Here is a 115,044-nt window from a genome sequence, read left to right as displayed (position 1 = left end):
GGTCGCGAGCGGCGTGCCGCGCCAGCAGGCGGAGGCCAGGGCGCGCGAACTGCTGCAGCTGGTGGGGCTGGAGGACTCGGCCTTCGACCGCTATCCGAACCAGTTCTCCGGCGGGCAGCGCCAGCGCATCGGCATCGCCCGCGCACTGGCGCTCGAGCCGAAGCTGCTGGTGGCCGACGAGTCGGTGTCCGCGCTCGACGTCTCGGTGCAGGCGCAGGTGCTGGAGCTGCTGGCCACGCTGCAGAAGCGGCTCGATATCGGCCTGATCTTCATCACGCACGACCTGCGCGTGGCGGCGCAGATCTGCCACCACGTGATCGTGATGCACAAGGGCAAGGTCGTCGAATCCGGGCCGCCGGCCCAGATCTTCGACGCGCCGCGCCACGACTACACGCAGCGCCTGATCGCGGCGATCCCCGGCAAGGAGTGGGATCCGAAGGCGATCCGCGCCGCCGCATGACAACGCATTGGCCCGGACGGCCGGCCCGTATGCCGTCCGCGCGCCCAACCCGAAGCACCATGGAGAAGACGATGAAGAATGCCGAACTGGTCCGCCGCAAGGATGCCGCCACGCCCCGTGGCGTGGGCGTGATGTGCAATTTCTACGCCGAACGGGCCGAGAATTCGGAGATCTGGGACGTCGAAGGCCGCCGCTATATCGACTTCGCCGCCGGCATCGCCGTGCTGAACACCGGCCACCGGCATCCGCGCCTGGTCGCCGCCGTGCAGAAGCAGCTGGAGCGCTTCACGCATACGGCCTATCAGATCGTGCCCTACGCCAGCTATATCGAGCTGGCCGAGAAGATCAACCAGCGCGCGCCGGGCCAGTGGGCCAAGAAGACCGCGTTCTTCACCACCGGCGCCGAGGCGGTCGAGAACGCCATCAAGATCGCCCGCGCCGCCACCGGGCGGCCGGCGGTGATCGCGTTCTCCGGCGGCTTCCACGGCCGCACGATGATGGGCATGGCGCTGACCGGCAAGGTCGTGCCCTACAAGGTCGGCTTCGGTCCCTTCCCCGGCGAGGTCTATCACGCGCCGTATCCGTGTGAGCTGCACGGCGTGTCGGTCGACGACTCGCTGAAGGCGCTGCAGGTCCTGTTCAAGGCGGACGTCGATCCGAAGCGCGTCGCGGCGATCATCTTCGAGCCGGTGCAGGGCGAGGGCGGCTTCAATGTCGCGCCCGCCGCCTTCGTCAAGGCGCTGCGCGCGCTCTGCGACGAGCACGGCATCCTGCTGATCGCCGACGAGGTGCAGACCGGTTTCGGCCGCACCGGCAAGCTGTTCGCGATGGAGCATTACGGCGTGGCACCGGACCTGACCACCATGGCCAAGAGCCTGGCCGGCGGCATGCCGCTGTCGGCGGTATGCGGCCGCGCCGAGATCATGGACGCACCGGCCCCGGGCGGGCTCGGCGGCACCTATGCCGGCAATCCGCTCGCGGTGGCTTCCGCGCTGACGGTGCTGGAGGTGCTGGAAGAAGAAAACCTGATCGCGCGCGGCGCCGCGCTCGGCGAACGGCTGATGGACCGGCTGCACAGCCTGCGCCCGCGCGTGCCGCAGATCGCGGAAGTGCGCGGTCTCGGCGCGATGGTCGCGGTGGAATTTCAGCAGGCAGACGGTAGCCCCGATGCGGAGTTCACGCGCGAGGTGCAGAACCGCGCGCTGCAGAAGGGTCTGCTGCTGCTGTCGTGCGGCGTGCACGGCAACGTGATCCGCTTCCTGTTCCCGCTGACCATCCCCGATGCGGTGATGGACGAAGGGCTGGACATCCTCGCCGACGTGCTGGTCCGCTGATCCGCCGATCCGCTGAGCAATACCGACGCCCCATTCCCCGGAGCTTTTGATGCAATTGAACGATACCGGCCTGCTGCGTGCGCAGGCCCTGGTCGGCGGCGCGTGGGTCGACGCCGACCGCGGCGAGTCCTTCGTCGTCACGAATCCCGCCACCGGTGCGCCGATCGGCAAGGTGCCGATGATGGGCGCGGCCGAGACGCGGCGCGCCATCGAGGCCGCGCGCGTCGCCCAGATCGAATGGCGCCGCCGCACCGCGCGCGAGCGCAGCCAGATCCTGCGCAAGTGGCATGAACTGATGCTGGCGAACGCCGACGACCTCGCGCTGCTGATGACCACCGAGCAGGGCAAGCCGCTGGCCGAGGCCAAGGGCGAGGTGGTCTACGCCGCCTCGTTCCTCGAATGGTTCGCCGAGGAAGGCAAGCGCGTCTGCGGCGATGTGCTGGCGTCCCCGACGGCGGACCGCCGGCTGGTGGTGGTCAAGGAGCCAGTCGGCGTCTGCGCGGCCATCACGCCGTGGAATTTCCCGCTGGCGATGATCACGCGCAAGGTCGGTCCTGCGCTCGCGGCCGGCTGCACGATGGTGCTCAAGCCCGCCGAGGACACGCCGCTGTCGGCGCTGGCCCTGGCGGTGCTCGCCGAGCGCGCCGGCGTGCCGGCCGGCGTGTTCAGCGTGGTGACGGGCGATGCGGTGGCGATCGGCGGCGAGCTGACCGCCAATCCGGTGGTGCGCAAGCTGACGTTCACCGGCTCGACCGAGGTCGGCCGCATCCTGATGCGCCAGTCCGCCGACACCATCAAGAAGCTGTCGTTGGAGCTGGGCGGCAACGCGCCGTTCATCATGTTCGACGATGCCGACCTCGATGCGGCGGTGGAGGGCGCCATCGCGTCGAAGTATCGCAACGCCGGCCAGACCTGCGTCTGCGCGAACCGGCTCTACGTCCATGACAAGGTCTACGACGCCTTCGCCAGCAAGCTGGTCGCCGCGGTGGCGAAGCTCAAGGTCGGCCATGGCGTCGAGCCGGGGGTGCTGCAAGGACCGCTGATCAACGAGGACGCGGTCGCCAAGGTCGAGCTGCATATCGCCGACGCGCTGGACAAGGGCGCGCGCGTGCTGGCCGGCGGCAAGCGCCATCCGATGGGCGGCACCTTCTTCGAGCCGACCGTGCTGGCCGACGTGACACCGGCGATGCGCGTGGCGAAGGAAGAGACCTTCGGCCCGCTGGCGCCGCTGTTCCGCTTCCATACCGACGACGAGGTGGTCGGCATGGCCAACGACACCGAGTTCGGGCTGGCGTCGTACTTCTACAGCCGCGATATCGGCCGCATCTGGCGCGTGGCCGAGGCGCTGGAGTACGGCATGGTCGGCATCAACACCGGCTTGATCTCGAACGAGGTGGCGCCGTTCGGCGGGGTCAAGCAATCGGGCCTGGGCCGCGAGGGCTCCCGATACGGCATCGAGGACTATCTCGAGATCAAGTACCTGTGCATGGGCGGCATCGACCGCTGACCTGCGATCGCCATTTCTTTGCCATCTGTTTGCCATGTCCGCCGCCCGGACGCCGTCCGCGGCGTGGCATCACCGACCCACCGGTCCTCACCGGACCCAATCCGAGCCCGAACAACATGAGCAGACCCCAGGCAGTGCCGACCGTGCAGGTCGACAACGAGCGTGTGATCGTCACCGAATGGCGCTTCGCGCCCGGCGCGGAGACAGGCTTTCATCGGCATGGCTACGACTACGTGGTGGTGCCGATGACGACCGGCCCGCTGCTGCTGCAGACGCCGCAGGGCGAGGTCACCAGCCAGCTGGTGGCGGGACGTGCGTATTCGCGGCCGGCCGGCGTCGAGCACAACGTGATCAACGCACACGAAGGCGAATGCGTGTTCGTGGAGATCGAAATCAAGACGGCGGCGGGCACGGCATCGCCGTCGTGCGCGGCCGCGCACGGAGCCAATCGATGACAACAGCATCCATCCCGGACCGGGCCCGAGACGCCCAATCGCCGCGCGAGCGCAATGGCGGCCAGATCCTCGTCCAGCAACTGCGCATCCATGGCGTCAAGCGCGTGTTCCTGGTGCCCGGCGAAAGCTATCTGCCGTGCATCGACGCGCTCTACGACCATCAGGACGCGATCCAGCCGGTGGTCTGCCGCCAGGAAAGCGGGGCGGGCTATATGGCGGAGGCCTACGGCAAGCTGACCGGCGAGCCCGGCATCTGCTTCGTGACGCGCGGCCCTGGCGCGACCAATGTCAGCATCGCGGTGCACACGGCCTATCAGGACTCGACGCCGATGATCCTGTTCGTCGGCCAGGTCGGCAACGACTTCATCGAGCGCGAGGCGTTCCAGGAGATCGACTATCGCCGCATGTTCGGCGAGATGGCGAAGTGGGTCGCGCAGATCGACCGCACCGATCGCATACCCGAGTTCGTCGCGCGCGCCTTCGCGGTGGCGACCAGCGGCCGGCCCGGGCCAGTGGTGCTGGCGCTGCCGGAGGACACGCTGTGGGGCAAGGCCGCGGTGCCCGATCTGCCGCGTTACCAGCGTGCACATGCGGCGCCCACGCCGTCGGCAATGGCGTCGCTGGGCACGCTGCTGGCGCAGGCGCAGCGGCCCTTCCTGCTGGTCGGCGGCTCCGGCTGGACGCCGCAGTCGATGCGCCAGATCGAGGGCTTCGCCGAGCGCTTCGCGCTGCCGGTGGGCGCGGCCTGGCGCCGGCTGGAATGCTTCGACAACCATCATCCGAATTTCGCCGGCCATGTCGGCTGGGGCATGGGCGAGGCGCTGCGCGCGCGCATCCGCGATGCCGATCTGCTGATCGCGGTCGGCACGCGCATGGGCGAGGCGACCACCGAGGGCTACACGCTGGTGGAAAGTCCGCTGCCGCGCCAGCGGCTGGTGCACGTCTATCCGGATGCCAACGAGCTGGGTCGCGTGTTCCAGTCCTCGCTGCCGATCGCCGCCGACGTGGTCTCGTTCGCGCAGGCGGTCGACACGCTGCGGCCCGCGACCGAACCGGCGTGGGCGGGCCAGACCCGTACGGCGCGAGGCGACTACCTGGCGCAGCAGGAGCCGGCACCCGCGCCCGGCCCGCTGAATGTGAATGCCGTCGCCTGCCATGTGCGCGACCACGTGCCCCCTGACGCCTGCATCACCGTGGGCGCCGGCAACTACGCGCTGTTCGCGCACGCCTATCACCGCTTCCAGGGCGTCGGCACCAGCCTGACGCCGACCGTGGGCTCGATGGGGTATGGGCTGCCGGCGGCGATCTCCGCCAAGCTGGAATACCCCGATCGCACCGTGGTCTGCTATGCCGGCGACGGCTGCTTCCAGATGAACCTGCAGGAGCTGGGCGTGGCGATGCAGTATCGGCTCGGCATCGTCGTGCTGGTCTTCAACAACGGCATGTGGGGCACCATCCGCGCCCACCAGGAGCGCGAGTTTCCCGGCCGCACCATCGCGCTGACCTTCGACAACCCGGACTTCAGCGAACTGGTGCGCGCCTATCGCGGCCACGGCGAAGTGGTGAGCAGTGACGCCGAATTCGGCCCGGCGTTTGCGCGCGCGCTGGAATTCGCCCACACGCAGCGGCTGCCCGCGCTGATCGAGCTGCGCTACGACCCGGACGGCGTGGGGCCCGGCATCACGCTGTCGCAGATTCGCGCGGCGGCGCTGGCGCGCCAGGCACAGGCCGGCTCCTGAACGCGCCGCGCCGGCAGGCGCCAACCCACGACCGCCGCCCGAAAACCTACACCTGACAATATGCGTGCCTTCTTCTCGGATGACCAGTTGCTCCATCAGCCGCGCCAGTTCATGCGCGCGGGCAGGCTGTGCGAGCCGACCGACGTGCCCGCACGCGCCGCCGCGCTGCAGGCCACGCTCGCCACGCGCGGCATCGATCTGGCCGTCGCGCCGGACTACGGCCGTGCGCCGCTGGAAACGGTACACAGCGCGGCCTATCTCGATTTCCTGTGCGAGGCCTACGAACGCTGGCAGGCGCTGGCGCGCCCCGGCTTCGAACCGGGCATCGAGGTGCTGCCCAACCTGTCGCCGTACCACAACGGCAAGCTCGACCAGAGCCGCCGGCCCGATTGCCCGACCGACTCGGTGATCGCGCAGGCCGGCTATTACCTCGGCGACCTGAGTTGCCCGCTGGGCCCGCACAGCTGGCGGTCGATCCTGCGTTCGGCCCACAGCGCGGTGGCGGCGGCGGACTACGTCTGCGAGCAGGGGGGCGGCGGCATGGCCTACGCGCTGTGCCGGCCCTCCGGTCATCACGCGCACAGCGACCGCGCCGGCGGCTTCTGCTACGTCAACAACGCCGCGATCGCCGCGCAGGGTCTGCTCAAGCGCTTCGGCAAGGTGGCGGTGCTCGACGTCGACGCGCATCACGGCGACGGCACGCAGCAGATCTTCTACCAGCGCTCGGACGTGATGACGATCTCGCTGCATGCCGATCCCGCCGGCTACTACCCCTTCTATACCGGCTATGCCAACGAACGCGGCTACGGCGCGGGCTACGGCTACAACCTGAACTTCCCGCTGCCGCACGGCACGGGCGACGCCGGCTTCCTGGCGGCGCTCGACAGCGCGCTCGACGCGCTGCGCGACTACCGGCCGCAGGCGCTGGTGCTGTCGCTGGGCTTCGATACCTATGTGGACGACCCCATCAGCGTGCTGGCCGTCGGCATGGACGGCTACCGCGGCATCGGCGAGCGCATCCACGCGCTGGGCGTGCCGACGGTCGTGGTGCAGGAGGGCGGCTACGAGGTCGACGCCATCGGCCACGCGCTGGACGCCTTCCTGTCGGGCTTCGCCCCCGCGATGGCCTGAGCCCCGCTTCCAAGGAGAGCACGATGACGACACTGAAGATCGACGGCCAGCGGCTGTGGGAATCGCTGATGGCGCTGGCGCGCATCGGCGCGACGCCCAAGGGCGGCAACGCGCGGCTGGCGCTGACCGCACTGGACGGGCAGGGGCGCGACCTGGTGACCGGCTGGATGCGCGAGGCCGGCCTGACGGTGACGGTGGACAAGGTCGGCAATATCTTCGGCCGGCGCGCCGGCCGCAACGACGCGCTGCCGCCCGTAATGACCGGCAGCCATATCGACACGCAGCCGACCGGCGGCAAGTTCGACGGCTGCTTCGGCGTGCTGGCCGGGCTGGAGGTGGTGCGTACCCTCAACGATCGCGGCATCCAGACCGAGGCGCCGATCGAGGTCGCGATCTGGACCAACGAGGAAGGCACGCGCTTCGTGCCGGTGATGATGGGCTCGGGCGTGTTCGCCGGCATCTTCCCGTTGAAGACCGCGCTGGACGCCACCGATCGCGACGGCAAGCGCGTCGAGGACGAACTGCGGGCGATCGGCTATGCCGGCACCGCGGAGGTCGGCGGGCGCCAGGTCGGGGCCTATTTCGAGGCCCATATCGAACAGGGCCCGATCCTCGAAGCCGCCGACAACGTGATCGGCGTGGTGACCGGCTCGCTGGGCCTGCGTTGGTACGACGTGACCGTGACCGGCATGGAGGCCCATGCGGGACCCACGCCGATGCCGCTGCGGCGCGATGCGCTGTATGGCGCCACCTTCCTGATGCAGGAGGTGGTGCGCATCGCCAACGATTTCGCGCCGCATGGTCGCGGCACCGTCGGCGTGGTCAATGCCCATCCGGCCTCGCGCAACGTGATTCCCGGCGCCGTGACCTTCACCGTGGACCTGCGCCACGAGGACGCGGCGCGCCTCGCCGAGATGGACGCACGCTTTCGCGCGGCCTGCGCCGCGCTGGCCGCCGGTACCACCACCGGCACGCCGCTGGAGGTCGATGTGCGCGACGTGCAGTATTTCGCGCCGACGCCGTTCGACCCGGAGCTGATCGCCCACGTGCGCAATGAAGCGCAGGCGCGCGGCTACCGGCATCAGGACATCGTCACCGGCGCCGGCCACGACGCGGTCTACATGGCCGGCGTCGCGCCCACCGCGATGATCTTCGTGCCCTGCAAGGACGGCATCAGCCATAACGAGATCGAGGACGCCAAGCCCGAGCATCTTGAAGCCGGCGCCAACGTGCTGCTCGGCGCGATGGTGGCGCGGGCCGGCACGTGAACGCCGCCCTGGGCCGCGACAGCGGCTGGTGGCGCGGGGGCCTGCTGTTCCTGTGCGTGGTGATGCTGTTCGCCACGGTCGACGCGACCGCCAAGCATCTGGTGGGGCGCTATCCGGCGCCCTTCCTCAATGCGGTGCGTTATGCCGCCACCTGCACCGTCGCCATCGCGATGCTGGCGAACGCGGGCCGGCTGCGCTTCTGGCGCACGCCCCATCGCGGCCTGCTGGTGTTGCGCGGGCTGATGCTGGCAGTCATGGGCACCTGCTTCATGACCGCGCTGTTGTGGATGCCGCTGGCCGAAGCCACCGCGATCTATTTCATGGCGCCGCTGGTCGTGGTGGCGCTGTCGCCGTGGCTGCTGGCCGAGCGCGTCGGGGCGCGCCAGTGGCTGGCGGTGGCAACGGGATTCGCCGGCATGCTGTTGATCGTGCGCCCCGGCGGCCAGTTGTCGTGGATCGGCACGGCGCTGATGGTGGCGGCCATGCTCGGCTACGCGCTGCTGCAGCTGCTGACCCGGCGCATGGCCGGCAAGGTCGATGCCACGGTGCAGTACGGCTTCGCGGCGGTCATCTGCATGATCGCCACCGGCCTGCCGGCGCCGTTCTTCCTGCCGGTGGTGTGGCCGGATCTGGTCGACTGGCTGACGATCCTCGCGATGGGCTTCATGAGCGCGCTGGCGCAGGTGCTGCTGATCCTGGCCCTGCAGCGGGCGCCGGCTTCCACGCTGGCGCCGCTGAACTACTGCCATCTGCTGCTGGCGCTGGTCTACAGCGCATGGTGGTTCGGCCGCTGGCCGGATGCGCTGGCGATGGGCGGCATCGCGCTGATCGTCGGCGCCGGGCTGTCGCTGACGCTGCCCGCACGCGCCGCGGCGGCTTCTTCTTCTACCCTGGATTCGAGGCAACCCTCATGAGCGAGCTTCACGACCTGGCCTATTGGCGCCAACGCGCGCAGTCGATCGTCCCGCGCCTGCGCGGACAGGCCTATATCGACGGCAAATGGACCGACGCGGCCGACGGCGCCACCTTCGACAGCATCGATCCGGCCACCGGCACCGTGCTGGCGAAGGTGGCCGCCTGCGGCGAGGCCGACGTGGATCGCGCCGTCGCCGCCGCGCGCAGGGCATTCGAGCAGGGCGTGTGGGCGGCCATGCCGCGCCGCGAGCGCAAGGCCACGCTGCTGCGGCTGGCGGCGCTGATCGAGCAGCATCGCGAGGAACTGGCACTGCTCGAAACGCTGGACATGGGCAAGCCGATCGCCGACACGCTGCTGTACGACATCCCCGAGTCGGCGCGCACCTACGCGTGGTACGCCGAGGCGATCGACAAGATCTACGACGAGATCGCGCCGACCGATGCCAACGTGCTGGCGACCATCACGCGCGAACCGCTGGGCGTGGTGGCGGCCGTGGTGCCGTGGAACTATCCGCTGCTGATGGCGAGCTGGAAGGTCGCGCCCGCTCTGGCGGCCGGCAACAGCGTGGTGCTCAAGCCGGCCGAGCAGTCGCCCTTGAGCGCGCTGCGCCTGGCCGCGCTCGCCGAAGAGGCCGGCATTCCGGCCGGCGTGTTCAACGTGGTGCCGGGGCTCGGCGCGCAGGCGGGGCAGGCGCTGGGCCGGCATTCCGACGTGGACTGCATCGCCTTCACCGGCTCGACCGCGACCGGCAAGCGGTTCCTGGAATATGCGGGACAGTCGAACCTGAAGCGGGTCTGGCTCGAATGCGGCGGCAAGTCACCGCATATCGTGTTCGACGATTGCCCCGACCTGGACCGCGCCGCGCAGGCCGCGGCGATCGGCATCTTCAACAACCAGGGGGAGATCTGCATCGCGGGCTCGCGGCTGTACGTGCAGCGCGGCATCTGCGACGCCTTCATGGCGAAGCTCGAGGCCTGCGCCGCCAACATGCAGCCCGGCGATCCGCTCGATCCGGCCTCCGCGATGGGCGCGATCGTCGATGCGCGCCAGCTCGACCGCGTGATGTCCTATGTGGCAGCCGGCCAGCGCGAAGGCGCCCGGCTGCGGCTGGGTGGCCAGCGTGTCCGGGCCGACAGCGGCGGCTACTTCCTGCAGCCGACCATCTTCGAATGTCCCGCGCAATCGCTGTCGATCGTGCGCGAGGAAATCTTCGGGCCGGTGCTGGCCGTGACCGTGTTCGATACCGAGGAGGAGGCGCTGCGGATGGCCAACGACTCGCCCTATGGTCTCGGCTCGGGCCTGTGGACCGCGAACCTGGCGCGCGCGCATCGCGTGTCACGGCAGCTGCGGGCCGGGCTGGTATGGGTCAACTGCTATATGGACGGCGACATCACGGTGCCGTTCGGCGGCGTCAAGCAGTCCGGCTCGGGCCGCGACAAGTCGCTGCATGCGCTGGACAAGTACACGGACCTGAAGACGACCTGGATCAGCCTGGCGTAGTCCGCCTCAGGGCCGCCGCGCGGTCCACGCGGCCTGGGGCACAGGGCACAGGGCACAGGGCACAGGGCACAGGGCACAGGGCGGCGGACCCGGGCGCGGTTCCTGTCCCGAAACCGGTTCCGGCTCCGGTTCCGGTTCCGCTTCCGCGCCGCCGTTCGTCAATGTCAGAGGAACAATGTCCCCCCTCTGACCCATGCGCTCCCTTCTTGTCCGGCTGCACCGCTGGTTCGGCCTTGCCGCCGCCATCTTCCTGTTCATCTCCGGCGTGACCGGCGCCATCATCTCGTGGGATCACGAACTCGATGAATGGCTCAATCCCGAGCTGTTCCACGCGCGCACCGAAGGCACCCCGATGCCGGCGCTGGAGCTGGCACGCCATATCGAGCAAGCTGATCCGCGGCTGCGGATCAGCTATACGCCGCTGGAGCTGGAGCCCGGCCATGCGCTGACGATGTTCGTCGAAGGGCGGATCGATCCGGCCACCGGCAAGCCTTTCGACCTGGGCTTCAACCAGATCGCGGTCGACCCGGTCACCGGCGAGATCCAGGCGCGCCGGATGTGGGGCGCGGTCTCGCTGTCGCGCGAGAACCTGCTGCCCTTCCTCTACAAGCTGCACTACACGATGCATATCCCCGACGGCTGGGGCATCGAGCTGGGCAAATGGTTCATGGGGCTGATCGCGATGGCGTGGGCGCTGGACTGCCTGATCGCGCTGTGGCTGTCGTTTCCGAGCCGTGCCGCATGGCGCAAGTCCTTCGCCTTCCGCTGGCGCAAGGGCGGCTATGCGCTGAACTTCGACCTGCATCGCTCGGGCGCGGTCTGGCTGTGGGGCCTGTTGTTGCTGCTGGCCGTGACGTCGATCTCGATGAATCTGGAGACGCAGGTGATGCGGCCGCTGGTGGCCAAGCTGTCGCCGTTGAGCCCCAACGAATTCGACAAGCGCACGCCGCGCCCGCTGGACCGGCCGCACGAACCGGCGGTCACGCGCGAGCAGGTCCTCGCCGCGGCCCGCGCGGAAGGCGCGCGCCGCGGCTGGATCGAACCGGCCGGCGGCATCTTCTACTCGTCGCCATACGACCTCTATGGCGTGGGCTTCTTCGAGGTCGGCAACGACCATGGCGACGGGGGCCTGGGCAACAACTGGCTGTACTTCGATGGCAAGACGCTGGCGCCCGCGGGCGGCAGCCTTCCCGGCACCGGCAGCGCCGGCGATCTGTTCCTGCAGGCGCAATTCCCGCTGCATTCCGGCCGCATTCTCGGCCTGCCCGGGCGGGTACTGATTTCGCTGATGGGACTGATGGTGGCCACGCTGTGCGTGACCGGCGTGGTGATCTGGGCCCGCAAGCGGGCGGGCCGGCGCGCGGCGGCGGGCATGCGGCAAGTGCGTTCGATTCCTGCCGCGGAGCAGGGAGCGTAAGTCGGCGGGGATGCGGCAAGTGCGATCGATTCCCCCGGCGGAGCAAGGGGCGTAAGCGGGGGGACGCGGCAACGCGATCGATTCCCACCGTGCAGTAGGGTGCGTAATCCGGGAGGGGCGGTTTCAGCGCGGCGCCGCGGCGGCCCGTCGCCGGGCGCGCGCCGCCAGCCCGCCGCCGAGCGACCAGCGCAGCGTCGGCGCCAGCACGCGCATGCCGGCCAGCGACAGCGGGCGCCGCAGCGCGCTGACGCTCGCCCCGGCCAGCCCCAGTTCGCGCCGCACCCATTCCGGCAGCAGTGCGATGCCGGCATCGGCCATGATCCGTACCGCCGGCACCAGCAGCGGGTTGGCCACCGGCATCTGCATCACCAGCCGCACCACTTCATGGGTGCGCTCGGTGACCAGCAATTGCGGACGCATCCTGTCCAGATATGCCGCGATCTGGTCGCGCGAGCGCGGCACCTCGGTCGCCCCGAGCAGCTCGGCCACCAGGGCCACCTCGTTGTAATAGCGATCCTGCTCGGCGTGGGACAGCGGGCCGACATAGCGCAGGTAGGCGGCGAGAAAGCTCGAGACCTCGGCGACATGGACCCAGGTCAGCAGCGCGGGATCGCTGGCGGCATAAGGCCGGCCGTCGGGCGCGGTGCCGTTCACGCCGGCGTGGATGCGGCGCACCCGTTCGATCAGCCGCATCGCGTCGGCGCGGCTGCCATAGGTCGTGCCGGCGATGAACTGCGCGGTGCGGCCCAGGCGTCCCTGCATGTCGGTACGGAATCTGGAGTGGTCCCACACGCCGGCCAGCGCGAGCGGGTGCATGGTCTGCATCAGCAGCGCGCTGACGCCGCCGGCCAGCATCGCGGGAAAGTCGCCATGCACGCGCCAGCAGACCGCGTCCGGCCCGAACAGGCCCGGATCGCCCGGGGGATTGTCGTAGTCCAGCGTCAGGCCGGAGTTGCTGCGGGTCAGCGCGCGCACATGCGCGCCGGCCTGTTCGCGCACGCGCCGGACCACGCTGCCCGGACGCGCCGCCGCGGCATTCAGCCCCTGTCTGCTTCCTTCGCTGCCCTTCATGCCTGCCCGATCTCGTGCCGTCTTCAGTGGATCGGCGCTCCGGGGAGCGCCGCTCTGGCGCCCCTGCTGCGCCGTTCCAGCGCCGTTTCATGCCGCTTCAATGCTGTTTCGGCGCTGGTTAGACAGCCTAATAGTAACGAAGGTCGGTGGCCTTGCCCCAGAACACGCGGTAGGCGTAGATCGTGTAGCCGAGGATGGTCGGCAGCACGATCACCGCGCCGACCAGGATCACGGTCAGCGATTCCGGGGCGCTGGCGGCTTGCCAGATGTCGAGCTGGTCGACCACCAGGTAGGGGAACAGGCTGTAGGCCAGGCCGTTGAAGGCCATCAGGAAGATCACCGCGGTGCCGACGAAAGGCACCCACGCCCAGCGGTCGTTGCCGGCCCTCTGCATCGGCCCCATCCGCCGCAGCAGCCGGTCGATGATCACGAACAGCGCCACCGTGATCAGCGGAATCGGCGCCAGCAGGATGATGTTCGGCAGCGAGAACCATTTGTCGAAGATCCGCTCGCTGACCAGCGGCGTCACCACCGAAATGGCGGCCACGCCGACGCCGGTCAGCCACAGGCTGCGCCGGGCCCAGTAGATCGCCCGCGCCTGCAGGCTGCCGGTGGTCTTCATGATCAGCCAGCTGGCGCCGAGCAGGCAGTAGCCCGCCACCAGGCACAGCCCCACCACCACCGCGAACAGCAGGTCGAGCCAGCCGTATTCGAAGCCGGTGATATAGAGCCCCAGCATCAGGCCCTGCGAGAACGAGGCCAGCAGCGAGCCGCCATAGAAGGCCCAGTTCCACCACGGCTTGTGGTGGGCGCGGGCCTTGACGCGGAAGTCGAAGGCGACGCCGCGCAGGATCAGCCCGGCCAGCATCAGCGCGACCGGCAGGTACAGATTGGTCAGGATCACGCCGTGCGCCATCGGGAAGGCCGTCAGCAGCAGGCCGACGCCGAGCACCAGCCAGGTCTCGTTGGCATCCCAGAAGGGGCCGATCGACGCGATCATCGTGTCCTTGTCGGCGTCGTCGGCGCGCCGCAGCAGCACGCCGACGCCCAGGTCGTAGCCGTCCAGGATCACGTAGATCAGCATCGACAAGCCCATCAGGGCCAGGAAGACCAGCGGCATCCAGCCGGCGGGTTGGGACAGGTCGGTCATTGCGCGCTCCGTGGCTTGCCGCCGATGACGGGTTGAGGGGTTTCGATTTCCGGTTCGTCGATGGCCGGATCGGTGCCGGCGCGGCGGGCCAGATAGAAGACCACCGAGATATAGGCGGCAATCAGCAGCACATACAGCGACAGGTACATCAGCAGGGTCGAGGCGACCATCGTCGCCGGCACCTTCGAGGCCGCCTCCGCGGTGGTCAGCACGCCGTAGACCAGGTAGGGCTGGCGGCCGATCTCGGTGACATACCAGCCGGCCACCAGCGCGATCCAGCCGGAGAAGGTCATCGCCAGCAGCAGGCGCGCCACGGCGCGGGACGGCTCGCCGCGCCGCTTGAATTGCCAGGCCGCCAGCCAGGAGACCAGCAGCATCAGCATGCCGATGCCGACCATGATGCGGAAGGCGAAGAACACCGGCGCCACGGGCGGATGCTTGCCGGGGAAGGCGTCGATGCCCTTGACCTCGCCGTCGAAGGTATGGGTCAGATAGAAGGACGCGAGCTTGGGGATCGAGATCTCCCAGTCGGTGCTCTGCGTCACCGCGTTGGGCCAGCCGAACAGCACCGCGGGAACGCTCTTGCCGGTAGTCCAGATGCCCTCCATCGCAGCAATCTTGGCCGGCTGGTGTTCCAGCGTATTGAGGCCATGCAGGTCGCCGACGACGATCTGCAGCGGGATCAGCACCGCCGCCACCATCACGCCGGTGCGCATGGTCGAGCGGACCTCCGGCGAGCGGTCGTTGCGCAGCCAGCGGTAGGCCGAGATGCCGGCCAGCAGGAAGGACACCGTCAGCCCCGAGGCGATCAGCATATGGGTCAGGCGGAACGGGAACGAGGGGTTGAAGATCACCTGCAGCCAGCTGACCACATGGGCCTTGCCGTCGATCATCTCGAAGCCCGCCGGCGTCTGCATCCACGAGTTCAGCGCCAGGATCCAGAACGCCGACAGCGTGGTGCCGCCGGCCACCAGCAGCGTGGCGATCGTATGGGTGCGGTTGCTGACCCGGCGCATGCCGAACAGCATGATGCCCAGGAAGGTCGCCTCCAGGAAGAACGCGGTCAGCACCTCGTAGGCCAGCAGCGGCCCGGCGATATTGCCCACCGTCTCCATATAGCCAGGCCAGTTGGTGCCGAACTGGAAGCTCATCGTGATGCCGCTGACGACGCCGAGCGCGAAGGTCAGCGCGAACACCTTGACCCAGAAGCGGTAGGCCGCCATCCAGCGCTCGTCGCCGGTCTTGCCGTAGCGCAGCTTGAAGAACAGCAGCACCCAGCCGAGCGCGATGCTGATGGTGGGGAACAGGATGTGGAAGGTGATATTGGCGGCGAACTGGATCCGCGCCAGCAGGATCGGGTCGAGCGACGACAACATGGGGCACTACTCCTTCTTGGTGCGAGCCGGCTTGCGCTTGCCTTCGGCGGGTTTGCCGCCAAGGGCCCCGGATAGCTTGTCCTTCACTTCCAGCAGCTTAGTCACGCGGGAACCGAGTCGCATCAATTTTTCCAGGGTGGCGACATCCAGCTTCTGCATGTCGCTGAACCAGCCGGTCACGAGCAGGATCAGCTCGTACATCTCCTGCATGCGCCGCTGGGCGTGCTTGTCGTCGGGATCGGACGGCGTTTCGAGCTGAACTTCCCGCAACATCGACAAAGTGGGGTCGATTTCCCGGCGGCGGCGTTCCTCCGCCAGGGTCCGGAAAATGGCCCAGACATCGTCCGGCGCCGAGAAATACTCGCGCCGGTCGCCCGGCTGGTGCGAAAGCCGTACCAGGTTCCACGACTCGAGTTCCTTCAGCCCGATGCTGACGTTGGAGCGGGAGAAGCCCAGCGACTCGGCGATCTCGTCGGCATTGAGCGGGCGCGCCGCGGTGAACAGCAGCGCGTAGATCTGGCCGACGGTACGGTTGATGCCCCAGCGGCTTCCCATTTCGCCGAAATGGAGGACGAAGCGCTGGACCAGGGGCGAGAGTTGCATGTTTGTCTTTTTTGAATTTTCAGGAATTTGTGAAAGTTTAGAACGGAATGATGCGGCGCGGCAAGCGCGGTGGCCGGTGTGCGACCGGATGCCGCACGCCGCCCGCACGTCGCCTGCACGTCGCCCGCAATTAGGCGGCGCTTTGGCTCCGGCGCGGTGCCCGTCATTCCCGGGAGGCATATGCCGCCGATCTCGATGCGGCGCCGACGGGTGGGGCCAAGCCCCCTCACTGTAGAATACGATAACGATTCTCGTTTATTGATAGCAGTGTGAGCAGAATGGACACCCGTCCCAGCATCCTGATCGTCGACGACCACAAGGACATACGTGATCCCTTGTCGACTTACATCAGGCGCTTCGATTTCGACGTAGAGGCTGTGGCCGACGGCAAGGCGATGCGCCATCGGCTGGAAGAGCGCCGCTACAGCCTGATCATCCTGGACATCATGCTGCCAGGAGAAGACGGGCTGTCGCTGTGCCGCTATGTGTCCGAGCATGTGGGAACGCCGGTCATCCTGCTGACCGCGATGACCGAGCAGGCCGACCGGATTGCCGGCCTGGAGATCGGCGCGGCCGACTATGTGGTCAAGCCCTTCGATCCGCGGGAGCTGGTGGCCCGCATCCGCAGCGTGCTGCGCCGCAACCGCGTGCCCGAGGCGCGCGAGCCCGGCGAGGTGCCGGCGCCCCGGGAATACCGCTTCACCTTCTGCGGCTGGACCTTCGATACCAGGACGCGGGCGCTGCGCAATCCGCGCGACGAGGAGGTGCCGCTCAGCACCGCCGAGTTCCATCTGCTGCGGGCGCTGGTCGAGAACGCCAACCGCGTGCTGAGCCGCAGCCAGCTGCTCGACATGACGCAGCGCTCCGGAACGATGACGTTCGACCGCAGCATCGACAGCCAGGTCAGCCGCCTGCGCAAGAAGCTGGAACCCGATCCGCGGCATCCCGGCATGCTCAAGACCGTCCGCGGAGACGGTTATCTGCTCGCGACCAAGGTCTCGGTCCTGCCGTCATGAAATGGTTCCCGCGCAGCCTGTCGGGCCAGCTCGTGGCCCTGTGGCTGCTGGCGATGCTGGCCGCCCACGTCTTCGCCGTGGTCGCGCTGTCGTGGTGGCGCGCGGACAATGCCACGCTCCATCCGTTGTCGGTGCGGACCATCGAGACGCGCATCCTGTCCGCCTACCGGCTGGCCGGCCGATCCGCCGATGCCGATGCCTTGCTCGAAGACATCAGCCTGCCGGACTCGACGTTCCGGCTCGCCACGCACGCGTTGCCGGACCCGTACGGCATGGGCGAGCAGGAGCGCGCGCTGGCGCAGCGGCTGCGCGGCCTGCTCGATGTGGCGGACCAGGTGCCGATCCACGTCCGCCTGCAGCAGGCCGAACCCGAGCGCAGCAGCCAGCGCGGCGGCAACTGGCTGGAGCGGGCGTTCAGCCGGACGCATGCGCTGGCGCTGGACGTCGAGGTCCGGTTGCCCAACGGACGCTGGCTGCACAGCCGGCACTGGCCGACGATGGTCCCCGCGCACTGGTCCCGTGTCCTGAGCTTTTCGCTGCTGGTCGGCATGCTGCCGACGGCGATCATCGCGCTGCTGTTCGGGCGCCGCATCATGCGGCCGCTGCGGCTGCTGACCGAGGCGTCGAAGCGCGTCAGCCGCGGCGAGCGCGTCATTCTTCCCGCGCCCGACGGGCTCAGCGGCGTGCGCGAGATCACGCAGGCGTTCAACGACATGCAGGAGAGCCTGACCCGTTTCGTCAACGGGCGGACGCAGATGTTTGCCGCCATCGGCCATGACCTGCGCACCCCGCTGACCTCGCTGCGCATCCGGGCCGAGCTGATCGACGACGCCGAGCTGCGCGACGCGATGGTCAAGACGCTGGACGACATGAGCGTGATGGTCGAAGGGGCGCTGCAGTTCGCGCGCGACGATGCGCTGCAGGAGCCGACCCAGGACGTCAGGCTCGACGAGCTGATCCAGGAGATCGTCGACCAGCAGACCATCCAGGGGCGCGAGGTCCGCTGCGACACGCGGCCCGACCCGGCGCTGTTCTATCGTTGCCGCCCCGTCCATCTGAAGCGGGGGCTGAGCAACATCATCGACAACGCCGCGCGCTACGGGCAGGTCGGCGTCCATGTCGTGGCCGACAAGGTCAGGCATACGCTGCGCATCGAAGTCGAGGACGAGGGACCTGGAATCGATGCCGAGCAGCTGGAGCGGGTATTCGAGCCGTTCACCCGCCTCGACTCCGCCCGCAGCGCCGACACCGGCGGACTCGGTCTGGGCCTGGCCATTGCCCGTTCCTGCATCCGCGCCCATGGCGGCGACGTCACGTTGCACAACCGGGCGGAGGGCGGCCTGCGGGCCGTCATCGAGCTGCCGAACTAGGCGGCGGAGCGGCAAGCGCCGGTGGCCGGACTCGGGGCGGGACGGGAGGCCGGAACGGTGGCGGGGACGCGCAGGCAGGACCGGCACGGCCACGATTGTGGCGAATTGTGTCAACGCCTCCCCGCTGCAATAGTTCGCCACAAATCAACAAACGCCGGCAACATCAAATAGTAATCATTCGCATTTTGACGGTTGCTGAATGCCTGCCGTAGTGGCAGCGCCGAAATGCGGTGTTCACCTCTTTGACGGGGAGGGTGCTAATCGTTTCCAGCGGAGGCTCGGCAGCGTCATGTCCGTTGTCTTCTCTGGAGTCCTCCGTGCAGCAAAGAAAAATAGCGAACGCCATCCGCCTGCTGGTCTCAGGCGCTTCCGCGGGTCTGGTGATTTCGGTGTCGACGGTCCCCCTCGCGGCCCATGCCCAGGCGGCGGCGGACGCGGACACTTCGGCTGGACGCGCGAAGACCGGCGGCAACGTGCTGCCTCAGGTCACCGTCTCCGGCGACGCCATCCAGAACACCAACGACGCGCCGCTCGGCATCTCGCGGCTGCCGGACACGGTCCGCGAAACGCCGAAGACGATCAACGTCGTGCCGCAGGAGGTCATCGAGCAGCAGCACGCCACCTCGCTCGAGCAGATCCTGAAGAACGTGCCGGGCATCACGATCTCGACCGGCGAGGGCAACGGCGGCCAGAACGGCGACCAGTTCCGCATCCGCGGCCTGTCCGCCAAGGGCGACATCTACGTCGACGGCTTGCGGGATTTCGGCGCCTACAAGCGCGATGCGTTCAACACCGAAAGCGTCGAGGTGATCAAGGGACCGTCGGGCGAGAGCTTCGGCGTGGGCAATGTCGGCGGCCTGATCAACCAGACCACCAAGAAGGCGAACCTGCATACCAGCACCAGCATCGACCAGGGTTTCGCCACCGAAGACACCTATCGCACCACGGTCGACAGCAACTTCCGCCTGAACGACACCTCGGCGCTGCGCATCAACGGCATGTTCCAGAACGGCCGCGTGGCGGACCGCGCCCACGTCGGCGATGACCGCCGCGGCCTGGCGATCGATTTCGGCACGGGCCTGGGTACCAGCACCGAATGGCACCTGAACTATTCCTACCTGCGCCGCACCGGCGCGCCGGATTTTGGTGTGCCCGTTGCGCAGGGCTCCGACGGCATCTACCGTCCGCTGACGGAGTACGGCGTGCCGGGCATTTCGTCGTCGACCTCGTACGTGCGCAACACCGACCGCGACAGGACCGATGCGCACGTGGTGTCGTCGAACTTCAAGACGAAGCTCGACAACGGCATCACGATCAGCAATGACACGCGCTTCAGCTACTACGAGCGCGATTTCTCGGCGACCAATCCGGCGAGCATCAATGCCGCCAACCTGCAGCGGCTGCTGGCCGGCGGCAACGTCGCGCTGTCGTACGGCGCCGGCGGCGGCATGACGTATCTGCAGCGCGGCTGGGGCGTGCAGAATGTGCTGAGCGCCAAGGGCGAGTTCATGACCGGCAGCCTGCGCCACAAGGCGATGGTCGGCCTCGATACGATCTACCAGCGCGACCATCGCAGCCTGGGCACCTGGACCGGCCGCAACAACAACCAGACCGTCGTCAATCCGGTCTTCGACAACAGCCCGAACGCGACGGTGGCCTACGGCAACACGCGCGATGCCAATGCGACCAATGTCGGCGTGTTCGTCAACGACCGTGTCTGGCTGCACGACAAGTTCTCGCTGCTGGGCAGCCTGCGCTGGGACTACTTCCAGAGCGAATTCTCGACCAGCGCCTCGACGCTGGGCGGCAAGGCGGACTCGAAGAAGCTGAGCCCGTCGATCAGCGCGATCTGGGAGCCGACCAAGGACGCGATGTTCTACACGTCGTTCTCGCGCACCTACCGGCCGGTGGGCACCGATATCGCGGTGGCGGTCGGCGGCGTCGCGTCGGAAGTGCCGCAGAACGGTGTCGGCAACGAGCCCGAGCGTTCGGACACCATCGAGGTGGGCGCCAAGGTCGACTTCCTCGACAAGCGGCTCGGCCTGACCGGCGCGATCTTCCAGACCAAGAAGGCCAACGCCTACACGGTCGATCCGGTGACCGGCGATATCACCAACGGCTTCTCCGACTCGGGCGAAGGCCGCAAGATCCGCGGCGTGGAAGTGGGCCTGAGCGGCCGCATCGTCGGCGGCTGGACCGCCAATGTCGCCTATGCCTACCTGAGCGGCGAGGTGACGTCGGCCACCAATGGCGCGATCGTCGGCAATGCGGCGCCGGGGGTGTCGCGCCACAACGTCACGCTGTGGACCGCCTATGACATCCCGCATACGCTGCTGCCGGTGCCGGGCAAGCTGACCATCGGCGGCGGCCTGCAGTACGCCACCGGTTACTGGGCGGATTCGCCGAATACCGCGAAGATGCCGGACAACTTCTCGCTGGACGCGATGATCGCGTACAAGGTCGGCAAGTACCGGATTTCGCTGAACGGCTACAACCTGACGGACCATCTGAACTATCAGTCCTCGTTCGGCGCCGTGCGCGCGGTGCCGACCTCGCGCAGGACGTTCCTGCTGAACGTCGGCATGACGTTCTAAGCGGAAACGAAAGGGGCCGGCAGTGTGCGGTCCCTTCGTTTTTGGGGACGGGCCCCTGTGTGCGAGCCCTCTTCTGGCGGGAACGTTATTCGCGAGCCCTATTCGGGAAGCCTTTTCAGGGAAGCCGCTAGAATCGGGCTTTCCGCCGCCCGCCGCCTGTTTCCTTCCGCCAACGTTGCCATGCTGGTCCAGATCCCCGATGTGCTGACCCCCGAAGAAGTCCGGTATTGCCGGGAACGCCTCGCGCGCTCGCAATGGGTCGACGGGCGCGTGACCGCCGGCGATCTGGCGGCGAAGTCCAAGCAAAACCTGCAGATTCCGGTCGACAGCGCGGAGGCGCGCGAGCTCGGCGAGCTGGTGCTGACCGCGCTGGGCCGCAACCCGACCTACCACTCGGCCGCGCTGCCGCTGCGCGTCCTGCCGCCGATGTTCAATCGCTACGAGAGCGCGATGACCTTCGGCACCCATGTCGACAATGCGATCCGCACGGTGCCGGGAACGGGCGGCATGCGCATTCGCGCCGATGTCTCCAGCACGCTGTTCCTGTCCGATCCCGATGAGTACGAAGGCGGCGAGCTGGTGATCCAGGACCTCTACGGCTCGCATACCGTCAAGCTGCCGGCCGGGCATCTGGTGGTCTATCCCGCCTCGTCGTTGCACACGGTGACGCCGGTCACCAGGGGCACGCGCTGGGCATCGTTCTTCTGGGCGCAGTCGATGGTCAAGGACGACGGCCAGCGGCGCATGCTGTACGAACTTGATCTCGCCATCATCGAGATCCGCAAGCAGTTGGGCGATGACAAGGACGCCGTGCTGGCCCTGGTCAATCACTATCACAACCTGCTGCGGCGCTGGGCCGAGCTGTGACGCGCTGGCAGATTCCCCCGGATACCGTCTCGCTGCGCGACTACGAGCGGCGCTTTCACGAACGGGTGGAACCGGGCGTGCGCGCCTATATCGCGGGCGCCGCGGCGGATGGCATCACGCAGCACGAGAACGCTGCCGCCTTCGAGCGGCTGCGGCTGATGCCGAGGGCGCTGGTCGACATGTCGCAGGCGTCGGCACGCCGCACGCTGTTCGGCGAAATTCTGGAATATCCGATCCTGCTCGCGCCGACGGCCTTCCATCGGCTGGTGCATCCGGACGGCGAACTGGCGACGGTGCAGGCGGCCTCGCTGACGCGCACCTGGATGACGGTCGCCACGCAGGCCAGCGTGACGCTCGAGGAGATTGCGAAGGCGTCGGCGGTGCCGCTGTGGTTCCAGCTGTATTTCCAGCCGAGGCCGCAGGATACGGCCGACCTGGTGCGCCGCGCCGAGCAGGCCGGATACAAGGCGATCGTCGTGACGATCGACGCCGCGGTCAGCGGTGTCCGCAATATCGAGCAGCGCGCGGGCTTCCGCCTTCCGGACGATGTTGGGGCCGTCAATCTCGCGGCGTATCCGCCGGTTGCGCCGGTCAGCACCAGCAACGGCAGCCCGGTGTTCCGAGGCATGCTGAAGCATGCGCCGACATGGCGCGATATCGAGGCGCTGTGTCGGAAGACCTCGCTGCCGGTGCTGGTCAAGGGGCTGCTGAACCCGCAGGACGTCGAGCCGGCCCTGAGCGCCGGGGTCGCCGGCATCGTCGTCTCGAACCATGGCGGGCGCACGCTCGACACCGTACCGGCCACGATCGACTGCCTGCCGGCCATCGCGGCGCAAGTTGGCGGCAGGGTGCCGATCCTGCTGGATGGCGGCATCCGGCGCGGAACCGATATCGTCAAGGCGATCGCGCTGGGCGCGACCGCGGTGCTGCTCGGGCAGCCGGTGCTCCATGCCCTGGCGGTCGGCGGCATGCCGGGCGTCGCGCATATGCTGACGCTGCTGCAGGCCGAGCTGGAGGTCGCGATGGCCCTGACGGGCAAGCCCACGCTGGACGCGATCGATGCGTCCGTGCTGGCGCCGTCGCGATAGCGTGTGTCCCGCCAGCCCGCGCGCCCCGGAGCGGGGTGGTTGGCGAGGCCTGTAGGCCCTCTACTGATAATAAGTTATCATTAATCGATCGACGCACGCCCCCAACAAGGTGTGCTCGTCTTGATCCCGCCCCGCGAACGGACGGGTGTTGCAGAAGGACGATCGACACATGTATTCGCTACTCTCGCGCCCGCTGCGGGTCATCGCCTTCGTCGCGAGGGCCATCACCGCGATGACCGTCACCGCGATCACCATCAGCGCCATGGCCGCGCCCGCCCACGCCGCGGAGCCGCATGTCCATGGCCAGGCCACGCTCGACGTCGCGGTGGAAGGGCCCGTGCTGTCCATTGCGCTGGCCTCGCCGCTGGACAACGTGTTCGGCTTCGAGCGCCTGCCGCGCACCGACGCCGAGCGGGCGAAGGTCCGTCAGGCGATCGCGCGCCTGCGCGACGGCGCGGCGTTGTTCCTGCCGTCGCCCGAGGCGGACTGCCGCCTGGAGGCCGCGCAGGTTCATTTCGGCGCGCTGCATCACGGCCTGACCGGCGAGGGCGAAGCGCCGCGCGGCGAGCCGCAGGCCGAACACCAGCATGCGGATCTCGATGCGGACTACCGCTTCCGCTGCGCGCGCCCCGAGGCGCTGCGCTCGCTGGAGGTGCGCGTGTTCCGCGCGTTCCCCGGCGTCAGCCGGATTGCCGTCCAGCTCGCCACCGACAAGCGCCAGTCGGGCGCCACGCTGACGCCGGCACAGGCGCGCCTGCGCTGGTGAGGGCCATGGCGGACGCGATGCCACGGATGGAACGCGGCGAGCCGCTTGTCGCCGCCACGAATCTTGCCTTTCGCTGGCCCGGGCGCGACGGCGGCGCGTTGGCGCTGCATTCGTTCGAACTGGCTCGCGGCGAGCATCTGTTCGTGTCCGGCCCGAGCGGCAGCGGCAAGACCACGCTGCTGTCACTGCTGGCCGGCGTGGTGGCGCCGCGCCAGGGCACCATCCGCATCGCCGGTACCGACCTGACGGCGCTGCCGGCCGCTCGGCGCGACCGTTTTCGCGCCGACCATATCGGCATCATCTTCCAGCAACTGAACCTGCTGCCCTATCTGTCCGTGCTGGACAACGTGCTGCTGCCGTGCCGCTTCTCGGCAAGCCGCAAGGCCCGCGCCTGCGAGCAGGCCGGTGGCGAGACCGAGGCGGCCGGCATGCTGCTTGAACGGCTCGATATGCCTTCAAGTTTGTGGCGGCGCCCCGCGGCGCAGCTGTCGGTGGGGCAGCAGCAGCGCGTGGCCGCGGCGCGCGCGCTGCTGGGGCGGCCCGAGCTGATCCTGGCCGACGAGCCAACGTCGTCTCTCGATGCCGCCCGGCAGGCCGCGTTCATGGCGCTGCTGCAGCGAGAGTGCCGCGCATCCGGCGCCGGACTGGTGATGGTCAGCCACGATGACCGGTTGGCGGCCGGCTTCGATCGGCGCTTCACGATGCCGGCCGCCGAGGAAGGCGAATCGGCATCGGAGGAAGGCATGAGGGGATGGGCATGAGGGGATGGGCATGAGCGGCGCGCATGGCGATGGACGTGACCGATGGGCATGACCGGCGGGCATGAAGGGATAGGCATGAGGAGACAGGCATGACGGCGCTGATGTCGATTGCCGCGCGCAGCGCCTGGAACCGCCGCGCCAACCTGGTCTGCATGGTGCTGGCGATTGCGCTGTCGACGGCGCTGCTGCTGGGCATCGAGCGGGTCCGCCATCAGGTACGCGCCAGCTTCGCGCAATCGGTGTCGGGCACGGACCTGATCGTCGGCGCCCGCACCAGCCCGATCCAGCTGGTGCTGTATGCGGTCTTCCGGCTCGGCGGCGCGACCGACAACATCGGTTGGGACAGCGTGCAACGCCTCGGCAGCCATCCGCAGGTCGCATGGACGATCCCGTTGTCGCTGGGAGATTCGCATCGCGGCTTTCCGGTGCTGGCGACCACGGCCGCCTATTTCGAGCATTTTCGCCATGGCGACGGCCGCGCGCTGCGGCTCGCGCAGGGCCGGCCCTTCGGCGAGAAGATTGACGGCGGGGCTGATGGGACGAGTGGCGCCAGCGTTGACGGCAGCGTTGACGGCAAGATTGACGGCATCTTCGACGCGGTGCTCGGTGCCGAGGTCGCCCGGCGCCTGGGCTATCGCATCGGACAACAGATCGTGCTGACCCATGGCGATGTGGCGGCCCCGGGCGCGCTGCGCCTGGAGCACGGCGACAAGCCCTTTACCGTGGTCGGCATCCTGGCGCCGACCGGCACGCCGGTCGATCGCACGATCCATATCGGCCTGCAGGCGATGCAGGCCATCCATCTCGATTTCCAGGGCGGCACGCGCGTGCCCGGCGCGGCGATCGCGCCCGAGCATCTGCGGCGGTTCGACCTGACGCCCGACAGCGTCACCGCGGTGCTGGTCGGCCTGAAGCTGCGCTCGCGCGTCTTCGCGCTGCAGCGGGAGATCGCGCAGGACACGCGCGAGCCCTTGATGGCGGTGCTGCCCGGCGTGGCGCTCGACGCGCTGTGGGACCTCGTCGATATCGCCGAAAACGCGCTGCGTGCCGTGTCGGCGATGGTCGCGGTGATCGGACTGGCGGGCCTGGCCTCGTCGATCCTGGCGGCGCTCGGCGAGCGGCGCCGCGAACTGGCGATCCTGCGCGCGGCGGGGGCGCGGCCGCGCGATGTCCTGGCCTTGCTCGCCATCGAAGGCATGATGCTGATGCTGACCGGCGTCGCCGCGGGCGTGGCGCTGCTGTCGCTGACCAGCGCGCTGCTGGCCGGCTGGCTCGAGGCGCGCCTTGGCGTGGCGTTGCCGGTGTCCTGGCCGAGCGCGGCGGAGCTGCCGATCCTGGCGGCGCTGGTACTGGCCGGGTTTGCCGCAAGCCTGCTGCCGGCATGGCGCGCCTACCGCCTGAGCCTGGCGGACGGGCTCAATCCAAGGACATAAGGCATGACAAGGCAAACGCGAACCGAAACGCCAACCCCGGCGCAAAACAACCCGCAGCGCCGCAAGTGGCTGCGCGCGGCAGGCGGCTTCGCGGTGGTGGCGGGCGTGAGCGCCGCGGGCCTCTGGTGGATCCGCCGCGGCGGCGATTCGGCGGAGGCGTCCGGGTCATCGTCGGCGGCGCGGCCGAAATACGCGATCGGCGAAACGCTCGAACGCCAGGCACCTGCTGCCGCTGCTGCGCCCACCAGCTATCGCGAAATCGAATGGGACGCCTTGCTGCCGAAGGGATGGGATCCGCTCGCGCCGCTGAAGGGCCTCGATCTGGCGCAGATGGAGGATGGCGATCCGCGCGCGCAGGCCGCGCTGGAGCAGGCGAAGCGCTACTGGCAGGAGGCGCCGGTCGAACCGTCGCTCGACGGCTCGCCGGTGCGTTTGCCGGGCTTCGTGGTGTCGCTGGGCGGCGAGGGCGAGGCGATCCGCGAATTCCTGTTGGTGCCGTACTTCGGCGCCTGCATCCACGTGCCGCCGCCGCCCGCCAATCAGGTCGTGCACGTCAAGACCAAGGCGCCGCTGCAGGGAATCCGCACGATGGATACCGTGTGGATCGAGGGCGTGCTGCGCGTCGAGCGCGCCGAGACGGCGATGGGCGACAGCGGCTACGCGATGCGGGAGGCGCGGGTGGAACCGTATCTGGAACCGAGGGGCGAGCGGCGCTGAGCGGCGCCCTCGGTCCCTCTCGGTCCCCTCAGGCCTAGTGCGCGCCGGCAGGCAGTCCCACCGCATCGACCAGCACCTGCTCCAGCCATGCCGGCCCGTTGGTCGACAGGCGGGCCAGCAGCCCCGTATCGGCGCCCGTGGCGATCGCCAGCACGCCGCCCAGCACGGCCACGCCCAGCGCGCGGCGCAGCCATTCGCTCGCGCCCATCGAGCGCTTCATCGCGGCCAGCACGCGGCCGCCGATGCCCAGCGCCGCCGCCAGCGAGGTCGCTGCGCCGGCGGCGTAGGCCAGCAGCGCCAGCGACGTGGACACGCTGGCGCCGTTCAGCGCCGCACCGGTCAGCACCAGCCCGAGAATCGGACCGGCGCACGGGGCCCACAGCATGCCGGTGGCCGCGCCCAGGCCGAGTGAGCCCCACACGGTGCTGTTGCCGTTGCCGCGCCCGTCGGCGAGGCGGTTGCCCAGCGCCACCAGCGGATGGGCCAGCGCATCGGCAAGCCGGGGCAGCAGCAGCGATAGTCCGAACACCGCCAGCAGCGCCAGCGCGGCCAGGCGCCCGTATTCGTTGGCCCGGACCACCCAGGCGCCGCCGACCGAGGCCAGCGTCACGACAGCGGCAAAGGTCAGCGCCATGCCGGCCAGCATCGGCAGCGTGCCGCGCAGGAAGGGCTGTCCGGTACGGCTCAGCACGAAGGGCAGCACCGGCAGGATGCAGGGGCTCAGGATGGTCAGGGCGCCGCCGAGGTAGGCGAGAATCAGCAAGGTCATGATCGTGTCTCCAGGCAAGGGGTTGGCTTGCCCTCGATCAGACCCGGCCGGCGTCGCTGCGATGTGTCGCGAAGGGGCGAGTTTGTACCGCAATGTGGGGCCTTCCCGGCCGGATACATTGCGATACACGCGGATTTGCCGTCCCCATACAATGCCGGGGCGGTGGGCATATCGCTCTGCGCTCGCTCTCCTCTCACTCTCCTTCAACTGCCGGTGACAACCATGGACGCCCACGTCGACCATATCCTCATCGTCGATGACGACCGGGAAATCCGGGAACTGGTCTCGACCTATCTGACCAAGAACGGTCTGCGCGTGACGGTGGCGCCCGATGGCCGCCACATGCGCACGTTTCTGGAAGCCAATACCGTCGACCTGATCGTGCTCGACGTGATGCTGCCCGGCGACGACGGCCTCGTGCTGTGCCGCGAGCTGCGCGCCGGCAAGCACAGGGCCACGCCGGTGCTGATGCTGACCGCCCGCGACGACGAGACCGACCGCATCATCGGCCTGGAAATGGGTGCCGACGACTATCTGGCCAAGCCCTTCGCCGCGCGCGAACTGCTGGCCCGCATCAAGGCCGTGCTGCGCCGTACCCGCATGCTGCCGCCGAACCTGCAGATCACCGAGGCCGGACAGATCCTGGCCTTCGGCAACTGGCAGCTCGATACGACCGCGCGCCACCTGATCGATGCCGAGGGCACCATCGTCGCGCTGAGCGGCGCGGAATACCGGCTGCTGCGCGTGTTCGTCGACCATCCGCAGCGCGTGCTCAATCGCGACCAGCTGCTCAATCTGACGCAGGGCCGCGAGGCCGAGATGTTCGAGCGCTCGATCGACCTGCTGGTCAGCCGCCTGCGCCAGCGCCTGAACGACGATGCGCGCGAGCCCAGCTATATCAAGACCGTGCGCAGCGAGGGCTATGTCTTCGCCGCGCCGGTGGAGATCCGCGAGGCCCGGCAGTGAAGGCCCCCGGCTGGGCCTGGCCCCGCACGCTGCGCTCGCGCCTGTTCCTGATCCTGCTGACGGGCCTCGTCGTCGCGCATGGGCTGTCGTTCGCGGTGCTGTTTTCCGAGCGCTATATGTCCGCGCGGCAGGTGATGCTCGGCACGCTGGAAACCGATGTCGCCACGTCGATCGCCATCCTCGACCGGCTGCCGGCGGCGGAGCGGCCGCAGTGGCTGCCGCGCGTCAATCGCGGCAATTATCAGTACATCCTTGGCACCGGCCTGCCCGGCGTGCCGGAGATGACCGCGCGGGGCAGGGATATCGCCGAACGGATCACCGAAGCGAGCGGCGGGCGTTTTCCGGTGCGGGTGGAGTCGATCCCCGGCGACGGCAAGCGCGTGCAGGCGCATCTGACGCTGAGCGATGGCAGTCCGCTGACCATCGACGTGCATCCGCGCATGACGCCGATCGCGCAGTGGCTGCCGTATGTATTGATCCTGCAGCTGCTGTTGCTGATCCTGTGCTGCTGGTTTGCGGTGCGGCTGGCGATCCGGCCGCTGGTCGCGCTCGGCGATGCCGCCGATGCGCTCGATCCCAACACCCAGTCCGCGCCGCTCGACGAGTCCGGTCCGACCGAGCTGGCCCGTGCCGCGCGGGCGTTCAATGCGATGCGCGGACGCATTGCGCGTTTCGTCGAGGAACGCGTGCAGATCCTCGCCGCGATCTCGCATGACCTGCAGACGCCGATCACGCGGATGAAGCTGCGGGCCGAAATGGCCGACGATTCGGACGAGAAGCGCAAGATGCTGAACGACCTGTCGGAGATCCAGACGCTGGTCCAGGAAGGCCTGGCGTACGCCCGCAGCGCGCATGGCGATGGAGAAAAGGCGTCGCGGGTCGATCTGGGCTCCTTTGTCGAGAGCCTGGCCTACGATTACCAGGACACCGGCAAGGACGTCACGGTACTGCAGAACGCCGGCGGGGCCATCGTCACGCGGCCGCATGCGTTGCGGCGCGTGCTGACCAATCTGATCGACAACGCGATCAAGTTCGGCGGATCGGCCGAACTGCGCGTGCGCCGCGACCGCGACGTGGTGGCGATCGAAGTGCTCGATCGCGGTAGCGGCATCCCGGACGATCAGCTGGAGGCCGTCCTCAAGCCCTTCGTGCGCCTGGAGCAGTCGCGCAGCCGGGAAACCGGCGGCACCGGCCTGGGCCTGGCGATCGCCCACGAGCTGACGACGGCCATCGGCGGCACGCTGACGCTGCGCAATCGGGAGGGCGGCGGACTGGCGGCGGAGGTCCGGCTGGGCTGACTGCGCGCCTTCCCGCGCCCCTTCCCGCGCCCTTCCCGCGCCCCTTCTGCTTATGACATCGGCCCCCCAGGGCCGATTTTTTTTCCCGCTTTGTATGCCTTTGTATCCGGCGTTCGCCGCGATACGCATCCAGACAAAAACGCCCCGCATCCGCTACGGGCGCGATACGTCGGTCTCCTTAAATGGCATCCGTGGCCCGGCGCTGAACACCAACGAAGCGATCCGGACCGCGCAATACCCAACTACCCAAGACCTGGCAACACCAACTCTCTTTAAAGGAAACCGATCATGACCGCCCAATTCGCCAAGCGCTTCGTCCTTGCCCTCTCGCTCGCCGCCGCTGCCGCTACGACTGCCGCAGGCGCGCACGCCGCCGGCTTCGGCCAGCCCGACGCACGCGACCCGTACACCGAGGGCGCCCGCTCGGTGGCCGACGCACGCGACCCGTACAGCAGCGGCGCCCGCTCGGCGCAAGAGCCGCGCAGCGTCTACAGCGACGGCGCGCGCCAGACCGACCCGTTCAACGACGGTGCCCGCCAGTTCGACCCGTACAGCGACGGTGCCCGTACGCTGGCCGGCCAGGACCGCACCGGCGTCTCGGCCGAGCCCGCGCGCAGCGTCGATCCCTATCTCGACGGCGCCTACGCCTGACGCTTCGGCCAGCGATACCACCATCATCGAACGCATCCCATTCATCGAATCAGCGAGGAAATCCAGATGACCCAGATCGACAAGGTGCTGTACACGGGCAAGGTCCACACCACCGGCGGACGAGACGGCGAGGCGCACAGCGACGACGGCCGGTTGAGCCTGAAGCTGTCGCCGCCGGGAAGCAAGGGCGCCGGCACCAATCCGGAGCAGCTGTTTGCCGCGGGCTGGTCCGCCTGCTACATCGGCGCGCTGGGCCGGGCCGCCAGCAAGCTGAACGTCTCGCTGCCGTCCGCCCCGTCGGTGGACGCCGAGGTCGACCTCGCCATGGCCGGCGATGCCTTCCTGCTGCAGGCCCGGCTGCGCGTCCATATTCCGGGCGTGGACGGCGAGGTGGCTCGCGCACTGGTCGAGGCGGCGCACGGCATCTGCCCGTACTCGAAGGCAACGCGCGGCAACCTCCACGTGGAGACCGTGCTGGTCTGACCGTGTGGCCGCCCTGCGCCGGTCGAGCGACCGGCAAGGGCCGGCTTCCGCGGTCCGCGGCCCCGCATCACCGCATCCCATCATTCCAATCGACCTGTCCGACATCATGCGCACCCTTCTCGCCACCACATTGGCCGCCGCGGGCATCGCCGCGGTCTGCTTCATCGGCAATGGCGCCAACGCCGTTGGTTCCGCCGGGGGTTCCCCCGCTGGTCCCGCTGCTGGTTCCGCTGTTGGTTCCGCTGTTGGTTCCACTATCCCCAATCAAACCAGGGCCCCCGAATTCGCCGGCATCGAGCGCTGGCTGAATTCGCAGCCGCTTTCGATGGAGGGCTTGCGCGGCAAGGTCGTGCTGGTCGATTTCTGGACCTATTCCTGCATCAATTGCATCAACACGCTGCCCTACATCAAGCAGTGGCACGACAAATACAAGGACCAGGGACTGGTGGTGGTCGGCGTGCATACGCCCGAATTCCCGTTCGAAAAGTCGACTGCCAACGTGCAGGCCGCGATCAAGCGCTTCGATATCCGCTATCCGGTCGCGCAGGACAATCGCTATGCGACATGGTCCGCCTACCACAACCGATACTGGCCCGCGCTCTATCTGGTCGATGCGGAAGGCAGGATCGTCTACCAGCATTTCGGGGAAGGGCAGTACGCGGAAACGGAGGCGGCGATCCGCAACGCGCTGGCGCAGCGCAAGTAATGCAGGGCCTGTCTCCGGCCGGGGCGTAGCGCGGCGCCCCGGTGCATGCGGGGAATGGGGTTCAGCGGACCCGGGGAGTCGCCCGGATGGCGCGCGGTGCCAGGATGTGGCCCAATGCAGGCGAACCCGCCGGTCCCAGGCAGAGGCCTGGCCCGGGTTCCGATAATCACATCCCAGGAGACTTCGAATGAAGCCAACCCGCGCCCTGCTCAGCATGCTGTTGTTCGCGTCCGCCACCGCCTCCGCCCCCGCTTTTGCGCAAGGCAAGCCCGTGGTGCAGTTCATCGCCACGGGCGGCACCATCGCGATGAAGATCGATCCCGTCAAGAATGCGCCGGTGCCGGCGATATCGGGCGACGACCTGCTTGCCACGGTGCCCGATATCGGCAAGTACGCGACCATCCAGGTCAACAACCTGTCCAACGTGCCGTCGGACTACATGGACCCGCCGCGCTGGATCGCGCTGACCCGGGCCGTGCAGGCATCGCTCGATCGGCCCGACGTGGCCGGCGTGATCGTGTCGCACGGCACCGATACGCTGGAGGAAACCGCGTACTGGCTCGATCTGACGGTGCGCTCGGACAAGCCCGTCGTGCTGATCGGCGCGCAACGCAACGCATCGTCGCCTGACTTCGACGGCCCGCGCAATCTGCTGAACGCCGCGCGCATCGCCGTCGACGAGCAATCGAAGGGCAAGGGCGTGATGCTGGCGATGAACAACCAGATCAATGCCGCCCGCTACGTCACCAAGACCCACACCTCGAACGTCGAGACGTTCAACTCGGGCGACTTCGGCTTTATCGGCGAGGTATATCCGGACCGCGTGATCTACACCAGCACCCCATCGCGCCGCCAGCACATTCCGATCCAGACCGACAAGATGCCGGAGGTCGAGATCGTGGCGATGTACGGCGGGGCGGACGGCGCGGCGCTGCGCAACGCGGTCGACCGCGGCGTCAAGGGCGTCGTGGTGCAGGCGCTCGGCATGGGCAACATGAACCAGCCGATGTTCGAGGCCGTCAAATACGCGCTGTCGAAGAAGGTGCCGGTGGTGATCTCTACCCGCGTGCACAACGGGCGCGTGCTGCCGAACTACGGCTTCGTCGGCGGCGGCAAGACCAGCTTCGACGCCGGCGCCGTGATGGCGGACGATCTGAAGCCGGCCAAGGCGCGCATCCTGCTGATGCTGCTGTTGCAGCGAGGACTGACGAGCCAGGCCGACCTGCAGGCGGCGTTCAGCCGCTAGGGCGGGCAGCGCTCCTGAGTCCGCTATGCGGCCGGTGGCCAGATCCAGCCCGGCCACCGCCGCTTCAGCCGGTCGGCGACGATGCCGACCTCCGCCATGGCCTGCGCCGCGATTTCCGAGGGCGGCGACGTCTTGCGGCTGACCAGGCCGACGGACCGCACCGGTCCGTCCACGATCTCGGCCACGCGCATGCCCTTGAGCGACAGCAGCGGCATGATGCCCAGATAGGGCAGGACCGCAATGCCCAGCCCTTCCTTGACGAAGCCGGCGATGGTGCCGATCTGGTCCAGCTGCAGCTTCGGCCGGAACTGCACGCCGCGCTGCAGGAACGCGGCGCTCATGTACTTCATCGCGGTGCTGCGGTCGGTCATGCTGATCAGGGGCAGGCCGGCCAGTTCGTCCATGTGCATCCGCTTGCGCAAGGGCTTGCGCCACTGCGCCGGGGCCAGCAGCACAAAGCGATCGCGCAGGATCTCCTGGAACAGCAGCTCGGGGTTCGACGGCGAGGCGGAGGCCAGCGCGAAGTCGACCTGGTAATCGATCACGCGCTGTACCGCGGCCTGGTCCGCGCAGTCGTGCACGGCGATCTGCGCATGCGGGTAGCGCTTCTCCAGTGCCGCGCAGACGCCGGGCAACAACACATTGGCCAGCGACGGCAGCGCGGCGATCGACAGCCGCTGCGCCTCCTGTTCCGCGCGGCTCTGCAGATGCCGCAGGCCGGAATCGAACTCGCCGACGATGCGGCGGGCCATCGGCACCAGCTGCTCGCCCGCCGGCGTCAGGCGCACGCTGCGCGTCGACCGTTCGAACAGCGCGATGCCCAGCTCCTCCTCCATCTCCTTGACGGCCTTGCTCAACGACGGTTGCGTGACGAAGAACTGCTCGGCGGTGCGGCTGAAGTTCAGCGATTGCGCCAGCGCGAGAAAGATCCGGAGTTGGCGGGGCGTGATATTCATTCTTCAGGGCTATCAATCTATAGACAAAGGGAATTTCCGCAATAAATGTAGTCTCCCTAGAATGGGCCGCGCAAGCTTTTGCGGGACTTCTTTGCAGACCTCGACAACGGAGACGAGATGCTGGATCTGAACGGCAAGGTAGCGCTGATCATGGGATGCGGCGCCGTCGCCGAAGGGTGGGGAAACGGACGCGCCACCGCCATGCTGATGGCGCGGCAGGGGGCGCGAGTCTTCGGCACGGACCTGCATCTGGCGCATGCGATGCGCACGCGCGAACTGATTGCCGCGGAAGGCTTCGACGCCGATGTGCTCGCCTGCGACAGCACCAGCGCCGAGCAGGTCGAGCGCGCGGTGCAGGCCTGCCTGTCGCGCCATGGCCGCATCGATATCCTGGTCAATAACGTCGGCCTGTCGCAGCCCGGGGGTCCCATCGAGATGGACGAAGCGGTCTGGGACGCGCAGATGCAGGTGAACCTGAAGGGCGCGTTCCTGGCCTGCAAGCACGTGCTGCCGATCATGAAGACGCAGGGCGGCGGCGCTATCGTCAATATCGCCTCGGTGGCCGGGCTGCGTTATGTGGGCAAGCCGCAGGTCGCCTATGCCGCGGCCAAGGCGGGCCTGATGCATTTCACGCGGACCACCGCGGTGATTCACGCGCCGGACAACATCCGCCTGAACTGCGTGGTGCCCGGCCTGATGCATACCCCGCTGATCGAAGGGTTGGCGGCCAAGTATGCGGGCGGCGATACCGAGGCGTTCATCGCCCATCGGCATGGCCAGGTGCCGATGCAGCGCATGGGCGATGGCTGGGACACCGCGCACGCGGTGCTGTTCCTGGCAGCCGACGAGAGCCGCTATATCACCGGCACCGAGATTGTCGTCGACGGCGGGCTGGTTGCCGCGACGCGATAGATAAACAGCGATAGCGGCGGCATTGCCGCATGGCATGGGCAAGGCTCTCGCCGGCCTTGCCATCGATAACGGCAACGACAGCGACAACGACAGCGACAACGACAACGACAACGACAAGGAGACAACGATGACAAACCGATCCCGGCGCCTGCTTGGGGCCGCGGCGCTGGCCGCCGCTGCCCTTTTTCACGCCGCGCCCGCCTGGAGCCAGGCGTATCCGAGCCAGCCGATTCGCCTGATCGTGCCGTTCGCGCCCGGCGGCGCGGTGGACCAGACCGCGCGCACGATTTCCGGCGCGCTGGGACGGGAGCTGGGCCAGCCGATCGTCATCGAGAACAAGCCCGGCGCCAGCGGCTCGCTCGGCGCGGCCGACCTGGCGCGGGCGAAGCCGGACGGCTATACGCTGATGCTCGCGCTCGATTCGCACGCGGTGAACCACTACACGGTCAAGAACCTGCGCTTCGATACCTTCAAGTCGTTCGACTACCTGAGCCTGCTGGTCACCACGCCGCAGGTGCTCGTCGTCAACAACGCGCTGCCGGCCAACAATCTCGATCAGCTGGTGACCTATCTGAAGGCGAATCCGAACACGTCGTATGGTTCGGCGGGAACGGCGTCGGCAGGGCACGTCAACAGCGCGCAGCTGTCGCTCGCCCGGCAGCTGGCGACGACCCATATCCCGTACAAGGGCGCGGCGCCGTTGCTGACCGATCTGCTGGGCGGCCATGTCCAGTATGCGTTTGCCGGCCTGTCGGTGATGCTGCCGCATATCAAGGCCGGCAAGGTCCGCGCGCTGGCCGTCAGCTCGCCAAAGCGCTCGGCGATGTTGCCCGACGTGCCGACCATGAGCGAAGTGATTCCGGGCTTCGAATATCCGACCTGGATTGGCCTGGTCGCGCCGCATGGCCTGCCGCCGGAGGTCCGCGGCAAGCTGCTGGCGGCAACCCACAAGGTCATGCACGATCCGGAGGTATCGAAGCGATTCGCGGAGAATGCCTTCGATATCGTCAACAGCAGTCCCGAGGCGTTCGCCGCCCGGGTCAACAAGGACGCGGCCGCCATGGGCGACCTCGTGCGCCGCAAGGTGATCGTCGCCGAGTGATTGCCGGCGACGATCCTTGCCGAACAATCTTCGCCGAGCCGTCCTCGGCGAACGAACTTTGCCGAACGATCTTCGGCAAGCGATCTTCGCCGACTGAAACACCGAACCATCCATCCCACTACGGACATCGACATGGCCGCCATTCCCTACGCCGATCTTTCGGCGCCCGACATTCAGCCGCTGGCCGAGCGGATCGCCGCCGAGCGCGGCAGCGTGCTGCACCTCTATCAGATGCTGCTGCACGCGCCGCCCGTCGCCGAGGGCTGGCTGACCTATCTGACCGCCATCCGCCAGAAGTCCACCTTGCCGGGCGCGCTGCGGGAGATGGTGATCATGCGCGTGGCGATCCTGAACGGGGCTTCCTACGAAGCCGACCAGCACGCGCCGATCGCGCTGAAGGAAGGCATGACGCAGGCCCAGCTCGATGCGTTGCCCGCCTGGCGCGACAGCACGCTGTTCGTCGACGTCGAGCGGGCGGTCCTCGCCTACACCGACGCGATGACGCGCGACATCCGCGTCGAGCCGGCGGTGTTCGCGGAGATCGCCCGGCACTTTTCGCACCGGCATGTGGTCGAGCTGACCGCGACGATCGCGGCGTACAACATGGTGTCGCGCTTCCTCGAGGCCCTGCAGGTGCATTCGCACGACGCAAGATAGCGCGGTCAGCGCACCGCGGAGCCACCTGCGGGCGGTGCCTGGTCCGACTCGAAGTCCATCGTGTCCATATCGACATCGGACGCGACCGGCTTGCCGAACAGCTTCAGCCAGACGAAGCCCAGCACACCCGCGCTCAGCGACGCCAGCAGGATCGCCATCTTCGAGGCATTGATCACGCCGGGCTCGCCGGTGAAGGCCAGGTTGGTGATGAAGATCGACATCGTGAAGCCGATGCCGCCCAGCAGGCCCGCGCCGAACACATGGCGCCAGCGCAGGTCCAGCGGCAGCTTGCAGATGCCGATGGCGACCGCCAGGAAGCTCACGATCGTGATGCCCAGCGGTTTGCCGACCACCAGCCCGGCCAGGATGCCCAGGCTGTTCGACGAGGCCAGCTCCTGCGCCCAGTCGCTGCCGATCACGATGCCGGTGTTCGCCAGCGCGAAGATCGGCAGGATCACGAAGGCCACCGGCCGGTGCAGCACATGCTCGAGCCGATGCGACGGCGATGCCGCGTCGTCCTGTCGGGCGGAGAACGGAATCGCGAAGGCCAGCAGCACGCCGGCGATCGTCGCGTGCACGCCGGACTTCAGCATCAGGAACCACATCAGCGCGCCGCCCAGCAGATAGGGAATCAGCGACATCACGCGCAGCACGCGATTCAGGAACAGCAGCGCGCCGAACACCGCGAGGGCGCCGAGCAGGTAGACGAACGCCAGCTCGGCCGTGTAGAACAGCGCGATCACGATGATGGCGCCGAGGTCGTCCATCACGGCTAGCGCGGTCAGGAAGACCTTCAGCGAAGCCGGCACGCGGCTGCCGAGCAGCGCCAGCACGCCGAGCGCGAAGGCGATGTCCGTCGCCATCGGAATGCCGATGCCAGCCTGCGTCGGGGTGCCGCCGTTGAATCCGAAGTGGATCAGTGCGGGAACGGCAATGCCGCCGGCCGCCGCGACGATGGGCAGCAGCGCATTGCGCAGGCTGGACAGCTCGCCGTTGTACAGCTCGCGTTCGAGTTCGAGGCCGATCAACAGGAAGAAGATCGCCATCAGCGCGTCATTGATCCAGTGCTCGACGCTAAGGCTGGCGACCTTCACATGCCACAGATGGAGGTACTGGTCGCCGATCGGCGAATTGGCCAATATCAGCGAAATGACGGTGCAGACGATCAGCAGGATGCCACCCGCCTTCTCGGACTCGAAAAAGCGCTGGAAGGTATTGGAGAGTCTTCTTTGTACGATTGCCATGGGGCCTCTCTTGGGAGCTATACCGGGAGACATACCGGAAGACATACCGGCAGATATGCCGGGATGGAAGCGAAGGGAATGGCGCGCGCGCAGGCGCCGCGGCTCCCGCGGCCGGGAGGCGCGGAGGGCGGCGTTGCGTGACAGCGCGTGGAAGCGGAGAGTCGACCAGTGAAATGGTCTGGATGAGGGTGGTGCATGCATCGGTCGCGGAAAAGCCGCGTGGCGGCCCGACCGACGCTGATCCTGCCACCCCGTGGGGTGAGCACCCGCGCGGAAGTATACCGGAACCCGATTGCCGGAACCGAATGGCCGGAACCGAATGGGCGGAACCGAATGGGCGGAACCGAATGGGCGGAACCGGATTTCCGGAAGCGGATTGCCGGAAGCGGATTGCCGGAAAGGGGCGGCAGGAAGGCTGGAGCGTTGCTGAGGTGGGTCAGCTCCGCGTCGCAGCGGCGCCGGACCGGCGCGCGAACGGCAGCCGCCATCCAAGCGTCATGCCGGCGGCCGCGATCAGGATTGCCGCGGCGCCGGCCCATTGCGCCCAGTCCAGGCGCAACCCGAACGCCACCATGTCGACGACGATCGCCACCACCGGATAGATGAAGGACAGCGCCGCCGTCATCGCCGTCGACAGCTTCTGGATCGCGCCGTACAGCAGGATATAGACCAGCCCGGTATGAACGACGCCGATCGTCACCAGCATCGGCCACGAACCGTCATAAGCCGCGAGGTCCGACAGATTCGCGAACGGCGCCAGCATCGCCATGCCGACGCAGGCCTGGATCAGTGCGATCAGATGCGGCGGCACGCCCGACAGCCGCTTGGTGATGATGGCCGCCACCGCATAGAAGAACGCCGCGCCAAGCGCCAGCGCGATGCCCCCGAGATAGTCGGTCGCGCCATGCCCGTGATCCGGCTTGGCCTGCACGATCATCAGCACCCCCGCGAACGCGATCAGCAGCCAGGCCAGCTTGGTCAGCGTGATGCGCTCGGAAAACAGCAGCGCGCCCAGTGCCACCAGCATGAACGGTTGCGTGTTGTAGACCGCCGTCGCGATCGAAATGGACGCGCGCGGATAGGCCGCGAACAGCAGCAGCCAGTTCATCACGATGGCGACGCCGCCCAGCGCCGCGAGCCCGAGCGTTCGCCAGGTCAGCTGCCGCAGCATGCCCAGCGCGCCGCAGACCGCCAGCAAGGTCAGCGCGCCGAACAGGCAGCGCCAGAACACCACGTCGCGTATCGGCTGTCCGGACTCGACCACGAACCAGCCGATGGTGCCGGACAACACCATCGAGGCCGTCATTTCGGCAGTGCCGCGTAGGAAATTCACCGTCTTTCTCCTGAAGGCTCAATGGTGTTTAGAATCGCATGACAAGGGCGCGGATTCTATACCCATTATTAGGATGGATCGCCTCCTTTCCTGTATTTGAAAGGCATAACCCCTTCTTCCCTAAAGGAATCAAAAAAATGCTCGACGATGTCGATCGGCGCATTCTTGCCGTGCTGGCCGAGGACGCCCGGATTTCACTGAAGGAACTGGCCGCTCGTGTCGGCCTGTCTTCGCCGAGCACTTCGGAACGGCTGAAACGCCTGGAAGAGCGCAAGGTGATTCGCGCCTTCACCATCGATATCGATCCCGCTGCACTCGGCTATCCGCTGCAGGCGATCGTTCGCATCCGGCCGTTGCCCGGCAAGCTCCATATCGTGCAGAAGCTCATTGCCGAGATTCCCGAGATTGGCGAATGCGACAAGGTGACCGGCGAGGATTGCTTTGTGGCCCGGCTGTATGTGCGATCGATCGAGGAACTGGATGGCCTGCTCGATCGCGTCGCGCAAATGGCGGAAACCAATACCTCGGTGGTCAAGGCCAAGGTGGTGCACAAGCGCGGCGCGCCGATCGGAAAGGCCGGCGACTAGCGCCTCGTCGCTTGCGCGCCAGAACTGCATCGTGGAACGTGCGCGTAAAGCCTTGCCAAAAATCCGATCGACGGTACATTGTTGCGGGAAACCGGCCGGCCGGACCGTCCGGCAACAATCACCATCCGAGGTGGAGACAAGCGATGCGTACCGTCAACGCGCAGTTCCTGTTCGATTTCGGCAGCCCCAACGCCTATCTCGCGCACAAGGTCATTCCGGACATTGAAGCGCGCACCGGCGTGACATTCGAATACGTTCCGATTCTGCTCGGCGGCCTGTTTCGGCTGACCGGCAATCGCTCGCCGGTGGAGGCGTTTGCCGGCATCAAGAACAAGCCGGAATATGGCCGTCTGGAAATGGAACGCTTCGTCAGGCGGCATGGCCTGACCGCGTTTCGTATGAATCCCCACTTTCCGGTCAATACCCTGCAGATCATGCGAGGCGCGATCGCAGCGAGTCAGGATGGCAGCTTCACGCGTTATGTCGATGCGGTCTTCGGCGCGATGTGGGAGCGCGGATTGAAGATGGACGATCCGGCCGTGATCGAGGCCGCGCTGAACGAGGCGGGGCTCGATGGTGCCCGCCTGCTCGAGGCGATCAATCAGCCGGCCGTTAAGGAAACGCTGCTGGCCAATACGCAGCGCGCATTCGAGCGCGGGGCATTCGGCGCGCCGACTTTCTTCGTCGACGACGAGATCTTCTTCGGCAAGGACAGCCTGCGCGATGTCGAAGAGGAAATCGTGCGGGCGCGCGCCGCCTGATTCGCGTTCGGTCATTCCACTCGTTCGGAGCCTTCCTGCCCATGAAAACACGCATCACTGAACTGTTCGCGATCCGCTATCCGATCATCCAGGGCGGCATGCATTTCGTCGGCCTGGCCGATCTGGCGGCGGCCGTCTCCAATGCCGGCGGCCTGGGCATCATTACCGCGCTGACGCAGCGCACGCCCGAGCTGCTCGCCAAGGAAATCGCGCGTTGCCGCGAGATGACGGACCAGCCGTTCGGCGTCAATCTGACCTTTCTGCCGACGTTCTCGGAGCCGCCCTATGCGGAGTACATCGCCGCGATCGCCGAGGGCGGCGTGCGCATCGTCGAGACCGCGGGCCGCAGTCCCGAGCAGTACATGCCGGCCCTGAAGGCGGCCGGCATCAAGGTGATCCACAAATGCACGTCGGTGCGCCACGCGCTGAAGGCCGAGAGGATCGGCTGCGATGCGGCCAGCGTGGACGGCTTCGAATGCGGCGGCCATCCGGGCGAGGACGACGTGCCCAACATGATCCTGCTGCCGCGGGCCGCCGAAACACTGAAGATTCCGTTCGTCGCATCCGGCGGCATGGCGGACGGCCGCAGCCTGGTGGCCGCGCTGGCGCTGGGTGCCGACGGCATCAATATGGGAACGCGCTTCCTGGCCACCGAGGTAGCGCCGGTGCATGTCAACGTCAAGCGGGCCATCGTCGAGGCGAGCGAACTCGATACGCGGCTGATCATGCGGGCGCTGCGCAATACCGAACGCGTGCTGAACAACGGCGGCGTCGAGCGGCTGCTGGAAATCGAACGCGAGAAGGGCGCCGATCTGAAGATCGCTGACATCTACGACCAGGTTGCGGGCATCTATCCGAAGGTGATGGTGGAGGGTGATGTCGAGGCCGGTGCATGGAGCTGCGGCATGGTTGCCGGCCTGATCCACGATATCCCGAGCGTCAAGACGCTGATCGACCGGATCGTCAGGGAAGCCGAGCAGCTGACGTTCGAGCGGCTGGCGGGGATGTTCGACGCGCGGCGCTGAGCGGTAAAGCATGGGCGAGGCACGGTGCCTCGTGCCATGCGGGGAAGCCGGGTGCCGGAAACGCGGAAAGCCCCGAGTCCTGAGTCCGCAGCCCGCAACCCGCAACCCGGAGCCTGGAGCCTGGGGCAGGAGCCCGAGACCGGAGCCGGAGCCGGGTCCGGGACTGCCGGCAGTCAGATCACCACGCCTCGATCCAGGGCCGCAGATCGAGCTCGTGCGTCCACGCGTCCCGCGGCTGCTGGTGCAGCATCCAGTAGGCGTCGGCGATATGCTCGGGATTCAGGATGCCGTCGCGATCCTTCAGCGCATAGCGCTCGGGAAAGTTCTCGCGGATAAAGGCGGTGTCGATGGCGCCGTCGATGATCGGGTGCGCAACGTGAATGCCCTGCGGCCCCAGCTCCTTCGCCATCGATTGCGCCAGCGCGCGCAGGCCGTGCTTGGCGCCGGCAAACGCCGAGAATCCGGCGCGGCCGCGCAGGCTGGCCGTGGCTCCCGTGAAGAAAATCGAGCCGCGTCTGCGCGGCACCATCACGCGCGCCGTCTCGCGACCCATCAGGAAGCCCGCGAAGCAGGCCATCTCCCAGACCTTGAAGTAGACCCGGGCCGTCGTGTCGAGAACGTCGAAGCGGACGTTCGCGCCGATGTTGAACACCGCCACCTCGATCGGCGCGATGTCGGCCTCGATCCGCTGCACCAGGCTGGTCATTTCCTCTTCCTTGCGCGCGTCCGAGCCAAAGGCATGGGCAATGCCGCCTTCGGCTTCGATCTGCTGGACCAGCGGTGCCAGCTTGTCGGCGTTGCGCCGGGTCACGCAGGCGATATAGCCCTCGCGCGCAAAGCGCCGCGCGATCGCTCCGCCGGTCGCGTCGCCGGCACCGATGACGAGGATGGCCTTCCTTTGGCTCATGGTGTCTCCTTCGAATGGGGCGCTGCTTCGCCGGTCATCCGGCGGCAAGCCGATTGAGAATCTTCGCAACGCCAGACAGTGTCCGCGATTTCGCCGAATGCTGCCGAGCGAGCCATCGATGTGCCGCGCGATCGGGCGTTGATCGATGCCGGTCCGCCGGGCGGCATGAAACGCAAAATGCGTGTCCTTCTGTGAAGCATCGAGAGCTCATGCGGAGGATGCTGTCGGCCTCGACACTCCTCAGTTATCGGCTCCAACCATGGTTCAGCTCGAAGACGCCAGCTACAAGCAGTTGTTTTCCTCTCCATCGATGGTTCGCAACCTGGTCTCGGGATTCGTCGCCGACCCGTGGCTGGGCAGGCTGGATTTCGGCTCGCTGGAAAGCATTGCCTGCCACTACGTCGCGGACGATCTGCAGCAGCGTGCCAATGACATCGTGTGGCGGGTCCGCGCCGACGACGAATGGCTCTACCTCTATCTGATGATGGAGTTCCAGAGCACGGTCGATTACGGCATGCCGGTGCGGATCATGTCCTATCTTGGGCTGCTCTATCAAAGCCTGATCCGCAAGGAATACGTCAAGCCTCGGCGCGGCATTCCGCCGGTGCTGCCCATCGTGCTGTACAACGGCGAAACGCCATGGAACGCGCCGACCGATATCGCCGCGATGCTGCCCGACGTGCCCGGCCTTGTCGGGGAGCACTTGCCCAAGCTTAAATACCTGTTGCTGGATAGCGGACGCATCAGCAAGGATCAGCTTCGCGCGATGCGCAACCCGGTTGCCGTGCTGATGCAGTTGGAAGAGGCGGAAACCCAGCAGGAGGTCGGCGAGTTGATCGACAAACTCGCCGACATCGTGAAAGGCGACGAGGAGCTGCAGCGAATCTTCCTCAACGTGTTGCCGGGGCTCATTGGCCGGCGTAGTGGCAACACGCTGGACGTACCGGTGGTCAATGATCTTGTGGAGATGAAGATGAAACTAAGTCAGAGCTTCAAGGTGTGGGCGCATGAGTATAAGGCGGCCGGACGGCTGGAGGGCGAGGCCCGGATACTGCAGCGGCAACTTGCCACTCGCTTCGGAACGTTGCCAGAATATGCGGTAGCCAGGATTCAGGCCGCAACGGAGGAGCAGCTCGATAACTGGTCAACGCGATTGCTTCGCGCCGAAACGCTGGACGACGTATTCAAAGACGATCCAGCGTGACACCGCACGGCTTTTCACACAGGCCAACATCCAAAGTCGCGCCGCCCTCTGCTCCGCCGCACGGCGGCTCCGGCTCTTCAATCAATCCGCTGGAATCCCGAACTCCTTGACGATCCGGCGGCTCAGCATCCTAGGCTTCTTCCGCGCCATTCGGGTCCACTCCGGGCCCCATTACGCATTAGGCGTGCAGTTTGCGCAGCGCGCGATACAGCGCCTCGCGCTCCCGGGTGTCCAGCAGCCGCAATACCGCCGCCTGATGGCGCCGCGCCAGCGGGATCACTTGATCGTGCAGAGCCATGCCCGCTCTCGTGATGCTGCAGAACAGCTTCTTGCGAGGCGTATTGCCCGCAGTGGACAGTTTCACTAGCCCGCGCTGCTCCAGCAACCGGAGCGTGCGGCTGACCAGGGCCTTGTCCGAGGTCGATTGAACCACCAGTTCGGCGAATGGCAGTTCTCCCGCATGCGCCAGCAGCGCCAGCAATCGCCATTCCGGTACCGTCAATTCGAACTGCTCGGCGTAGGGCTGGGTCACGGTCCGCCGCAGCGCGTTGACGAGCTGACTCAGCATCGTGGTCAGGAAATCGTCGACCGTCAGGCCTGTTCCCTGGTCATCGAGCCCCGTCCAGGGCGTGTCCGCCTCGCGCGTTGCGGCGGCATCCTGGCGGCTGACCTCTGCGGATGTCTTCATCGGATCGGCGTGGATGGAAGGGGAGATGGGCGGCGATTGTCGCACAGGGATCGGCAGCGGCAGATTGGAAGCCGCGCCACGAACGCAGCGATTCTGAAGTCGCGCGCCATTCCATAAAGGAGAGGCGGAGTCAATCGGCGCTTTCCGTCTCCGGCACGGCCGTGTCATGAGTGTCATTCATCCGGACCGAATGCCGGTTCCGAGAATTAGGGCCCCGCGAATTGAGTGCCCCTTGGGAAGGAAAAAGCGCCTGCCTGGCGCGGCGTCGCGGCGCCTCAGCTCGTCTGCTCGGGCTCCCGGTCGCGCGGGCGTACCACCAGCGAACGGCGCGGCAATTCCGAATCGAGCACCAGGCGCCCGTGCACGCGCCCGTTCATCCGCGTGATGTGGCGCGTGCAGTCCTGCATATGCGCGGCCATCAGCTTGCGCACCTGCTCGGCATCGCGCGCGCGGGCCGCGGCGACGATCTTCTTGTGGAAGCGGACGTTGGATGCGCCGAACTTCTCGTGCTCGCAGGCCGGCGTGTCGTTGCCGAACACCACCAGCTGCCGCAGCATCTCGTTGATCAGCTCGCAGCAGAACCGCAGCATCGGATTCGGATTGGCCGCGGCCAGGATGTCGTGGAAGCTCAGGTCCTCCTGGCGCTGGTCCAGCGGCGCCGCCGCCGAGGCCGAGGTGGGGTCGCACAGGTCGATCGTATGTTCGAGCGCGCGGAAGTCGTCCTCGGTCAGATGCGGCACCGCGCCGGCGGCCAGCTCCGGCTCCAGCAGCCGGCGCACCGTATAGACGTCGGCAATGCCGACGTCCTTGAAGAACAGGTAGTTCTGCATCAGCTGGAAGGTGCGGTCCAGCGGCACCTCGACGATGGTGCCGCCGCCGGCCGGGCCGGTGCTGACGCTGATCAGCCCCTGCACCTCGAGCGACTTCAGCGCTTCGCGGATCGTGCTCTTGCTGACGCCGAAGGTCTGCTGCAGCTTGATTTCCTGCGGCAGCTTGTCGCCGGGCTTCAGATCGCGCTCGGTGATCAGGCGCTTCAGTTCCTCCGCCACCAGGTCGGCGCGCTTCTGCTTGCGGATCGCCAGAGCCGGCGCCTTCGCGCCGCGGAACGTCACCATGGATTGTCCTTCCTTTCGTTTGATCGCCATGCCGGTGCGGCATGCGCCTTGCCGGCCCACGGCGCCCTGCAACGGTCCTGCCGCGGTCCGTCGCGGTGCGCGCGGCACCGCCATCGCGCATCGGGATCGCGTCCCTGGGCGCAGGTAAACCCTGACCGGCGCTTCATTGACAGTCCCGCAAACCGGCTCCTATGATGCCTTCAACCAGTTTATACGTATAAATAGAATAAACGGGTTCGATTCTTGCTGTAGCGCTGTTGCGATCCTGTCGCGTGCCGGACCTTCCCTTTCGATGGACCCCACAGATCCAAGGAGTGAGCTTTGAATCGTCGTGACGTGCTCAAACTCGGCGCGCTGGCCGCCGTCCCCGCCTCCCTGCTGCGCGCCGGTGCCGTGCTGGCCGCCGACGATGCGATCGAACTCGGTTGCCCGGTGCCGATGTCCGGCCCGTTCGCCGCCAACGGCAAGTTCGCCGACCTCGGCATGAAGCTGATCGTCGAGCAGTACGGCAAGGTGCTTGGCAAGCCGTTGCGCTACAGCGTGCTCGATACCGAAGGCAAGCCCGCCACCGCGGTGCGCAAGGTGCAGGAACTGGCGCAGCAGAAGAACGCGCGCTACTTCGCCGGCGGCATCCTGTCGTCGGAATCGCTGGCGATGGGCAAGGAGGCCGAGAAGTTCGGCGGGGTGTTCGTCACCACCGCCGGCGCGGACGAGATCACCGGCAAGGACTGCAACCGCGCGACCTTCCGCTGGTCGGTGCCGACCTACGGCGCGATCGAGCGCACCGTGCGGCCGCTGATCGAGTCGATGCCCAAGGCCAGGCGCTGGTACACCATCACGCCGCAATACGTGTTCGGCGAGGGCCTGCTGTCCGCCGCGAAGAACATCTTCAAGGAAAAGGGCATCGAGCACGTGGGCAACAGCTACCACGCGCTCAACGAGAAGGAATTCAGCGGCTATCTGACCAACGCGATCGCGGCCAAGCCCGACGTGCTGCTGATCCTGAACTTCGGCTCGCAATCGGCCGACACGCTGCGCCAGGCGGTCAGCTTCGGCATGAAGAAGAACACGACGATCCTGCTGGCCTGGGCCTCGGGGCTCGAGCAGTTCGAATCGCTGGGCGCGGACCTGTGCGATGGCGTCTATTTCGGCGCGCAGTACTGGCACGGCGTCGATACGCCGCTGAACCGCGATCTGGTGCAGCGCTGCAAGGCCACGTTCAAGTCCAATCCGAACTACAGCCTGGCCGGCTCCTATATCTGTACCAAGCTGATGCTGGACGCGATGGTCAAGGCGGGCAGCGCAGATCCGAAGGCCGTGATCGCGGCGATGGAAGGGCTCAAGTACGAGGGGCTGACCGGCCCCGAGGAAATCCGCGCGGCCGACCACCAGGTGCTGAAGAACTACTACCTGCTCAAGGGCAAGGCCAAGGCCAGGATGAAGGACAAGGACGACTATGCCGACGTGATCAGCGTCGGCAAGGCCTTCCTGCCGCCCGAGCAGACCCAGTGCAAGATGGCGTAAGCCTCTGCCACCGCGTTGTCTCCTCTCGACGACCGCTCCCCAACCCTCTCCCCTTGATCGGGAGAGGGCGCCCGCCACCGCGATAGCCAAAGCGAAAAAGCGCTTCATGAACGTCTACCTGTTGCAGGTCATCAACGGCATCGGCATCGGCATGCTGTATTTCCTGCTGGCCGTCGGACTGTCGATCGTCTTCGGCCTGCTGCGTTTCGTCAATTTCGCGCACGGCGCCTTCTATGCGCTCGGCGCCTATCTGTGCTTCCAGGCGCTGCAGCTGGGCATGAACTTCTGGGCCGCGCTGGTGATGGCGCCGCTGGTGATCGGCGCGCTTGCCTGGCTGGTCGAGCGCGTGATGCTGCGCCACGTCTACGCCCAGCCCCATGAGTTCCATATCCTGGTGACGGTCGGCCTCGCGCTCGCGGTGCAGGAGCTGATCATCGTCGGCTGGGGCCCGCTCGGTGTCGACGTGCCGCCGCCCGACGCGCTGCAGGGCGTGGTGATGTGGGGCGACTTCATCTATCCGAAGTACCGGCTGTTCGTGATCGCCTTCACCGCGCTGCTGGCGGTGGCGCTGTGGTGGCTGCTGGAGGGCACGCGGCTGGGCAGCGCGGTGCGCGCCGGCAGCGAATCGACCGAGATGGTGTCGCTGCTCGGCATCAACGTGTTCCGGCTGTTCAGCCTGATGTTCGCGCTGGGCGCGGCGACGGCGGCGATCGCCGGCGTGCTGGCCGCGCCGATCCGCGGCGCCGAACCGTTCATGGGCGTCGAGGCGCTGGGCGTGGCCTTCATCGTGGTGGTGGTCGGCGGCATGGGCAGCTTCACCGGCGCGCTGATCGGCGGCCTGCTGGTCGGCGTGGTGCAAAGCCTGATGAGCACGCTGTGGCCCGAGGGCGCGCGGCTGATGATCTATGTCGCGATGGCCGCGGTGCTGCTGCTGCGTCCGCACGGCCTGCTGGGGAGGGGATGATGGCGTATCGATTCTGGTGGCTCGCGCTGGCCGTCACGCTGCTGCTGCCGCTGACGCTGCGCTCCGGCACGCTGGCGACCGAGGTGCTGATCTACGCGATGGCGGTGATGGCGTGCAATCTGCTGCTCGGCTACACCGGCCTGCTGTCGTTCGGCCAGGGCATCTTCTTCGGCCTGGGCAGCTATTCGCTCGGGCTGGCGCTGACCCGCATCGCGCTGCCGGTGCCGCTGTCGCTTGCGTTGGCGATTGCCATCGGTGCGGCCGCGGCGGCGCTGGTCGGCTGGTTCTCGATCCGGCAGCGTGGCACCTACTTCGTGATGCTGACGCTGGCGTTCTCGCAGATGTTCTACTTCCTGGCCTATTCGGTGCCGTCGCTGACCGGCGGCGACAACGGCCTGCTCGACATCCCGCGGCCCGCGCTGTCGATCGCCGGCCGCGAGCTGGTCTCGCTGGCCTCGCCGTGGCAGTTCTACGGCTTCGTCGCGGTGCTGTTCCTGCTGGTGTTCTTCCTGGTGCTGCGCGTCACCGATTCGGTGTTCGGCCGCACGCTGCTGGCGATCCGCGACAACGAGGAGCGCGCGCTGGCGGTCGGCTACAACATCAAGGCGTTCAAGCTGCTGGCCTTCGTGATCTCGGGCGCGGTGACCGGCCTGGCCGGCGGCCTGCACGCGATGCTGACCGGCATCGCGCCACTGGCCAATATCGACTACCACGTCAGCGAGATGATCCTGATCATGACGGTGATCGGCGGCACCGCCAACGTGTTCGCCTCGGTGCTGGGCGCGGCGTTCTACGTGCTGCTGGCCGACTGGCTGTCGACGCTGTGGCCGCGCTGGCTGATGCTGCTGGGCTTCCTGCTGATCGCGGTGAGCCTCTTCATGCAGCGCGGCCTGTGGGGCCTGGGCACGACGATATGGCTGCGGCTGCGCGGCATCCGCCGCGAGCCGGCCGCGATCGGCCCCGAGCCGGAGGCCGCCACGAAAATCGTCACCACGGGGGAGGAACGCGCATGACCGCCCCGATTCTCGAGGCCACCGGCGTGGTCAAGCAGTACGGCAAGTTCATGGCGCTCGGCGGCGTGGACCTGCGCGTGATGCCGGGCACCGTGCATTCGGTAATCGGGCCGAACGGCGCCGGCAAGACCACGCTGTTCCATATGCTGACCGGCACGCGCAGCGTCACCAGCGGGCGCATCGTCTTCGACGGCCACGACGTCACCGGCGAGACCGACTACCAGCGCGTGCAGCGCGGCATCGCGCGCTCGTTCCAGGTCACCAGCCTGTTTCCCAGCCTGCCGGTGCGCGAGAACCTGCGGCTCGCCGCGCTCGGCACGCAGCCGCGGCGCGCGATGAACTGCTGGCGGCGGCCGGTCGGCGAGCTGGCGTGTACGGACACCGTGGAACGCGTGCTGGAGCGGCTGGAGCTGACCCGCGTCGCCGATGCCGTGGCCGGTGCGCTGTCGCACGGCCAGCAGCGGCGGCTCGAGGTCGGCATGGCGCTGGCCGCGCGGCCGCGCGCGATCTTCCTGGACGAGCCGACCTCGGGCATGGGCGTCGACGATCTCGGCGCGATGAAGCGGCTGATCCGCGGACTGGCCGAGGACCATACCGTCGTGCTGATCGAGCACAACATGGACATCGTGATGGACATCTCCGACACCATCACCGTGATGCAGCAGGGCAAGGTGCTGATGGAAGGCCCGCCCGACAGCGTGCGCGGCGATCCGCGCGTACGGGCCGCCTATCTCGGCAACATGATCACCGGAGGCCAGCGATGACGATGCTCGATGTGCAAGCCATCCATGCCTACTACGGCAAGAGCCACGTGCTGCAGGGCGTGTCGCTCGCGGTGGGCGAGGGCGAACTGGTCACGCTGCTGGGCCGCAACGGCGCCGGCAAGTCGACCACGCTGAAGGCGATCGCCGGCGTGGTGCCGCCGCGCGGCGGCCGTGTGCTGTTTCGCGGCAACGAGATCGGCGGAATGCCGCCGCATCGCATCGCCGCGCAGGGGCTGTGCTTCGTGCCGGAGCATCGCGGCGTCTTCAAGCTGCTGACCGTCGAGGAGAACCTGAAGCTGGGCGCCCGGCGCGATTCGCCGTGGCAGCTCGACGACGTCTACAAGATCTTCCCGCGGCTGCGCGAGCGGCGCCGCAATGGCGGCGCGCAGCTGTCCGGCGGCGAGCAGCAGATGCTGGCGATCGCGCGGGCGCTGATGAACCATCCCCGCCTGCTGATGCTGGACGAGCCGGTGGAAGGGCTGGCGCCGGTGATCGTCGAGGAGATCGTCGCGCAGCTGACGATGATCAAGGCGGCCGGCGTGCCGATCCTGCTGGTCGAGCAGAACCTCGAAGTCTGCACGCAGCTGGCCGACCGGCACGTGATCATCGAGCAGGGCGCCGTGGTCTATACCGGCACCAATGCGCAATTCATCGCCGACGAGGCGGTCAAGGACCGCTATCTCGGCGTCGGCCTGGCGGCTTGAATCGAACGATGTAGCGGACGCGAATTGACGGACATGGCAGAAGACACCACCACCAACACAAAGGCCGGCAACCGGCAGGCCAGCAGCACGCAGATTGGCAACCCGCAGGTCGGCGTCCCTCAGGCAGGCACCGCGCCCGCCGGCAACGTGCAAGGAGGCGCCGCGCACGCCGGCACCGCGTCGCTGCGCGTCGACGGCGCTCGGCTGTGGGACGCGCTGATGCGGCTGGCGCGGATCGGCGCGACGCCCAGGGGCGGCGTCTGCCGCCTTGCACTGACCGATCTCGACCGGCAGGGCCGCGATTTCTTCGTCGCCGAGGCCGAGGCGATCGGCTGCACGGTCCGCGTCGATGCGATCGGCAACATCTTTGCACGCCGGCCGGGCCGCGACGACTCGCTGCCGCCGGTGATGACCGGCAGCCATATCGATACGCAGCCGACCGGCGGCAAGTTCGACGGCAACTATGGCGTGCTGGCCGGCCTCGAAGTGTTGCGTACGCTGGCCGACGCCGGCATCGTCACCGATGCGCCGCTCGAGGTCGCGGTGTGGACCAACGAGGAAGGCTCGCGATTCGTGCCGGTGATGATGGGCTCCGGCGCCTTCATCGGCGAATTCGCGCTGGACCATGTGCTGGCGCAGACGGACCGCGATGGCGTCCGCGTCGGCGACGCGCTGAAGGAAATCGGCTATGCAGGCGCCGAGCCCGTGGGTGGCCGCGCCGTCGGGGCCTATTTCGAGGCCCATATCGAGCAGGGGCCGGTGCTGGAGGCGAACGACACCGTGATCGGCGTGGTCACCGGCGCGCTGGGCCAACGCTGGTACGACGTGGTGTTGACCGGCATGGAGGCGCACGCCGGACCGACGCCGATGGCGCTGCGACGCGACGCGCTGCTGGCCGCGTCCGAACTGGTCGGCATCGTCAATCGCATCGCGCTGGATCACCCGCCGCACGGGCGCGGCACGGTCGGCTGCCTGTCGGTCCATCCGGACTCGCGCAACGTGATTCCCGGCCGCGTGACGATGACAGTGGACCTGCGCGCGGCGGACGACACCGTGCTGTCCGCGATGGACGCGGCCCTGCATCGGGCCTGCACCGCGCTGTCCGAACGCTCGGGCATCGATATCGACGTCAGGCAGGTGGTCTACTTCCCGCCGCAGCCGTTCGAGCCAAGGCTGGTGCAGGCCGTGCGCGACGGCGCCGCGCAGCAGGGACTGTCGGCGATGGACGTGGTCAGCGGCGCCGGCCACGATGCCGTCTATCTGGCCCGCGTCGCGCCGACCGCGATGATCTTCGTGCCCTGCAAGGACGGCATCAGCCATAACGAGATCGAGGACGCGCGCCCCGAGCATCTCGAGGCGGGCGCCAACGTGCTGCTGCACGCGATGCTCGACGCCGCGCGCCGGCGCTGATGCCGCCGACCTCGCCGCCGACGCTGAAACGCTGACGGCGCTGACCGCGTCGCCTGACACGGCCTCCGACCCACACCGCACCGACCGGATCCACGCGATGAAAATCCTGATCGCCCGCCTCAATCACGAGACCAATACCTTCTCGCCAGTGCCCACGCCGCTGGGGTCGTTCGATCCGCGCTATGGCGAGGACGGCTACCGCGCCGCGCGCGGCACGCGCACCGCGGCCGGCGCCTTCATCGACCTGGCCGAATCGGCCGGCGCCGAGATCGTGGTGCCGGTGATCGCCGGCGCCAATCCCAGCGGGCGCGTCGCGGCGCAGGCCTATACCGCGCTGTGCGACGCGATCGTCGCGGCCGCGCCGGGCTGCGATGCGGTGATGCTGGACCTGCACGGCGCGATGGTGGCCGAGAACAGCGACGACGGCGAGGGCGACCTGCTCGAACGCCTGCGCGCGGTGCTGCCCGACGCGCCGATCGCGGTCGCGCTGGACCTGCACGGCAACATCACGCAGAAGCTGATCGACCATGTCGACGTGGCGGTCAGCTTCAAGACCTATCCGCACGTCGACATGTACGAGACCGGCGATCACGCGGGCCGGTTGCTGCTGGACCATATCGCGGGCCGCACGAAGCCGGTGGTGGCCTGGCGCCGCCTGCCGCTGCTGACGCATACGCTGTGCAGCCGTACCGATCAGGGTGCGATGCAGCGCGCGGTGGCGGCCGCCAGGGAAGCGGAAGCGCAAGGCATGTTGGGAGTCTCCGTGCTGGCCGGCTTTGGCCTCGCCGATATCGCGGCCCCTTGCCTCAGCGTGATCGTGGTCGGTGACGGCGATGCGGCCGCCGCCGATGCGGTGGCGCAGCGCATTGCCCAGCAGATCTGGGACGACCGCGCCGGCTTCGTCTATCGCAGCGAGCCGCTGGCGCAGTCGATCGCGCACGCAGCCAAACTTGCCGACGCGCCGGGGGAAGGCCCGGTGCTGTTGCTCGACCACGGCGACAACTGCATGTCAGGCGGCACCTGCGACAACATGGCCGTGCTGCACGAAGCGCTGGCGCAGGGCTTGAGCGGCATCGCGGTCGGGCCGGTGTGCGACCCCGAGGCGGTCGCGGCGCTGGTCGCGGCCGGTGTCGGCGCCACGGTGACGCTGCCGGTCGGCGACAAGGTGGCCCTGACCCAGCTGGGCGTCTATCCGCAATCGAAGCCGCTGACCGGCAAGGTCGCCGCACTCGGCGATGGCGAATACGTGATCAGCGGACCCACCTATACCGGCCAGCGCATCCGCATGGGGCGCAGCGCGCTGCTCGATATCGGCGCGGCGCAGATCGTGATCGTCGAGACGCCGCAGGAGCATTGGGACCTGGGCATCTTCACGCATATCGGCGTGGACCCGCACCGCGCGCGTTTCCTGCTGCTGAAATCGCGGATGTACTGCCGGCCGGTGTTCGTGCCGATCGCGCGTGCGGTGGTGGAGTGCGACGGCGAGGGCGTGACCAGCTCGCGCTACGAGCGCTTCCCGTTCCAGCGCGTGGCGCGGCCGGTCTATCCGCTCGACCTGGACACGCGCTGGCCGTAAATCGCTCGCGGTAAAGGAGAACGGGCCGATCCATCGGCCCGCATGTCGCTCAATCTGCCGCGGCAGGCTTCAATCGCGCAATTCCGGCGGCAGCTTGCCGCCGTTGGCCGCGAGCTCCTTCATCACGCGCTTGTGCAGCCATACGTTCATGGCGGCCGAGTCGTTCATGTCGCCGCTGTATTGCAGCTCGCGCGCCAGTTCCTTGCGGTGCTCCAGGCTGCTGTCGATGCCCAGCGCTTTCATGGTGTCGACGATGGACGTGCGCCAGTTCAGTTTCTGGCCGCTCTGCTGCGCCAGGTCGTCGAGGATCTTCTCGACATCGACCTCCGACAGCGGCGCGCTGGCGGCGCCGGTCGCCGTTCCGGCCGCAGTGCTACCCGCCGCAGCGCCGCCCGCCGTGGTGTTGCCGCCGCCGGTGCCCGCCGTCACCGGTGCCGTGGCCGGCGGCGCGGCGCCCTGCGTCTGACCGGCAGCGCCGGTCTGCGGCTGGCCCGCGGTGCCGGTCTGCGGCTGCTGGGCCTGTGTGGATGCCTGCGGGGACGCCTGCGTGGAAGGCTCCGGCCGCGCCTTGCCGCGCAGCCTGTTCAGGATTTCGCCAAAGATGCTCATTGCAGATCCTCCGGTTGCGATGTGCTGCCAAGTACTGGGATGTGCTGGGCTGTGCAGGGGGGCAGCCCGGACGCCGGGCTGCGCCACGCCACCACGCAGGATCCGCGCCACGGCGCGGCGGCCGGTGCTGCCGTGAGGCGGTCTCGGCAAGGCGGGTACTTTTGACAAGGATTGCCGCTTTTTGGGGGGGAAAGCCGCGCGCCAAAGCAAAACGGGCCGCATCGCGGCCCGTTCCGTGTTTGTCACTGCACCGATCAGGCGAGTGTCATCTGCGCCGTACCGAGTCGGAACGTCGACACGGCCTGCTTCAGGCGTTGCGCCTGCTCTTCCAGAGAGCCGGCCGCGGCGGCGGCCTGTTCGACCAGCGCGGCGTTCTGCTGCGTCACGGTGTCCATCTGCGTGACGGCCTGGTTCACCTGCTCGATGCCGGCGCTCTGCTCGGCGGATGCGGCGCTGATCTCGCCCATGATGTCGGTCACGCGCTTGACCGCGCCGACGATCTCTTCCATGGTCTGACCGGCTTCCGACACCAGCTGCGAGCCCTTCTCGACGCGCTCGGCCGAATCGTCGATCAGCGACTTGATCTCCTTGGCGGCGGTGGCGCTGCGCTGCGCGAGGCTGCGCACCTCGCCGGCGACCACCGCGAAGCCGCGGCCCTGTTCGCCGGCGCGCGCGGCTTCCACCGCGGCGTTCAGCGCCAGGATATTGGTCTGGAAGGCGATGCTCTCGATCACCGCGATGATGTCGGTGACCTTCTTCGACGCACCGTGGATCTCGTCCATGGTGTCGACCACCTGGCCGACCACGGTGCCGCCCTTGACGGCGATGTCCGAGGCATCGACCGCAAGGCGGCTGGCCTGCTTGGCGTTGTCCGCGTTCTGGCGCACGATGCTGGTCAGCTCTTCCATGCTCGAGGCGGTCTGCTGCAGCGACGCGGCCTGTTCCTCGGTGCGCTGCGACAGGTCGGTATTGCCCGCGGCGATCTGGCCGGTGCCGGTGGCGATGGCCTCGGTGCCCAGGCGCACCTCGTTGACGATGCGCAGCAGGTTGCCGTTCATCTCGGCGAGCGCCTGCAGAAGCTGGCCGGTCTCGTCCTTGCTGTCGACGTCGATGCGCGCGCTGAGGTCGCCGGCGGCGACCGTGCGCGCGATATGGACCGCGCGATGCAGCGGACGCGTGATGCCGCGCGTCAGCCAGACCGCGAAGGCGATGCCGATGGCGAGCACCAGCACGCCCAGGCCGATCAGGCGGTTGCGCGCGGTCTGGTAGACGGCGTTGATATCGCGCGCGGTGGCGTCGATGCTGGCGCGCTGAATGTCGAGCAGCTTCTGGATCTCGGCAAGATAGGCGTCGCCAGCCGGCACGAATTCCTTCTCCAGCACGGTGTTCGCTTCGTCGGTCAGCCCTTCCTGCTTGAGCTTGGTGATCTTGTCGCGCGAGGCGTTGTAGGGCTCGCGCACGCGCAGGATGGTCTGGAACGCCTGCTTCTCGGCGTCGGTGCTCAGCAGCGGCTCGATCTTGTCGCGCAGATCGGCGATCGCCTTGACCGAGCCCTTGGTCTCGTTCGCGAAGAACGCGCCGAGCGTCGGGTCCGAGCTCTTGGCCACCGCGGTGGTCCGGCGCACGCTGGTATGCATGTAGCGGTACCAGTCGCTGACCAGCCGTTCCTTGGCCAGCGGCTGCTGCATCATGTCATGCGTGCGCTCCGCGACCTGCTGCAACCGAAGGATGCCAAGTCCGGTCATCAGCGTGGACAGCAGCAATACCACGCCAAAGCCGATGCCAAGGCGCGCACCTATTCCCAAGTTTTTCATTTCTTCTACCTGATGGACATTGAATCGCGGCGAACAACGCCACGCCCGCGGAAGTCCCGCGTGCGTGGTCCGCATTCGCTCTTCGCTCTTGTGTTGCCGCCCGTTCGCTGACGATTGCTTCGGGGGTCGATGTCAAACAACGGCAGTTGGTAGAAAAACTTGAGGAGAGGGCGTCTCGGCAACGGAGAAACCGCGCAGGGTGTTCAGTCGGCGCGGATGCCCCGCGCGCGGATCAGCTTGCCCCATTTGTCGGTTTCCTTCGCCAGATGCTGCTTCAGCTCGGCGGGCGTGCTGCCGATCGGCTCGGCGCCGATCGCGGCCAGACGCTTCTGCACCGCGGGCTTGCGCAGCGCGTCGACCATCGCGCGGTGCAGCGTCTCCACCACGGCTGGGGGCGTGCCGGCCGGCACGAACGCGGCGAACCACGGCGACAGCTCGTAGCCCGGCAGGCCGGCCTCTGCCACGGTCGGCACGTTGGGCAGCGTGGCCGAGCGCTTGCTGGTGGTCACCGCGATGGCGGTCAGCTTGCCGGCATCGATATGTGGCTTGGCGGACGTGATGCTGTCGAACATGTAGTCGACCTGGCCGCCGAGCAGGTCGGTGACCGCCGGACCGCTGCCCTTGTAGGGCACGTGCAGCAGCTCGACGCCGGCCATCGACGTGAACAGCTCGCCGGCCAGGTGGATCGAGGTGCCGTTGCCCGCGGACGCATAGGTGTACTTGCCCGGCTGGCTCTTCGCGCTGGCGATCACCTCCGGCACGGTCTTCGCGCTGGTCTTCGCCTTGTTGGCGACCAGCACGTTAGGCACCACGGCCAGCAGCGATACCGGCGCGAAATCCTTGATCGGGTCGTAGGTCAGCTTGCGGTACAGCGCCGGATTGACCGCCATGCCGTTGGCGACGATCAGCATCGTGTAGCCGTCGGCGGGCGAGCGCGCGACCAGCTCGGCGCCGATATTGCCGCCGGCCCCCGGGCGGTTCTCCACGACGATCGATTGGCCCAGCGTTTGCGACATCTCCTCGCCGAGCGTGCGGGCGATATTGTCCATCGCGCCGGCGGCGGGGAAGGGGACGATCCAGCGGATCGGACGTTCGGGGTAGGCGGCCTGCGCGGCCGGCGTGGCGAGGGCCGCGGCGAGGCCGAGGACCACGGTGGCGAGAGTGAGCGACTTCATTGTCTCCGTTCCTTCGTGAAGTTCGAAACTAGGGTGCCCGGCCCGCGTTGGGCGCGGCTCGGTGGCGTTATCCAGCGGTGATGCGGCTGTGGTGCGGCGCTTACACGGGCGTGGTGCGGCCGTTATGTGGCCATCATGTCGTTGTTGTCGATGCTATGCGCAATCGCGCCGGTAATGTGCGAGCTTGTCCTCGTCCAGCGCCAGACCGAGCCCGGGACCGTCCGGCAGGCGCAGCGCGAAGTCCCGATATGCGGGACGTTCGAGCACCACGTCGTCCTTGAGCAGCAGCGGCCCGAACAGCTCGGTGCCCCAGGCCAGTTGCGGCAGCGTGCAGAAGCCGTGCGCCGCGGCGATGGTGCCGACGCTGCCTTCGAGCATGGTGCCGCCATAGAGCGCGATGCCGGCTGCATCGCCGACCGCGGCGGTGCGCAGCATGCCGAAGATGCCGCCGGACTTGGCGATCTTCAGCGCGAATACATCCGCGGCGCCCAGGCGCGCCAGTTCCATCGCGTCCTCCGGCCCGGTCACCGCTTCGTCGGCCATGATCGGCACCACGAAGCGCGCCGCCAGCCGCGCCAGCCCGACACGATTCTCTCGGGCGATCGGCTGCTCGATCAGGTCGATGCCGGCGGCCTCCAGCATCGCGATGCCGTTGGCCGCGTCCGCCTCGTTCCAGGCCTGATTGACGTCGACGGTCACGCGGGCGCGGTCGCCCAGCGCGCGCTTGATCGCGGCGACATGGGCGACGTCGTCGCGCACCGGACGGCGTCCGATCTTGAGCTTGAAGGTGTCGTGGCGGCGCTCGGCCAGCAGGCGCTCGGCCTCTTCGATATCGCGCGCGGTATCGCCGCTGGCCAGCGTCCACAGCACCGGCAGCGCGTCGCGCACCGCGCCGCCGAGCAGCGTGGCGAGCGGCACGCCGAGCCGCTTGCCCTGTGCGTCGAGCAGCGCGGTTTCCAACGCCGACTTGGCGAAGCGGTTGCCGCGCGCGACCTTGTTCAGCCGGGCCATCGCGCCATGGACATTGGTGGCGTCCTGGCCGATCAAGGCCGGGGCCAGATAGGTATCGATGGCCAGCTTGATGCCTTCCGGGCTTTCCTCGCCGTAGGACAGGCCGCCGATCGTGGTGGCCTCGCCGATGCCTTCGATGCCGTCGCTGGCGCGCAGCCGCACGATGACCAGCGTCTGCTGCTGCATGGTCGCCATGGCCAGCTGATGCGCGCGGATGGTGGGCAGGTCGACCAGGATCGCGTCGACGGATGTGATGGTGGTTGCCATACCTGGAGGATTGGATTGAGGGTTTGCGGTCGAGTATGCGGCTTGACCGGAGGCCTGTCCAAGACCGAAGATGTCTGATTCCATACCTGTCAGGTATGGATTGAAGTCCAAGGAGGCCACCATGGAACTGCGCCATCTGCGCTATTTCCAGACAGTCGCGCGCGAGCTGAACGTGACCCGCGCCGCCGCGCTGCTGCATATCGCCCAGCCGCCGCTGTCGCGCCAGATCCGCCAGTTCGAAGACGAACTGGGCGTGCCGCTGTTCGAGCGTGTAGGGCGCGGGCTGCGGCTCACCGAGGCGGGGCGCTTTCTGCTCGAACAATCGCTGCAGCTGACGCAGCGGCTCGACGAGATGATCGAAGGCACCCGGCGCATCGGCCGCAACGAGAAGCGCTGGTTCGGCATCGGCTTCGTGCCGTCGGTGCTCTATGGCGTGCTGCCGGACCTGATCCGCGAGTTGCGCGCCGACCAGAGCGAGGTCGAGGTCGGCCTGACGGAAATGATCTCGGTTCAGCAGCTCGAGGCGCTCAAGTCCGGCCGCATCGATCTGGGCTTTGGCCGGCTGGCGCTGAGCGATCCTGCCATCGTGCAGCAGGTCGTGATGGCAGAGCCGCTGGTTGCGGCGCTGCCGGCGCGGGCCGCCCCGCGTGAAGGTGAAGGCGGCGATGGCCGTGGCCGCGTCGGTGGCGATGGCCGTGGGGGTGGCGATGGCGATGGCCCGATGGCGCCGGCCGAACTGGCGCGGCGCGGGCTGATTCTCTATCCCGCGCGTCCGCGGCCCAGCTATGCGGACCACGTGCTGTCGCTGTTCCGCGCCCAGGGGCTGCAGCCGCGCGTGGTGCAGGAGGCGAACGAGCTGCAGACCGCGCTGGGCCTGGTCGCCGCGGGGCTCGGCATCACGCTGGTGCCGGCCTCGGTGCAGCGGTTGCATCGGGACGATGTCCGCTATTGCCCGATCGACGCGCCGGGCTTCGTGTCGCCGGTGATCATGAGCTATCGCGCGGGCGATGCGTCGCCGTTCCTGGCGAGGGCGGTGGCGTGGGTGCGGAGGCAGGCGGAAGCCTCGGGTTGAAACCTCGGGTTGAAACCTCGGACTGAAACCTCGGGCTGAAACCTCGGGCTGAATCGGGGCCGTCGCCGATCGTTCATTCTTCGGCAAAACACCGCGCCAGAAATTCCACCACCGCCCGTACCGCCGGAAGCTGCCCGCGCCGATGCGGCATCACGACCGACGTCATCACGTGGCCGGCGGTCCAGTCCGGCAGCACGCGCACGATGTCGCCGCGCTGCAGGGCCGCGCGGCAGACCGACAAGGGCAGGCATGCAATGCCGAGGCCGGCCGCAGCCGCGCTGAGCAGCGCGGTCGATTCGTTGGCGGTCATGCGTGGACGCGGGGTAGCGATGACCGTCTCGCCGTCACGGCTCAGTCGCCAGCTCGTCGCCAGCGGGCGGGTCAGCAGCCCGTCATGGCCGGCCAGCGCCGCGGGCGTCTGCAGCGGGTCGGCGGCGGCGAGATAGCGCGGCGAGGCGACCAGGATGATCGGCTCGGTCGACAGCAGCCGCTGCACCAGTTCGGAATCGGGCAGCGGCGCGAAGTGGCTGCGGATCGCGAGGTCGTAGCCCTCCTGGGCGACATCGACGAAGCGGTCCGACACGTCCAGCTGGAGATGCAGCTTCGGGTAGGCGAGGGCCAGTTCGGGCAGGCGCGGCGCCAAGGTTTGCTGCGCGACCGGTACCGAGGTCGTCAGGCGCACCGTGCCGCTCGGCTCGGCGGCGCGCTGGCGCACCACGTCGTGCGCGGCCTCGGCCTCGATCAGCGCGGCGCGGGCGTGCTCGTGGAAGGCTCGGCCGACGTCCGTCAGCGCGAAGCTGCGCGAGTTGCGGTGGATCAGCCGCGCGCCCAGCCGCTGTTCGAGTTCGGCGACGCGCTTGCTCAGCGTCGACTTCGGGATGCCGAGCTGGCGGGAGGCCGCGGCAAAGCCGCCGTGTTCGACGGCGGCGACGAACAGCGAGAGGTCATTCAGGTTGAGCATGGGAGTCCGCAGCAGCGCATCAAAGTCCATATATATGGACGTTGCGTTGAATTTTTGCCGACTACCGCTTCAATGTCCACAAATCTATAGTCTCTCCATCGACCCGATGCCCGGGTCCTTCACTCGGAGAAACAACATGACCCCCATCCTCTTCTATGGCGTTCCGTCGGGATGCTCGTTCGGTTCGATCGTCGCGCTCGAATGGCTGGGCCAGCCGTATCGGCTGTCCCGCATCGAGATGCCGGAGGTGGTGACCAGCGAGGCCTTCCGCCGCATCAACCCGGTGGGCGAGACGCCGGCGTTGGCCACCGATGCCGGCGCAATCGTGACAGAAAGCATGGCGATCATGAACTGGATCGGCGCGCGCGGCATCGACAGCGCGCTCGGCTTTGCCCAGGGCACACCGGAATTCGACCGGCTCAACCAGATGCTGGCCTACCTGAACACGACCTTCTTCAACGCCTTCGTGCCGCTGTGGCATCTATACGAGCACGCCAGCGACGACACCACCAAGGCGGTGCTGCGCGAGTTCGGGCGGGTGAAGGTGGAGAAGGCGCATGCGCAGCTGAACGCGATGCTGGGCGATCGCCGCTGGCTGCTGGGCGACCGGCGCACGGTGGCCGACGCGTACTTCGCCGGGATTGCGCGCTGGACCGACTACCACGGCGTCGTAAACCGCGCGGACTACCCGAACCTGGATCGGCTCTATCGGCAGCTGCAGGAGGATCCGGCCGTGCGCTTCGCGCATGGGATCGAGGCGCAGGCCGAGGTGAAATCGGCCGGCGGCTTCGCCGGCCATGTGGAACTGGAGCAGGCTTGGGCAGAGACGCTGGCCGCGCGCCAGCAGCGGCTGGCGGCTTGAAGCTTGAGGCTGAGGCTTGAAGCTTGAGGCTGAGGCTTGAGGCTGAGAACTGAGACTGAGACTGAGACTGAGGCTGAGGCTGAGGCTTGAGGCTTGAGGCTTGAGGCTTGAGGCTTGAGGCTTGAGGCCGAGGCTGAGGCTGAGGCTGAGGCTTGAGGCAGCGGCTTGAGGCTTGAGGCTTGATGCTGAGGCTGAGCCGAGGCTTGTGGTGCGGCCGGCGGCGATGTCGCCGGCCATCCCCGCAGTACCTTGGTGTTCGCTTACTCGTCGTCGCTGTACAGCACGCGGCCGACCACGCCGGCGGCGATCGCACCGACGATCGGCGCAACCCAGAACAGCCACAGCTGATGCAGCGCCATGCCGCCCACCATCAGCGCCGGGCCGGTCGAGCGGGCCGGGTTGACCGAGGTGTTCGACACCGGGATCGTGACCAGGTGGATCAGCGTCAGGCACAGGCCGATCGCGAGCGGCGCCAGCGCGCCGTGCGCGCGTTGCGCGGTCGCGCCCAGGATGATGAGCACGAAGAAGAAGGTGGCCAGCACCTCGGTGGCGAACACCGGCATCATGCCGAAGCCGGACGGCGAGCCGGCGTCGAAGCCGTTGGCGGCCAGGCCGCTGACGGTCACGTCGAAGCCGGGCTTGGCGTCCATCAGCTGCAGCAGCGCCAGCGCGGCGAGCGCGCCGCCGATCACCTGCGCCACGATATAGACCGGCGCTTCCTTCCACGGGAAGCGCCCCGCGGTGGCGAGGCCAACCGTCACGGCCGGGTTCAGATGGCATCCCGACACCGGACCCACCGCATAAGCCATGGTCAGCACGGTCAGGCCGAAGGCCAGCGAGACACCGGCAAAGCCGATGCCCAGGTGCGGAAATGCGGCCGCGAGCACGGCCGAGCCGCAGCCGCCGAAGACGAGCCAGAACGTGCCGAAGGCTTCGGCAAGGGGGCGCTTGAAGTGCATGGATCCTTCTCCCGATTGTTTTGAGGCGCGCCGCACGGACACGCGAGGGCGACGTCCGAAAGGTCGCAGCGTGCGGGAGGATTCTAGGTGCCGGTTACGGCGATGTCATGACTCAGGGCGCACTCTTTGCAGTCGTTCACAATTGGCCGGATGAGTGAGACAGGCTTGAACCCAACGTGAATGCTCTCGTGCCAGCCGATGTCTCGAATGCGGGCTGTCAGCAACGGCGCTGGTGGGAGGCGGCTTTCGAGTGGAATGCGTCATGCTTCCTCAGGCTCGAAGCAGGGCTGCACCTTCGTCCGGCATGCCGCGAATGCGGCCGCCGACAGCGCCCCGTCGAAAGGGTCGCAATGCGTCAGCAAGCAGGCTGCGGCCGGACAAAGCGAGCGGACAACGCGGTCGATATCCTGCTTGCGTTGTGCCAAGTCGGGGAGGTGGGCCACGCGTTCCCAATGGGACACCCGATTGCGCAGTGTTCGTAGCGGTTGCAAGAGAGCACTGATTGCGTTGCGTTGTCGCAGGTGCCGCGGCGCATGCGGGAAGATGGCTCTCAGCAGATCTGGTTGGGCGCGCCAGTAGGCCTCGTAGTACCCCGCAAACAAGCCCGCCCAGAACCCCATTGTCAGTTCGGCAACTAATCGATCTGGTGTTTCGGTCTTTTGTGCCTTGTGAAGGGTTGTGCGCGCGACCGCAATCTGGCCGATCTGCTTGTACCCGAGCCACTCCGCCGTGTCGTACCACGTCGCGGTGCCGTATTTCGCCGAAAAGGCGCTGTGGATATTGTTGCGAAGCGCCACCTCCAGCACGTGCAAAGCCGGAGACAAGCGCATCGCGACATCCATGTTGTGTGCATAGCGCGTGGCGATGTCGAGTTTCGAAGGGGCCGGTTCGCCATCGTGGTAGGCGTGCAATCGAGCCACCGAGAAGGTACGCTGAAGCGCCGGGTAGAAGCCTTGCATGGGGATTCCGTCCTGCTATACTCGCCGAGTAATCCCCGGCAAGGTCTTCTCCTGGCCACGACCCGCGCAAGCGGGGTGCCAAACAGTCAGTGCTCAGACTCCGGGGCTGGGATTGGAAAAGGGCGCCTAATAAGCGCCCTTTTCGCTTTGTGCGTGCCGTTAGGCACAAAGACTGATCTTAGCTTCGGGACGCCGACGTTACATCCGCTTCTTGCTTGCAAAGCAGTGGGGCTTGTTGCATTCCAATAGTGTGGCGACGAAATCGAACGCGGTTTGTGGGCCGGCTCGATTGGGTTCTCGCTGTTGCCGGCCCGCCCCGCATCGCAGCATGACAACGCATCGACCGACGCCGAGGATTTCGGTCGGGGTTGTCCGCTTGCGAGCGATTCGGACGTCGCGATGTTTCCGCTGCGAGAACCGCATGTACAAAGTCTATTGGACCACCTACGACGCCGACGGCGTGCCTGCCGCGCATGCCGAGGACTACGGCCCGGATCAGCTTGCCGCCGTGCTGGCGCGTTGCGAGGCGCTGCGGGCGCGGCAGCGCGCCGGTGAGCCGGTCGGCTTTGTGACGATGGTGTCGGAGAATCCGTATAGCGTCGGGCATCCAGGGGCGGCCGATGTCGGGCCCGGCTATGCCTGGTACAAGCGGCGGCCGCCGCCGCGCTAGGGCAACGGGAGGATGCCGAGGCTTGCGCCTGACTACTGCACCGCCTCGATGTCCCCCATCCACGGGCCGAGCTCGCGCCGCAAGGTCGACAGGTCGATCGGCTTGCCCAGCACGCGCGCACCGGCGATCGGCTCCTGCAGGTCCGCGCCGGCGCCATAGCCGGTCATCAGCACCACATCGATATGCGGCTGCTGGGCGCGCAGCGCTACCGCCAGCGCGTCGCCGGCCATGCCCGGCAGCGTGATATCGGTCAGCAGCACGTCGAAGCGCCGGGCGTCGGCCAGTTGCAGCGCTTCCTCCGCCGAAGCTGCCGCGGCGCAGTCCAGGCCGAAGCCGAGCAGTACTTCCTGCAGTGCCTCGCGCGACGGGACGTCGTCCTCCACCAGCAATACGGTGGCGGCCACGCCATCGCGCCGGGGCTGCGGCAACTGCACAGGCGCCGGCTCGCTCTTGCGCCGATGGGCGTCCAGCACGGCGCGGACCGCGCGGGCCAGATCGTCGCGCCGGTAGGGTTTGTTCAGCAGCGTCACCCCGTGGTCGAGCCTGCCCAGGTGAAAGATCTCGTCGCGGGTATAGCCGGAGGCGAACAGCACCGGAATCGGCGGCCGGCGCTGCGCCGCCCGGCGCGCCAGTTCGCCGCCCTTGATGGTGCCGGGCATGATCACGTCGGTGAACAGCAGGTCGATGCCGATGCCGCTGTCGATCAGCGACCAGGCGGCGTCGCCGTTCGGCGCGATGCGCACGCGATAGCCGAGCTGGGCCAGCATCTCGACCGCGGTGATGCGCACGTCGGGATCGTCCTCGACCACCAGGATGGTCTCGCCGCCGCCGATCGGCGCCGGCTCCTGCTCCGCGGTCTCGGGCGTTTCTGCCTCGACGCAGCGAGGGAAGAACATCTGCACCGTGGTGCCGCGGCCGACGGTGCTCTGGATCGCGATATGGCCGCCGCTCTGCTTGACGAAGCCGAACACCATGCTCAGGCCCAGGCCGGTGCCGTGGCCGTCGGCCTTGGTGGTGAAGAAGGGCTCGAAGGCGTGCTCCAGCACGTCGGCGGTCATGCCGGTACCGGTGTCGGCCACGCGAAAGACCACGTAGTCGCCGTCCGGCCGTTCGGGCGCGTTGGTGGTCCAGGTGTCGGCGTCGGAGGATGGCATGCCGTCGAGCACGATATTGGCGGCCGAGATGGTCAGCGTGCCGCCGCCGCGCATCGCGTCGCGGCCGTTGATGGCCAGGTTCAGCAGCGCGTTCTCGAGCTGGTTGCGGTCCGCCTTGATGTTCCACAGGTCGTCGGGCGTCTGCGTCTCGACCTTGATCGCCTCGCCCAGCGCCCGATGCAGGATCTCGGCCATGCCGCCGATCAGCCGGCCGGGATTGACCACCGCCGGCGACAGCGGCTGGCGGCGCGCGAAGGCCAGCAGGTGCGAGGCCAGCTTGGCGCCGCGGCGCACCGCGTTGGCGGCCGTCGCGATGCGGCCCTGCGCGATCGGGTTGTCGCCGGCTTCGGTGGCGAGCATCTGCAGGTTGCCGCTGATGACCTGCAGCACGTTGTTGAAGTCATGCGCGATGCCGCCGGTCAGGTTGCCGATCGCCTCCATCTTCTGCGCCTGCCGCAGCTGGCCCTCGGCCAGCGCGCGCGCCGCGATCGCGTCGGCGACGCGCTTTTCCAGCGTCTCGGTCAGCTGCCGCAGCGCCTGCTCGGCGAGCTTTCGCTCGTCGATGTCGATCAGCACGCCGGGAAAGCGGTAGGGCTCGCCATGCGAGTCGAACTCGCACTGGCCGTTGGCCTGGACCCACAGATAGCTGTCGTGGGCGCGCCGGATCCGGTATTCGGCGCGGAACGGCGCGCCGGTGCGGATGGCCTCGTCGGTCAGGCGGGCCAGTTCCTCGATGTCGTCCGGATGGATCACCGCGTTGATGATCGTGCGCGGCACGCCTTGCACAGCCTGGGCCAGTCCGACCGAGAAGGTGCGGGCGAAGCGCTCGTCCCCGGTCAGGGTATCGGAGGCGATGTCCCAGACCCAGGTGCCCAGCACCGCGCCGGTATTGAGCGCCAGCTGCAGCCGTTCGTTGGCCTGCTGCAGCGCCGTCTCGGCTTCCTGCCGCCAACGCTCGGTCAGCACGCGCTCGGTGGTCTCGACCACCACCGCCAGCACGCCGGAGGGGGCGCCGTCGTCGTTGGCCACCGGGCTGTAGTAGAGGTCCATCCAGACCTCTTCGGGACGTCCGTTGCGCAGCAGCACCAGTTCCTTGTCGCGGAAGGACAGCGTGCCGCCGGCCAGGCAGGTCTGCATCACGTGGCGGTTGAAGTCGGCCACCTCGGGCCACCCCAGTTCGACCGGGCAGCCCAGCAGATACGGATGCCGGCCGCCTGCGAAGACGGCGTAGGCATCGTTGTAGATCATGTAGCCCGGCCGGCCCCACAACATCACCATCGGCACCGGCGAGGCCAGCAGCAGCCGGACCGCGGCGGCCAGGCTGGGCGGCCAGCGGTCGATCGGGCCCAGCTCGGTGGTGGACCAGTCGAACGCGCGGATGCGTTCGGCCATTTCGCCGTGCCAGCCGGAACAGTCGTGATGTTCTGCCAGGAATGGCATGGTGTGAAGCGAGAGTGGCGACAGGGAGATTGTGCTGGCGCAGAAGGCGTTTGCCAATGCCGGCGCCCCGGGGAGGGCGGCTCCGCGGACCCACCCCTATATATAGAGAGGCCGGAGCCGCGGAGGCGCATCGTCGCGAGCGCGCTGTCTAGCGGCGGTCGAGCGCGCAGTCGAGCGGAGGGTGGAGCGGACGGTCGCGCAGGCGATCAAGCGGACCGCGCCGCCCCGTCACTGCGCTCCGGCCACGACCGGCTGAGAAGGATGGGCGCGGCGGCCGGAGCCGCCGCGCCGGTCTCGGTGGCCGAGGCTCAGTCGCGCGTTTCGAGCGCGCGGTTGATGCGCAGCGCCAGCATCGTGCACGCGACGCCGGACAGCAGGTAGATGCTGACCGCGACCAGGCCGAACTTGACCGACAGGCCGAGCGCGACCAGCGGAGCAAACGCGGCGCCGAACAGCCAGGCGAAGTCCGAGGTCAGCGCCGCGCCGGTATAGCGGAAGCGCCGTTCGAAGTTCGAGGTCACGGTGCCGGACGCCTGGCCATACGACAGGCCGAGCAGCAGGAAGCCGATCAGGATGAACAGGTCCTGCGCCGCCTCGCCGCCGCCGAGCAGCATCGGCGTGAACAGGCTGAACACGCCGATCAGCGTCGCCAGCAGGCCCAGCGTGGTGCGCCGGCCGATGCGGTCGGCGATCCAGCCCGACAGGATGGTGCCGACGATGCCGACCAGCGCGCCGGCGATCTGCACCTTCAGCACGCTGTTGACACTTTGCGTCGCCTGCAGCGCCAGCCAGGACAGCGGGAACACCGTCACCAGGTGGAACAGCGCGTAGCTGGCCAGTGCGGCGAAGGCGCCGATGAAGATGTTGTAGCCCTGGCCGCGCACCATCTCACGGGTGCTGATCGGCTCGAGCTCGCCTTCCTCCAGCAGCCGGGTGTATTCCTCGGTCACTACCAGGCGCAGCCGGGCGAACAGCGCGACTACGTTGATGGCGAAGGCCACGTAGAACGGATAGCGCCAGCCCCACTCGAGGAAGTCGTCCGCCGCCAGGTTGGCGTGCAGGTACAGGAACAGCCCGCTGGCGACCAGGAAGCCGATCGGCGCGCCCAGCTGGCCCAGCATCGCGTACCAGCCGCGCCGGTCCGGCGGCGCGTTCAGCGCCAGCAGCGACGGCAGGCCGTCCCAGGAACCGCCGAAGGCCACGCCCTGCAGGAAGCGAAACACCGCCAGCATCACGATCGCGTTCTCGCCCAGCGAGGCATAGCCGGGCAGGAAGGCGATGCCGACGGTCGAACAGCCCAGCAGGAACAGCGCGGCGGTCAGCTTGACGCCGCGGCCCCAGCGCCGCTGGATCGCCATGAACAGCGCGGTGCCCAGCGGGCGCCCGAAAAAGGCGATCGCAAAGATGGTGAAGGCGTAGAGCGTCCCTTCCAGCCGCCCGACGAACGGGAAGAACACCGACGGAAAGACCAGCACCGAGGCGATGCCGTAGACGAAGAAGTCGAAGTACTCGGAGGCCCGGCCAATGACGACGCCGGTGGCGATCTCGCCCGGCGCGACCGGCGAATGCGATCGGTCGTCGCTGGCGGGAAGTGAAGGGAAAGGCGCTTGCGAATCGTGCGTGATACTCGACATGCTTCCTCGCTAAATCAGATAGCGCTACGCCGGACGGACGCGCCCGCCAGGCGCCGCGACCATTGGGACAAAATGTCCAATTCTCCGCGCTTGCCGAATAGAGTACATTTCGCTCCGGTTGTAACAGCTGCGTCCGTCGCACCCGAAGCATTCGTAGTACCAGTCTCCCCCAAGACGGCTACGCTATTTCCTCTGCCGGCAATGCCCCTCATTAATACCATTCGCGGGTTGATTTTGCTGCCCGCCATTACCCTATTGACAGGTTGTAATGCTGTGTTGTTGTCTCCTTCGGGTGACATTGCGGTACAGCAACGTAACCTAATATACATCTCCACGGCGCTGATGCTGCTGATCATCGTCCCGGTGATCGCGCTGACGCTGTTCTTCGCCTGGCGGTATCGGGCGTCGAACAAGGACGCCCCCTACTCGCCCGACTGGGACCATTCCACGGTGCTGGAACTGGTGATCTGGTCGGCGCCGCTGCTGATCATCATCGCGCTGGGCGCGATCACCTGGGTCAGCACCCATGCGCTGGACCCGTACCGGCCGCTGGAGCGGATCGACGCCAAGCGTTCGCTGCCGACCAACGTCAAGCCATTGACGGTGGAAGTCGTGGCGCTGGACTGGAAGTGGCTGTTCTTCTATCCGGAGCACGGCATCGCCACCGTCAATGAAATGGCGGCGCCGGTCGACCGTCCGATCCAGTTCAAGATCACCGCCTCGACCGTCATGAACTCGTTCTTCGTGCCGGCGCTGGCAGGGCAGATCTACGCGATGCCGGGCATGGAGACCAAGCTGCATGCGGTCATCAACAAGCCTGGCGAATACGAGGGCCTGTCGGCCAACTACAGCGGCGCGGGCTTCTCCGGCATGCGCTTCAAGTTCCACGGCCTGGACGAGCAGGGCTTCGAGCAATGGATCGCCAAGGCCAAGGCCAGCGGCCAGACCCTGACCCGCGAGGACTACCTGAAGCTGGAACAGCCGAGCGAACGCGAGCCGGTGCGCTACTACGCCAGCGTCGACAAGGGCCTGTACGACAAGATCCTGAACCGCTGCGTCGAAGCGAACCGGATGTGCATGAACGAAATGATGGCGATCGACGAGCAGGGCGGCCAGGGCAAGCCCGGCGCCTTCAACGTCGCCACGCTCGACCCCGCCACGCGCGCACGCCTTGGCCTGCAGGATGCGCCGGTGCGCAGCTATGTCGGCGGCATGTGCACGGTCGCCGATCCGGACGGCTCCGGTGCCTTCGGCCCGGCGGCGTCCACCTTTGCGCCGGCCGGCGAATCCGCCGCCGTGACGCTTCCCCAGCTACCCCTCACACAACGCGCTGTAGCCGGCGTTGACCAGCATGCTTGACAGTTTCGACCTCACCAAGCTCATTTTCGGCCGTCTCTCCTGGGAGGCGATTCCGCTGCACGAGCCCATCCTGATCGCCACCTTCGCGGCGGTCGTGCTCGGCGGGCTGACGCTCGTCGGCGCGCTGACCTATTTCCGCGCCTGGGGCTACCTGTGGCACGAGTGGTTCACCAGCATCGATCACAAGAAGATCGGCATCATGTACATGGTGCTCGGCCTGGTGATGCTGCTGCGCGGCTTTGCCGACGCGATCATGATGCGTCTGCAGCAGGCGATCGCCTTCGGCGACAACATGGGCTACCTGCCGCCGCATCACTACGACCAGATCTTCACCGCCCACGGCGTGATCATGATCTTCTTCGTGGCGATGCCGCTGGTCACGGGCCTGATGAACTACGTGGTGCCGCTGCAGATCGGCGCGCGCGACGTGGCCTTCCCGTTCCTGAACAACTTCAGCTTCTGGATGACCACCGCCGGCGCCGTGCTGGTGATGGTGTCGCTGTTCGTCGGCGAATTCGCCAAGACGGGCTGGCTGGCCTATCCGCCGCTGTCGGGCATCCTGCAGAGTCCTGACGTGGGGGTGGATTACTACATCTGGGCCTTGCAGATAGCGGGCATCGGTACCTTGCTGTCAGGCGTCAACCTGCTGGTGACCATCGTCAAGATGCGCGCCCCGGGCATGACCATGATGAAGATGCCGGTCTTCACCTGGACCTCGCTGTGCACCAACGTGCTGATCGTCGCCGCCTTCCCGGTGCTGACGGCCGTGCTCGCGCTGCTGTCGCTGGATCGCTACGTCGGCACCAACTTCTTCACGAACGACTTCGGCGGCAACCCGATGATGTACGTGAACCTGATCTGGATCTGGGGCCACCCCGAGGTGTACATCCTGATCCTGCCGGCGTTCGGCATCTTCTCGGAAGTGGTGTCGACCTTCTGCCGCAAGCGCCTGTTCGGCTATGCGTCGATGGTCTACGCGACGGTCGTGATCACGGTGCTGTCGTACCTGGTCTGGCTGCACCACTTCTTCACGATGGGTTCGGGTGCCAGCGTCAACTCGTTCTTCGGCATCACGACGATGATCATCTCGATCCCGACTGGGGCGAAGATCTTCAACTGGCTGTTCACGATGTACCGCGGCCGCATCCGCTTCGAAGTGCCGATGCTGTGGACCGTGGGCTTCATGGTCACCTTCGTGATCGGTGGCATGACCGGCGTGCTGCTCGCCGTGCCGCCCGCCGACTTCGTGCTGCATAACAGCCTGTTCCTGATCGCCCACTTCCACAACGTGATCATCGGTGGCGTGCTGTTCGGCCTGTTCGCCGGCATCAACTACTGGTTCCCGAAGGCGTTCGGCTTCAAGCTCGACGATTTCTGGGGCAAGGTCTCGTTCTGGTTCTGGCTGGTCGGCTTCTATGCCGCGTTCATGCCGCTGTACGTGCTGGGCCTGATGGGCGTGACCCGCCGCGTCAGCCACTTCACCGATCCGTCGCTGCAGATCTGGTTCCAGGTCGCCGCCGTCGGTGCGTTCCTGATCGCGATCGGCATCGCCGCCTTCGTGATCCAGCTGGTGGTCAGCTTCAGGCGCCGTGCCCAGCTGCGCGACGTGACCGGCGATCCGTGGGATGGCCGCACGCTTGAATGGTCGACCTCGTCGCCGCCGCCCGCGTACAACTTCGCGTTCACGCCCGTCGTGCACGACAACGACGCCTGGTGGCAGATGAAGGACCGCGGCTACGAGCGTCCGCAGAAGGGCTTCCTGCCGATCCACATGCCGAAGAACACCGGTGCGGGCATCATCCTCGCCGGCCTGTCGACGGTGCTGGGCTTTGCGCTGATCTGGCATATGTGGCTGCCGGCCGCCGTCGCGTTCGTCGCCCTGCTGGCGGTCGCGATCGGCCACACCTTCAACTACCAGCGTGACTACTACATCCCGGCGGAGCACGTCGTCCGCACCGAGGAAGAACGCACCCGCCTGCTTGCACAACATGCTTGACACCATCGCAACCCAACCGGCCGGCGCCAGCGGCGCGCCGGTCCGCGGCGGCTCCAACGAGCTGCGCTTCTACCTGCCGACCGAGCATCACCCGCAGAACGGGACGATGCTGGGCTTCTGGCTGTACCTGATGAGCGACTGCCTCATCTTCGCCTGCCTGTTCGCCGTGCACGGCGTGCTGGGCCGCAGCTATGCGGCCGGCCCGTCGGGCGCCGACCTGTTCGACCTGCCGCTGGTGGCGCTGAACACGTCGATGCTGCTGCTGTCGTCGATCACCTACGGCTTCGCGATGCTGGAGATGCAGCGCAACAAGCTCAAGGGCACGATGGTGTGGCTGGCCATCACCGGCCTGCTGGGCGCGGCCTTCGTCGGCCTGGAACTGTACGAGTTCTCGCACCTGATCCACGAAGGCGCGGTGCCGCAGCGCAGCGCGTTCCTGTCGTCGTTCTTCACGCTGGTCGGCACCCACGGCCTGCACGTGACCTTCGGCATCATCTGGCTGATCACGCTGATGTTCCAGCTGAACAAGCACGGCCTGATCGCGGCCAACAAGCGCCGCCTGATGTGCCTGTCGCTGTTCTGGCACTTTCTGGATGTGGTCTGGATCGGCGTGTTTACCTTCGTCTATCTGATGGGAGTGATGGTATGAGCGCCCACGACTATTCGTTCTCGAACCTGGCCGACCAGGGCGGCCACGGCCATCACGGCGATCACGGCCATGGCCACGACGATCACCACGATCACGACGACGGCGCCGCGCATGGCACCCTGAAGAGCTATGTGATCGGCTTCGTGCTGTCGGTGATCCTGACGGCGATCCCGTTCTGGCTGGTGATGGGCAAGGTCATCGACAACCAGAACACCACCGCCCTGGTGATTCTCGGCTTCGCCGCCGTGCAGATCGTGGTCCACATGATCTACTTCCTGCACATGAACACCAAGTCGGAAGGTGGCTGGAACATGCTGGCGCTGATCTTCACGATCGTGCTGGTCGTCATCACGCTGGCCGGCTCGCTCTGGGTCATGTATCACATGAACACGAATATGATGCCGGTGATGACGCACGACATGAAGTCGATGCCTTGACCACGCCTCGTCCCGCAAACCACAGCCCGGATCGCAAGCCCGTTCCCCGCAGCCCGGCCGCCCTCGCGGTGCTGGCGCTGCTGGCGGTACTGGCTTTCGCCGGGCTGTTTGCATTGGGCACCTGGCAGGTCGAGCGCCGCGCCTGGAAGCTCGACCTGATCGAACGCGTCGAGTCGCGCGTGCATGCGCCGCCGGTGGATGCGCCGGCGCCCGAGCGCTGGCCGCTGGTCAGCGCCGCGGCCGACGAATACCGGCATGTGCGCGTGACCGGCACCTTCCTGCACGATCGCGAGACGCTGGTGCAGGCCACCACCGCGTTCGGCGGCGGCTTCTGGGTGATGACGCCGATGCGCATGCGCGACGGCACCGTCGTGCTGATCAACCGCGGCTTCGTGCCGCCCGAATTCCGCTCGCGCGAGAGCCGCGCCAAGGACGAGCCGTCCGGCGAGACCACGGTCACCGGCCTGCTGCGCATCAGCCAGACCGGCGGCGGCTTCCTGCGCCGCAACGATCCGGCCGCCGATCGGTGGTATTCGCGCGATGTGCAGGCGATCGCCGCGGCGCGCGGGCTCGAACGGGTCGCGCCTTACTTCATCGATGCCGACGCCGGCCCGCAGGAGGCGTTCGGCGCGTCGGGCGCGCCGCGCCGCTGGCCGGTCGGCGGGCTGACCGTGGTGACTTTCCACAACAGCCATCTGGTCTACGCGCTGACCTGGTACGGGCTGGCGCTGATGGTGCTGGGCGCCGCCTGGTACGTCGGCCGCGAGGAACTTCGGCTGCGCCGCGGCCGATGAGGGACAATGCGGGGCATGCCGGTCCGCCGGGCTTGCCCCGCACGTCCGGCATGTCCGGCATGTCTGGCATGTCTGGCATGTCTGGCATGTACGGCGTGCCACGGCCCGCGCCGCGGCGGCTCGCTTCGAGCCCCGGCGCCATCCTGCTTCGACCCTGATTGATGCCTCTTTCCACCGATTCCCCTCCGAAGCCCGCGGGCGCCGCGCTGTCCGCCGCCAAGGGCGCCCCGGCCCCCGAGCGGCGGGGCGAGCGCGCGCTCGACGCGACCGCCCGCAAGAACATGGAGCAGCTGATCGAGCTGCGCTGGATCGCGGTGCTCGGCCAGGTCGCCACCATCAGCGTGGTGCATTTCGGCCTCGACGTGCCGCTGCCGGTCAACCAGATGCTGGCGGTGCTGCTCGGCCTGATCGCCTTCAACGCGCTGAGCCTGCTGCGGCTGCGCTTCGTCGCCGAGGTCTCGCAGACGCAGCTGTTCGTCTCGCTGCTGGTCGATATCGGCATGCTGACCGCGCTGCTGTACCTGAGCGGCGGCGCGTCCAATCCCTTCGTCTTCCTCTACCTGCTGCAGGTGATCCTCGGCGCGGTGCTGCTGCAGGCGTGGTCGATCTGGGTGATCGTGGTGGTCACCGCCTCGTGCTTCGCGGGCCTGGCGCTGGTCGGCAAGCCGCTGGCGCTGCCGCCGGACCACGAGCAGGGGCTCGCCAGCCTCTATATCCAGGGCATGCTGATCTGCTTCGTGCTGAACGCGGCCCTGCTGGTGGTCTTCATCACGCGGATCATGCGCAATCTGCGCGCCCGCGACGAGCATCTGGCCGACCTGCGCCAGCGCGCCGCCGAGGAAGAACATATCGTCCGCATGGGCCTGCTGGCCTCCGGCGCCGCGCACGAACTCGGCACGCCGCTGGCCACGCTGGCGGTGATCCTGTCCGACTGGCGCCGCATGGAGCCGTTCTCGAAGGACCCGGAACTGCTGCAGGAACTCGGCGAGATGCAGACCCAGGTGCAGCGCTGCAAGTCCATCGTCAGCGGCATCCTGCTGTCGGCGGGCGAGGCGCGCGGCGAGGCACTGACCGAAACCACGGTGCGCCGCTTCGTCGACGATCTGGTCGCCGAATGGCGCGCGACGCGGCCGGTCGGCGAGTTCTCCTACGAATACCGCTTCGGCCAGGACCTGCCGATCCTGTCGGACTCGGCCATCAAGCAGATGGTCTGCAACGTGCTCGACAACGCGCTGGAGGCCTCGCCGCGCTGGGTCGGCCTCGACGTGCGGCGCGAGGATGATACGCTGGTGCTGTCGGTGCTCGACGAAGGCCCCGGTTTCGCGCCGCAGATGCTCGAGCGGCTGGGCAAGCCCTATCAGTCGAGCAAGGGCCGGCCGGGCGGCGGACTGGGGCTGTTCCTGGTCGTCAATGTCGCCCGCACGCTGGGCGGCAGCGTGGCCGCGCACAACCGTCCGCAAGGCGGCGCGATGGTGACGATGAAGCTGCCGCTGGCGGCAATCACGCTGGAAGAGGAGGCCGAAGATGCAGCCCAATGATCCCGAGCGCGACGCCGCTGCGGCCGATCAATCGACCCAGACGACCCAGCCGCAGGCCGAGGCCGGTCGCGTGCTGATGATCGTCGAGGACGATGCGGCCTTCGCCCGCACGTTGCGCCGCTCGTTCGAGCGGCGCGGCTATCAGGTCCTGCATGCGACCAGCCTCGAAGGGATGAACGAACTGCTGAAGGAACATTCGCCGGGCTATGCGGTGGTGGACCTGAAGCTCAAGGGCGAGGCCTCGGGCCTGGCCTGCGTGCAGGCGCTGCATGCGCACGATGCGGACATGCTGATCGTGGTGCTGACCGGCTACGCCAGCATTGCCACCGCGGTCGAGGCGGTCAAGCTCGGCGCCTGCCACTATCTGGCCAAGCCGTCGACCACCGACGACATCGAGGCCGCCTTCGAGCGCGCCACCGGCGATGTGGACGTCGAGGTCACCGGCCGTCCCACCTCGATCAAGACGCTCGAGTGGGAGCACATCCACGAGATGCTGGCCGCCACCGGCTTCAATATCTCCGAGGCGGCGCGCCGGCTCGGCATGCACCGCCGCACGCTGGCGCGCAAGCTGGAGAAGCAGCGGATCAAGTAGGGCCGGGCGGCGGGCATCCCCCGTCGTACGTCTGCCGCCGTACGTCTCCCGGCGAACGTCTCCCGGCGGACATCTCCGGGCGAACATCTCCGGGTGGACACCTCCGGGCGGACACCTCCAGGCGGACATCTTCCGTCCGGCGTCTCCGATCGGCGGAAATGGGTATAGGCTAATTCGTGCCGATGTCGGGCCCGATGCCGGCGCCCATTTCTCCAGGAGACGCGAAATGACCAGCAAGAACACCGTCTGTCTGTGGTACGACGGCGACGCGCTCGACGCCGCCAACTTCTATGCCCAGACCTTTCCCGACAGCGCTGTCGGCGCGGTCCACCGTGCGCCGGGCGACTATCCCGACGGCAAGGAGGGCAATGTCCTGATGGTCGAGTTCACCGTGATCGGCATCCCTTGCGTAGGGCTGAATGGTGGCCCGCATTTCAAGCACAACGAATCCTTCTCCTTCCTGGTCAGGACCGAGGACCAGGCCGAGACCGACCGCCTGTGGAACGCGATCGTCTCGAATGGCGGCCAGGAAAGCGAATGCGGCTGGTGCAAGGACCGCTGGGGCCTGTCGTGGCAGATCACCCCGCGGGCGCTGCTCGATGCGGTGACGAGTTCCGATCGCGCGGCGGCCAAGCGCGCCTTCGACGCGATGATGACGATGAAGAAGATCGACATCGCCACGATCGAGGCGGCACGGCGGGGCGAGTCGGCATCGTCGAACCAGGCAACCTGACCGAGCCTGACCGAGCTGACGGAGCTGACCGAGCTGATGGAGCTGACCACGCCGATCGGCTCTTCATACGCCAATTCGTTCTTACGGTATGGGCGCGCATACTCGTGGAACCGATAACTGCACGGCATAGACGTAGCGCTTACAATGAGCGCTGACCGAATTAGAAAAAGAGGTCGGCCAGATTCGCGTGCCTTGCGTGGATGCGCCTCGCCATGGCGCATGCATCGGGCCGGCCCCATCACGGAGACTTCCCGCCATGCAGATCGCGTCCCTGCTGGACCAGCCGCTCGGCAATCTCGCCGACTGCGTCCGTGCCCACGCCAACGCCCGTCCCGCGCATCCCGCCGTCATCGACGATCGCGCCAGCCTGTCGTATCGCGAGTTCGACGAACTGGTCGACCGCGTCGCGGCGGCCCTGCAGCGCGATGGCCTGCAGCCGGGCGATGCGCTGGCGATCTGCGCCGCCGCGTCGATCGAGTACGCGGCGGTGTTCCTGGGCGGGCTGCGCGCCGGCGTGGCGATCGCACCGCTGGCACCGTCGTCGACCCCGCAGGCACTGGCCGGCATGATCGCCGATTCGGATGCGAGGCTGCTGTTCGTCGACGCGCCGGTGCTCGACGCCCTGCAGGGCGCCGGCATCGAAGCCACGGTGCCGCGCATCGGACTGGGCGGCGCGCAGACCGGCAAGGCCTTCGCCGACTGGCTGGCGCCGGCCGGCAGCCGGCCGCGCGAGACGCCGCTGCGCGAGGGGCAGGTCTTCAACATCATCTATTCGTCCGGCACCACGGGCGCGCCCAAGGGCATCGTGCACGACCACGCGCTGCGCTGGAATCAGATCCGCCGCACGCACGAGAGCGGCGGCTACGGGCCCGACGCGGTGACGCTGATCGCCACGCCGCTGTATTCGAACACCACGCTGGTCAGCTTCATTCCGACGCTGGCGCTCGGCGGCACCGTGGTGCTGATGCCGAAGTTCGATGCGCAACGCTATCTCGAACTGGCCGAGCGGCACCGCGTCACGCACGCGATGCTGGTCCCGGTGCAATACCAGCGGCTGCTGGCCAGGGAGGATTTCGATCGCTACGACCTGTCGTCGTTCCGGATGAAGTTCTCGACCAGCGCCCCGCTCGGCGCGGCGCTGAAGGCCGACATTCTGCGCCGCTGGCCGGGTGGACTGGTCGAGTACTACGGCATGACCGAAGGCGGCGGCAGCTGCGTGCTGGCCGCCCACGAGTTTCCGGACAAGCTCCATACCGTCGGCAAGCCGATGGAAGGGCACGACATCCGGCTGATCGACGACGACGGCAACGAGGTGCCGGTCGGCCAGATCGGCGAGGTGGTGGGGCATTCGAACACCATCATGGCGGGCTATCACAAGCAGCCCGACAAGACCGCCGCCGCGGAGTGGTATGACGCCACCGGCAAGCGCTTTATCCGCACGGGCGACGTCGGCCGCTTCGACGAGGACGGCTTCCTGACGCTGATGGACCGCAAGAAGGACATGATCATCAGCGGCGGCTTCAACATCTATCCGAGCGACCTCGAGGCGGTGCTGCAGCAGCATGCGGACGTGGTCGAATGCGCGGTGGTCGGCGTGCCTTCGCAAAGCTGGGGCGAGACGCCGGTGGCCTTCGTGGTGTTGCGCGAGGGCGCGGACGTCGATGCCGAGGCGCTTCGCGAATGGGTCAATGCGCAGGTCGGCAAGACCCAGCGGCTCGCCGCGCTGGAGCTGTGCGCGCAGCTGCCGCGCAGCGCGATCGGCAAGGTGCTCAAGCGCGAACTGCGGGATGGGTTTCGTGGGGGCAAGGCGATGGCATGAGGCGTCAGGGTGGCCGCCACCCGCCCGCTATAATCCGCCGACCGATCGACCGCCCAACGCTCCCCTCCATGCTCAAGGACCCTGTCGAAGCCCGCCCGACGCGCCGCTATGTCGAGAAGCGCGAGACCATTCTCGATGCGGCCGCGATGCGCTTCAATCGCAAGGGCGTGCGCGGCACCACGCTGTCGGATGTCGCGCAGGACGTGGGCCTGAGCACCAACAGCATCACTTACTACTACCGCAGGAAGGAAGATCTGGTGGTCGCCTGCCTGTTGCGGACCATCGACGAGATGGTCGGCATCGCGGCGCAGGCGAGCGAGCTGCCCACGCCGGGCGAGCGGGTGGCGGGCTTCATCCGCTTGTTCTTCGCGCGGCTCGCGCTGACGGCCACCGGAGAACGTCCGGAGCTGATGAGCTTCCGCGAGATCCGCACGCTGCCGGACAGCCATGCCGAGGTCGCGTTCAGCGCGTACAACGACATGTTCCGCCGCATCCGCCAACTGCTGCGCGAGCGCACGCCGGTGGACGCGGCCGAGCGCAGCGTGCTCAGCGCGCGCGCCCACCTGCTGCTGTCGCTGGCGACGGGCGCGATGGTCTGGATCGAGCGCTACGAGCCCGAGGACTATCCGAAGGTCGCCGAGTCGGTGATCGATCTGCTGCTGCACGGCATCGGCTCACGTGCGGCGCGCTGGCAGCCGACGCTCGATACCGCCGCGCTGCTGCCTTGCCTGGACCAGTCGGAAACCACGCAGCAGGCCTTTCTGCGCGCCGCCACCGAACTGCTGAACGAGCAGGGCTATCGGGGCGCGTCGGCTGACCGCATTTCGGCGCGGCTCAATCTGACCAAGGGGTCGTTCTACCACCACAACGAGAACAAGGACGACCTGATCGGCGCCTGCTTCGATCGGATGTTCGACGTGATACGCAGCACGCAGACGCTGGTCGAGAACGGGTCGGGCACCGGCTGGGACAAGCTGTGCGCGGTCACCCGCGCGCTGGTCCACTACCAGTTCTCCAGCCAGGGGCCGCTGCTGCGGCTGACGATCTATGGCGCCTTGCCCGAGGAAATGCGCAAGGAGAAGATGCTGACGATGAACCGGCTGTCCGCACGCTTCGTGCGATTCCTGGTGCAGGGCATGCAGGATGGTTCGATCCGGCCGCTGGACCAGTCGATCGCCGCCCTGCAGATCAACGGCATGATCAACGCCGCGGTCGAGCTGCGCCGCTGGGTGCGCGATGCGTCCGCCGACAACGCGGCCGACCTGTTCGTGCGGCCGCTGCTGATGGGGATCCTGTCGCCGGCGTAGCGGCGTGGCGGTGCTGCGGAGATCGGCGCCGCCGGCTCGGTCGACCGAGCCGACCAGCCGTCAAGACGAGCCGTAAAGAGCAGCGTCAAGATCAGTCATACAGATGGCACGCCACCATCTGCCCGTCGCCGCTGTCGCGCAGCGCCGGCTCCTGCGATTTGCAGCGCTCCATCGCCACCGGGCAACGCGTATGAAAGCGGCAGCCCGACGGCGGATGCATCGGGCTGGGCACCTCGCTCCGCAGCACGATGCGCTTGCGTTGCCGTTCCGCCTGGACATTGGCCACCGGCACCGCCGACAGCAGCGCCTGCGTGTAGGGGTGGCGCGGCTGCGCATAGAGCGCGTCGCGATCGGCGATCTCGACGATGCGGCCCAGGTACATCACCGCGATGCGGTCGCTGATATGGCGCACCACCGCCAGGTCGTGCGCAATGAACAGGTACGACAGCCCGAGCCGCCGCTGCAGGTCCATGAAGACATTGACCACCTGCGCCTGGATCGAGACGTCCAGCGCCGACACCGGCTCGTCGCAGACGATCACGCCGGGCTTGAGCGCCAGCGCACGGGCGATGCCGATGCGCTGGCGTTGCCCGCCGGAGAACTCGTGCGGATAGCGGTCCGCCATATACGGTAGCAGCCCGACCATCTCCAGCAGCTCGCCGACGCGCGCCCGCACGGCCGCGCGATCGCCGGCCATGCCATGGATCTCGAGCGGCTCGGCCACGATGTCGCGCACCTTCATGCGCGGGTTCAGCGAGCCGAACGGGTCCTGGTAGACCATCTGCACGCTGCGGCGGAAATGCTTCTCCTGCGCGCGCGTCATCCGGGCCAGATCGGTGCCGTCGTAGTCGATGTGCCCGCCGCTGGCGGCCAGCATCTTCAGGATCGCCAGGCCGGTGGTCGACTTGCCGCAGCCGCTTTCGCCGACCAGGCCCAGCGTTTCGCCCTGGCGCAGCGTGAAGGAGACACCGTCGACGGCCTTGACCGAGCCGACCTGGCGCTTGAACACCACGCCGCGCGTGACCGGGAAATGCACCTTCAGGTCCTGCACGCGCAGGATCTCGCGGCCGATGGTGCGCGGGCAGGGCGCCGGAGCCGGGGCGGCGAGCGGCATGCCGCCGGCGTTCAAGGCGGTGTCCTTCATGGCGGGCGTGTCGAGCGCGGCGGTGGCGGTCATGGCGTCTCCTGCAGGTGGCACGCATTCAGGTGAACGGACAGGCCGCGGCCGCCGGTGGTCCGCAGTATCGGGCGCGTGACGCGGCATTGCGCCTGGGCCAGCGCGCAGCGCGGCTGGAACGCGCAGCCGGGACCGAGCGCGGTCAGGTCGGGCGGCTGGCCCTCGATCGGCACCAGCGCCTGGCTGGTATCGCCATCGAGCCGCGGCACGCAGGCCATCAGCCCGCGCGTGTAAGGATGGCGCGGCTCGCGGTACAGGTCGTCGGCCGAAGCCATCTCGACCAGGCGACCGCCGTACATCACCGCGACGCGATCGGCGTAGCGCGCCACCACGCCGAGATCGTGCGTGATCAGGATCAGCGCGGTGCCGAGCCGCTGCGCCAGGTCCTTCAATAGATCGAGGATCTGCGCCTGCACCGTGACGTCGAGCGCGGTGGTCGGCTCGTCGGCGATGATCAGCTGCGGCTTGCAGGCCAGCGCCATCGCGATCATCGCGCGCTGCCGCATGCCGCCGGAGAACTGGTGCGGATAGGCATTGAGGCGGCTGGCCGGCTCGGGGATCTGCACCTGGCCGAGCAGCTCGGCGGCCATGCCGAGCGCGGTCTTCCACGGCAGCTTCTGATGCAGCTGGATCGGCTCGGCGATCTGCTTGCCCATCGTCAGCGCCGGATTCATCGACGACATCGGCTCCTGGAAGATCATCGCGATGCGATTGCCGCGGATCGCGCGCATCGCGTCGGCGTCGAGCTTGAGCAGGTCCTGCCCGTCGAACAGGATCTCGCCGGCGTCGATCGAGCCGGCCGGACGCGGGATCAGCCCCAGGATCGACAGCGCCGTCACGCTCTTGCCGGAGCCCGATTCGCCGACGATGGCGAGCGTCTCTCCGGGCGCCACGTCGAAGGAGACCTGATCGACCGCGGTGACCACGCCGCGATCGGTGCGAAAGCGCGTGGTCAGGTCGCGGACCTGCAGGATCGGCTGCGTCATCGCTTGCTCCTGGTGGTGCGAGGTTGGCGCCGGCATCGGGCAAAGGTGCCGGCGGCGCGTGCGGGCGTGTGCGGGCTTGGGCGGGTTTGGGCTCAGAAGCCCATCTTCTTCTTCATCTCCTGATCGATCCACAGCCGCGCGTAGATCGGTCCGGGCCGCACCGCGCCGGCACGCAGTTCGCCGCCGTAGTTCTTGACCCACGGCCACCAGGCCGTATAGACGTACTGCGTCGGCAGCCAGATATACGGCGCCTGCGCGACGATCTCGCGCGTCAGCGCGCGCACCGCCTCCTGCCGCTTGCCGACGTCGCGCAGCTCGAAGGCTTCCTCGACGCGCTTGTCGAACTTCGAATCGTTCCACTGCGAGGCGTTCCAGACCTGGCCGCTGACGAAGCTCTTGCGGATCGTCGTGGTCGGATTGGTGTGGCCGTTGTTCATCATGTAGCCGGGCGCGTTGGTCTTGGTCGTCATCGCCGACAGGAAGGCGCCGTACTCCATCGGCTGGATCTGGATGCGCACGCCCACCTGTTCGAGGTAGGCGGCGATCAGCGGCAGCAGCTCCATATGGTCCGGGCTGCAGGCGCACACCTGCACCTTGAAGGTGAAGCCCTTCGGATAGCCTGCCTCGGCCAGCAGCTTGCGTGCCTTGTCCGGGTTGTAGGTGAACAGCTCCTTGACGTTGTCCGGCATCGCGCTGAGCGGCTCGTAGTAACCGACATAGTCGGGATGCTGCGGATAGGCGAACAGCTCGGCGTTGCCGCCGTAGTACTGCTTGACGATCTCCTGCTTGTTGATCGCCATGTTCAGTGCCCGCCGGACGCGGATATCGTTGAACGGCTTGGTGTCGACCCGCAGCGCCAGATACTGGCCCGTGTACGACAGCCAGCGCGACCACTGCAGCTGTGGCGCGCTGCGCTTGAGTTCGTCCACCGCGGTCCAGCGCAGGCCCTCCATGATGTCGAGCTTGCCGGTGCGCAGCATGGTGTTGCGCGTGGCCTCGTCCTTGATCGTGCGCAGCACCACCTTGTCGACGAAGGGCAGCTTGTAGTCCTTGTTGCCGATGCGCTCGCTGTCCCAGTACTGCGGATTCTTCGTGTAGGTGCTGGCGTTGCCCTGCACGAACTGCGTCAGCGTGAACGGGCCCGTGCCGTTGACGTTCTTCCAGTTGGCGGCGCCGGCCGTGGCCACCTCCTTGGGCATGATCCCGGAGTAGTAGCCCCAGCCGAAGCGGTAGTCCCATTCGGCGTTGAATTCCTTGAAGCGGAACACCACCGTGTGCTTGTCGCGCGCCTCGACCTTGCTCAGGTGATCGAAGTACGTCGGGATCTTCTTCGCGCTGGCCTCCTGCCGGCTGTAGCTGAACACCACATCCTCGGCGACCAGTTCGCGCTCTTCCATCACGCCGGGCTTGGCGGGGAACTTGACGCCCTTGCGCAGCTTCACCTCGAGCGTCAGCGGATCGGTCCATTTCCACGATTCGGCCAGCTCGCCGCGGATCGCGTCCTCCGGCAGCCAGGCATCGGCCTGGAAGGCGTACTTGCCGCCGTTGCGCTTGGCCTTGCTCAGGTCGGCGGCGAACAGATGCTCGTAGACCTGGCCGGTGTCGTAGTTCTGCTTCCAGTTCCAGTCGGCGAGATCCCACGACAGGGCGGAGATGGTTGGGTAGACCGAGCCGATCTCCACGGTGCCGCCGTATTTCGGCGCCTCGGCCTGCGCGATGGCGCTGCCCGCGGTCACGGCCATCCCGGCCAGCGCGACAGCCGCGGCGATGGCCGCTGCCCGTTTCGCCGTGCGGTGGACCGCCTTGTCGTTGTCGATCATCGCTGTCTCCTGTCTCTGTTCTTGTAGGGGGTGAGTCCGTGCCGTGCTGCCGGGCGCCGTGTTCACGGCTGCCGTGGCACCGGGTGCTGTAGTACCGGTTGCCGCGTTGCCGGGCACCGTCGCTATCGCGTGCCCCGCATGCGCGGATCGAGCAGGTCGCGCAGCGCGTCGCCGTAGACGTTGATCGCGTAGACGACCACGGTCAGGCAGGCGCCGGGCGCCAGCGCCAGCCACGGGCCCTGGAACATGAAGGTGCGGCCGTCGCCCGACAGCATGCCGCCCCAGGTCGGCGCCGGCGGCGGCACGCCCAGGCCGAGGAAGGACAGTCCCGACTCGGCGAGGATCGCGGTACCGACGCGGGTGGTGAACAGCACGATCACCGGCGGCAGCACGTTGGGGAGGATGTGGCGCCACAGGATGCGCGGCGTCGACGCGCCCATCGACTGCGCGGCGTGCACATACATGTTCTCGCGCACCGAGACGACCGCGCTGCGCACGATGCGCGAGCCGCCGATGCCGAGCAGCAGGCCCAGCGTCACCACGATCTGCCAGCTGCCCGGGCCGAGCACCGACACCACCACGATCAGGATCACCAGGTCCGGAAAGCTCATCCACGCATCGACGAAGCGCTGCGCCACCAGGTCGAACTTGCCGCCGAGATAGCCGGTAAGGATGCCGAGCAGTACCGATACCGCGGTGGCCAGCGTCGCGGCCGACAGGCCGATCACCACCGACAGCTGCGCGCCGTACAGGCAGCGCGACAGCATGTCGCGGCCGAGGTTGTCGGTGCCGAAGGGATGGGCCCACGACGGCGCCTGCAGGCGATGCAGCATGTTGATCTCGTTGACGCCGTAGGGCGCCAGCACATCGGCGAAGACACCGCAGAACAGGAAGATCGCGCAGATCACCGCGCCTGCCGCGCCGAGCGGCTTGTCGCGGAACAGGCGGCGCAACAGGCCGAAGCCGGGCCAGTGGCAGGCTGTGGCGGACGCCGATATTGCCGTTGCTGCGGTTGCTGTCGCCGTTGCTCCGGAAGCCGCCGCGGTCGCCGCGGCGGCGTCGGCCGCCACCGGCGCGACAGGAGTCAGGGGAGTCGCGGAACGTGCCATCAGCGATGCCTCACTTTCGGATCGAACAAGCCGTAGCTGAGGTCGACCAGCAGATTGATCAGCATCACCGCCACGCCGACCACCAGGAAAACGCCGGTGATCACCGGATAGTCGCGTTGATGCACCGCATCGAGCAGCAGCAGGCCCATGCCGGGCAGCGCGAAGATCTGCTCGATGATGACGGCGCCGCCGATCAGCAGCGGCGCCTGCAGGCCTACCAGCGTCACCACGGGAATCAGCGCGTTGCGCAGCGCATGCCGCAGGATCACCATCCGTTCGTTCAGCCCCTTGGCCCAGGCGGTGCGGATATAGTCCTGGCGCAGCACCTCCAGCATCATCGTGCGCGTCATCCGCATCGTGATCGCCGACAGCGCCATGCCCAGCACGATCGCCGGCACCAGCATCTGCTCGATGTGCTGCAGCGGGTTTTCGCGGAACGGCACGTAGCGAACCTCGGGCGACCAGCCCCACCAGACCGACGGAAACACCATCACCATCGTGCCCAGCCAGAAGCTCGGCACCGCCAGCATCAGGATCGAGAACGAGCGCGCCACGTAGTCGGCCGCGCTGTCCTGCCGGATCGCCGACAGCACGCCGATCGGCAGCGCCACCGACAACGCGACCACCAGCGCGATGGCGCCAAGCGACAGCGTCACCGGAATGCGCGCCATCACCATCTTCAGCACCGGCTCGCCCTGCCACAGCGACACGCCGAGATCGCCGTGCAGCACGATATTGCCGATCCAGTGCAGGTATTGCTCCCACATCGGCCGGTCGAGGCCGAGCAGCTGCATCAGTTCCTCGCGGCTGCGCACATCGGCGCTGATGTCGTTCTGGCTCAGCATCAGGTCGACCACGTCGCCCGGCACCAGCCGCACGATCGAGAACACGATGATGCTGGCGAACAGCAGCGTGGGCAGCAGCGCCAGCAGCCGGCGCATCAGGTAGGCGCTCATGGACGCCTCGCGTGACGAGGGGCGCGGCTGGCCGCGCGCGCCGATGCCGGCGGGGATACCGGCAACACGATTTCTGCTGATGCTCCGGCCATGCTGTCTCCTGTTTCCGTCCACAGGTCATTGCCTGTGGCGGTATTTCGGCACGCGGAATGCAGTTTTTGTGCGGGACGATACAGCGACCGGCTTTGCGCCAATCGCGATCCCAGCATACTCATCGTTCGAAGCGATGACAACCCGGAAGCGCCCCCGGCGCTCTAGTGAATTTCCCGGGGGCGGGCCGCGGCGCGGCCTCTGCTTTGTCGCCGCGGCGGCTAGTAGCCGCGCAGCCGGGCCCAGCGATCGGCGTGGAAGTTCGCGTCGCCCAGCCACTCCTGCGCGGTGCGTGCGCGCTTCATGAAGAAGCCGATCTCGAACTCGTCGGTCATGCCGATGCCGCCGTGCATCTGCACGCCTTCCTGCACCGCCAGCGTCGCGGTCTCGCCGGCGCGGGCCTTGGCGGCCGACACCAGTGGCTCGGGGCCGTCCGGCGCCGATTCGTCGAGCCGTTGCTGGCAGCGCAGCACGATCGCGCGAGTGAGTTCCAGTTCGGTGAACAGATGCGCGGCGCGGTGCTGCAGCGCCTGGAATTCGCCGATGATCTTGCCGAACTGGCGGCGCTCCTTCAGATACGCCAGCGTGCGAGCGAAGGCCTCGTCCGCGATGCCGAGCAGCTCGGAGGACAGCACCGCGCGGCCGATGTCGAGCGCGCGCTCGAGCAGGGCGCCGCCGCCGTCGACTTCGCCGAGTACGGCGTCCGCGGGCACCTGCACGCCTTCGAAGACGATGCGCGCGGCCTGCGTGGCGTCGGCCAATACCACGCGTTCGATCCGCACGCCCGGGGTGGCGCGGGGCACCAGCAGCAGCGTGATGCCTTGCGTGTCGTCGGCTCCGGCGGCATTGACGGCATTGGTGGCATTGGTGGCTTGTCCCGCCCGGGCATCGCCGGTGCGCGCCGCGACGATCAGCGTATCCGCGACGTGGCCGTCGACGACCAGCTGCTTGGTGCCGTCGATGCGATAGCCGCCGGCATGCGGCGTCGCGCGCGTGGCCAGGCGGAACGGGCGATGCTTGCCGGCCTCGTCGAGCGCCAGCGCGGTCAGGTGCCGGCCAGATGCGATGGCGGGCAGCAGCGCGTCGCGTTGTGCATCGCTGCCGTAGTGCGTCAGCAGGGAGGCGCCGATTACCGCGGTGGAGAGGAAGGGCGAGGGCGCCAGCGTGCGGCCGATCGCCTCCATGATGACGCCGGCTTCCACCACGCCGAGCCCGCTGCCGCCGTAGGCCTCGGGCACCAGCACGCCGGCCAGGCCGAGGTCGGCAAAGCGTTGCCACAGCTCGCGCGAGAAGCCGGTCGAATCGCCGCTGTCGCGCATCGCGCGCAGCGCGGAGATCGGCGCATTCTCGCGCAGGAAGGTCAGCGCGCTGTCGCGCAGCATGTCCTGGGTGTCGTTCAGTACGATGGCCATGTCGATGTCCGCGAAGGATGCCGGGGCGCCGTGCGATCGCGCGGCCCCGGCCCGGTGAAGGGAAGGAAGGGGCAGGGGCGTCAGGCGCCGGGCAGGCCCAGGATGCGCTTGGCGACGATGTTCAGCTGGACCTCGCTGGTGCCGCCCTCGATCGAATTGGCCTTGGTGCGCAGCCAGGCGCGCGCGGTGGCGCCCTGATGGCTGCGCTCGCTTTCCCATTCGAGCGCATCGCTGCCGCCGATCGACATCAAGAGCTCGTAGCGTCGCTTGTTCAGCTCGGCGCCGTAGTACTTGAGCACCGACGAGAAGGCCGCGATGCCTTCACCTTGCTTCGCCAGGTCGCGCACCCGTTCGCCGGCGAAACCGAACGCGGCCTCGTCGATCTCGAAGCGGGCCAGTTGCGCGCGCAGCATCGGCTCGTCGAGCCGGCCGGCCGCATCGGTGCCGATCGCCTTGGCGGCGTGCCGCCCCAGCGGCTGCCGGAAGCCCCGGCTGCCGATCGCGCTGATCATGTCGCGCTCATGGGTCAGCAGATACTTGGCGATCTCCCAGCCGCCGTTGAGTTCGCCGACCAGCTGGTCGCGCGGCACCACGACGTCGTCGAAGAAGGTCTCGCAGAACGGCGACTTGCCGGAGATCAGCACGATCGGGCGGGTCGTCACGCCCGGCGTCTCCATGTCGAACAGCAGGAAGCTGATGCCGGTGTGCTTCTGCGCGGAGAAATCGGTGCGCACCAGGCAGAAGATCCAGTCGGCCTTGTCGGCATACGAGGTCCAGATCTTCTGGCCGTTGACGACGAAGTGGTCGCCACGGTCCTCGGCGCGGGTCTGCAGCGCCGCCAGGTCGGAGCCGGCGTTCGGCTCGGAATAGCCCTGGCACCAGCGGATCTCGCCGCGCGCGATCTTCGGCAGGTGCTCGCGCTTCTGCGCCTCGCTGCCGTACTTGAGCAGCGCCGGCCCGAGCATCGAGATGCCGAAGCTCTGCAGCGGCACCCGGCAGCCGAGCCGCTGCATTTCCTCGCGCAGGATCTTGGCCTGTTCGCGGCTCAGGCCGCCGCCACCGTATTCGCGCGGCCATTCGGGCACGGTCCAGCCGCGCTCGGCCATCCGTTCGAGCCATTGGCGCTGGGCCTCGGAGCGGAAGCGGAACTTGCGTCCGCCCCAGCAGATGTCCTCGTCGTCCTGCACCGGCTGCCGCATCTCGGGCGGGCAATTGTCCTGCAGCCAGGCGTGTGTCTGCTGCCGGAACGTCTCCAGGTCTTCCACGGTGGTCTCCTGTCGCGGTGGCCGGCCTCTGCGGGCCGTGGTCGTTGCTTGAACCCCTTGCTTGAACCCCTTGCTCGAACCGTGCGCCGCCGAGCACGGACTGCGCCGATGCGGGGCCGCAGGGCCGTTATACAAGCGGGCGCTCGCCACCGTCAATACGCTATTTACGAAAACGGTATCGGCCATGCAGAGCGCGCATATCGAATATGCCCCATGCGGTGCAGTTTGAAAGGCAATATGGCGGAGCGCGAGCGCTGTGTTAGCATCGCCGGAAACATACCAGAGTTACGAAACAGGTCGACGGCGCGATGCGCCGGAGCGGCCGAGGTGGAGACATGGAGACCAGCGAGGCTTCGATCGACGAAGCGGTGTGGACCTTCCCCGGCGCGCGCGCGCCCGACCGCCGCCGCTGGGTCGACGCCAGCGGCCTGCGGCTGGCCGTCTACGAATGGGGCGAGCCGGATGCCACGCCGCTGCTGCTCGTCCATGGCGCGCTCGATTTCGCCCGCACCTTCGATGGCTTCGCGCCGCTGCTGGCCGATGCGGGCTACCGCGTGGTCTCGTACGACCATCGCGGCCACGGCGATTCCGATCACGCCGATCTCTACAACTGGGTCGCCGATGTGCGCGACATGCTGGCGGTGGCGGATTCGATCACGCGTGAGCCCTGCCTGGCGGTCGGCCACAGCAAGGGCGGCTCGCTGCTGGTGCAGGCGATCCAGGCGCTGCCGCACCGGTTCATCCGTTTTGCTTCGATCGACGGCCTGCCGTTCCGCAGCCCGCATGCCGACAGCGCCGTACGCGAACGCAAGTCCTCGCTGACCGGGCCCGTCATCGCCCGCTGGCTCGATGCGCGCCGCCGCAGCGGCGAGCTCGAGCGCCGGCCCGGCACGCTGGAGGAACTGGCACAGCGCCGCGCCCGGATGAACCCCCGCCTGAGCCATGAATGGCTGTGCTACATCGCCTCGCACGGCGCGCGCCGCGACGAGCAGGGCTGGCGCTGGAAGCTGGACCCCGCGATCGGCGTGGGCGGCTTCGGACCGATGCGGGTGCGCTGGATGACCGACAGGCTGCCGGGTTTTCCGATCCCGATGCTGGCGATCTTCGGCTCCGAGAAGGAACCGATGGGCTGGGACGCCACCGCCGACGACCTGATGCCGTTCTTCCCGGCCACCACCGAGGTCCATCGCATGCAGGACGTCGGCCATTTCATCCATATCGAACGGCCGCAGGAGACGGCGCGCCGCATCCTTCAGTTCTTCGGCGCATGACCATGTCCTCGATTCCGTCTCCGCGCCAGTCCCCGCGCCAGTCGCCGCCCCACTACCTGCGCCACCATCGTCTGCGGCTCGCGCTGCATCGGCTCAAGGATGGCGGCGGTCATCCGCTGCTGTTGCTGCATGGGCTGGGCGAACGTTCGCCGGCTACCCTGCCGGCCGAATACGCGAGCTGGCCCGGTCCGATCCATGCGCTCGACTTCACCGGCCATGGTGAATCGGACCTGCCGCGCGGCGGCGGCTACAGCTGTGAATTCCTGATGGCCGATGCCGACATCGCGCTGGCGCATCTGGGCCCCTGCACGGTCGCCGGACGCGGCATCGGCGGCTATGTCGCGCTGCTGCTGGCCGGGGCGCGTCCGGGCGAGGTGCGCGGCGCCATCGTGCGCGACGGACCCGGGCTGTCCGGCGGCGGCGGCGCGGCGCGCAGCCCCTATATTCCGGTGCCGGATCTGAACCAGTTGGCGCCGCCCGATCCGTTTGCGATTGCGGAGCTGGCCAATGACGTCCGCCCGCCCAGCTATGCGTCGAGCTTCGCGATGCTGGCGTCGCAGCATTCCGACCTCGATACGCCCATCTCCGTCTGCTGCTGCGAGCGCCCGCCGTGGCTCGCCGCGGTGATGGAGCTGCTGTCGCTGGAGCCGGTCGCGCTGGACCAGGCGTTGCAGCAATACGCGGCCGCTGCGGGCGCCGGCATCCGCCCGGAGCGGGAGTCGGCATGAGCCCGGCCCTGTCGTCCGCGCGCGAGTCCGCCGACGCGGACGACGATGCCGAGCGCGGCTATCTGGACCATGTGTCGCGGCATTTCCGCCGCAATGCGCTGGCCTTCCTGGCGCACGGCATGCTGGGCATGACCGGCTTCCGGCTGGTCACCGCGCCGACCTTCGTGCCGGCCTATCTCTACCTGCTGTCCGGCTCGAAGCTGACCGTCGGCCTGGTGCTGTCGGCGCAGTACGCCGGCATGGCCGCGTCGTCGCTGTGGGGCGCGACGCTGATCGAGCATCGGCAACAGGTGATGCCGATGCTGTACCGCGTCGGCTGGCTGGTACGGCTGCAGGTGCTGGGGCTGGCGCTGTCGGCGCTGTGGCTGTCTGGTGCGGCGGCGCTGACGGCGGCGGCCGTCTTCCTGCTGCTGTTCGGGCTGCTGAACGGCGTGCAGAACGTCGCCTTCCAATACCTGACCTCGAAGATCATTCCGCTGCATCGCCGTGGCGGACTCAGCGCGCTGCGCAACTTCTTCGGCGGCCTGACCGCGGCGGCGGTGGCCTGGCTCGGCGGGCGCTATCTGGTCGGCAACGACGTGCTCGGCAACGGCTATGCGGCGACCTTCCTGGCCGCCTTCGTGCTGACCAGCCTCGGCATCTCCGCCCTGGCCGGCATGCGCGAGCCCGCCTTGCAGGACGTGCGCCTGCCGGTCGGCTTTCGGCGCCGCATCCGCGAGGTGCCGGCCTTGCTGCGGGCGCAGCCCGACTTCGTGCGCTTCTTCGTCGCCCGTGCGCTGGTGGCGCTGGGCATGATGGCGATGCCGTTCTATGCGATCTATGCCGGCCAGCATATCGACCTGTCCGGCGCCACGCTGGGCTATCTGAGCCTGGCCTATCTGCTGGCGCAGACCGCGAGCAATCTGCTGTGGGGCCGGCTGGCCGACCGCTGCGGCTATCGGCTGGTATTTCTCGCCAGTATCGCGCTATGGATCGCCGCCACCGCGCTGCTGCTGTGCTGCGGCTCGCTGGGCTGGTTCGTGCTCGCCTTCTGTGGGCTGGGCGCGGGCTTCGGCGGGTTCTTCATCTCGGCCGACAACCTGGTGATGGAATTCGGCGCACGCAAGGACCGGCCGATGCTGCTGGCCGTCGCGGGCACCGGCACCTACGCGATGATGGCGATCGGCCCGGTGCTGGGCGGCATGCTGGCGCAGGGCGTGCGCTTCTGGCTGGTGTTCGCGCTGGCCATCGCGGTCAAGTGCCTGGCGTTCGCGATGGCGCTGGCGATGAAGGACCCCCGACGACGGCCCGGCCCGTTGCCGCCGAACCAGGGCGATCCCATGACGTCGTGACGTGCTGACGCTCTGACGCTTGGGTACGCCGATGCCCGGACGACGACGCTTTGCCCACGGTCTGCTTGCTTCTCCCGCCTGCGGGAAAGGGCTGGGGCAGAGGGCAAAAGACAAACACCAGGAGACGAGATGGAAGCCAGAACCTATCCCGAGTTCAGCACCCACTATCCGCTGCTGCTGACCACCATCATGCGGCGGCCGGTGCGGATGTATCCCGATCAGATCGGCGTCGTCTACCGCAATCACCTCAGCGGCGAGTACTTCCGCTTTACCTGGGACCAGTGGTATCGGCGCGTCTGCCAGCTGGCCAACGCGCTGTCGTCCGAACTCGACGTCGTGGCGGGTACTCCGCGCGAACCGGGCGACCGCATCGCCACCATGGCGCTGAACACGCACCGCCACCTGGAGCTGTACTTCGGCGTGCCCGGCGTCGGCGCGACGCTGCATCCGGTCAACGTCCGGCTGTCCCCCGAGCACATCGTCTACACCATCCGCCATGCGCAGGACCGCGTGCTGTTCTTCGACGACGCGCTGCTGCCGCTGGTCGAGGGCATCTACGACCATATCAAGGATGTGGTGCAGCGCTTCGTCTATCTGTCGGACAAGCCCGGGCTGCCGGAGACGCGCATCGCCAACCTGATCCACTACGAGGATCTGCTGGCGCGGCAGCCAGAGCAGTTCGACTGGCCGGCCCTGCACGAGGACGTCAACGCGACGCTGTGCTACACCACCGGCACCACCGGACAGCCCAAGGGCGCGACCTTCACGCATCGCCAGCTGTATCTGATGACGGTGCACGTGATGGCGCAGATGGCGATCGCCAACACGCCGTCGATCGACATCGAGGACGGCCTGGGCGTGCGGCTCGGCGAATCGGCGGTGCCGCTGCTGAACACGCCGATGTTCCATATCCACGCCTGGGGCGCGCCCTTCATCGCGGTCTACAGCGCGCAGAAGATCGTGCTGCACGGCACCTTCACCGTGCAGGGGTTCTGCGAGCTGGTCGAGCGCGAGAAGGTGACCTCGGTCGGCATCGTCGCCACCATCGCGGCGATGCTGCTCGAATACCCGGATCTGCACAAATACGACCTGAGCAGCCTGGTGCGCGTCAACGTCGGCGGCGGTGCGCTGCCGCTGGGCCTGAAGAAGAAGCTCGAAGCGCTGATTCCGTCGTTCCGGATGAGCTCCGGGTACGGCATGACGGAGACCGCCCCGACCATCGTCACCTCCTTCATCAAGAAGGACCTGGTCGACCTGGACCGCGAGCAGACCGATGCGCTGCTGGTCAAGGCGGGCCTGCCGATCCTCGGCGTCGACGTCGAGGTGGTGGACGATGACGGCAAGCCGGTGCCGAAGGACGACCAGACGGTCGGCGAGATCGTCGTGCGCGCGCCGTGGACCACCGAACGCTATTTCCGCGATCCCGAGAAGAGCGCCGAGCTGTGGCGCGGCGGCTGGCTGCATACCGGCGACCTTGCCAAGGTCGATGCGCACGGCTACATCACGATCGCGGACCGCATCAAGGACGTGATCCGCAGCGGCGCCGAGATGGTGCCGACCGTGCTGCTGGAAAACCTGATCGCGATGGCCGACTTCGTGCAGGAGGCGACCGTGGTCGGCGTGCCCGATCCGGTCTGGGGCGAACGGCCGATGGCGCTGGTCAGCGTGCGCACCGGCTTCGAGGCCGATGAATACGCGGTCATCGATTTCCTGAAGACCCATGGCGTCGACACCGGCCGCATCACCAAATGGATGCTGCCCAAGCTGGTGGCGATCACGCGCGACATCCCGAAGACCAGCGTCGGCAAGTACAACAAGAAGCGCATCCGCGACGAGCTGGATCGCTTTCTGGCGATCGCGCGGGATGTCAGCGATCGTGCGAGCTGAGGTGGGAGCGGGCTGCGTGGTGTTGATCCTTGCCCGATCCCGATCCCGATCCCGATCCCGATTCGGACCCCGAGCCCGATCCTGAGTGCGGATCCAGTTCTGATTTCAATTCCCAATTCCAATGGAGACATCTCGATGACGACCATCAACCCGGTCACCGACCTCACCATGGACGCCGGCGTCGCCGTGCTGACGATCGACTCGCCGCCGGTCAACGCGCTGTCGGCCAATGTTCGCGCGGGCATCCTGGCGGGCGTCCGGCAAGCCGTCGCCGACGACGCGGTCAAGGCCATCGTGCTGATCTGCGCCGGCAAGACCTTTATCGCGGGCGCCGATATCACCGAGTTCGGCAAGCCCCCGACCGGCCCGTCGTTGCCCGAGGTGCAGGCCGCCATCGAGGACGCGCCCAAGCCGGTAATTGCCGCCATTCACGGCACCGCACTCGGCGGCGGACTCGAAGTCGCGCTGGTCTGCCACTATCGCGTGGCGGCGCGTTCCGCCAAATGCGGCCTGCCCGAGGTCACTCTGGGCCTGCTGCCCGGCGCAGGCGGCACCCAGCGGCTGCCGCGCATCGTCGGCGTCGAGAAGGCGCTGGAAATGGTCACCTCGGGCACCCACGTGCCGGCGCCGGCCGCGGCCGAGATGGGTCTGGTCGATCTGCTGACCGACGACGCCAGCCTGCGCGCCGATGCCATCGCCTTCGCCCGCCGGGTCGTGGCCGAGGCGCGGCCGCTGCGCAAGGTCCGCGATCTCGACGACAAGATCGCCGCCGCGCGCGGGAAGCCGGAGATCTTCGCCGAGTTCCGCCGGGCCAACGCCCGGCGCTTTCGCGGCTTCGATGCGCCGGAATACAACATCCGCTGCATCGAGGCGGCGGTCGAACTGCCGTTCGACGAAGGGCTCAAGCGCGAGCGCGCGATGTTCGTCGAGCTGCTGAACGGCACGCAGTCGGCGGCGCAGCGCTACTACTTCTTCGCCTCGCGCCAGGTCTGGCAGTTGCCCGATATCGGCGCCGATACGCCGCTGCTGCCGGTCAAGCAGGTGGGCATCATCGGGGCCGGCACCATGGGCGGCGGCATTGCGATGAACTTTCTCAATGCCGGCTATCCGGTCACCATCGTCGAGACCTCGCAGCAGGCGCTGGACCGTGGGGTGCGGACCATCCGCGCCAACTACGAGAACACGGCGAAGAAGGGCCGCATCACGGCCGCCGACATCGAGCGCCGCATGGCGCTGCTGACGCCGACGCTGCAGATGGAGCGGCTGGCCGACGCCGATCTGGTGATCGAGGCCGTGTTCGAGAACATGGACGTCAAGAAGGACGTGTTCGGCCGGCTCGACCGCATCGCCAAGCCGGGCGCGATCCTGGCGACCAATACCTCGGCGCTGGACGTCGACGAGATCGCCGCCGCCACGTCGCGGCCTGAGGCGGTGATCGGCCTGCATTTCTTCTCGCCGGCCAATGTGATGAAGCTGCTGGAGGTCGTGCGCGGCGCGAAGACCGCCAAGCCGGTGATCCGCACGTCCATGGAACTGGCCCGCAAGATCGGCAAGATCGCCGCGCTGGTGGGCGTCTGCCCGGGCTTCGTCGGCAACCGGATGCTGGCGCAGCGCCAGCGCGAGGCACAGAAGCTGGTGCTGGAAGGCGCGCTGCCATGGGATGTCGACCGCGTGCTGTACGACTTCGGCTTCCCGATGGGACCGTTCGCGATGAGCGACCTCGCCGGCCTCGACCTTGGCTGGGTCCGGGAGAAGTCGAGCAGCTCGACGCTGCGCGAAATCCTCTGCGAAATGGATCGGCGCGGGCAGAAGACCGGGGCGGGGTACTACGACTACGACGAGAAGCGCAACGCCAGGCCGTCGCCGGTGGTCGAGCAGGTGATCCGCGATTTCGCGGCGAAGCAGGGCCGCACCAGCCGCGTCGTCTCCGAGCAGGAGATCCTGGAGCGCTGCATCTATCCGATGATCAACGAGGGCGCCAAGATCCTGGAGGAAGGCAAGGCGATCCGAGCGTCGGATATCGATGTGATCTGGGTCAACGGCTATGGCTGGCCGGTCTACCGCGGCGGCCCGATGTTCTATGCGGACACGATCGGCCTCGACAAGGTGCTGGAGACGCTGCGGCGCTACGAGGAAAGCTTCGGTGCCGACTTCAAGCCGGCCAGGCTGCTCGAAGACCTGGTGGCGCAGGGTCGCAAGTTTGGCGACCTGAAGTAGGCCCACCAGTTGGGCATTGTGGCCGCCATACGGGGCCGCCATACGGGGCCGCAATGCCGTCGCCCCGCGAAACGGGGAAGCGGCGGCCCGTATGACCCTGCATTCCGCATCGGCGGAAGGACCAAATCCGCCGTGCGATCTCGGTCGGCCTAGGCCGGCGCGCCGTGCGGCTCGGCCATCGCCACCACGACCTTGCGCGGTCCGCTGAACGGCTCGCGCGCATGCGCGGTCAGCATATTGTCCAGCATCAGCACATCGCCCTGACGCCACGGGAACACGATCTTGTGCGCGTCGAGCACCGCGCGGACGGCGTCCAGTTCGGCGTCCGGAATCGGCGCGCCGTCGCCGTAATAGACATTGCGCGGCAGGTCCTCTTCGCCGACCGTATCGAGCAGCACCTCGCGCATCTCGGGCGCCAGCGCCGACAGATGGAACAGGTGCGCCTGGTTGAACCACACCGGATCGCCGGTATGCGGATGATGGGCGATGCCCTGCACCCGCTGGCGCGTGCGCAGTTCGCCGTCGTCCTTCCATTCGCAGACGATGCCATGCCGCGCGCAGTAGGCCTCGACCTGGGCGCGGTCCTCGGTGTTGAACACCTGCTGCCACGGCACATCCATGCCGTTGCCGAAGTTGCGCACATAGCAAAGCCCGCGCGTGGCAAAGCGCTCCCGTGTGCCGGCATCGACCGCACGGTAGATCGCGCGGCTGTCGGCGATCGGCGTTTCGCCGCCCTGTGGCGCCGCGCGCTCGCAATAGAACCAGATCTTCATCGGCCATTCGCGCGTATAGGCCTGCTCGTTGTGCAGCGGGATCGACTGGTGCGCGGGGTATTCGGTCGAGGTATAGACGCCGCCGGTCACCTTGCTGCGCGGCGTGGAGCCGAAATCATAGCTGAGCAGCGGATGGCCGAAGGCGGCGGCGAAGGCGCGAAAGCCCTCGGCGCCGTCGACGGCGAACGAGCGGAACAGCACGCCGCCGGTGGTGCGCAGGTGTTCCTCGATCTGGGCGCGCAGCCGTGGCAGCGCTTCGATCAGCGGCTCGCCTGCACTGGCGGCTTCGATGGTGAAGGGCAGCTCCGCCGCGCGCGGCAACGACGCGGCGGTCAGCGACTCGACGGTAGGCGTGGACAGATCGGTCATGCGGTCCTCATCGGGAGAGCTTGGGCGGAAATGCCTTCGGCGGGAAGGGCTTCGGCGAAAAGGGCTTGGGCGGGAAGGGCTTCGGCGCGAAGGGCGGAAACGGTGTTTCTCCCCTCTCCCGCTTGCGGGAGGGAGTCGGGGCAGAGGGAAGTATCAGCAGCCCCGGTGAGCAGCGCCAAGGCGGCGCGATATGGCGCATCGCCGGCGTTCGCTTGGCACGGCAGCGAAGCAACCTCGCAGGCCTGCGCCGGATGCCACGCCCCCGCGGCGGTCGGTAGCGCCGCCCCCGGACCGTGCGGCCGCCAGCGGCCGTCGCCCGACCCCTGCAGCGCGACCTGCTGCCAACGGGGATCGGCGATGCCGGTGCCGGCCGCCTTGGTCAGGGCTTCGCGCGCGGTCCACAGCGCATAGAAGCGATCCAGCCGCAAGGCGGGATGGCAGCCGCACAGCATGGCCTGCTCGTCCGCCGAGAACGCCGATGCGGCCAACGTCAGCGGCTCCACCGGGCGGCATTGCTCGATGTCGACGCCGACCGCCGCGATCGCGGGATCCGTCGCGATGGCGATCAGTCCGATGCCGCCGCTGTGCGAGACATTGAAGCGCGGCGCGCTGTCGATCCCCGGCGGCAAGATCGGTTTGCCCAGCGGATCTGCCTCCAGCGGGACCGCCTGCGGCGCAAGTTCGACAATCGCGCCAAGCAAACAGCGCAACGCGGCGCGTACCGCGGCAAAGCGGGCCCGATCGGCACCGCGACGATAGCCGCGCAGCCGCGCCGCTTCCTGTGGCGACAGGACTGCCAGGTCACCGGGTGCGGGCTCGGCCTTGACGTCGATATCGATCCGCCAGACGCGCACGTCGTAGGACTCGAGCGGCGCGGGCAGCGGCACGGGCGTCGGCTCCATCGATCGCAGCGGCGCTAGCATGCGCTGACCTCCACGGCTGCGCTCCCCGCCGCGGCCGCCGCCGAAACGCCAAGCTGCGTGCCGATCCGCGCAAGCATCGATGCGGCGTGGTCGCGCAGGAAGAAGTGCCCGCCGTCGTACCAGTCCAGCGTGAAGGCGCCCTCCGTTTCGTGGCCCCAGCCGGCGATCGTACCGCCGACGGTGCGGTCGCTGCGCCCGCCGAAGGCATGCAGCGGACAGCGCAGCAACGTCCGCTCGCGATGCCGATAACTCGCGCAGACACGGAAGTCGGCACGCAGCACCGGCAACGTCAACGCCATCATTTCCTCGTGTTCCAGCAATTCCGGCGGCGTGCCGTCGAGCGCGCGCAGATGGTCCATCAGCGCGGCATCGTCCAACGGTCCGGCGAAGCGGTCGGGGTCGCGCAGACGCGGGGCCGGGCAACCGGAGACCACCAATGCGCAAGCGGGCTCGCCCTCGCCCTGCCAGCGGTGCGCCAGCTCGTAGGCGATCAGCGCCCCCATGCTGTGGCCGAACAGCGCATGGCGGCTGCGCGGCGATTCGGCCAGCAGCCGCTGCTGGCGCAACTCGAGCGCCAGCTGGTCGCACAGCGTATCGAACGATTCGCACAGCGGCTGCCCAATCCGGGTGCCGCGGCCGGGCAGTTCGACCGGCCGGATCGTCAGCCCGGCCGGCGCCGCGCGGCGCCATCCGGCATAGGCCGCGGCGCCCGCGCCCGCATTGGGCAGGCACCACAGCGTGACCGGGCCGGTGGCGGTCATCGCGCCGCGGGCTCGCCCTGCGCTTGCATCGCGGCACGCAGGCTCGCGGGCCGCATATCGGTCCAGTGTGTCTCGATGTACTCAAGGCATTGCTGCCGCTGGCCGCTGAAGCCGACGGCGCGCCAGCCCGCCGGGATCGGACGGTAATCGGGCCAGATCGAATACTGCTCTTCCGGATTGATGACGACCTGGAAGAGCAGGGTGTCGCTGTCGAAGCTCATGGTGTGTCCCTCGTCTGACTGGATGCGTGGCAGTGGCGGCGCCCAAGCGAACGCCCGTGACAACTAGACGGATCGCGACGGCGCGAATTTAGTCGAGAGGGACCCGGCGGGCTCGCGTCGGCGATCGCGGGATTGAATCCAAAATCTAAATATCGCCCGCCCCGGATCGTCACATCGGATATCCCCGCACGAGACGCGGGGTCGGCCGCTGCGTCGGTCGCCGAACTCCCACCGCAAGGGGCATCAGATGACAAGCAGTGCTTTGGAATACGACCTACTCGGCATCGGCTTCGGGCCATCGAATCTGGCGCTGGCCATTGCGATGGAAGAGCGCGCCGGTGCCGCGGCGGCGGCCCGCACCGCGCGGCCGCCGCGCTATGCCTTCATCGAGCGCAAGCCCGATTTCGTCTGGCATGGCGGCATGCTGCTGGACGACACCGACATGCAGATTTCCTTCCTGAAGGATCTGGCGACGCTGCGCAATCCGCGCAGCCCTTATACCTTCATCAACTATCTGCACAGCCGCGGTCGGCTCGAAGCGTTCATCAACCTGAAGACGTTCTTCCCGAGCCGGATCGAGTTCAACGACTATCTGGCGTGGGTCGCCTCGCACTTCGGCGAGCGCTGCCACTATGGGGAGGAGGTGATCGACGTGCTGCCCGAGCCGGCGGACGGCGTGGTGCAGCGCCTGCGCGTCCGCTCGAGGGATGCGGACGGGCGCATCCATGAGCGCCTGACGCGCAATCTGGTGCTGGGCGTCGGCGGCGAGCCGCAGGTGCCCGCGGCCTTCCGTGGCTGGCGCGATGCGCGCGTGGTGCATTCCTCCGGCTATCTGGATCGGATCGCCCAGTATCGCGACGACAATGCGCCGCGGCGGATCGCGGTGGTCGGTGGCGGCCAGAGCGCGGCCGAGGTCTTCATGGACCTGGTCAAGCGCTTCCCGGCCTCGGAGGTCGCGATGGTGATGCGCGGCGGCGCGCTCAAGCCGTCGGACGACAGCCCGTTCGTCAACGAGATCTTCAGCCCCGGCTTCACCGACTTCATCTATCGGCAACCCGGCGAGCGCCGGCAGCAGATGCTGCAGGAATATCGCAATACCAACTACTCGGTGGTCGACCTCGACCTGATCGAGCGCATCTATCAGCTGCTCTATCAGCAGAAGGTGGTCGGCAATCCGCAGCACCAGCTGCTGCCGGGCAAGGACATCGAGGCGGCCGCGCCGCAGCCGGACGGCATTGCCTGCGTGCTGCGCGACCGTGCCAATGGCGCCGTGCAGCGCCAGCAGTTCGATCTGGTGGTCCTGGCCACCGGCTATCGGCGCCAGGCTCACCAGCGCATGCTGGCGCCGCTGGCCTCGCTGATCGGCGAGGGCTTCCGCGTCGACCGCCACTATCGGCTGCAAACGTCGACGCGTTGCCTGCCGCAGATTTTTCTGCAGGGTTGCTGCGAGGACAGCCACGGCCTCAGCGATACCTTGCTGTCGGTGCTGGCCGTGCGCTCGCACGAAATCGCCGAGGCGGTGCTGGAGAACGAAATGCAGGCGGATCGTGATGCCGTGCGCGTCGCGCGGGACGCCGCCGACGTGCGGCCGCTGGTTGGCACGGCATAGCCGGCCGTGTGGTGTCTGCCGGTTTGCGCCGGCCCTTTCCTGCCGATATCGGCAAGGCGGCCGGCGCGTTCCGGCCGTCAGTCGTTCAGGACGCTCAGGACGCTCAGGACGCTTGGGCCGGTGACGGTGCGGTTCCCAGTCCGTCCCGGTCCGCGGGCAGGTACAGATGCTCGCCGAAGAAGCGTTCGCGCAGCAGCATCACAAGCATCGCCTGCTTGTGCGGGAAGTCGAACAGCTTGACCTTCGAGAAGCCGGCCCGATCCAGGTTGGCGATCTGGCGATGGTGGTCGGAGCGGGGCTCGCCGACGATGCGCTGCGTGCGCGGATCGTCCAGGAACTGGAAATGCTGGATGGCCGGGAACCATGCGGTCAGGAAGGCCTTGCCCCGAAACGCCGGCTCGCCGATCAGCACATGCCAGCCGCGATCGAAGTCGTTGGCGTCATAGAACGGCGCGATGCGGTTTTCCTTGGCCCAATAGACCTCGAAGTAGCCGAACGGCGTGCCATCGATCGACGCGATCAGCGGCAGCATGTGCGGATCGTCGATCAGCCCTTGCAGATAGCACCGATGCTTTTCCTCGTCGCCTTCCTCCTGCCAGAAGTGCGCGACATCCGGATCGTTCATCCAGCGATGCAGGCTGGCAAGGTCGTGCTCGACCGTGGCGGCGTGCAGCGTAAAGGTCCGGCGCAGCCAGGGGATATAGCGGGCGTAGACCGTGCCCGCGGGCTTCGGCGGCCGCACCGGATGGCGCTTCTCACCGGTCATCGCATAGCGCAGCGGATAGGGCGCCTCGGCGCGGCTGCCCAGCCATAGCGGCGCGTATTGCCACAGCATCGCGGCCTCGCAGCGGTCGCCGTCGGCGTGCGGACGCACGACACCGCGCCGATGCAGCAACGCCCGCGTCGGCTGGTGTTCGATGTCGACATCCACTTCGGTGACCGCCCACTGCGTCGTGATCGCCTCGAGCGCCGCGATCGCGGCATCGGCGGACGCGTCGGTATCGGCAAAGGACTCCGCGAGGCGCAGTACCGGGCGCGGTCCCGGGGTAACGGCGAAGCCCGCGAGCGGTTCGTTGCGGCGGGTGTCACGTACCTCGAGCCGCCCGGCTTCCCACGACGATTCCAGGGCGTCGCCGCGCGCCTCGAAGGAGCGAAACCCCTGGAAGGCGGCGGCCGCGCTGCCCGACTGTTCGATCGGCATGATGTTCTCCATGGTGATGGCCGGCAAAGGCGTTCGACCGGTGCTGGAGAGACGGTGGGCGAGGCGGGAAATTTAGCGCGTGGGGCACGCTGTGCCGGCGCCTGCGCCCGTAGGCTATCCGGGGGCCGCCAGACCCATATAGAATGCGAATCATTCGCAAATAGGATCGACCGCCGCCGGGCGCCAGCCACCATGCATATCCGAACGTTCCGCATCTGGTACCTGATCCACAAATGGGCCAGCCTGATCTGCACCGTCTTCCTGCTGTTGCTGTGCCTGACTGGCCTGCCACTGATCTTCGGGCATGAGATCGACCACTGGCTCGGCAATGGCGTCGAGGCGCCGGAGCTGCCGGCCGACGCGGGCCGGGTGCCGGTCGATCGCATCGTTGCCGACGCGCTGGAGCGGCGCCCGGGCACGGCGGTCCGTTTCGTCACCGCCGACGACGAGGAGCCGGTGTGGTTCGTCTCGCTGTCCTCGCGGGAAGCTCCTCGCCAGGGCGGGGCGCTGCTGACCTACGACGCCCGGACCGGCGACCTGCTGCGCGATACGCCGCTGCGGTCCGGCTTCATGCTGATCATGGTGAAGCTGCATACGGACCTGTTCGCCGGGCTGGCAGGCACGCTGTTCCTGGGCTTCATGGGCCTGTTGTTCGTGATCTCGATCGTCTCGGGCATCGTCGTCTATGGCCCGTTGATGAAGAAGCTGCCCTTCGGCACGGTGCGCCGCGAACGGTCGACCCGGCTCAAATGGCTGGACCTGCATAACGTGCTGGGCATGGCCACGCTGTCGTGGGCCTTCGTGGTTGGGCTGACCGGCGTGCTGCTGACGCTGGCCAAGCCGACGTACAGCTTCTGGCAGGCCACCGAGCTGAAGGCGATGGTCGCGCCGTTCGCGGCCACGGACGGCGCGTCGCCCGCCGCGGCCGCGCCGCCGGAAAAGCTGGCCTCGCTCGACGCCGCGATCGCGCTGGCCAAGGCCGAGGAGCCGGACATGACCACCGCCTTCGTCGCCTTCCCCGGCACGCCGCTGGCCGGCAACCACCACTACGCCGTGTTCATGCGCGGCGACGCGCATATCACCTCGCGGCTGATCAAGCCGGTGCTGATCGACGCGCAGACCGGAGCCTTCGCGGCCAAGCGCGAGATGCCCTGGTACGTCGCCGCGCTGCGGATCTCCGGGCCGCTGCATTTCGGCGACTACGGCGCGATGCCGCTGAAGATCCTGTGGGCCATCCTCGATGTCATCACGATCGTGCTGCTCGGCAGCGGCATCTATCTGTGGGTTGGCCGCACGCGTACCACCAATGCGCGGCTGCGCAAGATGGAAGACGAACAGCGCACCGCCGAGCGCGCCGCTCCCGCGGTCGCCGCGGTGAGCCAAACCGGAGCGAGCCGATGAAAACGCCCGGGACGTTTCTGTGGATCTATGGCATGCCGATCGTCCTGGCCATCGCCGGCTGCGTCGGCCTGGCGGCCGCGCTGTTCGCGGACGGGGTATGGGATTGGGTCTCGTGGCTGGCCCTGGGCGCGATGACAGCGGCAGGGCTCTGGTATGCGCTGATCCCGGCCGCCTCGTCCACCGAGCGTGGCGTCAACCGTTCGCCGGCACGGCCTCCAGCCGATCGCGCAGCCCCTCGATAAAGGCCGGCGCCCGCACGATCCCCAGATGGGTCGCCGCGACGCGCTGCGAATAGGCCGGCTGCCGTTCCAGCAAGGCAACCAGCCGTTCCATATCGTCCTCGGCGCGGTCGGCTGCCCACCAGCAGGTCGGCGCCACCTGCAGCGCCTGCAGCGACATGTCGTGACTGAGCTCGCGCAGCCGTTCGGCCGTGGCGAACATCCGTGACAGTTCGTCCGGGCCCGCTTGCTCCGCGCCGCCGGCCAGCGCGAAGGCGCGCCGGATCAGATGCTCGACGAGCTCGGGACCTTGCATCTCCGCCTGTGCCCTCGTCAGCTCGTCCGCAAAGCCGCTGTTTGCCAATTGCGGGAACAGCTGCAACAGATACGCGTGGAGTTCGTCGATCGAGCCACGCTGCCTGACCGGCGCCGTTCCCTGGCGCGGCACCAGGCTGTCCACCAGGCCGAGGAAGGCCACGGTCTCGCCGGCGTCCTCCAGGATCGCAGCCATCCGCGCCGCCAGTGCGCCACCGAGCGACCATCCCAGCAGCCGATAGGGACCCGTGGGCTGCACGGCCCGGATCGCCTTCACATGCAGATGGGCGAGATGTTCGAGCGAGTCGAACGTGTCCACCGGCGGGCACGCAAGCCCATGGACCTTGCAGGCCCCCTCAAGTGCTCGCGCAAGCGGCGTGTAGTCGAACACATTGCCGAAGGATGCGTGCACGCAGAACAGCGGCGGCGTCTCGGCGGCGGACCGATTCAGGGGTACAGGCCGATGCTGCGCCGAGCCCGCGCCGCCGAGCACCTGGCAGAGCGAGGCGATGGTCTGATGTTCCATCAGATGGCGCAGCTCGATGGCCAGACCGGCGCCGGTCGTGGCACGCAGGCGCGTCAGCACCTGCAGGCACAGCAGCGAATGTCCGCCGAGTTCGAAGAAGTTTTCGTGGATGCCGACCTGGTCGACGCCAAGGACTTCTTGCCAGACCTGCGCCAGCAGGGTCTCGATCTCGTTGCGCGGGGCGATGTAGCCTTGCGTCTCCCATACTGGCGCGGGCAAGGCGCGACGATCGAGCTTGCCGTTTGGCGTGACCGGCAGGCGGTCCAGCGCAATGATTTGTGCCGGGACCATGTGGTCGGGCAGTTGGGCCTTGAGCTGCGTTTTCAGTGTCGCGGTATCCGTGCCGTCCAGCACGCAGTAGGCAACCAGCTTGTCCTCATGGACGATCACGGCGGCATCCTTCACACCGGCTTGCGATCGCAGCAGATGCGCAATCTCGCCGAGTTCGACGCGATAACCGCGGATCTTGACCTGTTCGTCCTGGCGGCCGAGGTATTCGATCCGGCCATCGGCGTCCTGCCTGACGCGGTCGCCGGTGCGGTACATCCGCTCGCCCTCGGTGAAGGGATCGGGGACGAAGCGCTCGGCGGTCAGCCCTGGGCGACCGAGGTAGCCGCGCGCCAGCTGCGGTCCGGCGATATAGAGTTCGCCGACGATGCCGGCGGGAACCGGGTTCAGGTCGGCGTCAAGCACATAGACGCGGGAGCCCGGCAGCGGGGTGCCGGTCGGCAACTGCCGTTCGGGCAGGGCCACCGCTTCATGCGTCAGCACGCCGACCGTGGTTTCGGTCGGGCCGTAGTGATTGAACAGCCGACAGTGCGGCTTCAGGCCGCGGATCGTCCGAGCCAGTTCGGCCGAGGTCGCTTCGCCGCCAAGAATCAGCGCCTGCTCGGGCAGGACGTCAGCCGGTTGGCGGGCCTGCAGCAATCCGCGCAGATGGCTGGGTACGATCTTGAGCACGCCGACGCGGTGCCGGGCCATGTAGTCGGCAAAGCGATCCGGATCGAAGCCCCGCTCGCGAGAGATCAGATGCAAGGTGCGGCCGCTGCAGAGGGCGCCGAACAGCACGGTATGGCCGAGGTCGGCGGCGGTGGTGGAGACCATCGCCATCGAGGCATCGGCAGGCAACTGCAGCCGGTGCAGCACGCCGGAGACGTAATGCGCGAGCGCGTCGTGGCTGACCACCACGCCCTTGGGGGTGCCGGTGGAGCCGGAGGTATAGATCAGGTACGCGGCCTGGCCCGGAAGCAGCGAGACGGAAGGCGCATCGTCGACCGGCGTCACGGACGTCGGATCGATGCAATCGAAGCCGGGCACCGACGTTCCATCGATGGAATCGAAGCCCGGCACCGAGCCGACCACAACGCCCGCACCAGCGTCACCTAGCAGCTGGTGCAAGCGCTCGGCTGGCTGCGCCGGGTCGAGCGGCACGCAAACCGCCCCGGCTTTCAGGATGCCAAGCAGCCCGGTCACGAACCTCGGCGAGCGTTCGACACAAAGCCCAACCCGCATCTCGCGTCCAATGCCGCGTTCGGCCAGCGCCGCCGCGATGCCATTGGCAATTCGATCGGTCTCGCCCCGAGTCAGCGTCTGATCCTCATATCGCAGCGCGACAGCCGGAGCATCCTCCACGACGCTACGCCGCCATGCCGTCAGCACATCGACCGGCCTGGAGGCCCCCGCCTCACCAATCAGCCGTCCTTCGCCCCTTTCTTCGTCCCCGCCATTCAGCACGAACTCGCAAACACGAAGCCCCAACCCCGCCGCCATCTGCTCGAGGACGCCAAGGTAGTGCGCCAGCATCCGTTCAACCGTACGATGGTCGAAAAGATCGCACGCATATCCCATGGCCCCGAACACCGCGCCGGTCTGGTCCTCCTGCGTATCGAGGGACAGGTCCACCTTGGTCGAGCGGACCGATCGCTCCACCGGTTGCAGTTGCAATCCCGGAAGCCGTTGCGCGATGCTGCGGTCGCGCCGTTGGTGGTTCAGCATGACCTGGAACAGCGGGTTGCGTGACGGGTCGCGTTCCGGTTGAAGGGCCTCGACCAGTTGCTCGAACGGGAGCTCCTGATGCGCCTGCGCCTGCAGCACGGATTCCCGAGCGCGGGACAGCACTGCATCAAACGCCATGCCACCGTCGATTTCGGTGCGCAAGACCTGCGTGTTGACGAAGAAGCCGACCACGCCCTCGGTATCGACGCGATTGCGATTGGCCACGGGGACGCCGACGCGCAGATCGCACTGACCGGTGTAGCGGTAGAGCAGCACCTGGAAGGCGGCCAGCAGCACGGTAAAGAGCGTGGTGTCCGCACTGCGGGCCAGCGTACGCAGCTTCGAAGACAGTTCGGCGTCGAGCGAAAACGAAACCGCACCGCCGCGGTGGCTTGGCACCGCCGGGCGGGGGCGATCCGTCGGCAGTTCCAGCACGACGGTGCCATCGTCTGCCAGATGCGACTTCCAATAGCGCAGTTGCCGCTCGAGTTCACCGGCCTCCAGCCACTGCTTCTGCCACGCCGCATAGTCGGCGTACTGGATCGGCAGCGGCGCCAACTGCGCCGGCTGGCCGCTGACGAAGCCCGCATAAAGCCGCGCGAACTCGTCGATGATGACGTTCATCGACCAGCCGTCGGAGACGATATGGTGCATGGTGACCAACAGGATGTGGTCGTCGTCGGCCAATCGCAGCAGGCGCACGCGCAGCAGCGGTCCTTGTTCGAGGTCGAACGGCGCTTGGGCCTCGGCGTCGACCAGCGACTGGACCGTGGCGTCGCGCTGTGCCGGATCGGTGTCCGTTAGATCGCTGACGTTGATCGGCAGCGAGAAGCGCGGATGGATGCGCTGCACCGCCTGCTCACCCCCCTGATGGAAGGTGGTGCGCAGGCTTTCGTGCCGCTCCACCAGCGCATCGAAGGTCCGCTGCAGTGCCGACCGGTCGAGGTCGCCGCGCAGGCGTACCGCTCTTGGGATGTTGTACGCGGCGCTATTGCGGTTCCATTGCCACAGGAACCATAGCCGTTGCTGCGACCAGGACAACGGGATCGCGGCGCTGCGATCGGCCCGGGCCGGAGTGCGATCCGCCGTCGCTGACGAAGACGAAGACGAGGCGCCGTTCTGATTCGTCGCGATCGCCTGCGCGAGGTCGCCCAATACCGGGTTGGCAAATACCTGCTTGGGCAGCAGCTTGTGACCGGCCTTCTTCAGGCGGGCGATCAGCTTCAGCGACAGGATTGAATCGCCACCAAGCTCGAAGAAATTGTCGGTGGCGCCGACGCGCTCGACGCCAAGGACTTCTTGCCAGACCTGCGCGAGCAGGGTTTCGATCTCGTTGCGCGGGGCGACGTAGCCTTGCGTCTCCCATACTGGCGCGGGCAGGGCGCGACGATCGAGCTTGCCGTTTGGCGTGACCGGCAGACGGTCCAGCGCGATCAGTTGCGCCGGGACCATGTGGTCGGGAAGTTGGGCCTTGAGCTGGGCTTTCAGTGTGACGGTATCCGTGCCGTTCAGCACGCAGTAGGCGACCAGCCGGTCCTCGTGGACGATCACGGCCGCGTCCTTGACACCGGCTTGCGATCGCAGCAGATGCGCGATCTCACCGAGTTCGATCCGGTAGCCGCGGATCTTGACCTGTTCGTCCTGGCGGCCGAGGTATTCGATCCGGCCGTCGGCGTCCTGCCTGACGCGGTCGCCGGTGCGGTACATCCTTGCCCCGTCGTTGAAGGGATCGGGGACGAAGCGCTCGGCGGTCAGTCCCGGGCGACCGAGGTAGCCCCGGGCCAGCTGCGGTCCGGCGATATAGAGTTCGCCGACGATGCCGGCCGGCACCGGGTTCAAGTCGGGGTCCAGTACATAGACGCGGGAGCCAGGCAACGGCGTGCCGGTCGGCAACTGCCGTTCGGGCAGGGTCACCGCTTCGTGCGTCAGCACGCCGACCGTGGTTTCGGTCGGGCCGTAGTGATTGAACAGCCGACAGTGCGGCTTCAGGTCGCGGATCGTGCGAGCCAATTCGGCCGAGGTCGCTTCGCCCCCAAGAATCAGCGCCTGCTCTGGCAGCACATCGGCGGGTTGGCGGGCCTGCAGTAATCCGCGCAGATGGCTGGGGACGATCTTGAGCACACCGACGCGGTGCCGGGCCATGTAGTCGCCAAACCGATCCGGATCGAAGCCGCGCTCCCGGGAGATCAGGTGCAAGGTCCGGCCGCTGCAGAGGGCGCCGAACAGCACGGTATGGCCGAGGTCGGCGGCGGTGGTGGAGACCATTGCCATCGAGGCATCGGCAGGCAACTGCAGCCGGTGCAGCACGCCAGAGACGTAATGCGCGAGCGCATCGTGGCTGACCACCACACCCTTCGGGGTGCCGGTGGAGCCGGAGGTATAGATCAGGTACGCCGCCTGGCCGGGAAGCAGCGAAATAGAAGGCGCATCGCTGATTGGCGCCACCGAGGCCGGATCGATGCAATCGAACCCCGGCCCGAAGCCCGGCCCGAACCCCGGTCCAAACTCCGGCACCGAGCTCGGCCCCGAGCCCACGACAACACTGGCTCCAGCGTCGTCCAATAGCTGGCGCAAGCGCTCGACCGGCTGTGCCGGATCGAGCGGCACGCAAACCGCGCCGGCCTTCAGGATGCCAAGCAGCCCGGTGACGAACCCCGGCGAGCGCTCGACACAAAGCCCGACCCGCGTCTCGCGCCTAATGCCGCGCTCGGCCAGCGCGGCCGCGATCCCATTGGCGATCCGATCGGTCTCCTCGCGCGTCAGCGTCTGATCCTCATATCGCAACGCCATCGCGGAAGGATCGGCCTCGACGCCGCGCCGCCAGGCAGCCAGGACATCCGGCAGCGCTCCGTCGACGGTTTCGGCAACCAGCACGCCCCCGTCCCGGGCGATGCCGATCTGCCCGAGCCGTTGGTCAGGGTCGGCCAGCATACGTGCCAGCGCCTGTTCCATCCGGCCCAGCAACGCCGTGATGTCCCGGTCGGCGAAGCGGTCGCGCTGGTACGCGAGCGTCAGATGCAGGCGCTCGTCCATCGCCGCGATCAGGCTCAGCGGATAGTTATTGCGGCCGCTGATGACAAATTCAGCGCCTGCCTCCTTGGCGGCGGCGCCCAGCAGGCGGATGTCGATCTCGCCCTGCCGCTGTTTCAGCGCGGCGTCGACGGGGTAGTTCTCGAACACCACGATGCTGTCGAACAACGCGCCGCCTTCGCCCGGGCGTGCCAGCCGCTGGATGTCCGGCAGCGGCATATGTTCGTGCTGCTGGTTCTCCACGGCCTGTTGCTGGAAGGCGCGCCACCATTGCCGGACCGACAGGTCGCTCGGCAGTCGCACACGCAGCGGAACCGTGTTGATGAACAGGCCGACCATCGATTCGATGCCGGGGAAATCGCCGGAGCGGCCCGACACCGTGGTGCCGAACACCACGTCGTCGCCGCCGCCATGCCGTGCCAGTGTCCACGCCCACAGCCCTTGCACCAGCGTATTGACGGTGACGCCTGCCTGCCGAGCCAGCGTGCGCGCGGTTTCGCTGAGGGTGGGCGACAGCGACAGCTTCTGCTCCGCATAGCCGGATCGCCCGACCTCCGGCGCACTGGCCGGCAGGGGCGTCGGCACTTCCACGTCCGCCAGCGCCTGCTGCCAGTAGCTGGTAGACGCCGCCTTGTCGCGCTGGCCCAGCCACTGCAGATAGGCGCTGAAGGGACGCGGCGCCGTGGCGGGCAGCGGCTGGCCGCGGCGCAGCGCCAGATACGACTGCAGGACATCGCTCAGTACCATGCCAACGCTCCAGCCGTCCATCGCGACATGATGGAAGGACCAGGCCAGCCACCAGCGCCGCGCCTCCACCTGGACCAGGCAGAGCCGAAGATCGGCGGCGCGGCGGAAGGGGAATCCGTCCTGCCGCTGCGCTCTGAGCCTGGCTTCGAGTTGCCGGCGCTGTTCGTCCGGCGGCATGACGCGCCAATCGATCTGTTCCAGTTGAACGGGCCGCCGCTTGTACGCGATCTGCAGCGGCACGTCGCTCTCGCCCCAGATAAAGTCGCTGCGCAGGGCCTGATGCCGGTCGGCGGTCCATTGCCAGGCGCGGACGAAGTCGTCGATCGCCAGCTCGCCGCGAATGTCGAAGACGCGCTGATAGTGATAGGGGTCGCCGTCGCCGCGTTCCAGTGCGTGGAACAGGACGCCCTGCTGCAAGGCGGTCAGTGCCGCAATGCTCTCGATGTCCTGTTTGCGTCGTTCGGTGGCAGTCGTCATGGTGATCGGATTCAAAGGCAGCAAGCGGTATGGAGCTCGTTTCAGAGCTCGCATTTGGGAGCACGGTTTAGAGCACGTTATCGAGCAGCGCGTCGAGCGCGTCCTGGTCGATCTGGACATTGACCAGGTCGGATGGCGTCATGCCGTGGTTGTCGTGACAGAGGCAGTGCTCGATGACGGCTTCCAGTTCGCGACGGAGTGCATCGCCCAGGCGCTCGATGGTGGCGGGCTCGAACTGTTTGCAGCTATAGCCGAGTTTCAACACCAGCTCGGCGCCGAATACCTGGCCATTGATGGTCAGCGCGTTGCCGAGCGGGGCCTGGGCATCGCGGCTGGCCCCGCTCGGTTCGTCGGCCATGGCGAAGTCGGCGTCCTCGCCCGCGGTCTGGTCGAATTGCCCCAGATAGTTGAACGTGATGCGCGGCTCGGCGCGGCGGGCCAGCTCCGACCGCATCTCCGCGGGGCCCAGATGACGCAGCAGGCCATAGCCGATGCCGTTGTCGGGGATCGCGCGCAAGGTCTCCTTGACCTGCTTGATGGTGTCGCCGATATCCGGCGCGACGGGCAGCACCACGGGGAACACCGTGGTGAACCAGCCCACCGTGCGGCTGATGTCGACCGAATCGGAAAGCGCTTCCCGTCCATGCCCTTCCAGCTGGATCGCGACACGCGGCCGTTGCGTCCATGTGCCAACGGCACGGGCGACGGCGGTCAGCAGCAGGTCGTTGATGCGGGTGCGATAGGCGCCGTGCGCTTGTTGCAACAGTTGCGTGGTTCGCGCCGCGTCCAGGCGGATCGTGTGCTGGCGCCCGTCGATGGCAAGCGCCGGTTCGTCGTGATCGGGTTCCAGCGCCGGCACGTCGGGCTGCGATAGCCAGTAGTCCGCCTGCTGCCGCAGGGCGTCCCCATTGGCGTGCGCCGCCAAGGTCTGCCCCCACGTCTTGTACGACGCGGTCTTGGGCGCAAGGACGATGGCTTCACCTTGCCGTGCGAGGCGATACGCCTGCTGCAGGTCTTCCATCAGGATCCGCCATGACACCCCATCGACCACGAGATGGTGCACGGCGAGCAGCAGCCGCTCGCTGCCGTCGGCCAGTCGCAGGTGCAGCGCGCGCAGCAACGGGCCCCGTTCGAGGTCCAGGCTTCGTTGCGCATCGCTGCAACGGTCCGTGATGGTGGCGATGTCGGCCACCTCCTCGTGCCACAGCAGGTCATGAGCGTCGTGCTCGGCGTAATGCTGTTGCCATTGGACGTCGCACTGTCGATAGCGCAGGCGCAAGGCATCGTGATGGGCGACGACGGCCTGAAGCGCCTGGCGTAGCGCTGCCTGGTCGATCGGTGCAAGAGGCTTCAGCAGTACCGACTGGTTCCAATGATGGCGATTCGGCATCGGCGTCTCGAAGAACCATCGTTGAATCGGCAGCAGCGGCACTTCGCCCGTGGGTTTGTCTTCGACGGGCCGTTCCGTGTCCTCGCGCGTCGCCGCCCGGGCCAGCGCCTGCACGGTCTGATGCAGGAACAGGTCCTTGGGCGTGAAGCGCAGGCCCAGGCGTCGCGCCTTGCTGACGGCCTGGATCGACAGGATCGAGTCGCCGCCGAGCTCGAAGAAGTTGTCGGTGATGCCGACTCGCTCTACGCCAAGGACCTCCTGCCAGACCTGAGTCAGCTTGGCCTCGACCTCGTTGCTCGCGGCGACGTAGCCCTGCACCTCCCACACCGGCTCCGGAAGCGCCCGGCGGTCGAGCTTGCCGTTCGGGGTGACCGGCAGCTGGGTCAGCGGCATGATCTGCGCCGGCACCATGTAGGGCGGCAGGACGTTCTCGAGATATGCCCGGAGCCGCGCCGGGACCTCCACCTCGCCGTGGTCTGGCACAACGTAAGCGACCAGCTGTTTGCCACTTGGACCATCGTGGGCCACGACCACCGCTTCCCGCACGGTGGCGTGGGCGCGCAGGCGCGCCTCGATCTCGCCGAGTTCGATGCGATAGCCGCGGATCTTGACCTGATGGTCGAGCCGGCCGACGTATTCGATGCTGCCGTCGCGACAACGCCGTACCAGATCGCCGGTGCGGTACATGCGGGCGCCAGCGGTGAAGGGGTCGGGGACAAAGCGCTCCGCGGTCAGTCCCGGTCTGCCGACATAGCCGCGCGCGAGACCCAGGCCGCCGATATAGAGCTCGCCTGCCACGCCTACCGGCACCGGGTTCAGGTCCGCGTCCAGCACGTAGGCGGTGCGGTCGCCCACCGGTTGGCCGATCGGCACGTATGCGCTCGGGCAATCGGTGTCGTGCTGCCCGACCCAAGCCAGCGGCGTGACCACGGCCTCGGTCGGTCCGTAGCCGTTGATCAGCGTGCGGGCCTTGAACTTCTGCTTGATGCGGGCCAAGGCTTCGCGCGACATCGCTTCGCCGCCGAAGGACAGCAGGCGCAGCGGCACCGGCTCGGTGGCCGCCTCGGCCAGACGCAGCAGGTACGCGGGCGGGAAGCCGGCATTGGTGACGCCTTCGCGAGCGATCACTTCGAGGGTCTGCTCGGCGCTCCACAGGGCGTCGTCGCGCAGCACCAGCTGGGCGCCGGCGATCAGCGGTACCAGCCAGCGTTCGTGGGCCCCGTCGAAGTTGAAGGACAGGAAGTGCAGCTCCCGGTCATCCGGTCCCATGCCGTATTGCACGACGGTGGCGTGGCAGTGCATCGCCAGCGGTCCGTGCTCGACGGCGACGCCCTTGGGCGTGCCGGTGGAGCCTGACGTGTAGATCAGATAGGCCAGTTGGCGGGGGGCGACGGTCGGCAGTTGCACCGGCGCCGGCACGCCAATGTCCTCCATGACGAGGAGCGGCAGGGTGGTATCGATGCGACCAGTCAGCGCTTGCGAGGTCAGAACGAGCTTGACGCCGGCGTCCTGCAGCAATTGCTCGATACGCGCAGCCGGCAGTTCGGGGTCCAACGGCAGGTAGGCGGCGCCGGCCTTCAGCGTGGCCAGCAGCCGTACGATCAGGTCAGGGCTGCGGTCGAGCACGACGCCGACGACGGTTTCCGGGCCGACACCGGCCGCGTGCAGGGCGTAGGCAAGACGCGTGGCGGCGGCATCGAGTTCGCCGTAGCTGACGGCGCGCTGCCCGCAACGCAGCGCAATGGCATCAGGGCGCTGTGCCGCCTGACGCGCGATGGCGACGTGGACGGGATCCGCAGCCGAGTAGCGGCGATCGGTGACATTCCAGTCGGTCAACTGCTGTCGCTCGTCCGCAAGCAGCAGCGGGATCGCGGCGATGGCGATCGCCGGTTCCTCCGCCACGGCGCGTAACACGCCGACATAGTGCCGCTGCAAACGCTCGACCGTATCGTGATCGAACAGATCGGCGGCATAGCCGAACACGCCGCTGAGAACGCCCTGTTCGTCCTCCTGCGTATCGAGCGCCAGATCGACCTTGGCGGCGCTGCCCGTACGCTCGACTTTCTCCAGCATCAGACGGGGCAGCCGATCCAGCGCGCGCAGGTCGCGCCGCTGATGGTTCAGCATCACCTGGAACAGCGGGTTGTGCGACAGATTGCGCTCGGGCTGCAGCGCCTCGACCAGTTGCTCGAACGGCAGTTCCTGATGCGCTTGCGCTTGCAGCACCGATTCCCGAGCGAGGGCGAGTACCGCGTCAAACGCCATGCTGCCGTCGATCTCGGTACGCAGGACCTGCGTGTTGACGAAGAAGCCGACCACGCCCTCGGTCTCGACGCGATTGCGATTGGCCACGGGGACGCCGACACGCAGGTCGCGCTGACTGGTGTAGCGGTAGAGCAGGACCTGGAAGGCTGCCAGCAGCACGGTAAAGAGGGTGGTGTCCGCGTTGCGCGCAAGGGCACGCAGCTTCGACGACAGTTCGGCGTCGAGCGAGAACGAAACCGCACCGCCGCGGTGGCTCGGGACAGCCGGGCGCGGCCGGTCGGTCGGCAGTTCCAGCACGACGGTGCCATCGTCTGCCAGATGCGACTTCCAATAGCGCAGTTGCCGCTCGAGCTCACCGGCCTCCAGCCACTGCTTCTGCCACGCCGCATAGTCGGCGTACTGGATCGGCAGCGGCGCCAATTGAGCCGGCTGGCCGCTGACGAAGCCCGCATAAAGCCGCGCGAACTCGTCGATCACCACGTTCATGGACCAGCCGTCGGAGACGATATGGTGCATGGTGACCAACAGGATGTGGTCGTCGTCGGCCAAGCGCAGCAGGCGCACGCGCAGCAGCGGTCCTTGTTCGAGGTCGAACGGGGCCTGGGCCTCGGCGTCGACCAGCGATTGCACGGCAGCGTCGCGCTGTGCCGGATCGTTGTCTGTCAGATCGCTGACGTTGATCGGCAGCGAAAAGGGCGGATGGATGCGCTGCACCGCCTGCTCGCTCTCCTGATGGAAGGTAGTGCGCAGGCTTTCGTGCCGCTCCACCAGCGCATCGAAGGTCCGCTGCAGTGACGACCGATCGAGCGCGCCGCGTAGCCGCACGGCGCGCGGAATGTTGTACAGGCCGCTGTCCCGCTCGAGCTGCCACAGGAACCATAGCCGCTGCTGCGCATACGACAACGCGGCCTCGCTGCGTCCACGCGCCGCGATCGGCAGTCGGCCGAAATCCATGCCGCGGGCCTTCAGTTCGGCAATGAATCGCTGCTGCCCCTCGGGCGACAGACTGGCGAACCGTTGTGCGAGGCGGAGTTTGTCAACGCTCATGCTTCTGTCTCCAGTGTGTCCAGCCACGCGTCCATGTCGGCCCAGCCTTCGGCTTCGGCCGCCTTCTCTTGCTTGTTCTGAAGGCCATTCGACGATTCGATGCTGGCTGCCATTTCGGCGAGCGTCGCCGATTCGAAGTAGACGCGTAGCGGGACCGGCACCGACAGTCGTGCGTTGACCAGCGCCGCCAGCCGCGTGACCAGCAGCGAATGGCCGCCCAAGTCGAAGAAGTTGTCGTGGATGCCAACCTGGTCGACGCCAAGGACTTCTTGCCAGACCTGCGTGAGCAGGGTCTCGATCTCGTTGCGCGGGGCGACGTAGCCCTGGGTTTCCCAGACCGGGGCGGGCAGGGCGCGACGATCGAGCTTGCCGTTTGGCGTGACCGGCAGGCGGTCCAGCGCGATCAGTTGCGCCGGGACCATGTGGTCGGGAAGTTGGGCCTTCAGTTCGGTCTTTAGCGTGGCGGAATCCGTGCCGTCCAGCACGCAATAGGCGACCAGACGGTCCTCATGGACGATCACGGCGGCGTCCTTGACACCGGCTTGCGACCGCAGCAGATGCGCGATTTCGCCCAACTCGACCCGGTAGCCGCGGATCTTGACCTGTTCGTCC

At 67.6% G+C, this 115,044-nt stretch carries 94 protein-coding genes and 1 pseudogene (2 of these 95 running past the window's edge); 60 read left to right on the top strand and 35 right to left on the bottom strand.

Features of this window, described 5'->3' with window-relative positions:
• From KZ686_RS18525 to KZ686_RS18480, 10 genes are all read left to right on the top strand, one after another.
• Positions 1-460: the 3' end of an ABC transporter ATP-binding protein gene (locus tag KZ686_RS18525; protein ID WP_407648611.1), read on the top strand. The gene continues 1,217 nt to the left of window position 1, outside the view; 460 of the gene's 1,677 nt are visible here — the last part of the coding sequence; the start codon falls outside the window, past its left edge; its stop codon occupies positions 458-460.
• A gap of 71 nt (positions 461-531) precedes the next feature.
• Positions 532-1,794: a 4-aminobutyrate--2-oxoglutarate transaminase gene (locus KZ686_RS18520; protein WP_265635296.1), complete on the top strand. Its 1,263-nt coding sequence runs from the start codon at positions 532-534 to the stop codon at positions 1,792-1,794.
• Between the two features lie 49 nt (positions 1,795-1,843).
• Positions 1,844-3,301: an NADP-dependent succinate-semialdehyde dehydrogenase gene (gabD, locus tag KZ686_RS18515; protein ID WP_265634779.1), complete on the top strand. Its 1,458-nt coding sequence runs from the start codon at positions 1,844-1,846 to the stop codon at positions 3,299-3,301.
• Positions 3,302-3,417: 116 nt separating this feature from the next.
• Positions 3,418-3,756: a cupin domain-containing protein gene (locus KZ686_RS18510; protein WP_149319521.1), complete on the top strand. Its 339-nt coding sequence runs from the start codon at positions 3,418-3,420 to the stop codon at positions 3,754-3,756.
• Positions 3,753-5,495 carry a thiamine pyrophosphate-binding protein gene (locus KZ686_RS18505; RefSeq protein ID WP_265634777.1) on the top strand — a complete coding sequence of 581 codons (1,743 nt, stop codon included), beginning with the start codon at positions 3,753-3,755 and terminating at the stop codon, positions 5,493-5,495. Before KZ686_RS18510 ends, KZ686_RS18505 begins: the two co-directional genes overlap by 4 nt.
• A gap of 60 nt (positions 5,496-5,555) precedes the next feature.
• Positions 5,556-6,626, top strand: a complete 1,071-nt coding sequence (locus KZ686_RS18500; protein ID WP_265634776.1) for a histone deacetylase family protein — start codon at positions 5,556-5,558, stop codon at positions 6,624-6,626.
• Between the two features lie 23 nt (positions 6,627-6,649).
• Complete coding sequence (locus KZ686_RS18495) at positions 6,650-7,894, top strand: Zn-dependent hydrolase (RefSeq protein WP_265634775.1); 1,245 nt, start codon at positions 6,650-6,652, stop codon at positions 7,892-7,894.
• The gene (locus KZ686_RS18490; RefSeq protein ID WP_407648596.1) at positions 7,891-8,808 is read left to right on the top strand and encodes a DMT family transporter; all 918 of its coding nucleotides are present in this window, start codon (positions 7,891-7,893) and stop codon (positions 8,806-8,808) included. The genes KZ686_RS18495 and KZ686_RS18490 overlap by 4 nt, the downstream gene beginning before the upstream one ends.
• Positions 8,805-10,310, top strand: coding sequence for an aldehyde dehydrogenase (locus tag KZ686_RS18485; RefSeq protein WP_265634774.1), 1,506 nt, complete (start codon positions 8,805-8,807; stop codon positions 10,308-10,310). The genes KZ686_RS18490 and KZ686_RS18485 overlap by 4 nt, the downstream gene beginning before the upstream one ends.
• Before the next feature lie 193 nt (positions 10,311-10,503).
• On the top strand, positions 10,504-11,727 hold the full coding sequence (locus KZ686_RS18480) for a PepSY-associated TM helix domain-containing protein (protein ID WP_265634772.1): 1,224 nt from the start codon (positions 10,504-10,506) through the stop codon (positions 11,725-11,727).
• 123 nt (positions 11,728-11,850) lie between these two features.
• On the opposite strand, the gene KZ686_RS18475 is transcribed toward KZ686_RS18480, so the two are convergent.
• The 4 genes from KZ686_RS18475 to KZ686_RS18460 all read right to left on the bottom strand — a co-directional run bounded on the left by KZ686_RS18475 (position 11,851) and on the right by KZ686_RS18460 (position 15,927).
• On the bottom strand, positions 11,851-12,798 hold the full coding sequence (locus KZ686_RS18475; RefSeq protein WP_265634770.1) for an oxygenase MpaB family protein: 948 nt from the start codon (positions 12,796-12,798) through the stop codon (positions 11,851-11,853).
• A gap of 127 nt (positions 12,799-12,925) precedes the next feature.
• Positions 12,926-13,948 carry a cytochrome d ubiquinol oxidase subunit II gene (locus KZ686_RS18470; protein ID WP_265634768.1) on the bottom strand — a complete coding sequence of 341 codons (1,023 nt, stop codon included), beginning with the start codon at positions 13,946-13,948 and terminating at the stop codon, positions 12,926-12,928.
• Positions 13,945-15,324 (bottom strand): cytochrome ubiquinol oxidase subunit I, encoded by a 1,380-nt coding sequence (locus tag KZ686_RS18465; RefSeq protein WP_265634766.1) that lies wholly within the window; start codon positions 15,322-15,324, stop codon positions 13,945-13,947. Before KZ686_RS18465 ends, KZ686_RS18470 begins: the two co-directional genes overlap by 4 nt.
• Before the next feature lie 6 nt (positions 15,325-15,330).
• Complete coding sequence (locus tag KZ686_RS18460) at positions 15,331-15,927, bottom strand: GbsR/MarR family transcriptional regulator (protein ID WP_150082272.1); 597 nt, start codon at positions 15,925-15,927, stop codon at positions 15,331-15,333.
• 278 nt (positions 15,928-16,205) lie between these two features.
• Here KZ686_RS18460 and KZ686_RS18455 point away from each other — a divergent pair, with 278 nt between their 5' ends.
• From KZ686_RS18455 to KZ686_RS18415, 9 genes are all read left to right on the top strand, one after another.
• Positions 16,206-16,943 (top strand): response regulator, encoded by a 738-nt coding sequence (locus KZ686_RS18455; protein ID WP_265634763.1) that lies wholly within the window; start codon positions 16,206-16,208, stop codon positions 16,941-16,943.
• Entirely contained in the window at positions 16,940-18,313 is a 1,374-nt protein-coding gene (locus tag KZ686_RS18450; protein ID WP_265634761.1) for an ATP-binding protein, read from the top strand. The genes KZ686_RS18455 and KZ686_RS18450 overlap by 4 nt, the downstream gene beginning before the upstream one ends.
• A gap of 389 nt (positions 18,314-18,702) precedes the next feature.
• A complete protein-coding gene (locus KZ686_RS18445; RefSeq protein WP_265634759.1) occupies positions 18,703-20,907 on the top strand; it encodes a TonB-dependent receptor in 2,205 nt (734 codons plus the stop codon).
• A 180-nt stretch (positions 20,908-21,087) separates the two neighbouring features.
• On the top strand, positions 21,088-21,774 hold the full coding sequence (locus KZ686_RS18440) for a Fe2+-dependent dioxygenase (RefSeq protein ID WP_149319534.1): 687 nt from the start codon (positions 21,088-21,090) through the stop codon (positions 21,772-21,774).
• On the top strand, positions 21,771-22,862 hold the full coding sequence (locus KZ686_RS18435) for an alpha-hydroxy acid oxidase (RefSeq protein ID WP_149319535.1): 1,092 nt from the start codon (positions 21,771-21,773) through the stop codon (positions 22,860-22,862). The genes KZ686_RS18440 and KZ686_RS18435 overlap by 4 nt, the downstream gene beginning before the upstream one ends.
• 169 nt (positions 22,863-23,031) lie before the next feature.
• A complete protein-coding gene (locus tag KZ686_RS18430) occupies positions 23,032-23,628 on the top strand; it encodes a DUF2796 domain-containing protein (RefSeq protein ID WP_265634756.1) in 597 nt (198 codons plus the stop codon).
• Positions 23,629-23,633: 5 nt separating this feature from the next.
• On the top strand, positions 23,634-24,389 hold the full coding sequence (locus KZ686_RS18425; RefSeq protein ID WP_265634754.1) for an ABC transporter ATP-binding protein: 756 nt from the start codon (positions 23,634-23,636) through the stop codon (positions 24,387-24,389).
• Positions 24,390-24,478: 89 nt separating this feature from the next.
• Positions 24,479-25,822, top strand: coding sequence for an ABC transporter permease (locus KZ686_RS18420; RefSeq protein WP_265634752.1), 1,344 nt, complete (start codon positions 24,479-24,481; stop codon positions 25,820-25,822).
• A 3-nt stretch (positions 25,823-25,825) separates the two neighbouring features.
• Positions 25,826-26,539: a DUF3299 domain-containing protein gene (locus KZ686_RS18415; protein ID WP_265634750.1), complete on the top strand. Its 714-nt coding sequence runs from the start codon at positions 25,826-25,828 to the stop codon at positions 26,537-26,539.
• Between the two features lie 58 nt (positions 26,540-26,597).
• Here the strand turns inward: KZ686_RS18415 and KZ686_RS18410 are convergent.
• Positions 26,598-27,308: pseudogene (locus tag KZ686_RS18410) on the bottom strand (cytochrome c biogenesis CcdA family protein); the annotation flags it as partial.
• A gap of 222 nt (positions 27,309-27,530) precedes the next feature.
• On the opposite strand from KZ686_RS18410, the gene KZ686_RS18405 reads away from it, so the two are divergent.
• From KZ686_RS18405 to KZ686_RS18380, 6 genes are all read left to right on the top strand, one after another.
• The gene (locus KZ686_RS18405; protein WP_265634748.1) at positions 27,531-28,274 is read left to right on the top strand and encodes a response regulator; all 744 of its coding nucleotides are present in this window, start codon (positions 27,531-27,533) and stop codon (positions 28,272-28,274) included.
• Complete coding sequence (locus KZ686_RS18400; RefSeq protein ID WP_265634746.1) at positions 28,271-29,572, top strand: ATP-binding protein; 1,302 nt, start codon at positions 28,271-28,273, stop codon at positions 29,570-29,572. Before KZ686_RS18405 ends, KZ686_RS18400 begins: the two co-directional genes overlap by 4 nt.
• Positions 29,573-29,860: 288 nt before the next feature.
• Positions 29,861-30,223, top strand: coding sequence for a hydroxyquinol 1,2-dioxygenase (locus KZ686_RS18395; protein ID WP_265634744.1), 363 nt, complete (start codon positions 29,861-29,863; stop codon positions 30,221-30,223).
• A 66-nt stretch (positions 30,224-30,289) separates the two neighbouring features.
• Positions 30,290-30,706 carry an organic hydroperoxide resistance protein gene (locus tag KZ686_RS18390; protein WP_265634742.1) on the top strand — a complete coding sequence of 139 codons (417 nt, stop codon included), beginning with the start codon at positions 30,290-30,292 and terminating at the stop codon, positions 30,704-30,706.
• A 106-nt stretch (positions 30,707-30,812) separates the two neighbouring features.
• Positions 30,813-31,412 (top strand): thioredoxin family protein, encoded by a 600-nt coding sequence (locus tag KZ686_RS18385; protein WP_265634740.1) that lies wholly within the window; start codon positions 30,813-30,815, stop codon positions 31,410-31,412.
• Between the two features lie 214 nt (positions 31,413-31,626).
• Positions 31,627-32,658, top strand: coding sequence for an asparaginase (locus KZ686_RS18380; RefSeq protein ID WP_265635292.1), 1,032 nt, complete (start codon positions 31,627-31,629; stop codon positions 32,656-32,658).
• Positions 32,659-32,681: 23 nt separating this feature from the next.
• On the opposite strand, the gene KZ686_RS18375 is transcribed toward KZ686_RS18380, so the two are convergent.
• Positions 32,682-33,614 carry a LysR family transcriptional regulator gene (locus tag KZ686_RS18375; protein WP_226109287.1) on the bottom strand — a complete coding sequence of 311 codons (933 nt, stop codon included), beginning with the start codon at positions 33,612-33,614 and terminating at the stop codon, positions 32,682-32,684.
• A gap of 117 nt (positions 33,615-33,731) precedes the next feature.
• Between KZ686_RS18375 and KZ686_RS18370 the strand changes: the two genes are divergently transcribed.
• From KZ686_RS18370 to KZ686_RS18360, 3 genes are all read left to right on the top strand, one after another.
• Positions 33,732-34,526, top strand: a complete 795-nt coding sequence (locus KZ686_RS18370) for an SDR family NAD(P)-dependent oxidoreductase (protein WP_150082216.1) — start codon at positions 33,732-33,734, stop codon at positions 34,524-34,526.
• Positions 34,527-34,560: 34 nt separating this feature from the next.
• A complete protein-coding gene (locus KZ686_RS18365) occupies positions 34,561-35,628 on the top strand; it encodes a Bug family tripartite tricarboxylate transporter substrate binding protein (RefSeq protein WP_223819446.1) in 1,068 nt (355 codons plus the stop codon).
• A gap of 132 nt (positions 35,629-35,760) precedes the next feature.
• Positions 35,761-36,285, top strand: a complete 525-nt coding sequence (locus tag KZ686_RS18360) for a carboxymuconolactone decarboxylase family protein (RefSeq protein ID WP_150082217.1) — start codon at positions 35,761-35,763, stop codon at positions 36,283-36,285.
• A gap of 5 nt (positions 36,286-36,290) precedes the next feature.
• Here KZ686_RS18360 and nhaA read toward each other — a convergent pair whose 3' ends face one another.
• Together nhaA and KZ686_RS18350 are read right to left on the bottom strand one after the other, a co-directional pair.
• A complete protein-coding gene (gene nhaA, locus KZ686_RS18355; protein ID WP_265634736.1) occupies positions 36,291-37,529 on the bottom strand; it encodes a Na+/H+ antiporter NhaA in 1,239 nt (412 codons plus the stop codon).
• 436 nt (positions 37,530-37,965) lie between these two features.
• Positions 37,966-38,835 carry a DMT family transporter gene (locus KZ686_RS18350; protein ID WP_149319624.1) on the bottom strand — a complete coding sequence of 290 codons (870 nt, stop codon included), beginning with the start codon at positions 38,833-38,835 and terminating at the stop codon, positions 37,966-37,968.
• A 164-nt stretch (positions 38,836-38,999) separates the two neighbouring features.
• Here KZ686_RS18350 and KZ686_RS18345 point away from each other — a divergent pair, with 164 nt between their 5' ends.
• The 3 genes from KZ686_RS18345 (at position 39,000) to KZ686_RS18335 (ending at position 41,235) form a co-directional block, all read left to right on the top strand.
• A complete protein-coding gene (locus tag KZ686_RS18345) occupies positions 39,000-39,449 on the top strand; it encodes an Lrp/AsnC family transcriptional regulator (protein WP_265635290.1) in 450 nt (149 codons plus the stop codon).
• A gap of 143 nt (positions 39,450-39,592) precedes the next feature.
• Complete coding sequence (locus KZ686_RS18340; RefSeq protein ID WP_265635288.1) at positions 39,593-40,210, top strand: 2-hydroxychromene-2-carboxylate isomerase; 618 nt, start codon at positions 39,593-39,595, stop codon at positions 40,208-40,210.
• A gap of 41 nt (positions 40,211-40,251) precedes the next feature.
• Positions 40,252-41,235, top strand: a complete 984-nt coding sequence (locus KZ686_RS18335) for an NAD(P)H-dependent flavin oxidoreductase (RefSeq protein WP_265634734.1) — start codon at positions 40,252-40,254, stop codon at positions 41,233-41,235.
• A 178-nt stretch (positions 41,236-41,413) separates the two neighbouring features.
• On the opposite strand, the gene KZ686_RS18330 is transcribed toward KZ686_RS18335, so the two are convergent.
• Entirely contained in the window at positions 41,414-42,142 is a 729-nt protein-coding gene (locus tag KZ686_RS18330) for an SDR family oxidoreductase (RefSeq protein WP_226109277.1), read from the bottom strand.
• 259 nt (positions 42,143-42,401) lie between these two features.
• Here KZ686_RS18330 and KZ686_RS18325 point away from each other — a divergent pair, with 259 nt between their 5' ends.
• A complete protein-coding gene (locus tag KZ686_RS18325; protein WP_226109275.1) occupies positions 42,402-43,346 on the top strand; it encodes an Rpn family recombination-promoting nuclease/putative transposase in 945 nt (314 codons plus the stop codon).
• Positions 43,347-43,524: 178 nt separating this feature from the next.
• Here KZ686_RS18325 and KZ686_RS18320 read toward each other — a convergent pair whose 3' ends face one another.
• Positions 43,525-44,034, bottom strand: a complete 510-nt coding sequence (locus KZ686_RS18320; protein ID WP_265635286.1) for a MarR family winged helix-turn-helix transcriptional regulator — start codon at positions 44,032-44,034, stop codon at positions 43,525-43,527.
• 275 nt (positions 44,035-44,309) lie between these two features.
• Positions 44,310-45,149 carry a FadR/GntR family transcriptional regulator gene (locus KZ686_RS18315; protein ID WP_149319556.1) on the bottom strand — a complete coding sequence of 280 codons (840 nt, stop codon included), beginning with the start codon at positions 45,147-45,149 and terminating at the stop codon, positions 44,310-44,312.
• Positions 45,150-45,470: 321 nt separating this feature from the next.
• Between KZ686_RS18315 and KZ686_RS18310 the strand changes: the two genes are divergently transcribed.
• From KZ686_RS18310 to KZ686_RS18280, 7 genes are all read left to right on the top strand, one after another.
• Positions 45,471-46,673 carry an ABC transporter substrate-binding protein gene (locus KZ686_RS18310; RefSeq protein ID WP_265634730.1) on the top strand — a complete coding sequence of 401 codons (1,203 nt, stop codon included), beginning with the start codon at positions 45,471-45,473 and terminating at the stop codon, positions 46,671-46,673.
• A gap of 106 nt (positions 46,674-46,779) precedes the next feature.
• On the top strand, positions 46,780-47,637 hold the full coding sequence (locus KZ686_RS18305) for a branched-chain amino acid ABC transporter permease (protein ID WP_265634728.1): 858 nt from the start codon (positions 46,780-46,782) through the stop codon (positions 47,635-47,637).
• Complete coding sequence (locus KZ686_RS18300) at positions 47,637-48,650, top strand: branched-chain amino acid ABC transporter permease (protein ID WP_265635284.1); 1,014 nt, start codon at positions 47,637-47,639, stop codon at positions 48,648-48,650. Before KZ686_RS18305 ends, KZ686_RS18300 begins: the two co-directional genes overlap by 1 nt.
• Positions 48,647-49,414, top strand: coding sequence for an ABC transporter ATP-binding protein (locus KZ686_RS18295; protein ID WP_150082243.1), 768 nt, complete (start codon positions 48,647-48,649; stop codon positions 49,412-49,414). Before KZ686_RS18300 ends, KZ686_RS18295 begins: the two co-directional genes overlap by 4 nt.
• Before the next feature lie 2 nt (positions 49,415-49,416).
• The gene (locus KZ686_RS18290) at positions 49,417-50,118 is read left to right on the top strand and encodes an ABC transporter ATP-binding protein (protein ID WP_265635282.1); all 702 of its coding nucleotides are present in this window, start codon (positions 49,417-49,419) and stop codon (positions 50,116-50,118) included.
• Positions 50,119-50,151: 33 nt separating this feature from the next.
• Positions 50,152-51,528, top strand: a complete 1,377-nt coding sequence (locus tag KZ686_RS18285; RefSeq protein WP_265634726.1) for a Zn-dependent hydrolase — start codon at positions 50,152-50,154, stop codon at positions 51,526-51,528.
• A 97-nt stretch (positions 51,529-51,625) separates the two neighbouring features.
• Positions 51,626-53,104, top strand: a complete 1,479-nt coding sequence (locus KZ686_RS18280) for a M81 family metallopeptidase (RefSeq protein WP_265634724.1) — start codon at positions 51,626-51,628, stop codon at positions 53,102-53,104.
• 69 nt (positions 53,105-53,173) lie between these two features.
• Here KZ686_RS18280 and KZ686_RS18275 read toward each other — a convergent pair whose 3' ends face one another.
• The 4 genes from KZ686_RS18275 to KZ686_RS18260 all read right to left on the bottom strand — a co-directional run bounded on the left by KZ686_RS18275 (position 53,174) and on the right by KZ686_RS18260 (position 57,980).
• Positions 53,174-53,713 carry a DUF3597 domain-containing protein gene (locus KZ686_RS18275; protein ID WP_226109270.1) on the bottom strand — a complete coding sequence of 180 codons (540 nt, stop codon included), beginning with the start codon at positions 53,711-53,713 and terminating at the stop codon, positions 53,174-53,176.
• Between the two features lie 254 nt (positions 53,714-53,967).
• The gene (locus KZ686_RS18270) at positions 53,968-55,527 is read right to left on the bottom strand and encodes a methyl-accepting chemotaxis protein (RefSeq protein ID WP_149319562.1); all 1,560 of its coding nucleotides are present in this window, start codon (positions 55,525-55,527) and stop codon (positions 53,968-53,970) included.
• A gap of 203 nt (positions 55,528-55,730) precedes the next feature.
• Positions 55,731-56,702 carry a tripartite tricarboxylate transporter substrate binding protein gene (locus KZ686_RS18265; RefSeq protein ID WP_265634720.1) on the bottom strand — a complete coding sequence of 324 codons (972 nt, stop codon included), beginning with the start codon at positions 56,700-56,702 and terminating at the stop codon, positions 55,731-55,733.
• A gap of 153 nt (positions 56,703-56,855) precedes the next feature.
• A complete protein-coding gene (locus KZ686_RS18260) occupies positions 56,856-57,980 on the bottom strand; it encodes a muconate/chloromuconate family cycloisomerase (RefSeq protein ID WP_265634718.1) in 1,125 nt (374 codons plus the stop codon).
• 121 nt (positions 57,981-58,101) lie between these two features.
• Here KZ686_RS18260 and KZ686_RS18255 point away from each other — a divergent pair, with 121 nt between their 5' ends.
• Positions 58,102-59,052: a LysR family transcriptional regulator gene (locus KZ686_RS18255; RefSeq protein WP_265634716.1), complete on the top strand. Its 951-nt coding sequence runs from the start codon at positions 58,102-58,104 to the stop codon at positions 59,050-59,052.
• 73 nt (positions 59,053-59,125) lie between these two features.
• Here the strand turns inward: KZ686_RS18255 and KZ686_RS18250 are convergent, their stop codons facing one another.
• A complete protein-coding gene (locus KZ686_RS18250; protein ID WP_150082250.1) occupies positions 59,126-60,013 on the bottom strand; it encodes a LysR substrate-binding domain-containing protein in 888 nt (295 codons plus the stop codon).
• Positions 60,014-60,149: 136 nt separating this feature from the next.
• Here KZ686_RS18250 and KZ686_RS18245 point away from each other — a divergent pair, with 136 nt between their 5' ends.
• Positions 60,150-60,875 (top strand): glutathione S-transferase family protein, encoded by a 726-nt coding sequence (locus KZ686_RS18245; protein ID WP_265634713.1) that lies wholly within the window; start codon positions 60,150-60,152, stop codon positions 60,873-60,875.
• A gap of 260 nt (positions 60,876-61,135) precedes the next feature.
• Here the strand turns inward: KZ686_RS18245 and aqpZ are convergent, their stop codons facing one another.
• Entirely contained in the window at positions 61,136-61,834 is a 699-nt protein-coding gene (gene aqpZ / locus KZ686_RS18240; protein WP_053823523.1) for an aquaporin Z, read from the bottom strand.
• 260 nt (positions 61,835-62,094) lie between these two features.
• On the bottom strand, positions 62,095-62,793 hold the full coding sequence (locus tag KZ686_RS18235) for a hypothetical protein (protein WP_149319575.1): 699 nt from the start codon (positions 62,791-62,793) through the stop codon (positions 62,095-62,097).
• Positions 62,794-63,214: 421 nt separating this feature from the next.
• Between KZ686_RS18235 and KZ686_RS18230 the strand changes: the two genes are divergently transcribed.
• Positions 63,215-63,463: a hypothetical protein gene (locus KZ686_RS18230; protein WP_265634710.1), complete on the top strand. Its 249-nt coding sequence runs from the start codon at positions 63,215-63,217 to the stop codon at positions 63,461-63,463.
• 32 nt (positions 63,464-63,495) lie between these two features.
• Here KZ686_RS18230 and KZ686_RS18225 read toward each other — a convergent pair whose 3' ends face one another.
• Both KZ686_RS18225 and KZ686_RS18220 read right to left on the bottom strand, forming a co-directional pair.
• The gene (locus KZ686_RS18225; protein WP_265634708.1) at positions 63,496-66,057 is read right to left on the bottom strand and encodes a hybrid sensor histidine kinase/response regulator; all 2,562 of its coding nucleotides are present in this window, start codon (positions 66,055-66,057) and stop codon (positions 63,496-63,498) included.
• Between the two features lie 308 nt (positions 66,058-66,365).
• Positions 66,366-67,691: an MFS transporter gene (locus KZ686_RS18220; RefSeq protein WP_149319578.1), complete on the bottom strand. Its 1,326-nt coding sequence runs from the start codon at positions 67,689-67,691 to the stop codon at positions 66,366-66,368.
• A 201-nt stretch (positions 67,692-67,892) separates the two neighbouring features.
• Here KZ686_RS18220 and cyoA point away from each other — a divergent pair, with 201 nt between their 5' ends.
• From cyoA to KZ686_RS18170, 10 genes are all read left to right on the top strand, one after another.
• Positions 67,893-69,050: a ubiquinol oxidase subunit II gene (gene cyoA, locus KZ686_RS18215; protein WP_226109256.1), complete on the top strand. Its 1,158-nt coding sequence runs from the start codon at positions 67,893-67,895 to the stop codon at positions 69,048-69,050.
• Positions 69,043-71,046: a cytochrome o ubiquinol oxidase subunit I gene (gene cyoB, locus KZ686_RS18210; protein ID WP_265634704.1), complete on the top strand. Its 2,004-nt coding sequence runs from the start codon at positions 69,043-69,045 to the stop codon at positions 71,044-71,046. The genes cyoA and cyoB overlap by 8 nt, the downstream gene beginning before the upstream one ends.
• Positions 71,039-71,695, top strand: coding sequence for a cytochrome o ubiquinol oxidase subunit III (gene cyoC, locus KZ686_RS18205; protein WP_006577860.1), 657 nt, complete (start codon positions 71,039-71,041; stop codon positions 71,693-71,695). Before cyoB ends, cyoC begins: the two co-directional genes overlap by 8 nt.
• Complete coding sequence (gene cyoD / locus KZ686_RS18200) at positions 71,692-72,132, top strand: cytochrome o ubiquinol oxidase subunit IV (protein WP_149319580.1); 441 nt, start codon at positions 71,692-71,694, stop codon at positions 72,130-72,132. Before cyoC ends, cyoD begins: the two co-directional genes overlap by 4 nt.
• Positions 72,129-72,926 (top strand): SURF1 family protein, encoded by a 798-nt coding sequence (locus KZ686_RS18195; RefSeq protein WP_304524175.1) that lies wholly within the window; start codon positions 72,129-72,131, stop codon positions 72,924-72,926. The genes cyoD and KZ686_RS18195 overlap by 4 nt, the downstream gene beginning before the upstream one ends.
• 161 nt (positions 72,927-73,087) lie before the next feature.
• On the top strand, positions 73,088-74,464 hold the full coding sequence (locus KZ686_RS18190) for an ATP-binding protein (protein ID WP_265634700.1): 1,377 nt from the start codon (positions 73,088-73,090) through the stop codon (positions 74,462-74,464).
• Between the two features lie 76 nt (positions 74,465-74,540).
• Positions 74,541-75,056: a response regulator transcription factor gene (locus KZ686_RS18185; RefSeq protein WP_265635280.1), complete on the top strand. Its 516-nt coding sequence runs from the start codon at positions 74,541-74,543 to the stop codon at positions 75,054-75,056.
• A gap of 226 nt (positions 75,057-75,282) precedes the next feature.
• On the top strand, positions 75,283-75,789 hold the full coding sequence (locus KZ686_RS18180; protein ID WP_265634698.1) for a VOC family protein: 507 nt from the start codon (positions 75,283-75,285) through the stop codon (positions 75,787-75,789).
• A gap of 256 nt (positions 75,790-76,045) precedes the next feature.
• Positions 76,046-77,608 carry a class I adenylate-forming enzyme family protein gene (locus KZ686_RS18175; RefSeq protein ID WP_265634696.1) on the top strand — a complete coding sequence of 521 codons (1,563 nt, stop codon included), beginning with the start codon at positions 76,046-76,048 and terminating at the stop codon, positions 77,606-77,608.
• A gap of 68 nt (positions 77,609-77,676) precedes the next feature.
• Positions 77,677-78,915, top strand: a complete 1,239-nt coding sequence (locus tag KZ686_RS18170; protein WP_265634694.1) for a TetR/AcrR family transcriptional regulator — start codon at positions 77,677-77,679, stop codon at positions 78,913-78,915.
• A 91-nt stretch (positions 78,916-79,006) separates the two neighbouring features.
• Here the strand turns inward: KZ686_RS18170 and KZ686_RS18165 are convergent, their stop codons facing one another.
• The 7 genes from KZ686_RS18165 to KZ686_RS18135 form a co-directional block, all read right to left on the bottom strand.
• Positions 79,007-80,092 (bottom strand): dipeptide ABC transporter ATP-binding protein, encoded by a 1,086-nt coding sequence (locus KZ686_RS18165; protein ID WP_322784960.1) that lies wholly within the window; start codon positions 80,090-80,092, stop codon positions 79,007-79,009.
• A complete protein-coding gene (locus tag KZ686_RS18160; protein WP_265634692.1) occupies positions 80,089-81,078 on the bottom strand; it encodes an ABC transporter ATP-binding protein in 990 nt (329 codons plus the stop codon). Before KZ686_RS18160 ends, KZ686_RS18165 begins: the two co-directional genes overlap by 4 nt.
• Positions 81,079-81,170: 92 nt before the next feature.
• Positions 81,171-82,898: an ABC transporter substrate-binding protein gene (locus KZ686_RS18155; protein ID WP_265634690.1), complete on the bottom strand. Its 1,728-nt coding sequence runs from the start codon at positions 82,896-82,898 to the stop codon at positions 81,171-81,173.
• 122 nt (positions 82,899-83,020) lie between these two features.
• Positions 83,021-84,007 (bottom strand): ABC transporter permease, encoded by a 987-nt coding sequence (locus tag KZ686_RS18150; protein WP_265634688.1) that lies wholly within the window; start codon positions 84,005-84,007, stop codon positions 83,021-83,023.
• A complete protein-coding gene (locus KZ686_RS18145) occupies positions 84,007-84,963 on the bottom strand; it encodes an ABC transporter permease (protein ID WP_149319586.1) in 957 nt (318 codons plus the stop codon). The genes KZ686_RS18150 and KZ686_RS18145 overlap by 1 nt, the downstream gene beginning before the upstream one ends.
• Positions 84,964-85,274: 311 nt before the next feature.
• A complete protein-coding gene (locus KZ686_RS18140) occupies positions 85,275-86,465 on the bottom strand; it encodes an acyl-CoA dehydrogenase family protein (RefSeq protein WP_265634686.1) in 1,191 nt (396 codons plus the stop codon).
• Positions 86,466-86,545: 80 nt separating this feature from the next.
• The gene (locus KZ686_RS18135; protein WP_265634685.1) at positions 86,546-87,730 is read right to left on the bottom strand and encodes an acyl-CoA dehydrogenase family protein; all 1,185 of its coding nucleotides are present in this window, start codon (positions 87,728-87,730) and stop codon (positions 86,546-86,548) included.
• A 335-nt stretch (positions 87,731-88,065) separates the two neighbouring features.
• Here KZ686_RS18135 and KZ686_RS18130 point away from each other — a divergent pair, with 335 nt between their 5' ends.
• The 5 genes from KZ686_RS18130 (at position 88,066) to KZ686_RS18110 (ending at position 95,164) form a co-directional block, all read left to right on the top strand.
• Positions 88,066-89,001 (top strand): alpha/beta fold hydrolase, encoded by a 936-nt coding sequence (locus KZ686_RS18130; protein WP_149319589.1) that lies wholly within the window; start codon positions 88,066-88,068, stop codon positions 88,999-89,001.
• Positions 89,002-89,003: 2 nt separating this feature from the next.
• Positions 89,004-89,729 carry an alpha/beta fold hydrolase gene (locus KZ686_RS18125; RefSeq protein ID WP_149319590.1) on the top strand — a complete coding sequence of 242 codons (726 nt, stop codon included), beginning with the start codon at positions 89,004-89,006 and terminating at the stop codon, positions 89,727-89,729.
• Entirely contained in the window at positions 89,726-91,060 is a 1,335-nt protein-coding gene (locus tag KZ686_RS18120; RefSeq protein WP_265634682.1) for an MFS transporter, read from the top strand. Before KZ686_RS18125 ends, KZ686_RS18120 begins: the two co-directional genes overlap by 4 nt.
• A 129-nt stretch (positions 91,061-91,189) precedes the next feature.
• Positions 91,190-92,947, top strand: coding sequence for a long-chain-fatty-acid--CoA ligase (locus KZ686_RS18115; protein ID WP_265634679.1), 1,758 nt, complete (start codon positions 91,190-91,192; stop codon positions 92,945-92,947).
• Between the two features lie 135 nt (positions 92,948-93,082).
• Positions 93,083-95,164 (top strand): 3-hydroxyacyl-CoA dehydrogenase NAD-binding domain-containing protein, encoded by a 2,082-nt coding sequence (locus KZ686_RS18110; protein ID WP_265634677.1) that lies wholly within the window; start codon positions 93,083-93,085, stop codon positions 95,162-95,164.
• A 149-nt stretch (positions 95,165-95,313) separates the two neighbouring features.
• Here the strand turns inward: KZ686_RS18110 and KZ686_RS18105 are convergent, their stop codons facing one another.
• From KZ686_RS18105 to KZ686_RS18090, 4 genes are read right to left on the bottom strand one after another with little or no spacing between them, the layout of a single operon-like run.
• On the bottom strand, positions 95,314-96,306 hold the full coding sequence (locus tag KZ686_RS18105) for a TauD/TfdA family dioxygenase (RefSeq protein ID WP_265634675.1): 993 nt from the start codon (positions 96,304-96,306) through the stop codon (positions 95,314-95,316).
• Positions 96,303-97,229 carry a 4'-phosphopantetheinyl transferase family protein gene (locus KZ686_RS18100; protein ID WP_265634674.1) on the bottom strand — a complete coding sequence of 309 codons (927 nt, stop codon included), beginning with the start codon at positions 97,227-97,229 and terminating at the stop codon, positions 96,303-96,305. Before KZ686_RS18100 ends, KZ686_RS18105 begins: the two co-directional genes overlap by 4 nt.
• A complete protein-coding gene (locus KZ686_RS18095) occupies positions 97,223-97,990 on the bottom strand; it encodes a thioesterase II family protein (protein WP_226109222.1) in 768 nt (255 codons plus the stop codon). Before KZ686_RS18095 ends, KZ686_RS18100 begins: the two co-directional genes overlap by 7 nt.
• Positions 97,987-98,211, bottom strand: a complete 225-nt coding sequence (locus KZ686_RS18090; protein WP_149319596.1) for an MbtH family protein — start codon at positions 98,209-98,211, stop codon at positions 97,987-97,989. Before KZ686_RS18090 ends, KZ686_RS18095 begins: the two co-directional genes overlap by 4 nt.
• A gap of 247 nt (positions 98,212-98,458) precedes the next feature.
• Here KZ686_RS18090 and KZ686_RS18085 point away from each other — a divergent pair, with 247 nt between their 5' ends.
• On the top strand, positions 98,459-99,820 hold the full coding sequence (locus KZ686_RS18085) for a lysine N(6)-hydroxylase/L-ornithine N(5)-oxygenase family protein (RefSeq protein ID WP_265634670.1): 1,362 nt from the start codon (positions 98,459-98,461) through the stop codon (positions 99,818-99,820).
• Positions 99,821-99,923: 103 nt separating this feature from the next.
• On the opposite strand, the gene KZ686_RS18080 is transcribed toward KZ686_RS18085, so the two are convergent.
• The gene (locus KZ686_RS18080) at positions 99,924-101,021 is read right to left on the bottom strand and encodes a GNAT family N-acetyltransferase (protein ID WP_265634668.1); all 1,098 of its coding nucleotides are present in this window, start codon (positions 101,019-101,021) and stop codon (positions 99,924-99,926) included.
• A 192-nt stretch (positions 101,022-101,213) separates the two neighbouring features.
• Between KZ686_RS18080 and KZ686_RS18075 the strand changes: the two genes are divergently transcribed.
• Entirely contained in the window at positions 101,214-102,422 is a 1,209-nt protein-coding gene (locus KZ686_RS18075; RefSeq protein WP_265634666.1) for a PepSY-associated TM helix domain-containing protein, read from the top strand.
• Positions 102,419-102,664, top strand: a complete 246-nt coding sequence (locus KZ686_RS18070) for a hypothetical protein (protein WP_149319600.1) — start codon at positions 102,419-102,421, stop codon at positions 102,662-102,664. Before KZ686_RS18075 ends, KZ686_RS18070 begins: the two co-directional genes overlap by 4 nt.
• Here KZ686_RS18070 and KZ686_RS18065 read toward each other — a convergent pair.
• The 3 genes from KZ686_RS18065 to KZ686_RS18055 form a co-directional block, all read right to left on the bottom strand.
• Positions 102,615-109,730, bottom strand: a complete 7,116-nt coding sequence (locus tag KZ686_RS18065) for a non-ribosomal peptide synthetase (protein WP_265634663.1) — start codon at positions 109,728-109,730, stop codon at positions 102,615-102,617. The genes KZ686_RS18070 and KZ686_RS18065 overlap by 50 nt on opposite strands.
• 67 nt (positions 109,731-109,797) lie before the next feature.
• Positions 109,798-114,432: a non-ribosomal peptide synthetase gene (locus KZ686_RS18060; RefSeq protein ID WP_265634661.1), complete on the bottom strand. Its 4,635-nt coding sequence runs from the start codon at positions 114,430-114,432 to the stop codon at positions 109,798-109,800.
• Positions 114,429-115,044, bottom strand: the 3' end of a protein-coding gene (locus tag KZ686_RS18055; RefSeq protein WP_265634659.1) for a non-ribosomal peptide synthetase. It continues 7,151 nt past the right edge of the window; only the last 616 of its 7,767 coding nucleotides appear in the window; the start codon falls outside the window, past its right edge; it ends in the stop codon at positions 114,429-114,431. Before KZ686_RS18055 ends, KZ686_RS18060 begins: the two co-directional genes overlap by 4 nt.

Origin of the sequence: Cupriavidus cauae, from assembly GCF_026210475.1 — a bacterium.
Classification (GTDB): domain Bacteria; phylum Pseudomonadota; class Gammaproteobacteria; order Burkholderiales; family Burkholderiaceae; genus Cupriavidus; species Cupriavidus cauae.
Note: the sequence above shows the minus strand (reverse complement) of the source record. Positions and strands in the feature narration are given on the sequence as shown.

Excerpts from the sequence above, each read along its gene's own strand:
- KZ686_RS18520 (WP_265635296.1), top strand. The coding sequence starts at position 532 with ATGAAGAATGCCGAACTGGTCCGCCGCAAGGATGCCGCCACGCCCCGT.
- gabD (WP_265634779.1), top strand. The coding sequence starts at position 1,844 with ATGCAATTGAACGATACCGGCCTGCTGCGTGCGCAGGCCCTGGTCGGC.
- KZ686_RS18510 (WP_149319521.1), top strand. The coding sequence starts at position 3,418 with ATGAGCAGACCCCAGGCAGTGCCGACCGTGCAGGTCGACAACGAGCGT.
- KZ686_RS18505 (WP_265634777.1), top strand. The coding sequence starts at position 3,753 with ATGACAACAGCATCCATCCCGGACCGGGCCCGAGACGCCCAATCGCCG.
- KZ686_RS18500 (WP_265634776.1), top strand. The coding sequence starts at position 5,556 with ATGCGTGCCTTCTTCTCGGATGACCAGTTGCTCCATCAGCCGCGCCAG.
- KZ686_RS18495 (WP_265634775.1), top strand. The coding sequence starts at position 6,650 with ATGACGACACTGAAGATCGACGGCCAGCGGCTGTGGGAATCGCTGATG.
- KZ686_RS18485 (WP_265634774.1), top strand. The coding sequence starts at position 8,805 with ATGAGCGAGCTTCACGACCTGGCCTATTGGCGCCAACGCGCGCAGTCG.
- KZ686_RS18480 (WP_265634772.1), top strand. The coding sequence starts at position 10,504 with ATGCGCTCCCTTCTTGTCCGGCTGCACCGCTGGTTCGGCCTTGCCGCC.
- KZ686_RS18475 (WP_265634770.1), bottom strand. The coding sequence starts at position 12,798 with ATGAAGGGCAGCGAAGGAAGCAGACAGGGGCTGAATGCCGCGGCGGCG.
- KZ686_RS18470 (WP_265634768.1), bottom strand. The coding sequence starts at position 13,948 with ATGACCGACCTGTCCCAACCCGCCGGCTGGATGCCGCTGGTCTTCCTG.
- KZ686_RS18465 (WP_265634766.1), bottom strand. The coding sequence starts at position 15,324 with ATGTTGTCGTCGCTCGACCCGATCCTGCTGGCGCGGATCCAGTTCGCC.
- KZ686_RS18460 (WP_150082272.1), bottom strand. The coding sequence starts at position 15,927 with ATGCAACTCTCGCCCCTGGTCCAGCGCTTCGTCCTCCATTTCGGCGAA.
- KZ686_RS18455 (WP_265634763.1), top strand. The coding sequence starts at position 16,206 with ATGGACACCCGTCCCAGCATCCTGATCGTCGACGACCACAAGGACATA.
- KZ686_RS18450 (WP_265634761.1), top strand. The coding sequence starts at position 16,940 with ATGAAATGGTTCCCGCGCAGCCTGTCGGGCCAGCTCGTGGCCCTGTGG.
- KZ686_RS18440 (WP_149319534.1), top strand. The coding sequence starts at position 21,088 with ATGCTGGTCCAGATCCCCGATGTGCTGACCCCCGAAGAAGTCCGGTAT.
- KZ686_RS18430 (WP_265634756.1), top strand. The coding sequence starts at position 23,032 with ATGTATTCGCTACTCTCGCGCCCGCTGCGGGTCATCGCCTTCGTCGCG.
- KZ686_RS18425 (WP_265634754.1), top strand. The coding sequence starts at position 23,634 with ATGGCGGACGCGATGCCACGGATGGAACGCGGCGAGCCGCTTGTCGCC.
- KZ686_RS18420 (WP_265634752.1), top strand. The coding sequence starts at position 24,479 with ATGACGGCGCTGATGTCGATTGCCGCGCGCAGCGCCTGGAACCGCCGC.
- KZ686_RS18415 (WP_265634750.1), top strand. The coding sequence starts at position 25,826 with ATGACAAGGCAAACGCGAACCGAAACGCCAACCCCGGCGCAAAACAAC.
- KZ686_RS18405 (WP_265634748.1), top strand. The coding sequence starts at position 27,531 with ATGGACGCCCACGTCGACCATATCCTCATCGTCGATGACGACCGGGAA.
- KZ686_RS18395 (WP_265634744.1), top strand. The coding sequence starts at position 29,861 with ATGACCGCCCAATTCGCCAAGCGCTTCGTCCTTGCCCTCTCGCTCGCC.
- KZ686_RS18390 (WP_265634742.1), top strand. The coding sequence starts at position 30,290 with ATGACCCAGATCGACAAGGTGCTGTACACGGGCAAGGTCCACACCACC.
- KZ686_RS18385 (WP_265634740.1), top strand. The coding sequence starts at position 30,813 with ATGCGCACCCTTCTCGCCACCACATTGGCCGCCGCGGGCATCGCCGCG.
- KZ686_RS18380 (WP_265635292.1), top strand. The coding sequence starts at position 31,627 with ATGCTGTTGTTCGCGTCCGCCACCGCCTCCGCCCCCGCTTTTGCGCAA.
- KZ686_RS18375 (WP_226109287.1), bottom strand. The coding sequence starts at position 33,614 with ATGAATATCACGCCCCGCCAACTCCGGATCTTTCTCGCGCTGGCGCAA.
- KZ686_RS18370 (WP_150082216.1), top strand. The coding sequence starts at position 33,732 with ATGCTGGATCTGAACGGCAAGGTAGCGCTGATCATGGGATGCGGCGCC.
- KZ686_RS18365 (WP_223819446.1), top strand. The coding sequence starts at position 34,561 with ATGGGCAAGGCTCTCGCCGGCCTTGCCATCGATAACGGCAACGACAGC.
- KZ686_RS18360 (WP_150082217.1), top strand. The coding sequence starts at position 35,761 with ATGGCCGCCATTCCCTACGCCGATCTTTCGGCGCCCGACATTCAGCCG.
- nhaA (WP_265634736.1), bottom strand. The coding sequence starts at position 37,529 with ATGGCAATCGTACAAAGAAGACTCTCCAATACCTTCCAGCGCTTTTTC.
- KZ686_RS18350 (WP_149319624.1), bottom strand. The coding sequence starts at position 38,835 with ATGACGGCCTCGATGGTGTTGTCCGGCACCATCGGCTGGTTCGTGGTC.
- KZ686_RS18345 (WP_265635290.1), top strand. The coding sequence starts at position 39,000 with ATGCTCGACGATGTCGATCGGCGCATTCTTGCCGTGCTGGCCGAGGAC.
- KZ686_RS18340 (WP_265635288.1), top strand. The coding sequence starts at position 39,593 with ATGCGTACCGTCAACGCGCAGTTCCTGTTCGATTTCGGCAGCCCCAAC.
- KZ686_RS18335 (WP_265634734.1), top strand. The coding sequence starts at position 40,252 with ATGAAAACACGCATCACTGAACTGTTCGCGATCCGCTATCCGATCATC.
- KZ686_RS18330 (WP_226109277.1), bottom strand. The coding sequence starts at position 42,142 with ATGAGCCAAAGGAAGGCCATCCTCGTCATCGGTGCCGGCGACGCGACC.
- KZ686_RS18325 (WP_226109275.1), top strand. The coding sequence starts at position 42,402 with ATGGTTCAGCTCGAAGACGCCAGCTACAAGCAGTTGTTTTCCTCTCCA.
- KZ686_RS18320 (WP_265635286.1), bottom strand. The coding sequence starts at position 44,034 with ATGAAGACATCCGCAGAGGTCAGCCGCCAGGATGCCGCCGCAACGCGC.
- KZ686_RS18315 (WP_149319556.1), bottom strand. The coding sequence starts at position 45,149 with ATGGTGACGTTCCGCGGCGCGAAGGCGCCGGCTCTGGCGATCCGCAAG.
- KZ686_RS18305 (WP_265634728.1), top strand. The coding sequence starts at position 46,780 with ATGAACGTCTACCTGTTGCAGGTCATCAACGGCATCGGCATCGGCATG.
- KZ686_RS18300 (WP_265635284.1), top strand. The coding sequence starts at position 47,637 with ATGGCGTATCGATTCTGGTGGCTCGCGCTGGCCGTCACGCTGCTGCTG.
- KZ686_RS18295 (WP_150082243.1), top strand. The coding sequence starts at position 48,647 with ATGACCGCCCCGATTCTCGAGGCCACCGGCGTGGTCAAGCAGTACGGC.
- KZ686_RS18290 (WP_265635282.1), top strand. The coding sequence starts at position 49,417 with ATGCTCGATGTGCAAGCCATCCATGCCTACTACGGCAAGAGCCACGTG.
- KZ686_RS18285 (WP_265634726.1), top strand. The coding sequence starts at position 50,152 with ATGGCAGAAGACACCACCACCAACACAAAGGCCGGCAACCGGCAGGCC.
- KZ686_RS18280 (WP_265634724.1), top strand. The coding sequence starts at position 51,626 with ATGAAAATCCTGATCGCCCGCCTCAATCACGAGACCAATACCTTCTCG.
- KZ686_RS18275 (WP_226109270.1), bottom strand. The coding sequence starts at position 53,713 with ATGAGCATCTTTGGCGAAATCCTGAACAGGCTGCGCGGCAAGGCGCGG.
- KZ686_RS18270 (WP_149319562.1), bottom strand. The coding sequence starts at position 55,527 with ATGAAAAACTTGGGAATAGGTGCGCGCCTTGGCATCGGCTTTGGCGTG.
- KZ686_RS18265 (WP_265634720.1), bottom strand. The coding sequence starts at position 56,702 with ATGAAGTCGCTCACTCTCGCCACCGTGGTCCTCGGCCTCGCCGCGGCC.
- KZ686_RS18260 (WP_265634718.1), bottom strand. The coding sequence starts at position 57,980 with ATGGCAACCACCATCACATCCGTCGACGCGATCCTGGTCGACCTGCCC.
- KZ686_RS18255 (WP_265634716.1), top strand. The coding sequence starts at position 58,102 with ATGGAACTGCGCCATCTGCGCTATTTCCAGACAGTCGCGCGCGAGCTG.
- KZ686_RS18250 (WP_150082250.1), bottom strand. The coding sequence starts at position 60,013 with ATGCTCAACCTGAATGACCTCTCGCTGTTCGTCGCCGCCGTCGAACAC.
- KZ686_RS18245 (WP_265634713.1), top strand. The coding sequence starts at position 60,150 with ATGACCCCCATCCTCTTCTATGGCGTTCCGTCGGGATGCTCGTTCGGT.
- aqpZ (WP_053823523.1), bottom strand. The coding sequence starts at position 61,834 with ATGCACTTCAAGCGCCCCCTTGCCGAAGCCTTCGGCACGTTCTGGCTC.
- KZ686_RS18235 (WP_149319575.1), bottom strand. The coding sequence starts at position 62,793 with ATGCAAGGCTTCTACCCGGCGCTTCAGCGTACCTTCTCGGTGGCTCGA.
- KZ686_RS18230 (WP_265634710.1), top strand. The coding sequence starts at position 63,215 with ATGTACAAAGTCTATTGGACCACCTACGACGCCGACGGCGTGCCTGCC.
- KZ686_RS18225 (WP_265634708.1), bottom strand. The coding sequence starts at position 66,057 with ATGCCATTCCTGGCAGAACATCACGACTGTTCCGGCTGGCACGGCGAA.
- KZ686_RS18220 (WP_149319578.1), bottom strand. The coding sequence starts at position 67,691 with ATGTCGAGTATCACGCACGATTCGCAAGCGCCTTTCCCTTCACTTCCC.
- cyoA (WP_226109256.1), top strand. The coding sequence starts at position 67,893 with ATGCCCCTCATTAATACCATTCGCGGGTTGATTTTGCTGCCCGCCATT.
- cyoB (WP_265634704.1), top strand. The coding sequence starts at position 69,043 with ATGCTTGACAGTTTCGACCTCACCAAGCTCATTTTCGGCCGTCTCTCC.
- cyoC (WP_006577860.1), top strand. The coding sequence starts at position 71,039 with ATGCTTGACACCATCGCAACCCAACCGGCCGGCGCCAGCGGCGCGCCG.
- cyoD (WP_149319580.1), top strand. The coding sequence starts at position 71,692 with ATGAGCGCCCACGACTATTCGTTCTCGAACCTGGCCGACCAGGGCGGC.
- KZ686_RS18190 (WP_265634700.1), top strand. The coding sequence starts at position 73,088 with ATGCCTCTTTCCACCGATTCCCCTCCGAAGCCCGCGGGCGCCGCGCTG.
- KZ686_RS18185 (WP_265635280.1), top strand. The coding sequence starts at position 74,541 with ATGATCGTCGAGGACGATGCGGCCTTCGCCCGCACGTTGCGCCGCTCG.
- KZ686_RS18180 (WP_265634698.1), top strand. The coding sequence starts at position 75,283 with ATGACCAGCAAGAACACCGTCTGTCTGTGGTACGACGGCGACGCGCTC.
- KZ686_RS18175 (WP_265634696.1), top strand. The coding sequence starts at position 76,046 with ATGCAGATCGCGTCCCTGCTGGACCAGCCGCTCGGCAATCTCGCCGAC.
- KZ686_RS18170 (WP_265634694.1), top strand. The coding sequence starts at position 77,677 with ATGCTCAAGGACCCTGTCGAAGCCCGCCCGACGCGCCGCTATGTCGAG.
- KZ686_RS18165 (WP_322784960.1), bottom strand. The coding sequence starts at position 80,092 with ATGACCGCCACCGCCGCGCTCGACACGCCCGCCATGAAGGACACCGCC.
- KZ686_RS18160 (WP_265634692.1), bottom strand. The coding sequence starts at position 81,078 with ATGACGCAGCCGATCCTGCAGGTCCGCGACCTGACCACGCGCTTTCGC.
- KZ686_RS18155 (WP_265634690.1), bottom strand. The coding sequence starts at position 82,898 with ATGATCGACAACGACAAGGCGGTCCACCGCACGGCGAAACGGGCAGCG.
- KZ686_RS18150 (WP_265634688.1), bottom strand. The coding sequence starts at position 84,007 with ATGGCACGTTCCGCGACTCCCCTGACTCCTGTCGCGCCGGTGGCGGCC.
- KZ686_RS18145 (WP_149319586.1), bottom strand. The coding sequence starts at position 84,963 with ATGAGCGCCTACCTGATGCGCCGGCTGCTGGCGCTGCTGCCCACGCTG.
- KZ686_RS18140 (WP_265634686.1), bottom strand. The coding sequence starts at position 86,465 with ATGGCCATCGTACTGAACGACACCCAGGACATGCTGCGCGACAGCGCG.
- KZ686_RS18130 (WP_149319589.1), top strand. The coding sequence starts at position 88,066 with ATGGAGACCAGCGAGGCTTCGATCGACGAAGCGGTGTGGACCTTCCCC.
- KZ686_RS18125 (WP_149319590.1), top strand. The coding sequence starts at position 89,004 with ATGTCCTCGATTCCGTCTCCGCGCCAGTCCCCGCGCCAGTCGCCGCCC.
- KZ686_RS18120 (WP_265634682.1), top strand. The coding sequence starts at position 89,726 with ATGAGCCCGGCCCTGTCGTCCGCGCGCGAGTCCGCCGACGCGGACGAC.
- KZ686_RS18115 (WP_265634679.1), top strand. The coding sequence starts at position 91,190 with ATGGAAGCCAGAACCTATCCCGAGTTCAGCACCCACTATCCGCTGCTG.
- KZ686_RS18110 (WP_265634677.1), top strand. The coding sequence starts at position 93,083 with ATGACGACCATCAACCCGGTCACCGACCTCACCATGGACGCCGGCGTC.
- KZ686_RS18105 (WP_265634675.1), bottom strand. The coding sequence starts at position 96,306 with ATGACCGATCTGTCCACGCCTACCGTCGAGTCGCTGACCGCCGCGTCG.
- KZ686_RS18100 (WP_265634674.1), bottom strand. The coding sequence starts at position 97,229 with ATGCTAGCGCCGCTGCGATCGATGGAGCCGACGCCCGTGCCGCTGCCC.
- KZ686_RS18095 (WP_226109222.1), bottom strand. The coding sequence starts at position 97,990 with ATGACCGCCACCGGCCCGGTCACGCTGTGGTGCCTGCCCAATGCGGGC.
- KZ686_RS18090 (WP_149319596.1), bottom strand. The coding sequence starts at position 98,211 with ATGAGCTTCGACAGCGACACCCTGCTCTTCCAGGTCGTCATCAATCCG.
- KZ686_RS18085 (WP_265634670.1), top strand. The coding sequence starts at position 98,459 with ATGACAAGCAGTGCTTTGGAATACGACCTACTCGGCATCGGCTTCGGG.
- KZ686_RS18080 (WP_265634668.1), bottom strand. The coding sequence starts at position 101,021 with ATGCCGATCGAACAGTCGGGCAGCGCGGCCGCCGCCTTCCAGGGGTTT.
- KZ686_RS18075 (WP_265634666.1), top strand. The coding sequence starts at position 101,214 with ATGCATATCCGAACGTTCCGCATCTGGTACCTGATCCACAAATGGGCC.
- KZ686_RS18070 (WP_149319600.1), top strand. The coding sequence starts at position 102,419 with ATGAAAACGCCCGGGACGTTTCTGTGGATCTATGGCATGCCGATCGTC.
- KZ686_RS18065 (WP_265634663.1), bottom strand. The coding sequence starts at position 109,730 with ATGACGACTGCCACCGAACGACGCAAACAGGACATCGAGAGCATTGCG.
- KZ686_RS18060 (WP_265634661.1), bottom strand. The coding sequence starts at position 114,432 with ATGAGCGTTGACAAACTCCGCCTCGCACAACGGTTCGCCAGTCTGTCG.